Genomic DNA, 112,331 nt, shown 5'->3' with positions numbered 1-112,331 from the left:
TGGCCAAAGCGCAGCATGAAGCCAATCGCCGCGCCAGCCTGCCGCGCAACGTTATTTCAGCGGAAGATATGGATGCCGCCCGCTTAACCGCCAATGCTGCCGCAGCGACGGCAAAAGCGGCGCAGGCTAGCCTCGATCAGGCACGCTGGAATCTTGAGCAAACCACCATTACCGCGCCCACCGATGGCTGGATCAGCAACCTGACGCTGCGCACCGGCAACTATGCCAGCGCCGGTACGCCACTGTTTGCGCTGGTCGACAGCCACTCTTACTACGTGATGGGCTATTTCGAAGAGACTAAGCTGCGCCATATTCAGCCCGGCGCAGCCGCGCAAATTGTGTTGTACAGCAACGGCGCACGCTTGCAGGGTACAGTGGAAAGTATCGGACGCGCCATTTATGACCAAAGCGTCGCCAGCGATGGCGGGCTGGTGCCGGATATCAAGCCTAACGTGCCGTGGGTGCGCCTGGCGCAGCGCGTGCCGGTGCGTATTCGCTTAGACGCGTTGCCGGAAGGCGTGCCGCTGGTGGCGGGCACCACCTGCACCATCTCCATCGCCCACTGAGGTTGTGATGAATTTTCAGTGGCTGGCCTGGCAAAATCTGCCATGGATAAAAGCAAGTTGGGGCGAGTGGCGCTACGCGCTGCGTAATGGCATCGCGATGTGTCTCGCCTTGACCATCGCCTATGCGCTGCAACTCGATCAACCTTACTGGGCCATGACCTCGGCGGCGGTGGTGAGTTTTCCCACCGTCGGCGGCGCCATCAGTAAAAGTCTGGGGCGCATCGTTGGCAGTTTGCTCGGTGCCAGCGCCGCGCTGCTGATCGCCGGACACACGCTGAACGAACCCTGGCTGTTTGCCTTTTTCATGGCCGGGTGGCTGGCGTTCTGTACCTGGATCGCCAATCACTATCAAAATAACGTGGCCTACGCGTTTTCGCTGGCGGGTTATACCGCCGCCATCATCGCTTTTAGCAGCGTCAACATCACCGATGTCACTCAGCTGTGGGATATCGCCCAGGCGCGCGTGTGCGAAGTGATCTCCGGCATCCTGTGTGCCGGATTGATGATGATGATTCTGCCTAGCACCTCAGATGGCAACGCGCTGATGAGTTCACTGCGTCAGATGCACGCGCGTTTGCTGGATCATGCGGTGTTATTACTGCAGCAAAGCAGCACCGATAACGTGCGCACCGCCCATGAGAATGTCATTAGCCAGATTCTCACCATGAACCTGCTGCGCATTCAGGCGTTCTGGAGCCACTATCGCTTCCGCCGCCAGAACAACGTGCTGAACTATGTGCTGCACCAGCAGTTGCGTCTCACCAGCGTACTCTCAAGCCTGCGCCGCATGTTGCTGAACTGGCCCGATGCGCCACCCGAACTTTACGACGCCATGGCCAAACTGTTGCAGGAACTGGCGCAGCCGCAGTGCGACAAATACCGTTTGGCGCTGATTCTGCGTGGCATCACGCCATCAGCAACCGGTGATTACCGTCAACGCGCCTTCGTCCAGCGACTGCGTTATTTCTGCTGGGTGTATCTCAATGTGAATCGCTGGATTCGCCTGATTGAACGCGCCGATGCCGATACCCGTTTTCAGCCGCCGTATGCGCCCTCGCTGGCGCGCGAAAGCGACAGTGCTGAAGCCGGCTGGAGCGCGCTGCGCACCTTCAGCGTCATCATGCTGGGCTGCGCCTTTTGGATCACCACGCAATGGGATTCCGGTGCCGCCGCCCTGACGCTTACCGCCATCGCCTGCGTGCTTTACTCCTCCGCGCCCTCGCCCAGTGGCAGCGTCTCGCTGTTGCTGAAAACCTTGCTGTGGCTGTCGCTGTTTAGCTTTGTGCTGCAGTTCGGTTTGATGGTGCAAATCAGCGCGCTGTGGCAGTTTTTACTGGTGCTATTCCCGCTGCTGCTCACCTTGCAGTTGTTCAAACTGCAGCAGAAGAAACGCGCCGGGATGTGGGGGCAATTCATTGTTTTTATGGGATCCTTTATCGCCGTCACCAATCCGCCGGACTGGGATTATCAAAGCTTCCTCAATGACAATATCGCCAAGGTGTGCGGCGTAATGCTGGCGTGGCTGGCGTTTCAGGTGCTGCGTCCCAGTTCCGATGCGCGTCGCAGTCGTCGGCATATTCGTGCCCTGCGCCATGCGTTTCTCGATCAGCTTCGCCGCCATCCGCGCCTGAGCGAAAGCCATTTCGAATCACAGATTTATCATCATATTAGCCAGCTCAGTAATAGTCGTGACGAGCAAGCGCGCGTCTGGCTGCTGCGCTGGGGCGTGGTGTTACTGAACTGTTCCCACATTGTCTGGCAGCTGCGCCAATGGCAGCCGACGTCGGCTACGCTCAGGCAAATGCGTGATAGCAGCCTGCAGGATCTGCAACGAATTATAAGTCTGCGCGGGGTGCATCACACCGCGCTGCAGGCCACGCTGGATGAGCTGGAAACCCTGATTGAGCAACTGCAGCAGCAACAGGAGAGCGAAGCCAATACGCTGGCGGGCATTTTGTGGCGACTGCGCTGCTCACTGGCCCAGTTAGCGCAGGCGGTACCGGATTGATTACTGGCAATATTGCGTGGTTTGACGATTAAAATCATCCTGCAACTGCTGCAGCGATTTCTGTCCTTCAAAGCGGGTTTTATCCTGATCGGACATCGGTTCAATCACCAGCGCCTTCTCTTCTGAAGAGTAGATAAAGCGGCGATACAAAGTGGTGCCGGTGAAACTTTTGCCCTGAATACCGCCGCACACCACTGTCATCGCATGACGATAAGTTTCGCTGTGGGTGAAGTTGGTTTCGGTGGCGCTGCGCAAGACATTTTCGCAGCCATTGGCTTCGAGCCGATGAAGGGTGTGCTGGGTCAGCCATTCACGGCCACGCGCAATTTTCTCACAGCCGACGCGCAGCGGATTGGTATCAATGGTGCGTTGCAGTTGTCGACTGGCATCTAAACGCAGCTGTGTGTCGTTGGGTTGATCGCATCCCACCAGCAATAAACATAACAACATCATCCCACGCGCTTTCATTTCTGCCCCTGAAGGTTTTATTCCTGAATCAATATCATAGGATGGAAAAACCGCGGAGAGTAGCAAGAAAATGGGTCAACTTTTTTCAGCGTGAGGAAAGGGGGGCGACAAGCTGCTGCCGCCCAAAGCATTAAATTACGCCGCAGGCAAAACGCGCCCCGCCGCCGCCAAGCGGTTGCGGATGGTCGGCATGATTATCGCCGCCCACATGCACCATCAAGGCTTTACCTTTGATTTCACTCAGGGATTTGATGCGTGGCGCAACGACCGGATACGTCGCCTTGCCATCTTCTGTTACAAACAGCGCGGGTAAGTCGCCAAGGTGACCATCGGCATACGGGCCAAGATGCTTGCCGGTTTTTTGCGGATCGAGATGTCCGCCCGCCGCACCGGCCGCCACCGTTTTACCGTCCGACTCGCCCGGTTCACAGCTGCCTTTAGCATGGACGTGGAAACCATGAATGCCGGGTTTCAGGCCGCTTAACGCTGGGGTAAATTGCACACCGTATGGCGTTTCGCTAAGCGTGACGGTGCCAATCGCTGCCCCGATGCCTTGCGCCGTGGTTTCATGCAGCGTGACTTCTTCTGACGCCGCCTGCGCACCCGCGGCGCAGGCCAGAGCCAGCATAACAATGAGGGTTTTCTTCATAACGTCTCCTTACGGTTAGATTCCCTCTAAGCCTGGACTGCTTTCATCCAGGCTGCCGTAATTTGACGCAGCTTTACGCTTTAGGGCACATCGTAGCCGATGGCGGCTTTACGGATGCGGAACCATTGCTGACGATCCAGCGTCAATTGGCACGCGCCAACCGCCTCTTTTACACGTTCGATTTTACCTGATCCAATAATCGGCAGCGGACGGCTTGGCAGTTTCATCACCCATGCATACACCACCTGCTCGATATTGCTGGCGCCGATCTCCTGCTTCACCAGCTCCAGCTCATCGCGTAGCGGCTGATAATGCGGATCGTTAAACAGGCGACCGCCGCCGAGGCATGACCACGCCATTGGGCGAATGCGATTTTGCTGGCACTGATCGAGTGAGCCATCCAGCAGCGACGTTTGCTCCAGCGGAGAGATCTCCAGTTGATTGGTGACCAGACTGAACGGCAAACGCGATTGCAGCAGCGTGAACTGCGAGGTGGTGAAGTTGGAGGCGCCAAAATGGCGTACTTTGCCGCTCTGATGCAGCGCCGTAAAGGCTTCTGCGATTTCATCCGCGTCCATCAACGGATCCGGGCGATGAATCAACAGCAAATCGAGGTAATCGGTATGGAAATGGCGCAGCGAATTTTCGGCGCTGTGCAGAATGTGGCTGGCTTCGGTGATGTAGTGTCCAATGCGGTGCTCAGGCTTTGCGCGCGTCGCAATGCCGCATTTGGTGACGATTTGCAGCTTCTCACGTAACCCTGGCGCGAGGCGCAGCGCGGCACCAAAGGCGGCTTCACATTGGTAATCGCCGTAGATGTCGGCGTGATCGACGGTGGTGATGCCCAGCGCTAAATGGTGCTCAATAAACTGCACCACTTGCTGCGGCGTCATGCCCCACTCCATTAAACGCCAGTAACCGGCGATCAGCGGTGAAAATGAGGGTCCCTGCGGTGCAATAGCCTGCGCTTGTAACATGGTTAAACTCCCTAAACACGGTTCCAGATGACGAAAGCGGGAGTATAACGGAAAGGCAAATCATCGTTTTCTTAAAACAGTTCCGGTTGTTGTGGATCATGATCTTCATCCACTTTTTGCTGCCGTTGCAGGCGCAAAAAGCGTTGCCGGCACAAGCGAAGCACATCGCGCTTTTGCGCATCGCTGAATTTCATCCAGTTAAAGCGCTCTTCCCGGCTGCGTAAACAGCCACGACAATAGCCACGCGCGTCACTCTGGCAAATACCACGACACGGGCTGGGAACGGGGAAGAACTCAAGTTGCTCGGCCACATCCACTCCGCAATTAACATCTCATATCATATTGATAACAGCTTAATGACATTGTGCAAAGCGTAGACGCCCATTGCGCATAATCAAGCCATTACGGCGTCTGGTTACGCCTGTTTACCAAATAGCCAGCATTTATCGGATTTGGATGGTTTATGTTTACTCTTGGTTAAGGTTTTCCTCAGCTTGTCTTCATACGATTGTCACACGACTTCTTACCGTTGAGTTTTCATGAGATTCCCGACCACCCTGCAGTGCGGCACCAGCGGATTTAACCTTATTGCTGCGCTGTTCTTCGCACTAGTTTTAAATGCCCTGTTCTTGCTGCGTGCATGGGAAATGATCCCTTACGATCAGTTCCACGATTATCTGTTCGCCGCCAGTATTCCGCTGGTGCTCGCCTCGGCTTTCTATTTTCTTTTCTCGCTTGCTGCCTGGCCTTATCTGCGCAAGCCGTTGCTGATTGTGCTGGTGTTCGTCAGCGCCGCCGCCAATTACTTCATGCACAGTTTTGGCACGGTGATCGACACCAATATGATGCAAAATGTCTTTGAATCCGACCCGCAGGAAGCCTCAGCGTTGTTCAGCAGCCGCTATCTACTCTGGATGTTATTGATGGGGATAGTGCCGGTGGCGCTGATTTGCGGCGTGCGTATTCGTCGTGGACCGCGCTGGTGGTGGAATCTGCTACAACGCCTGACGGGCGCACTGGGCGCAATATTGGTGATACTGCTGATGGCGGCGCTGTTTTACAAAGATTACGCCTCGCTGATTCGCAATAATAAAAATCTGATCAAGATGATTACCCCGGCCAATATCGTCAGCGGCACCGGCCACTATGTCGATCAACGCTATCTGCAAGGTAGCCAGGCGCTGGTGAAAATCGGTGAAGATGCACACAAAGGTCCGTTAATCTCCACAGCGACTAAAAAAACGCTGGTGGTGTTAGTGGTAGGCGAAACGGCGCGCGCCGAGAACTTCTCGTTGGGTGGTTACGCGCGAGAGACCAATCCAGAATTGAAAAAACAGCAGGTAATTTACTATCCCAACGCCAGTTCCTGTGGCACAGAAACCGCCATTTCGGTGCCCTGTATGTTCTCGAATATGCCTCGCATGCATTACAACGCCAATCTGGCGCACCATCAGGAAGGCGTACTCGACATCCTCGCCCATGCGGGCGTAAGCGTACTGTGGCGCGAAAATGATGGTGGCTGTAAAGGCGCCTGTGACCGCGTGCCGCACACCGATATGACGCAGTGGAAACTGCCGCAATATTGTCACGATGGTTTTTGCCAGGATGAGGTGTTGCTGCATCGTCTTGATAACTATGTTGCCAGCCTGCACAACGACGGCATTATCGTGCTGCATCAGATGGGCAGCCACGGCCCAGCCTATTATCAGCGTTATCCGGCTGAGTTCCGCCGTTTCACGCCCACCTGCGACAGCAAGCAGATTCAGGATTGCGATCATCAGGCGCTGGTGAACACCTACGATAATTCGCTGCTGTATAGCGACGACATGCTGAGCCGCACCATCGATAAGCTTAAAGGCCTAAGCGATCGCTTCAATGTGGCGCTGGTTTATCTCTCCGATCATGGCGAATCGCTTGGCGAGAGCGGGATGTATCTGCACGGCGCGCCTTACCTGTTTGCGCCTGCGCAGCAAACACACATTCCTCTGCTGATGTGGATGTCACCGGGATACGCGGCGGCGTACCACATCAATGATACCTGTTTACGCCAGCAAGCGGCTGACGCCAAGGTTTCGCAAGATAATCTTTTCCATACGGTTTTAGGCATGTTCAATATCCAGACGCAGCAGTATCAGCCGCAGCTAGACATGATCAGATCGTGCCAAACTGCCGCCTGAGGGTTGCGTTAGACTGACTGGTCTAATAACCTGCCCCCCATGAATAAGACTCTGCAACGCAACGATACCCGTGAACACCTGCTCGCTATTGGCGAGCAGGTTTGTTTACAGCGCGGCTTTACCGGCATGGGTTTGATCGAGATGCTGGCGCTGGCGGAAGTCACTAAAGGCTCGTTCTACCACTATTTTGGTTCAAAAGAGGCCTTTGGTGTGGCGCTGATTGAGCGCTACTTCAGCCATTTCCAGCAGCAGATTGATCAGCAGTTGAGTCTGCCCGATTTAACGCCGACCGAGCGCCTATTAGCGCATTTCCGCTATGGCGAACGGCTGTTTATCGAGCAAGGTCATATTGTTGGCTGTCTTGGCGTAAAGTTGTCAGCCGAAGTGTGCGATCTCTCTGAGCCGATGCGCGATGCACTGCAACAGGGTGCCAACGCCATTATCGCTGCCTACACGCGCTGTTTGACTGAGGTGGCGGCTGAGCAGCCGCTGCCGTTTGGGCAAACGCCGCAGCAGCTGGCGCAGCGCTGCTACTTGCTGTGGCTCGGAGCCAGTTTGCAGAGCAAGATTTCCCGAGAGCCGGGCCCGATTAGCCTGGCACTCGACACCATCGAACAGTGGCTGATAAGTCACTGATTTTTAAAACCCCATTTACTAGACGACCGGTCTTCCTGGAGCAATCAATATGGCGAGTAAGCAGCTGTTCTCCCCACTTAAAGTGGGCGCGATTACCGTACCGAACCGCATTTTCATGGCCCCGTTGACGCGTCTGCGCAGCATTGAGCCGGGCGATATCCCTACGCCGCTGATGGCAGAATATTATCAACAGCGCGCCAGTGCCGGTTTGATCATCACCGAAGCCACCCAGATCTCTTTCCAGGCGAAAGGCTATGCCGGTGCGCCGGGTCTGCACACACAGCAGCAAATTGCCGCGTGGAAAGTGATTAACGAAGGCATTCATGCCGCCAACGGTCACAGCGCTGTACAACTGTGGCACACCGGCCGCATATCTCATAACAGCGTGCAGCCCGAAGGCAAAGCGCCGGTCGCCCCATCCGCACTGGCGGCAGGTACGCGCACGTCCCTGCGCGCCGCGGATGGTTCTGTTTATCGTGAAGACACCTCCGTGCCACGCGAGTTGTCAGTGGCTGAAATTCAGCAAATCGTAAAAGATTTTGGTCAGGCCGCCGCCAATGCGCGCGAAGCCGATTTCGACCTGCTGGAGCTGCACTCCGCGCACGGCTATCTGATGCACCAGTTCCTCGCACCAGGCTCAAACCAGCGTACCGATGAGTACGGCGGTTCGATTGAAAAGCGTGGCCGTTTCGCGCTGGAAGTGGTGGATGCGGCGATCGCCAACTGGTCTGCCGATCGTATTGGTATCCGCGTTTCGCCAATCGGTGCTTTCCAGAATCTGGACAATGGCCCGGAAGAAGAAAAAGCGGCGCTGTGGTATATCGCCGAGCTGGGCAAACGCGGCATCGCCTATCTGCACCTTTCTGAGCCAGACTGGGCAGGCGGACAGCCTTACAGCGATGCATTCCGTGAAAAAGTGCGTGCCCTGTTCCCTGGCGTGATCATCGGTGCCGGCGCTTACACCGTTGAGAAAGCCGACGATCTGATTGCGCGCGGCCTGATTGACGCCGTGGCCTTTGGTCGCGACTTTATCGCCAACCCGGATCTGGTTGCCCGTCTGCAGCAGGATGCGCCACTCAATCCGCAGCGTCCTGAGAGTTTTTACGGTGGCGGCGCGGAAGGTTATACCGATTATCCAACCCTGTAAGAAAATGGCTGCCGCGGCGGATAGGCGGCAGCGTTATTTCATCAGTGTCTATACTAAGTTGCTTGTCATGCACTGATGACGTTTTAAAAAAAGAGGATGTTATGCGTTTACTTCACACCATGTTACGCGTTGGCGATTTACAACGTTCAATCGATTTCTACACCCGCGTGCTCGGCATGCGCGTACTGCGTCAAAGCGAAAACACCGAGTATAAGTACACCCTGGCATTCGTTGGCTACACCGAAGAGAGCGAGGGCGCGGTGATTGAGCTGACTTACAACTGGGGCGTGGATAAATACGATCTCGGCAACGCTTACGGCCATATCGCGCTGGGCGTGGACAATGTCGCTGACACCTGCGAACGCATTCGCAGCACAGGCGGCAACGTGACGCGTGAAGCGGGCCCGGTAAAAGGCGGTTCGACTATTATTGCGTTTGTTGAAGATCCAGACGGTTACAAAATCGAGCTGATTGAAAACAAACATGCCGGTCACGGCTTAGGCAACTAAGGTTGCTCGTCAGCCTGCTATTTGCAGGCTGACTTCCCTCTCCTGCTGCACCCTCCTGCGATTTTTGCCATAATGCGCGCTGCCCTATTTATTGCCATGAGATCCTGATGTCTGAATCGAACGCTTTAAACGCTCTCCACCAACGCTTCCGCGGTTTTTATCCTGTTGTGATCGACGTTGAAACCGCGGGTTTCAATGCACAAACCGATGCACTGCTGGAAATTGCAGCCACCACGCTGAAAATGGATGAAGACGGCTGGTTGCACCGCGATGAAACGCTGCACTTCCATGTGGAACCGTTTGAAGGCGCCATTCTGAATCCTGCGGCGCTGGCGTTTACCGGCATCGATCCCACCAATCCGCTGCGCGGTGCGGTAAGTGAATATGAAGCCCTGCACGCGATTTTTAAAATGGTGCGCAAAGGCACCAAAGATAGCGGCTGCAATCGCGCCATTATCGTGGCGCACAATGCCACTTTCGATCTCAACTTCGTGATGGCGGCCGCCGAGCGCGCCAGCCTGAAGCGCAATCCGTTCCACCCGTTTGCCACTTTTGATACCGCGGCACTGAGCGGTTTAGTGCTGGGGCAAACCGTGTTGGCGAAAGCCTGTAAAGCGGCGGGAATGGAGTTTGATAGCACGCAAGCGCATTCGGCGCTGTATGACACCGAGCAAACCGCGACGCTGTTCTGTGAGTTGGTGAACCGCTGGAAACGCCTGGGCGGCTGGCCGCTGGCTTTTAGTGAAGAATCCGCAGATGAGGCGTCTGCCGGGTAACTAAAGAAAAGGCCGACATGTGTCGGCCTTCTGCATTATTCCGCTTCTTTATACTTCTCAGCGGTCTCTTTCAGCAGTGGCTGAAGTTCACCGCGCTGGAACATCTCAACGATGATGTCGCAGCCGCCGACCAGTTCACCGTCGACCCACAGCTGCGGGAAGGTTGGCCAGTTAGCGTATTTCGGCATTTCAGCGCGAATATCCGGGTTCTGCAGAATATCCACGTAAGCGAAACGCTCGCCACACGCAGAAAGCGCCTGCACGGCTTGCGCCGAAAAACCACAGCTTGGCAGCTTTGGCGAACCTTTCATGTACAGCAGAATCGGGTTTTCTGCGATCTGACGCTGAATTTTTTCAACAGTACTCATTATTGCCTTCCTTAATCTTCTACTTCGTGTTTGTTTATTGTAGCGATTTCGCTCCCGGACTGAAAACGGGATTTTGCGTTTGCACTGGCTAATCGCCATGTTTGTTAAGTTAACGCATGACAAATAACATTTTCATATCATTAATTGGCATTAATAAATTAATAATTAGCAATAATTTCGCTGTGTTAACCAGCTGAAATCGCTCATTTTTGCTACAGAATCAATCTGGTAACATATTAATAGAAAAAGGCCTTACCTTTTGTAAAAAAAGTGGATTAGAATTGCCTCGGCGCTGGTCACTTGATCAGATTTCTCTCACTTTAATGCAGTCTGCTATGATTCAGCCTGCTTAACCTGTAATCGGATTATGCGTCTACTAATTACGCTTTTCATACTGGCTTTTGCCCAACTGTTCTTTAATGTGGCCGCTGCATCTCCGCATGCGCCCGTTAACGCCAGTTCGCTTAAAGCAGAGAAAAAGAGCGCACGTGAAGACGAGCGCCGCAAACGACGTCCGGTAAAAACCACCACCAAAAAATCGCGTCTGACCGCTGTTCAAAAATTCAAGCTCAAAAAACAGAGCAAAACAGACATCGCGCTGCACAAAACCACCAGCAAAAAATCCCCGCTGAAACTCTCTGCTAAGAAATACGGTCATCAACGTTTAGCGAAGAAAACGCCCGAGATCGCCGTCGATGATGAAGCGTTAGCGCTGACCGGCATCAAAATGAGTAAAGCGCACCGTCAGCGTTATCAAAAAGCGCGTGAAACGGCGATGACCAAATTAATGGGTCAACTCGGCAAACCTTATCAGTGGGGCGGCGCTTCGCCACACACTGGTTTCGATTGCAGCGGCCTGGTATGGTACGCCTATAAAGATCTGGTGAAATTCAAACTGCCACGCACCGCCAATGAGATGTATCACCTGCGTGATGCGGCACCGATTAAGCGTGAAATGCTGGAGAAAGGCGATCTGGTGTTCTTCCGCATCAACAATCGCGGTACCGCCGACCATGTCGGCGTTTATCTTGGCAATGGCAAATTCATTCAGTCGCCGCGTACCGGCAAAGATATTCAGATTAGCGCATTGGGTGAGGATTACTGGCAGAAACACTATGTGGGCGCGCGTCGTATGATGACGCCAAAAACCATTCGCTAGTTGTTGCGCAACAGAAATAAAAAAGCCGGATGCTGTTGTCAGCTCCGGCTTTTTTGTTAGTGCATGATCGCGGTAAAGCTGAAAGCGATAATCATCAACAGTGCGCCAACAGTGGTCATTAGCGCCAGCTTCAGGTCGGTATTCATCACAACTCCTTAGTCGCACAATTATTAGGGTTAAGACGATTTTCGCATAGCAATAGGCAAAAATCTCGTGTTATCCGCGCCAGCTTGCTAGAATCGCCGCCTTTCGTTGCGCAACAGATTTTGCGCAGGCTGTAATTACAGCGTGATGAAGTGATTTTGCCTGCTTGAACATGCCGTTTTGCCCGCTTTTTTGGGCTGTAAAAGCATTAGCAGACGCAAACGTTTAACAATATACTTATCAGTAAGTTGCGATAAGCCCAGGAGCACCATTTTCATGGCAACAATTAAAGATGTCGCAAAACGCGCGGGTGTCTCAACCACCACGGTTTCGCATGTCATCAACAAAACGCGTTTCGTTGCGGAAGAGACGCGTAACGCCGTATGGGAAGCGATCAAAGAATTACACTACTCGCCGAGTGCCGTGGCGCGTAGTCTCAAAGTCAATCACACTAAAACCTTGGGTCTGCTGGCGACCTCCAGCGAAGCGCCCTACTTCGCTGAAATTATCGAAGCGGTGGAGAATCGCTGCTTCGAACGCGGCTATACGCTGATTCTCGGCAATGCGCACAACGATCTGCAAAAGCAGCGCGCTTACCTGTCGATGATGGCGCAAAAGCGCGTCGATGGTCTGCTGGTGATGTGTTCGGAATATCCAGACGATTTGCTGCAGATGCTGGAAGAGAACCGCAATATCCCCATGGTGGTGATGGATTGGGGTGCATCACGCGGTGATTTCACCGATACCGTGCAGGACAATGCATTTCAGGGCGGCTATCTCGCCGGGCGTTATCTGATTGAACGTGGCCATCGCGATATCGGTGCCATTCCTGGCCAAATGGAGCGCAACACCGGCGGTGGACGTCATGCTGGCTTCCTGCAGGCAATGAACGAAGCGGGCATTACGGTGCGTCCCGAGTGGGTGGTTCAGGGCGACTTTGAGCCTGAATCGGGCTATCTGGCGATGCAACAGATCTTAAATCAGAAACAGCGTCCAACCGCGGTGTTCTGCGGTGGCGATATCATGGCGATGGGCGCGATTTGCGCTGCTGATGAGATGGGTTTGCGCGTACCGCAGGATATCTCGGTGATTGGCTACGATAACGTGCGCAACGCGCGCTATTTCACACCAGCGCTCACCACCGTGCACCAGCCGAAAGCTGAACTAGGCGAAAAAGCGCTGGAGATGCTGCTGGATCGCATCACCAGCAAGCGCGAAGATCCGCAAACTATCGAAGTCCAACCAACGCTGATTGAACGCCGTTCGGTGGCGTACGGTCCGTTCCGCGACTACCGCCGCTAAGCCGACACTTCGCTGAGCCATTCGTGGTTCAGCGTTTCCGCATCCCCGAGATAAGCCAGTAACCACGCCAGCGCCGGTGACGCGCGCTGTTCTGACCAGCTGACGCAGCACGGACTGTCCGGAAACGCCTGCGGTAGCGCCAGCTCGACCAGTTTTTGGCTGTCCAGCAGTGGACGCGCCAAATGGCCAGGCACCATGCCGACGCACAATCCTGCCAGCAAACAATCCATCCCGGTTTCCCACTCTGGCACCACCAACCGCCGCTGATTATCCAGCGTCCATGTCATACGGCGCGGTAACGCACGCGAGGTATCTTCCAGCACCAGCGATGGCCACGCCCGCAAGGTTTCATCATCCAGCTCCTTGCTGTTAACCAGCGGATGATCAGGGCTCACCACACAACGCCAGTTCAGCGCGCCCATATCCTGAAAGGCAAAACGTCCGCCCACCGGAATGGCCTGGGTTGCGCCAATCGCCACATCCACCCGACCATCAGCCAACGCATCCCACACGCCGTTGAACACTTCGTAGCTGATAATCAGCTCCATATCGGGAAAATGGCGATAGAAGTCCTTCACTAACTGTCGCGTGCGCTGCGGTTTTACAATGCAGTCAACCGCGATGCTCAACTCGCCGCGCCAGCCATTTGCCAGTTGCTGACACTGTCGGCGAGTGGCCAGCATTTTTTTGATAACAGATCGGCCTTCCCGCACAAAATGCTCGCCCGCCGCTGTCATCACCACTTCCCGATGCTGGCGCTCAAACAGCGGCACCGCCAGCCAGGTTTCCAGCTGGCGCACAGTATAACTGACGGCAGAGGGCACGCGATGCAGTTCCTGCGCTGCCGCGCTAAAACTGCCGGTGCGCGCTACTGCATCCACCACTTCAAGCGCATATTCTGACCACATAAATTTGCCTTCAAAAATTTTAACAGCACCATGCAAATATTAGCGTTTCACAAAGCGCGCCGCATCCTTTTACACTCCCCGGCGTTCACCCTGCCCAAAAGAGAATCAACATGTTGTCGTCTAAAGCATTTATGCCTTATCTCGCCGTGCTCAGCATGCTCGGCTTTCTTGCCACGGATATGTATTTGCCCGCCTTTGGCGATATGCAGCGTGATTTTGCTAGCGCACCCGGCACCATCAGCGCCAGCCTGAGTCTGTTTCTCGGCGGTTTTGCCTGTGCCCAGGTATTTTGGGGACCGCTATCAGATCGTTATGGACGTAAGCCGATTTTGCTGGCGGGCCTTGCCATCTTCGCCCTCGGTTGTCTGGGAATGCTGTGGGTGACCGATGTCCGCCTGATGCTGGCGCTGCGTTTTATGCAGGCGATTGGCGTGTGTGCGGCTGCCGTAAGCTGGCAGGCGCTGGTGGTGGATCACTACCCAAAAGCGAAAGCCAATAAAGTGTTTGCAACGATTATGCCGCTGGTTGCGCTGTCTCCGGCGCTGGCACCGCTGCTCGGCGCCTGGCTGATCGGCCACTTCCACTGGCGCAGCATCTTTATCACGCTGACGCTGGTTGCCGTAGTGTTGCTGATCGGTACGCTGCAGTTAACCTCACCTAAGCGCGAGAAAGTCGCCTCAGGCAAACAACCCGGCTGGTTGACTTTGCTAGGTACCCGCGTCTACAGCGGTAACGTCTTAATCTATTCGGCATGTTCGGCGAGCTTTTTCGCGTGGCTGACGGGCTCACCTTTCATTCTCGCCGCAGCTGGCCTGACGCCGGGCGATATTGGCCTGAGCTATATTCCGCAGACCATTGCGTTTCTGATTGGCGGCTTTGGCTGCCGCGCGCTGTTAAATCGTTATCAGGGCGCGCAACTGCTGCCGTGGTTGCTGGTGCTGTACAGTCTGAGCATCCTAAGTCTGTTTGTCATCGCCCTGATGCCTTCAGCGCCGCTGTTTGTGCTGCTGATGCCCTTCTGCGGCATGGCGCTGGCCAATGGCGCGATCTATCCGATTGTGGTGGCCAGCGCATTAGCGCCCTTCCCGCACGCCACCGGTAAAGCGGCAGGATTACAGAATTTATTCCAGTTAGGATTGTGCTTTGTCGCCAGCCTGCTGGTCTCCGCCGGCCTTGAGCAGGCGCTGTTCAACACCACATTAGTGATGGTGGCCACCGTGGTACTGGCGTGGGTGGGCTTTGTCTGCCAGCGATCGGCAAACGCACAAAGTGATATTGCCCACACTTCCCGTCCCTGCGAAGATAATCTCTAAGCCAACGCTTTTCGTTAGCAAACTAACGATAACCCGTTGAATATTGACCCGCGTGAGCATATACTCAGTGGGTCAGTAATTCTGTATTAAATCAATAATATAAATGTAATACCTTTAGCGACACTGTCGCGGGATGGCGTCTGCACGATACTCCAGTGCGGCGTCCAACTTTTCTATTCAAATTCATGCCTCTGTAAAACGTCGGATTTCTGGCGCACGGATTTTCCGTGAGTTCTCTCACAGGTCTTGGGAAATTGGCTATTCTTTTTCTCAGGTTCAGATCGGAAGGTGATGGAGAAGCTATGAGTTCATCTGTTATAGAAGAAGTGAGCCTTGAAGAAAACCACTGGTTTCGGATCGTCAATGAACTGCTAGAGCGTGCTGATATTGCAGTTAATGGCACTCGTCCCTGGGATATTCAGGTAAAGCATCCAGATTTTTTTAAACGCGTGCTCGAGGAAGGATCGCTCGGATTAGGTGAAAGTTACATGGATGGTTGGTGGGAGTGCGAACAGCTTGATATGTTCTTCCATCGCGTTTTAAAACACCATCTGGATAAACAATTACCGCGGCATTTTAAAGATACGTTGCGCATCGCGGCCGCGCGTCTTACTAATTTGCAATCGAAAAAACGCGCCTGGATTGTGGGTAAAGAGCATTACGACCTGGGTAATGATCTATTCTCACTGATGCTTGACCCCTATATGCAATATTCCTGCGGCTACTGGAAAGATGCTGATACGTTGGAAAACGCGCAGCAGGCCAAACTGGATATGATTTGCCGCAAGTTACAACTTGAACCGGGCATGACGCTGTTGGATATCGGTTGTGGCTGGGGCGGACTGGCGGAATATGCCGCACGCCATTATGGCGTCACGGTGCATGGCGTCACTATTTCTGCAGAGCAACAAAAACTGGCACAACAACGCTGTGAAGGACTGGATGTCACTATTTTACTGCAGGACTATCGCGACCTGAATAATCAATATGATCGCATTGTTTCTGTCGGAATGTTTGAACATGTCGGGCCGAAAAACTATGCCACTTATTTTGATGTTGCTGACCGCAATCTCAAACCAGACGGCATATTTTTACTGCACACCATTGGTGCCCTCACAACGGATATGAATGTCGATCCGTGGATTGATAAATATATCTTCCCGAACGGTTGTCTGCCGTCGGTCCGTCAAATCGCTGATGCCAGTGAGCCACATTTCGTCATGGAAGATTGGCACAACTTTGGCGCAGATTACGATACGACGTTAATGGCCTGGTATGAACGTTTTCAGGCGGCGTGGCCGCAGCTGGCTGAGAAATATGGCGAACGTTTTAAACGAATGTTCGACTATTATCTCAACGCCTGCGCCGGTGCGTTTCGTGCCCGTGATATTCAGCTGTGGCAGGTAGTATTCAGTCGTGGCAAGGACGGCGGATTACGCGTAGCGCGTTAATGAGCTTACAGAAATAAATCAAGGCGCCGCAGGGCGCCTTTTTTAGCGCCATTATTCTGCGCTGGCAATCTGCGCCAGTGCAGCGGCTTCACGCTGCGCTAATACGCGTTCAACGGTTTCCACAATGGCCTGCGTATGAGGATCAATCTCAATATTGACCTTCTGACCAAACTTCTTCGCGCCTAACGTGGTGCGCTCCAGCGTTTCCGGAATCAGATGCACACAGAACTTGCTTTTGGTAACGTCGCCAACGGTCAAACTAATTCCGTCGATACCCACAAAACCTTTATGCAGAATATATTTGATCTGCGTGGCGTCCTGTAATTTAAACCAGATTTCGCGGTTGTTTTCTGACTGGATGATTTTGCAGATTTCCGCCGTGGTCATAATATGGCCAGACATTAAATGGCCGCCAATTTCATCACTGAACTTCGCTGCACGCTCAATATTCACTACATCCCCGACCTGTAATTCACCCAGGTTGGTAATGCGCAATGTTTCTTTAATCAGATCGAAGCTAACCCGATCGCCATTAATCTCGGTCACAGTCAGGCAGCAGCCGTTGTGGGCTACCGATGCGCCCAGCGCCAGTCCCGGTAACAGGTCATCCGGTAAGCGCACAATATGGGTACGAAACAGATCTTTCTCTTCAATGCCGACAATTTCTGCCGTGCCTTGCACAATTCCAGTAAACATAATCTTAGCCTCTGCAAAGTTTGCGTCAGTTTATCACAGCTTGTCGGCGGCAGCTTAATTTGGCGGAGTTCAAACTTTACACAAATTGCTAAACAAAATGCGATCAACGTTTGGCGGAAGCCAGCGCTGCCGCTACACTGTGCGCGCATTCTTTGGGGATTTCGCCCCGCTCTCTTCATTAATTAAGCAGGTGTAACGTGCAGAAGTATTTTACCGAAGCGCGTCAATTGCTGGCCCTCGCGATCCCCGTCATCCTTGCTCAGGTGGCCCAGACTGCGATGGGATTTGTAGATACTGTTATGGCCGGTGCGGTAAGCGCCACGGATATGGCCGCCGTCGCTGTCGGCACCTCTATCTGGCTTCCCGCCATTCTGTTTGGTCATGGTCTTCTACTGGCTTTGACGCCTACCGTTGCGCAACTCAACGGTTCAGGACGACGCGAACGTATCGCGGAACAAGTACGCCAGGGATACTGGATGGCAATCGGTGTTGCACTCCTGATTATGGTGGTGCTGTGGAACGCCGGTTATCTGATTAACACCATGCATGATATCGATCCTGAATTGGCCGCCAAAGCCGAAGGATACCTGCATGCGTTGCTGTGGGGCGCACCGGGTTACCTGCTGTTCCAGGTGATGCGCAACCAATGCGAAGGTTTGTCGAAAACCAAACCGGCGATGCTGCTCGGCTTCCTCGGCCTAATGGTGAACATTCCGCTCAACTATGTGTTCATTTACGGCCATTTTGGTATGCCGGCCTTAGGCGGCGTCGGCTGCGGCGTGGCGACGGCATCGGTCTATTGGGTGATGTTCCTGGTGATGCGCTTCTGGGTGAAACGCATGGCAAGCATGCGCGACATCCGTATGAAAACGCGCTGGTCTGCACCGTCACGTGCGATTTTGTCACGCCTGTTCACGCTGGGTTTGCCGGTGGCATTGGCGCTGTTCTTTGAGGTGACGCTGTTTGCCGTGGTGGCGCTGTTGGTATCACCGCTCGGTATCGTGAAAGTGGCCGGACACCAGATTGCACTCAACTTCAGTTCGCTGATGTTCGTGTTGCCGCTGTCGCTCGGCGTCGCCACTACCATTCGCGTTGGCTATCGGCTGGGACAAGGTTCGGCCGAACAGGCGCGCGTTGCTGCGTGGACCGGGCAAGGCGTCGGCATCAGCATGGCGGCCATCACCGCACTGTTTACCGTGATTTTCCGTCACGATATCGCTGGCCTGTACACGGCAAATCCAGAAGTCATTACCCTTGCGGCACAGCTAATGTTGCTGGCGGCGATTTATCAGTTCTCAGATTCAATTCAGGTGATTGGCAGCGGTATCTTGCGCGGTTATAAAGACACGCGCTCGATCTTCTTCATCACCTTTATCGCCTACTGGGTGCTGGGTTTGCCGGTGGGTTATGTACTGGCGATGACGGATTGGGTATTGCCGAAGTTGGGTCCCGCCGGTTTCTGGTGTGGCTTTATTATCGGCCTGACCTCCGCAGCGGTGATGATGATTTGGCGCATCCGTCGTTTGCAGCGCCTGCCTGCGCAGGTCATCCTGGCGCGCGCTGCGCGCTAAGTGGCTGGTAACGGCGAAAAAAACGACGCATAGCACAGTTGCTGGTCAGTCGTAGGGGAAAAACACTTTTTCCCCTTGCCAGCATCACGGCCTGCCGTTAATATTCGTCCCCGCTGTCGCCCTGACAGCGTGTTGCGCTCTTAGCTCAGTTGGTTAGAGCACCACCTTGACATGGTGGGGGTCGATGGTTCGAGTCCATTAGAGCGCACCAAGTGCGTCCGTAGCTCAGTTGGTTAGAGCACCACCTTGACATGGTGGGGGTCGGTGGTTCGAGTCCACTCGGACGCACCAATTTTGTGAATTTCCTCAATGCGCTCTTAGCTCAGTTGGTTAGAGCACCACCTTGACATGGTGGGGGTCGATGGTTCGAGTCCATTAGAGCGCACCACTCTGGTTTTATCTCCTTGCGCAACACCTTTTTCTTGATCTGCATCGTCTATATCGCGCCGCTTTTATATTGGTTTTCGCATACTTAGCGACTATACTATGCCGCGTTGTTCCACCTGAAAGGTTTCAGCGCTAACGTGCCTATGCAAACAACTCCAATGATTTGCGCAACACTGATCACTCAGTTCCCTCGCGTACTGCATAACTTCTCTGCACGCTTTGCTTTCGTCTCCTATTCTTATTTCTGTGAAATCCGATCCAACACCATAAATATTCTCACTTCGGTGCCGTGCGCATCGAATCCCGACCTTTATCATCCATCACAACTTATAGAAAACCTGACATGAAAAAGACCAAAATCGTTTGTACTATCGGTCCAAAAACCGAATCTGAAGAGATGCTGACCCAACTGCTGGAAGCGGGCATGAACGTGATGCGCCTTAACTTCTCGCACGGGGATTACGCTGAACATGGCCAACGCATTACCAACATGCGTGCCGTTATGGAAAAAACCGGTCGTCAGGCCGCTATTCTGCTGGACACCAAAGGTCCGGAAATTCGTACCATGAAATTGGAAGGCGGCAACGATGTGTCGTTGAAAGCCGGCCAGACCTTCACCTTCACCACCGATCAGTCAGTCATTGGTAACAGCGAACGTGTTGCCGTGACCTACGCCGGCTTCACTGAAGACCTGAAAATTGGTAACACCGTTCTGGTTGACGATGGCTTGATCGGTATGCAGGTCACAGAAGTGACTGAGAATTCAGTAATCTGTAAGGTCCTGAACAATGGCGATCTGGGTGAGAACAAGGGCGTTAACCTGCCAGGTGTCTCCATTCAGCTGCCTGCACTGGCGGAAAAAGATAAGCGCGACCTGATCTTTGGTTGCGAGCAGAACGTTGATTTCGTCGCCGCTTCGTTTATTCGTAAGCGTTCTGACGTGCTGGAAATCCGTGAGCACCTGAAAGCGCATGGCGGCGAGCATATCCAGATCATCTCGAAAATCGAGAACCAGGAAGGCCTGAACAACTTCGACGAGATCCTCGAAGCCTCAGACGGCATCATGGTTGCTCGTGGCGACCTCGGCGTTGAGATCCCGGTTGAGGAAGTGATCTTCGCGCAGAAGATGATGATTAAGAAATGTAATAAAGCACGCAAAGTGGTCATCACCGCGACGCAGATGCTGGATTCCATGATCAAGAACCCACGCCCTACCCGTGCGGAAGCCGGCGACGTGGCGAACGCCATCCTCGATGGTACCGATGCGGTCATGCTGTCTGGTGAGAGTGCTAAAGGTCGTTATCCACTGGAGTCGGTCACCATCATGGCGACCATCTGTGAGCGTACCGATCGCGTGATGAAATCGCGCATTGACTCGCTGCAGGACTCACGCAAGCTGCGCATCACCGAAGCGGTATGCCGCGGTGCCGTTGAGACTGCAGAGAAGCTGGAAGCACCACTGATTGTTGTAGCCACCGAAGGTGGTAAATCTGCTAAAGCTATCCGTAAGTATTTCCCGGATGCCACCATTCTGGCGCTCACCACCAACGAAACCACCGCTCGTCAGCTGATTCTGAGCAAAGGTATCGAAACTCATCTGGTGAGAGAAATTGCCTCAACTGATGATTTCTACCGCATTGGTAAGGAAATGGCGCTGGAAAGCGGATATGCGCAGAAAGGCGATGTGGTGGTAATGGTTTCAGGTGCATTAGTACCAAGCGGAACGACAAATACCGCGTCTGTACATGTAATCTGATTAGTAACTGAATTTTTATTTAAAAGCGCCTTTAAAGGCGCTTTTTTTATTGCAGAGGTAATACAAAAGCCAGAAATTTCCAATCGAAATTAACTATTCAAAATCTCGTATGATTAAGGTTAGTCCGATTAAATCTCTCTGTTTTAGCTAATTATTTTCATCATGTTCTGTTAAATGCTGTTTCTTTGAGCGAACGATCAAATTTAAGCATGTTCTCATCAAAAATTTATTCTCAACTCAAAAAGCTTTGTGTAATACTTGTAACGCTACATGGAGATTAACTCAATCTAGAGGGTATAAAGAATGAATCGCACTAAACTGGTACTGGGCGCTGTAATCCTGGCTTCAACTATGCTGGCTGGTTGCTCAAGCAACGCTAAAATCGACCAACTGTCTTCAGACGTTCAGACTCTGAACGCTAAAGTTGATCAGCTGAGCAACGACGTGAACGCAATCCGTTCTGACGTTCAGGCTGCTAAAGATGACGCAGCTCGTGCTAACCAGCGTCTGGACAACCAGGCTCACTCTTACCGTAAGTAAGAGTTCTGGTTTGAAAAATGGTGCCCATGTGGCACCATTTTTTTTGTCCTGATTCTGCGATGCTCTGGTCCGAATTCAGGGCTGCGCTACGGCCTCACCACGCTGCTCCATTGGTACTGCGCTTTCATCTGTCACCGGCTCACCGCTGCTCACTAATACCGGCATCCCGGAACGTCGGGCTATCGCTTCCTTGATCAACGCCGTATCACTCTTCTCGCTCTTCGAGAAGGCTTTCAGCTGCGCTGACTGCGCAATCGGCATGGTTTGCGGATCGTCCTTATCATTACGTGATAACGGCTGATGCACTTCAACGTAGCGCTTACCGTCGGGTTCTATCGCATATTTGATGGGCTGATTGATCACCTGCACCCGCGTCCCTTTCGGCACGCTGTTGAACAGCGCTTCAATATCATCCGGTCGCAGGCGAATGCAGCCAGAACTTACGCGCATGCCAATACCAAAGTCAGCATTGGTGCCGTGAATCAGATACTGACCGGTTCCACGCGCCAGACGCATCGCAAACAGCCCCATTGGGTTATCAGGCCCGGCTGGCACCACGCCCGGCAAGGTAATGCCCTCTTTGGCGTAGCGCTTGCGGATATTGGTGGTTGGCGTCCAGGTAGGATTCGGGATTTTCTGGCTGATGCTGGTGACCATGGTTGGCGTCATGGCGCCTAATTGACCGATCCCGATCGGATAGACGACCACACGATCTTCACCTTTCGGATAATAGTAAAGTCGCAGTTCCGCGAGGTTAATCACGATACCTTCCCGTGGTGCATCGGGTAGCAGCATCTGCAGTGGCACGGTTAATTGTGTGCCAGCCTTGGGCAGCCAGGGATCAACGCCTGGATTAGCTTCAAGCATGCCGAGCATGCCTATCTTATAACGTGCGGCAATGCTCTCCAGCGGCCGCTTGTCATCCGGCACGGTGGTCAGGGTGTTTTCGCCAATCAAACGGCTGTTATCGGCCGGTAGGGGATATTCCGTAGCAAATGCAGGTGCAGAGAGTCCGCAACAGGACAACAGCAATGCACCGGCTAAACGTAAGGCTGGTTTCATGCAATTTTCTCTTTGTCGGATAGAACAGACCCCGGTCAAGCCGGGGTCAGGAGAGTGTAACTTAGCTGAGGGTCTGAGCGTTATGCCGGATCGCGCGGATCATCGCTTCCAGCCCCTGCGAACGCGAGGGAGTGAGATGTGAGGTCAGCGCCAATTCGCCGAACCAGTGGCGCACATCGAGATCGAGAATCTCTGACGCCTTAAGCCCTTGATACAGGCTAAATACCACTGCAATCAACCCTTTAACGATGGCGGCATCGCTGTCGCCTTCGAGGGCGATGGTGCCATCGGCCTGCGGGGTCATGCGTATCCACACCTGGCTCTGACAACCTGAAATCACGTGTTCCGGCTGCTGTAAGCTTTCGGAGGATTCTGGTAATTTCCCACCGAGTTCAATAATGTAGAGGTACTTCTCTTCCCAGTTTGCGCAACGATTGAAGTTACGCACTAATCTCTCTTTATCTGGCAAATTCGCCATGAATCACTCCTGAAGTCTGCTCAACCGCCCAGCAGACGATGAATACGGGTCAAACCTGCGGCCAGACGATCGGCTTCTTCTTCGGTGTTGTACAGCGCGAAGGAGGCACGACACATGGCCGGCACCGCATAATGACGCATCAGCGGCATCGCACAGTGATGGCCGGTGCGGATCGCAATACCGTATTGATCAAGGAAACTGCCGACATCAAAGGCGTGATGGTTGCCGAGGTTGAAGGCCACCACGCCGCTGCGACTTTCCGGACCGTAAATCACCAGATCCGGCACTGAAGCCAGTTTATCCAGCGCATAACGCATCAGCATCGATTCGCGCTGATGAATCACGTCCAGGCCCAGTTCGCTGATCCACGTTAACGCCGCACCCAAACCAATGATGCCGCCGGTATTGGGCGTGCCCGCTTCGAAACGCCATGGCGTAGTGTTAAAGGTGGTGCCGGTTGGCAGCACAACCTCCGAAATCATCGAACCGCCGCCTTCCCAGGGTGGCATGATCTCCTGCAACGCTTTACGCGCATACAGCACACCAATGCCAGTTGGACCATAAATTTTATGGCCAGAGAAAGCGTAGAAATCGCAGTCAATATCCTGCACATCCACCGTGTGATGCATCACCGCCTGCGCGCCATCCACCAACGTAATCACACCAGCGGCTTTCGCTTGTGCCACGATAGTTTTTACGGGATTGACGGTGCCGAGCACGTTAGAAACGTGGGTGACCGCCAGCAAACGGGTGCGGCTATCAATCAAGCCGCTCAGCTGTTCCAGCGCCAGCTCGCCCTGCGCATTCAGCGGCAAAACGCGAATTTCTGCGCCGGTACGCTGCGCCACTATTTGCCACGGCACGATGTTAGCGTGATGCTCCATCTCGGTGACGATGATGTTGTCGCCCGGCTGCAACTGACTGCCGCCCCAACTGTTCGCCACCAGATTGATGGCTTCCGTGGTGCCTTTGACGAAAATAATCTCTTCTGGCGAAGCGGCGTTAAGAAAACGCGCTGCCTGATGACGTACGTTCTCCATGTCGGTGGTCGCCTGCGCGCTCAACGAATGGATACCACGGTGCACGGCCGCATAGCCGTGCTGGTAGAAATAACTTTCCGCATTGATGACCGCGAGCGGGCGCTGTGCGCTGGCCGCGCTATCAAGGTAGGCCAGCGGATGTCCGTTGACCTCACGTTTCAGAATCGGAAATTCCGCTCTGATGCGTTCGAGATCGAAACTCATGACTCAACTCCCGGGATGCGCGCGGCAATGCGCTGCAGCACCACCTGACGCAATACCGGATTTTCCAGCGTTTCGGTGAGTTCAGCGGCAAAGGCATGGATGATCATACGCTGTGCGGCAGTCTCATCGATGCCGCGCGAGCGCAGGTAGAACATCTGCTCTTCATCAATACGACCAATGGTCGCACCGTGGCTGCACTTCACGTCATCCGCATAGATTTCCAGCTGCGGCTTGGTGTCCACTTCAGCCAGACGGCCCAGCAACAGGTTGTTGTTAGTCATCTGTCCATCGGTTTTCAGCGCGTGCTGCGCCACTTTGATCATGCCGTTGAACACCGCACGACCTTTATCGCGCGCGATGACTTTATGCATTTGACGGCTGGTGCAGTAGCCTTTGTTGTGTTCCAGATAGCTGCGGGTATCGCACACTTCCTGATTCACCGGCAACGACAAGCTGTTGATCGCCAGATTGGTATTTTCGCCATTCAGCTGCGCGCTGGTGTTGTGACGCGATAAGCCCGCACCCAGCAGGAAGCTGGTAGTGGCCACATTCGCATCGCGGCCCATCACCACATCATTGTGCGCGAAGTGGTAAGCCTCCTCGCTCTCAAATGACAGTTTGATGTGCTGCAGTTTGGCATTGTCGGCCACGTCGAAAGTGAAACGCGCGCCGGTAAAGTGCGCCACGTCATTCAGCGTGACATAGTGCTCAATCACTTCCGCTTCTGCGCTGGCTTCCAGCTGCAGATGGTGGCGATGGTGCACGGTGTTAGTGCCCGCATCCTGACCGCTGGTGATGTGCAACAGATAAAGCGGTTTAGCCGCTGATTTACCACGCGCCAGACGAATTGTCGTGGCTTCTTCTGCCAGACTTTCAGTCAGATGCAGGAACACTTCCGGCTGAATCGGTGCCGGTAGCGGACGACGCTCAGAAGCCTGCGCATGCTGAATTTCAAACAGGCCGGTATCACGGCTGCTCAATTCAGCCTGAAAACGGCCGTCAACAAACACCAGACGCACCGCATCAACCGGCAGCGCCAGCGCTTCAACTTGTTCCGCACTCACTTGCTGCGGCTGCGGCAGCACAAACTGCTGCGCCAATAGGCCATCAAGCGGCGTGTATTTCCAGTTTTCATGCTTACGCGTCGGCAGGCCGACACGCATCAGTTGCTGCCAGTGCTGCTGCGCCTGCAAAGAACGTACGTCACCGCGCGATTCAAACAGATGATGCCACTGCTGCAGGGCGTTATCACTCTTGGTCGGTAAGCCAGCCATAGCCTTGCTCCTCCAACTGTTTCACCAGCGAGAAGTCGCCAGATTTAACGATCTTGCCCTGATACAGCACATGTACGTGGTCCGGCTTGATGTAATCCAGAATACGCTGGTAGTGCGTCACGATGATGAATGAACGCTTACCGTCGCGCAGGCTGTTTACGCCTTCTGCCACGATTTTCAGCGCATCGATATCCAGACCGGAGTCGGTTTCATCAAGGATACACAGCTCAGGTTCCAGTGCCGCCATCTGCAGGATGTCGTTACGCTTCTTCTCACCACCGGAGAAGCCCACGTTCACTGAACGGGTCAGCAAATCTTCTGGCATCTTCAGCAGCTGGATTTTATCTTCGATGAAATCCTGGAAGTCGAAACGGTCCAGCGGCTCCTGCTCACGGTATTTACGTACCGCGTTGACCGAGGTCTGCAGGAAAAACTGGTTGCTGACGCCCGGAATTTCTACCGGATACTGGAACGCCATGAAGATGCCTTCACCGGCACGCTCTTCTGGCTCAAGCTCCAGCAGATCTTTGCCCTTGAAGGTGACAGAACCGCCAGTGACTTCGTAATCTTCACGGCCAGCCAGCGTTGCAGACAGGGTACTTTTACCTGAACCGTTCGGTCCCATGATGGCGTGGACTTCGCCCGGTTTCACTTCAAGGTTCAGACCGCGCAAAATCTCTTTGTCTTCAACGCTAACCTGCAAATCTTTAATGCTTAACATACTCTTTCCTTCACATTGCTTCCGGCAACGGGCATCAGCCCACACTGTGCTCAAGGCTGATAGCTAACAATTTTTGCGCTTCCACGGCGAATTCCAGTGGCAGCTCGGAGAAAACGTCTTTGCAGAAGCCGTTGACGATCATTGAGATCGCATCTTCTTCGCTGATGCCACGCTGCAGGCAGTAGAACATCTGATCTTCACCGATGCGCGAGGTGGTGGCTTCGTGCTCCAGATGGGCGGTGTTGTTGCGCGTTTCCACATACGGGAAGGTGTGCGCACCGCACTCGGCACCAATCAGCATCGAGTCACACTGGGTGAAGTTACGCGCGTTGGTCGCGGTTGGCATGATTTTCACCAGGCCACGATAGGTGTTCTGACTTTTACCGGCAGAGATACCTTTGGAGATGATGGTCGACTTGGTGTTTTTACCGATGTGAATCATCTTGGTACCGGTATCCGCCTGCTGGCGGCCTGCGGTCAGTGCGACCGAGTAGAACTCACCGATCGAGTAATCACCGCGCAGAATGCAGCTTGGATATTTCCAGGTGATCGCCGAACCCGTCTCAGACTGCGTCCAGGACATCTTGCTGTGATCGCCTTCGCACAAGGCGCGTTTGGTCACGAAGTTGAGGATACCGCCCTCGCCTTCGCCGCCTGGGAACCAGTTCTGTACGGTGGAATATTTCACTTCAGCGTTTTTGTGGATGATCACTTCTACCACTGCGGCGTGCAGCTGATAGGTGTCACGCACAGGCGCAGAGCAACCTTCGATGTAGCTGACGTAGCTGTCTTCATCGGCGATCAAAATGGTGCGCTCGAACTGACCAGTTTTTGCCGCGTTGATGCGGAAATAGGTCGACAGCTCCATCGGGCAACGTACGCCTTTCGGGATATAAACGAAGGTACCGTCAGAGGCCACAGCGGAGTTCAGCGCAGCGAAGAAGTTATCGTTTGGCGGCACGACGGTGCCGAGATACTTCTGCACCAGCTCAGGGTGATCGTGAATCGCTTCGCCGAACGAGCAGAAGATGATGCCCTGCTCCGCCAGCTTGCCGCGATAGGTGGTTGAAACCGAGACGGAGTCGAAAATCGCATCCACCGCCACTTCACGACCTTCACGCACCGGAACGCCTAACTGGTTGAACGCGTCTTCCACTTCCTTCGTCAGGTAATCGCTGGACGCGACGCTGCCGGAGGTTTGCGTGGCACCGGGTTCAGAAGCACAGCTGTCATCGCAGTTGCCGCAGGACGGCGCGGAATAGTAGCTGTAATCCTGATAATCCAGTTTCTCGTAGTGCGCTTTCAGCCAGTGCGGCTCTTCCATTTGCTCCCAGGCGCGGAACGCCTTGAGACGGAATTCAAGCATCCATTCAGGTTCGTTACGTTTAGCCGAAATGGCGCGCACCACATCTTCATTGATGCCGTGGGCAAATTCTTCAGTTTGTAACTGGGTAAAGAAGCCCTCTTTATAGTTGAGCTTACCTTCCCACATTTGTACATCGTCAGATGCTTCGCTGTGTCGTGACATATTTCACTTACTCGACGCCAAAGCTTTCACCGCACCCGCAGGCGTGTTGAGCTTTAGGGTTGTTGAATTTAAAAATCTGGTTAAGACCTTCGCGGACATAATCCAGCTCGGTACCGTCAACAAACGGCATCGCCTGAAGTGGCACAAACAGTTTTGCGCCGAATTGCTCAAACTGCAGGTCGTCATCGGCAGGATCTTTCACCAGGTCCATAACGTACCCAAAACCGGCACAGCCGGACGTTTTCACACCCAGTTTCAAGCCCTTGACTTCAGGGTCTTGTTCTACCAGGTTAAGAATCTGTTTCGCTGCCGATTCGGTCAGCGTGAGCCCTTTCCAGACGAAATCTTCGGGTGAAAAAGAGTCGGCATTTACTGATGACATTGTGCTACCTCGTATGTCTGGGCCTTTTCAGGCTATCCCCCTATGGTAGTGATATCAGATATCACTTCAACCTCTTGTTTTGCAGGGATAATCATCTCGTGCTGTTTTTACTGCTGCTTTATTAAGCATAGTCGCTTCAAAGCAGATTGACGGCAGCATTCCCGTGCGCACCTGACCAACGTAACCCGTTAAATTTTCGTAAAATTTTCCAAAACCAATTTTACGTTTCCATCCTGATTGATAGGTTACGCCTTTCTACTATGTAAAGAAATTGTTATTGCCGATTTTAGTAACAGGCAGAGGAAATCAATAAAATTTCACAGCGGGAATTGCATTCCTGACGCGGTTTAATATGATAATGATTATCATTAACCTAAAAAGGTGGCGATATGACGCTTACCGTCTCAGCCTGGTTACAACATAAAATCGACGAGTATAAGTTTTCGGTGCGTGATATCACCGTTGACTTCTACATGGCTCAGGCAAAGCTCAACCGCACTGATTGCACGCTCGACCAACTGCGTCGCTTTAACGACACCTGTCTTGATATGGCAGAAATCTGCGAAATCAATGGCGACGATCACAGCTTTCTGCATGCCATGGGCAAGCTCCATCATCGCTTAGTGCAGGAGATGGGCAATGCCGATCGTGACCGTTTGTTCCGGATTCAGGCCTATCAACTGGCGCGCCTGTCATTAACACGCTTGTGTCATCAACTGGCGCTCAGCGGCGAGTGGGATCAAGCCACCCGCCTGCAGAGTGATTTTGTTCGCCACGCAGGCTGGATATTCTAATCCAGCTTTGTGACGTCTCCTACAATTTGTTTACATCATTTCCAGTAATGCTTGCAGTGGATGACGCATGCCATTGCCTTCTGCGCGTTTTACCTGGCTACGACACGAAAAACCGGTTGCCAGACAGCGCTGACGCGGCAGCTTTTGCAATTGCGGATGCCAGGACAGCTCATAAATCCCCAGCGAATTCTCCAGGTTTACGCTTTCGTGGCCGTAGGTTCCCGCCATTCCGCAGCAGCCCACATTGACGTTTTCCAGCTTCGCACCAAAGCGCGCAAAAATGCTCTGCCACTGATTCGGCGTGGACGGTAGCGCGGTCACTTCGGTGCAGTGCGCAAACAGATACCAGGCTTCGCCGCTGGCGGTTTGCTCCGCACGTGCCGACAAGGCGGTGTGCAGCCACTCATGCACCAGCTGCACGTTAAACTCGCCGCGCTGCTCGCCCAGCACCTGATGGTACTCATCGCGGTAACAGAGCACTGTCGCCGGATCGACACCGACCATCGGCATGCCCAGTTTTGCCACGCGATTGAGAAAATCAGCGGTTTTGCTGGCGGTGCGCGCAAAGCGCTGCAGGAAGCCTTTCACATGTTGCGCCTTGCCATTCGGTGAGAACGGCAGCAGCACCGGACGATAACCGAGTTTCTCAATCAGCTTGACGAAATCGGTGACCAGCTGTGCCTCGTAATAGCTGGTAAAGGGATCTTGTACCACCAGCACGCAGTTTTCGCGTTGCGCCGCATCCAGCGCTTCTAACTGCTCCAGCGTCAGGTTCATCGCTGGATGGCCGCCTAACTGCTGCTTGAGGCTCGGCGATGACAGCAGCGGCAAATCCACCATGCCGATATGCTTTTTGCTCAGTTCGCGCATCCACGGCTGCTTGAGGAAAAAGTTGAACACCTTAGGCGCTTTGGCCATCAGCGGCGCATAACTCTCCACAGTGGCCACCAGATGATCGCTCATCGGGCGCAGATAGCGGGTGTGATACAGCTGCAGGAAGCGTGAACGGAAGTTCGGCACATCGATCTTGATTGGGCACTGCGTCGAGCAGGCTTTACACGCCAGGCAGCCCGACATCGCCTCTTTCACTTCGTGCGAGAAGTCATATTCGCCCTGATTCGCATGCCAGGTATTGCGCGTGCGCTGAATCAGCGTACGCAAGCTGGCGCCCTGTTTCGGCAGCGCCTGCTCAAGTTGGGTAGGATCCACGCCCTGCTCGGAGAGCAAACGCAGCCATTCACGCGTGAGTGTGGCGCGCCCTTTCGGCGAGTGAATGCGGTTGCGGGTAATTTTCATCGACGGGCACATTGGGCTACGTGCATCGAAGTTGAAGCACAAACCGTTGCCATTACACTCCATCGCACCGCGCCACTCGTTGCGCACCGTAACCGGAATCTGCCGATCGTAGGTGCCGCGTTTCACCGCATCAACCTGCATCATCGGTTCATCACTGCCGAGCGGCGTACAGATTTTGCCGGGATTCATGCGGTTGTCAGGATCGAACGCGGCTTTGATGCGGCGCAGCTCATTGAATAACGTTTCGCCAAAGAACTCCGGGCTGTACTGCGCGCGGAAACCTTTGCCGTGCTCGCCCCACAATAAACCGCCGTAGCGCGCGGTCAGCGCCACCACTTCATCGGAGATCTGCTTCATCAGCAGCTCCTGCTGCGGATCGCACATATCCAGCGCCGGACGCACATGCAGCACGCCAGCATCCACGTGCCCAAACATGCCGTAGCTCAGGCCGTGGCTGTCGAGCAGCGCGCGAAAATCGACGATATAATCCGCCAGCTGTTCTGGTGGCACCGCGGTATCTTCCACAAACGGAATCGGCTTGGCGCGCCCTTTGGCGTTCCCCAACAGGCCAACCGCTTTTTTGCGCATATTATAGATGCGCTCGATACCGCCTAAATCGTCACACAGTTGATAGCCGATGACGCCGCCCATCTGCTGCTGCATCAGCTCTTCTAAGCGCTGACATAGCGTGCTGATCTGCTGCTCAATCAGTTCGCCATCGTCACCGGCAAACTCCACGATGTTGAGCCCCAGCATCTGTTTATCTGGCACATCGGTAATCAATTCATTTACCGAATGCCAGACGATATCTTCTCGCGCCAGATTCAGGACTTTCGAGTCAACGGTTTCCACCGACAGCGCTTTGGCTTCCACCATTAAAGGGGCGTTACGCAGGGCCGAGTCGAACGAATCGTATTTGATGTTGACCAGACGGCGCACTTTTGGGATGGGGGTGATGTCGAGGCGCGCTTCGGTAATAAAGGCCAATGTGCCTTCCGCGCCGCACAGCAAACGCGTCAAATCAAACGTCTGCAAATCGTCGCTGAACACATGACGCAGATCGTAGCCAGTCAGGAAGCGATTGAGCTTGGGGAATTTCTCCAGAATCAGATCGCGCTGTTCGCGGCAGCGACTCAACACCTGCTGGTAAATGCGCCCTTCCGCGGTCGGCGTGCTGGCCAGCTGTTCCGCCAGTTCAGTCGGCATGGCGCGCGTATCAAGGATGTCGCCACCCAGCAGCACCGCGCGCAGACCTTCAACGTGATCGGAGGTTTTGCCATACACCAGCGAACCCTGGCCTGAAGCATCGGTGTTGATCATGCCGCCGAGCGTGGCGCGGTTGCTGGTGGAGAGCTCTGGCGAGAAGAAGAAGCCATACGGCTTGAGCCACGCATTGAGCTGATCTTTCACCACGCCCGCTTCAACCCGCACCCAACCTTGCTCGGTGTTGATTTCCAGGATGCGGTTCATGTAGCGCGACAGATCCACCACGATGCCCTGATTCAGCGACTGTCCGTTGGTGCCGGTGCCGCCACCGCGTGGCGTAAACACCAGGCTGGTAAAACGGGTTTCACCGGCAAGGCGCGCAATCAACGCCACATCCGCCGTCGAGCGCGGAAACAGCGCCGCATCAGGCAGCAGCTGATAAATACTGTTGTCGGTGGCAAGCGAGAGGCGATCGGCATAGCTGGTGGCGGTATCGCCGGTAAAGCCTTGCTCTTTCAAGGACTGCAGGAATGTCAGCACCAGTTGAACGAGGCCTGGTGCCTGAGAAATCTGTGGGATCATTATTGAGTGACCGAGATGTTGTAAACGTTTGCGTCGTGATTTTTTTCAGCCCTTGGTTTTATCATACTTTTCTGCTGGCTGCTGTTTTTTCAGGAAAGCGCGCCGCCGTCGCTGCTTTTCCTGTTTAATTTTCAGGAAATAGATCATCATTAATCAGGGCTGTTCAGCCCCACTCTGAAGGATTCAATCGAGGTTAACCGTTGTGATGAAAGACCTGCAACGCGGTATGGATTTACCGCAAATGCTGTTTTCACTGATGTTCATTCTAATCATGATCATCGCCAGTCTGTGGGTGGTGCAGCCCTTTATTCTAGGCTTCGCCTGGGCCAGCATGGTGGTGATCGCCACCTGGCCGTTGATGATTCGTCTACAGCACATGTTGTGGGGACGCCGCTCGCTGGCGGTGATCGCCATGACCATTTTGCTATTACTGCTGTTTATTATTCCTATCGCCCTGCTGGTCAGCAGCCTGATTGATAACAGTGCGCCGGTGATCGCCTGGGCAACGCAGCGCCATCTGGTAATGCCTGACTTCGATTGGTTGCGACAGATTCCCTACGTCGGCAGGAAACTCTACTCGAGCTACCACAAATTAGTGGATGGCGGCGGCGCGGCGATGCTGAATCAGGTGCAGCCTTATATTGGTCGCACCACCGGCTTCTTTGTGGCGCAGGCCGGCCACTTCGGCCGCTTTATGATGCACCTCATCGTGATGCTGTTGTTCAGCGTGCTGCTCTACTGGCGCGGTGAGCAGGTGGGCCACGGTATTCGTCATTTTGCCTATCGCATGAGTGGACGCCGTGGCGATGCCGCAGTGCTGCTGGCCGGTCAGGCGATTCGTGCTGTGGCGCTAGGCGTGGTGGTCACCGCGCTGGTTCAGGGCGTGCTCGGCGGTATTGGTTTAGCCATTTCCGGCATTCCTTACGCCACGCTGTTAACCGTGTTGATGATTCTGACCTGCCTGGTGCAGCTCGGGCCGCTAATAGTGTTAGTGCCAGCGATTATCTGGCTGTACTGGAGCGGCGATACCACGTGGGGCACGGTGCTGCTGGTGTGGAGTTGCGTGGTCGGTACGCTGGACAGCGTGTTGCGTCCGGTGTTGATTCGCATGGGTGCCGATTTACCGATGATCCTGATTCTTTCCGGCGTTATTGGCGGATTGATTGCTTTCGGTATGATTGGGCTGTTTATCGGTCCGGTGGTCCTGGCGGTGTCTTATCGTCTGGTTTCAGTGTGGATGCATGAAGCGCCCGAACCGGATGACGATGTGCAGACCGCCATCGAAGCGTTGGCCGATCACGAAGAAGAACTACATTAAGCGTTCCCCGCCGGGTCGCCGTTCATGAACTGCACCCCAAATGTTGGACCATAATCTGACATTGATGGAGTGACCCCGAGCCCATAGACAAATCTGCCCTATATTTTGAGCATAGGAGGAGTCTATGGGCACACCACTATTTACCCCTGAGTTTAAAGAAGAAGCCGTCCGCCAGATCACCGAGCGGGGCTATTCCGTCGCCGACGTTTCTGAACGCTTGGGCGTCTCGCAACACAGCCTTTATAAATGGATCCGCTCTATAAAACCTGATGCTAGTGGGCACCAGGCGCAGGATCTGCTGGATGCCCGGACGGAGATCCTCCGGTTGAAAGCGCAGCTCAAGCGAACTGAGGAGGAGCGGGATATCCTGAAAAAGGCGGCGCGGTACTTTGCAAGGGAGCCCGACTAAAGTACCGCTTCATTAACGATCACCGTCAGGTCTGGTCGATCACACTAATGTGTCGGGTTCTGAAGGTTGCCCGTTCCGGTTTTTACGTCTGGCTCCACTGCCCGGTATCAGCCGGAGAGGAGGATAATCAGCGGCTGCTGACGCTTATCCGCGACTCTTATACCCTGAGTGGCGGCGTTTATGGATACCGACGGGTCCACAGTGACCTGCGAGAAATCGGAGAGGTATGCAGTAAAAACAGGGTAGCGAAAATTATGCGGCAGAACAGAATCAAGGCCGTACATGGCTATAAAATCCCGCGAGGAGCACGGGGACGTCCGTCAGTCATTGCTCCTAACCGGGTACAGCGGGAGTTCACAGTCGTTAAACCGAACCAGGTCTGGGTAACGGATATTACCTACATACGGACCTGGCAGGGCTGGCTGTATCTGGCCGTGGTGATAGACCTGTTTGCCCGCAATGTGGTGGGTTGGTCAATGAAACCCTCACTGTCGCGCGAACTGGCGCTAGATGCTCTCCTGATGGCCGTCTGGCGACGAAGGCCTGAGGAAACCGTTATCGTACACAGCGACCAGGGAAGCCAGTATGGCAGCGATGACTGGCGACGGTTCTGCCAAGCTAATAACCTGTCACCCAGCATGAGCCGACGCGGCAACTGCTGGGATAATGCAGTGGCAGAATCCTTCTTCAGTTCGCTAAAAAAAGAGCGTATCAGAAAGCGGATCTATAAAACCCGGGACATGGCCCGGGCTGATATCTTTGATTATATCGAAGTGTTCTACAACCGGACACGACGCCACAGCCACCTGGGAGGCGTCAGTCCAGAGGCCTTCGAAAAGGCCTCGTCGTGAGGACAGTGAATGTCTACGGGAACGGGGTCACTCCATTCATGGCGACCTCATTCACATTAACGCCCACTCAGCGAAGATACACGTTCTCTCAGTTTTACATTGGCCTTACTTTAACCCGCCTAATGCCCCAACATCGCCACCGCGCATTTCTTACTGATAATAATTTTTTTTCATAAGCGGTTTTTAAGAAAAAACGCAGTTTTAGGCGCTTTAGGCGGAATTCTCTTACGGAATGATTATTTTTACAGCTGAATTGCCTCTTAACAGGGAAGAAAAAGGCCACGAAAGGTTATCAGCTTTAAACTAATAAGAGGATTCTTAAAGACGCCAGCGAGCCTGATCAATAACATGTTTCCTATGTTTTGAATCAAGCTACTGATTTCTAAACAACCTTATTCCCCTGAGTAAAGTGAAGAATTGCTGTGTGTAGTCTTTGCCCATCCCCTGTGATGGGCTTTTTTTTGGCTTTTTTTCAGACAAAAAAACAAGGCCAGCAGCGCTGACCTTGATAATTACACTAATGACACGTCAAATTCTCATCTGATACATCAAATTACCGCCTGGTTAATGTTTGGAAGCGTTCAGCTCTGCCAAACTCAACCAGGTTTCAACCACGGTATCCGGATTAAGCGACAGGCTATCAATGCCCTGCTCCATTAACCATGCCGCAAAGTCCTGATGATCCGACGGTCCCTGGCCACAAATACCGACATATTTGCCCTGTTTTTTCGCCGCTTTGATCGACATCGATAACAGCGCTTTCACGGCATCATTACGTTCATCAAACAGCGCGGACACCACGCCAGAGTCACGATCGAGGCCCAGCGCCAACTGCGTCATGTCGTTGGAACCGATGGAGAAGCCATCGAAGTGCTCGAGGAACTGCTCAGCCAGCAAGGCGTTGGACGGGATCTCACACATCATGATCACTTTCAGGCCATTCTCGCCGCGCTTCAGACCGTTTTTCGCCAGCTCGGCGACCACCGCTTCGGCTTGATCGACGGTACGCACGAACGGAATCATGATTTCAACGTTGGTCAGCCCCATTTCGTTACGCACGCGCTTCACCGCTTCGCACTCCAGCCTGAAGCAGTCGCGGAAGTTGTCAGCAACGTAGCGACCGGCGCCACGGAAACCGAGCATCGGGTTCTCTTCTTCCGGCTCATAACGCTCGCCACCCACCAGGTTGGCGTATTCGTTGGTTTTGAAATCGGAAAGACGAACAATCACGCGCTTCGGCGCAAATGCGGCACCCAGCGTCGCAATCCCTTCGGTCAGACGGCCGATGTAGAACTCAATCGGGTCATCAAAGCCTTTCATCATCTGACGAATCTGCTGCTGCAATTCCGGCGTTTGCTGATCAAACTCCAGCAACGCTTTGGGATGCACGCCAATCATACGGTTGATAATGAACTCCAGACGCGCCAGGCCAACACCTTCGTTCGGCAAGCAGGCGAAATCGAACGCACGATCCGGATTACCGATGTTCATCATGATCTTCAGCGGCAGTTCCGGCATGGTATCGACCTGCGAGCTGGTCACTTCGAAGTCCAGCAGTTCGTCATAGACATAACCGGTATCACCTTCGGCGCAGGAAACCGTGACTTTGTGGCCATCTTTCAGGTGATCGGTGGCATCGCCACAGCCCACCACCGCCGGAATGCCCAGCTCACGCGCGATGATCGCTGCGTGGCAAGTACGACCGCCGCGATTGGTGACGATGGCTGAGGCTTTCTTCATGATCGGTTCCCAATCGGGATCGGTCATGTCAGTTACCAGCACATCGCCTTTTTCAATGCGATGCATCTCGCTGATGTCGTGGATGACTTTGACTTCACCGGCGCCGATGCGATGACCAATGGCGCGGCCTTCGACCACCACGTTGCCTTTGCCCTGCAGCGTATAACGTTCCATCACCTGACCGTTGGAGCGCACCGTTTCCGGACGCGCCTGCACGATGAACAGTTTGCCGGTGTGGCCATCTTTCGCCCATTCAATGTCCATTGGGCGTTTGTAGTGCTGCTCAATCAGCACCGCCTGACGCGCCAGCGCCTGCACTTCGTCATCGGTTAAGCTGAAGCGATCGCGCTGTTCCTGCTCGACATCTTCAATGCGCACCTGCTCGCCATGCTCCTGCGAATCCGCATACACCATGCGCAGCTTTTTTGAGCCCATGGTGCGGCGCACAATCGCCGGACGATTGGCGGCCAGCGTGGGTTTATGCACGTAGAACTCGTCGGGGTTTACCGCGCCCTGCACCACCATTTCGCCCAAACCAAAGGCGGAGGTGATAAACACCACTTGATCAAAGCCCGATTCGGTATCAATGGTGAACATCACGCCCGACGAGGCGAGGTCCGATCGCACCATGCGCTGAATACCGGCCGAGAGCGCCACGCCGCGATGGTCGTAGCCCTGATGCACACGGTAGGAGATGGCACGATCGTTAAATAAGGAGGCATAAACGTGCTTCACTGCGATGATGACCGCGTCATAACCCTGCACGTTAAGGAAAGTCTCCTGCTGGCCGGCAAACGAGGCGTCGGGCATATCCTCGGCGGTGGCTGACGAGCGCACCGCAAAGGAGGCGTCGGCATCATCAGCAGAGAGTTGTTCGTAGGCGCTACGAATTGCCGCTTCCAGTTCAGGCTGGAATGGCGTATCGATCACCCATTGACGAATCTGTTTACCCGCTTGCGCGAGCTCAGCAACATCATCAACATCCGTTTTATCCAGCAAATCATAGATCCGCTGGTTCAGTCCGCTTTGATCGAGGAACAGATTAAACGCGTAAGATGTGGTCGCATAACCGTTTGGTACGGAAACACCCAGCGACGACAAATTCGTAATCATTTCTCCAAGGGAAGCATTCTTGCCTCCCACCCGATCAACATCATGCATGCCAAGCTGGTTGTACCAGAGCACTAGCGACTGTTGGTCTTGATTGGACATTGAGATTATCCTTTTAAATGATGTGAATACACATGGAACATTTTGCTATTCGCCAAACCAGCCTGGCACAACCGATTAATAAAGACTAAGTGTTGAATCGTTAAAGCAGGAAAAGAAAGACAAAATCGGATTAGTACTTAGAATTAATTGTGTTGCGCAACCGCCCTATTTCACGCTAATAGATTGCTGTAGCGATATTTTTCCCCTTTTCAGAGGGTTAGCGATTGATTTTTGTTGCGCAACGCCTTCACACTTTATTTCATGCGCGAAAAGGAAAATGCGCGAAAATAATGCTTTTCAAAACAGCATTTCATCTAATATTGATTATTCGCTGATTCATCTTTGTGAGCGCAATAGCGGACAATATGGATATTTCATTTTAATATTATTTAAAATGAAATATTGTCATCGACAACTTGGGCATTGCCAGGCAAGAGGATATTTGCACTATGAACACTGAACGCAGCGTATTCTACATCTCTGATGGCACCGCCATTACCGCCGAAGTGCTGGGCCATGCGGTGTTATCCCAGTTCCCGGTAATAACCCACAGCGTGACGCTGCCATTTGTCGAGAATGTGCAACGCGCTCAGGCGGTTAAAGCGCAGATCAACGCGCTCTACCAGCAGAGCGGCGTGCGCCCGCTGGTGTTCTTCTCCATCGTCACACCCGACGTCCGTGAAATTATTCTCGAAAGCGAAGGCTTTTGTCAGGACATCGTGCAGGCGCTGGTAGCACCGTTGCAGAGCGAACTCGGCGTGGCGTCAATGCCGGTGGCGCACCGCACGCACGGTTTGACCGCCAGCAACCTCGGCAAATATGACGCGCGCATTGCCGCCATCGATTACACCCTTGCGCATGATGACGGCATTTCCCTGCGCGGCCTCGAAGATGCGCAGGTGATTCTGCTCGGCGTGTCGCGCTGCGGGAAGACGCCCACCAGCTTGTATCTGGCAATGCAGTTTGGCGTGCGTGCCGCTAACTATCCGTTTATCGCCGATGATATGGATAACCTGAAACTGCCGCCGGCGCTGCGTGCACATCAGCATAAGTTGTTTGGTTTAACCATCGACCCGGAACGCCTGGCGGCGATTCGCCAGGAGCGCGCGGAAAATACCCGCTACGCTTCGTTGCGCCAGTGCCGTCTCGAAGTAGGCGAAGTGGAAGCGCTATTCCGTACCAACCAGATTCGTTATCTCAACAGCACCAACTATTCGGTGGAAGAGATCGCCACCAAAATCCTCGATATCATGGGTCTGAGCCGCAGCATGTATTAGGTTTCTCTGCCGGTCGCCATAAATGGCGACCTCCCGCCACATACCTGGCCTGTATTGCAATCGTAAAGTCTGGCTTCCGTCTGGTTTTAAGACCTTTGTTTTTAGCAGGTTGAATTCGCAAGCTATTAGTTTATTGTGATCACCATCACTTCCCGGTATTTCACCGCTGCGAAGAACAAATTTTTGAGAATCTCAATGAACAAGACTGATGAACTGCGTACCGCGCGCATCGGTAGCCTGCTGACTCCGGCTGCGCTCGCGCATGAACACCCTATTTCGGCAGAGATTGCCGCCAACGTCACCGCTTCCCGCCAGCGCATCGCGCGCATTCTGACCGGTGAAGATCCGCGTCTGCTGGTGATTATTGGTCCTTGCTCGCTGCACGATCCTAAAGCGGCGATTGAGTATGCTAAACGTCTGAACGTGCTGCGTGAGCGCCATAAAGATCGTCTGGAAATCGTGATGCGTGCCTATTTCGAAAAACCGCGCACCGTGATTGGCTGGAAAGGCCTGATCTCCGATCCCGATCTGGATGGCAGCTACGATGTAAACCGCGGCATCGCCATTGCGCGCAAACTGCTGCTGGATATCAACGCGCTGGGCATGCCAACCGCCACTGAATTCCTCGATATGGTGATCGGCCAGTTTATTGCCGACCTGATCAGCTGGGGCGCGATTGGCGCGCGTACCACCGAAAGCCAGATTCATCGTGAAATGGCGTCAGCGCTCTCCTGTCCGGTCGGTTTCAAAAACGGCACCGACGGCAACGTGCAGATCGCGGTCGATGCGATTCGCGCCGCGCGTGCCAGCCACATGTTCCTGTCACCGGATAAAAACGGTCAGATGACCATCTATCAAACCAGCGGCAATCCGCATGGTCACGTGATCCTGCGCGGCGGTCGTCAGCCGAACTATCACGCCGAAGATGTGGCGGCGGCAGCGGCCAATCTGCGCGACTTCAATCTGCCGGAGCAATTGGTGATCGACTTCAGCCACGGCAACTGCCTGAAGCAGCACGGTCGTCAGCGTGACGTTGCCGATGATGTGGCGGCGCAAATCCGTGCCGGATCGCGCGCGGTTGCGGGCGTGATGATCGAGAGTTTCCTGCAGGAAGGGAATCAGAAAGTGGTGAGCGGTGCGGCGCTGACCTATGGTCAGTCAATCACCGATCCGTGCCTCGGCTGGGAAGACAGCGCCGAGGTGCTGGCAAAACTGGCTGCCGCGGTCGACAGCCGTTTTTAATGCTGATCTAGCTGGAACAACTCACTTCCAGCGTTTTGCCCCACTCTGGTGGCCGTTGGCGCAACTCTGCGCTGACGGCCACATCGCTAAACGGTTGCTGTAACGCGCTATGCAGCTTCGCTAACGCCGTGGTCTCGCCGTTCTCGACCTCTTCAATCACCTGCTGTGCCAGATAGTTGCGTAACACCAGCGCCGGATTAGCCGCTTTCATCACCGCCTGACGCTGCGCATCGCTGGCGTGGTCTTGCAACAAACGCTGGCGATAATCGCTGTACCAGCGATCAAAGGCCTCACGATCGATAAACTCATCACGCAACGGCGAACGGCTTTCATCTTGCTGCGTGTCGCTCAGCATGCGGAAGGTCAGCGTGTAATCACTGTGTTCCGCCGTCATCATTGACAGCAAGCCGGTCAGAAGCGTGTTGTCATTGGCATCCGCCGTCAGCAAGCCGAGTTTGGCACGCATTTTCTCCCCCCAAACGCGCATCAGCTCACCTTCATAATGACCCAGCGCCTGCTTAAGCTGCTCGGTGGTCATCAAGCCCGACAAGGCATGCGCCAGGCGATTAAGGTTCCACAAGCCTATCATCGGCTGATTTTCGAAAGCGTAGCGTCCCTGATAGTCACTGTGATTGCAGATGTAATCCGGCTGATAGTCGTCGAGGAAACCGTAAGGGCCGTAATCCAGCGTTAAGCCCAGAATCGACATGTTATCGGTGTTCATCACGCCGTGCGCAAAGCCAACGCTCTGCCAATGGGCGATCAGGCTCGCCGTGCGTTTAACGATATCGGTGAACCACAGCAGGTAACGATCCGCTTCATCCTTGAGCTGCGGCCAGTGATGGCGAATGGCGTAATCCGCCAGCTGGCGCACTTTGTCTTGTTCACCGCCGTAATAGAAATGCTCAAAATGACCGAAACGCAGATGGCTGTCGGCAATGCGCATCAGCATCGCACCGCGTTCCTGGGTTTCGCGTAGCACCGGCTCATCGCCAATGGCTAATGCCAGCGCGCGCGTGGTGGGAATGCCCAGATGGTGCAGCGCTTCAGACGCGAGGAATTCGCGTACGCTGGAGCGGATCACCGCGCGACCGTCACCCATGCGCGAATAGGGCGTTAATCCGGCCCCTTTTAAGTGCCAGTCGAGCTTACGACCGTTTACCAGCTGCTGTTCACCCAACAGAATGCCGCGCCCATCGCCCAGCTGTCCGGCCCAGACGCCAAACTGATGGCCACTATAAACCTGCGCCAGCGGCGACATGCCGGGCAGCATTTCGCGTCCTGACCACACGCCATGCCCGCTGCCGGCGAACAGCGCATCATCTAAACCCATCTCTTGTGCCAGCGGCGCATTGTGATAAAACAGCCGTCCACCCGCTAATGGCGTTGGGTCCAGCGCGGTGTAGAATCCGGGTAATTCTTGCTGCCAGCTATTGGTAAATTGCATCGACACTCCGGAAGGTGCGCTTAAATCAGGCACCCGCAATGAGTTATAAGATAACAGAGAGTGTAACGCCGACGCGGCGCGGAAGACAGGCGAAAGGGTTACTGCTGCGAAGGCGTATGTAAATTCAGGTCGGAATAGATGAGATCGTTAAGACGTTCAGCTTTCACCACCGGGAACAGGCTGCCCTGTAGCTGCGCACCACTCAACGTGGTCATCTTTTCCATCATTTGGTTATCGTCAATACCACAAATAATGATCTGGTCCGCAAAATCGGAAAAATTATTGATAACTGTCTGAATAAAAGGCGTAAACGAGGCGCGCTTGGCCAGGTTATGAATAAAGGCTTTATCCAGTTTTAACACGCTAAACAGATTATCGTACACCGCGGTTGCCGGCGCTTTTCCTGCGCCAAATTGTGAAAGCGATAAACGAAATTCACTTTGTAATGCTGCAAGCAATGGATGGGATTTACCCAAAGATAATTGCGGAAACGTTTCGCTGATATCTAAAACAATAAAAGGGATTTGTCGGAATTTCCTTAACAGAAATTCGCTGGCTAAAAGTGTATTGGCCATAGAGTCATCAATACGTACCAACGCGGTAATTTGATTAATCTCAAAAAAGTCGCGGTACTTTTCCAGCAATGAAAGCTGGCTCTGCAGCAAACGTAATTGCTGCGCATCGTCCAATTGCGGCAACAGCAAATCCTGCGGCAGCGTAATAGGTGCGCTGTCGTGGACAAATTGCGTCACCAGCTCGACCGCAGTCAGCTGGCCCGCCAGAGAGTAAACTGGATAAAACCAGGTTTCCGACTGATAGTCGGCAGACAAATGGACTTTCATTTTTCAAGCCAGAAGCAATGGCAATTGGCGCATCGTATATCAACGAATTCCACCAGGCAATAGGACCAAACGTTTGAAGAGGTGCCGTTTTAGGTCTTATTACGCTGATTTAAGCCGCAAATAATACTTAAGCCAAATAAGCCGGGGTTAATGTCCATACCAATTAAATAAATTTAGCTTTATTATTAGTATTAAAACGATGGCGGGTAAAGTGCCATTTTAAATGATAGTTAAATATCGGCAGAATTCAGATTTAATTCAGGGTGAGATACCCTTTCTTTTTTCGCGTCTTTATTAAGCGATAACAACGCTATTTAGATGCGACGCGCCTGCCAAAATACTTTACGCCAGTAAACATTATCCAGCGACGAGCGGATCACACCCTGGCTGGTCGAGGCGTGAATAAAGGTGTTGTCGGTATCGTAAATACCGACGTGCAAACCGTTTTCTCCACTGCCGGTTTTGAAGAACACCAGATCGCCAGGCAGCAGATCGCCCTTGTCGATGCGCGTACCAATGTCGGTTTGATCAATGGTCGAGCGTGGCAGCTGCATATCGAATTTATCGCGGAAGGTGAGATAGACGAAGCCGGAACAATCCACGCCACCGCGGCTTAATCCGCCATAGCGATACGGCGTTCCCCGCCAGCGGCTCAGCTGATCGTTGAGTTGGGCAATCACGGTGATAGAGTCAGACAAACGGCCATTCGGCGGCGGTGCATGATGGCTACAGCCCGCCAGCAACAGTGCCAAAATCAAAATTGTCAGCCGCATCCGCCTCTCCCTTTCTCCCTTGTCCGGCAGACACTGTAGCGGCAAAGCGCTACGGCACGCAATCCTCTGTCAGGGAATAAACAGCAGCGGACCTTGTGCGGTATCAATTTGTTCAAACGGGGTTTGGTAAAGCGGCGCTAAATGCGCAGCGGTCAGCACCTCGCTGGCCCTGCCCTGACGGACAACCGCGCCTTGATGCATTAACCACACGCGAGCGGCATGGCGCAGGCTGTGGTTGAGGTCGTGCCCGCTGGCAACAATCGCCAGGCCGCTGCAACACAGTTCGGCCAGCAGCTTATCGACCGAACGCTGTTGCGCCACGTCGAGTGCACTCATCGGCTCATCCAGTAGCAGCAGTTTGCCGCGTGGATTGATCGCCGGATGAACCTGCAACACCACGGCAGCCAACCGCACGCGTTGCCATTCGCCACCAGAAAGCTGCGTAAGACTGCGCGTCAGTTTGTCCTGCAGCGCTAACTGCGCGAGCACCTCTTTTAACACGCAGTCTGTTTCCGCCGTTTGTGCGCTGATATGCATGCGTAAGTAATGCCACACCGGCATTTGTCCCGGTGCCATCTGCTGTTGCGGCAGCCAGCCGCGCAGCTGGGCCAATGCCGCACCGTTTAACGTGGACAGCGGCGCGCCATCCAGCAGAATGCTGCCCTGACTCGGCAACAAACCGGACAGCGCGTTGAGCAAGGTACTTTTGCCGGCGCCGTTCGGCCCCACCAGATGCACTAACTCACCGGCGTTAATGCTCAGTTCAATGGAAGCCAGCCGCCCTGTGACGCTGACTCCCTGACACTGCAATAGCATTTATTCGGCCAGCGCCTGCTCTACACTTTTCAGGATGATGGGATCGTCTGGCGTCATATCCGGTGAGAAGCGCGCAATGACTTTGCCCTGTTTATTAATAAGGAATTTTTCGAAGTTCCACAGGATATCGCCTGGCGCTTTCGGCGCGCGCCCTTTGCTCTCCATGCGCTCGAGGAAACCGCTGCCTTCCGGGCGTTGCGCCACTGGCTGCGCCGACGTCAGCTGCGCATAGAGAGGGTGACGATGCTCGCCGTTGACATCGGTTTTATCGAACATCGGGAAAGTGACGCCGTAAGTGGTGCTGCAAAAGGTTTTGATCTCTTCGTTACTGCCCGGCTCTTGCTCGAGGAACTGATTGCATGGGAAGCCAAGCACGCTGAACGGCTTATCCTGCCAGGCTTTCTGCAGCGATTCTAACTGCTCATACTGCGCCGTCAGGCCACATTTAGATGCCACATTGACTACCAGTAGCACCTTGCCCTCATAGGCCGCCAGCGTGGTTTTTTCACCGTCCAGCGTAACCAGTTCTGTCTGATAAATGCTCATCGTCGATTCCTGTTGTTGATAACACGTTGCCAGCCAAAGCTAGCGCGAAGACTTCACTAATAACATGATAAACAGCGGCGCGCCGAGCGTGGCCGTTACCACGCCAATCGGCAGTTCGGCAGAGGTTAACACCAGCCGCGCAATAATATCCGCGCCAAGCAGCACTGCGGCACCGGCTAACGCCGCCGCAGGCAACAAATAACGATGATCGCTAAAACCGCTGAGACGCAATAGATGCGGGATAACCAGACCAATAAAACCGATCGCACCCGCCATCGCTACGCTCACGCCCACCAGCCAGCCCATCGCCAGCACCAGCAGGTTGCGCCACAGCAGCAGCGGTAATCCGAGCTGACGTGCCGAGGTTTCGCCCAGCGCCAGCAAATTCAACGTGCGTGCGGTGGCGATCAGCAGCAGCGTTACCGGCAGCAGCGCCAACATCATCCAGCCATAGCGCCAGTCAATGCCGCTAAAGCCGCCCATCATCCAGTACATCAGCTGACGCAGATCGAGGCTGGTGCTAAAATACACTGCCCACGTCATGATGGCGCTACAGATAATGCCGAGCGCCACGCCGGTCAGCAGTAAGCGGCTCACTGAGAGTTGTTTGTGAGCGAAGTGCAGCAGCATCAGCGTGATCAGCAGCGCACCGGCCATGGCCGCCAGCGCTAAGCTCCATAGCGAACCGTTACCGAGCATCACACCTAATACCAGACCAATCCCCGCCCCATTAGACACGCCAAGTAAGCCGGGTTCCGCCAGCGGATTGTTGAACAGCGCCTGCATTACCACGCCGCACACCGCCAGCGCCGCACCCACCAGCAGCACCGCCAGCGTGCGCGGCATGCGCAACTGCCAGACGAACAGATCGCCTTCCGCCGAAAACCATTGTGTGGGGGAGATCCAGCTGTCGCCGGCGCACAGGCTAAGCCCGATGAGCAGCAATAGCAGCGCAATGAGTGCGATGAGCCAGCGCTGGCTGCGGCGATTTGCCTGGGAAGCAAGCTGATCCAGCAGAGTCATAGATAAGATTGGCTGAGAAAACAGAGATTTGATTGTAGTGGGATTACAGCAAAAAGAAAGCGGCGCTGTGGAGGCGCCGCTGGAGAAGCCTTACTGATGCGGAGGAAGCGGCTGACCGTGATTATCACGCTTCTGCTGATTATCATGCTGGTCGTGATGCTGCGGTTGCGGCTGACGCTGTGGCTGACGTTTGTCGTCGCGGTGCGGTCCATTGCCCGGATGCTGCACCTGCCAGCCGTTACCGTTCCAGTAACCGTGCGGGCCTTTGGTGCCGATGCGCTAGTTATGGTGCTGTTTCCACCACGTTGGCGCACGCCAGTCGTAACCATCCCAATAGTAGCCGCGCTTATCCTGATCGCCGATATGCACCGAAACGCCCGGGGTGTTGATGTTGACGGAAACATTGGCGCCAGCCAGCAGCGGCATGCCTAACAAGACACTTAATAAAATTGCTGTCTTTTTCATTATTCAAACCCTTTGCTCTGTGATGGCGCTGTTATAACAAAAGTGTTGATGTCGTCACTATCGGTGAGGACCGATTTTCGCCTTATTTTCCGGATACTTACTAAATCCTTACATCGTGAATAAATCGTGTAGAGCGGCCAGATTTAAGGCAAAAAAAAGGCCGCTAAGCGGCCTTTTTGTCGTACTGAAATTAGTCAGCATCCTTGGGTGTCGCGTTCTCGACGCGACTTTTCAACTTCTGTCCCGGACGGAATGTCACCACTCGGCGCGCGGTGATAGGAATATCTTCCCCCGTCTTCGGGTTACGGCCCGGACGCTGGTTTTTGTCACGCAGATCAAAATTACCAAATCCGGACAGTTTTACCTGTTCTCCGTTTTCCAACGCGCGGCGAACCTCTTCAAAAAAAAGTTCTACCAACTCTTTGGCATCGCGTTTGCTCAACCCGAGTTTTTCAAACAGGTACTCTGACATTTCAGCTTTTGTAAGCGCCATAGGTTCAATCCCTCAAGGTTGCCTGGAATCGCTCTTTTAATACCGCAACGCATTTGGCAACGGTCGCGGCAATCTCCTCTTCTTCGAGTGTCCGGCTGGTATCCTGCAAAATCAGGCTAATCGCTAGGCTCTTTTCACCTTCGTTTACGCCCTTACCACGGTACACGTCAAACAAGTTTACGCCAACTACCTGATTTACGCCAACTTTCTTACACTCCGCAATGATATCTGCTGCAGGAACATTTTCAGCCACCACAACGGCGATATCACGACGGTTTGCCGGGAAGCGAGAAATCTCGCGCGCATCAGGCAGGACGCGGTCTGCGACCTTATTCCAAAGCAGTTCAAACACTAAGGTGCGACCATTCAGATCCAGCTTACGTTCCAGCTCTGGATGAACCACCCCGATAAATCCGATTCGTTCGCCGCGTAAATAAATGGCGGCGCTTTGTCCTGGATGCAGCGCCGGATTGGCTTCCGCACGGAAGGAAATCTCATCAAGTTTACCGGTCAAATCCAGCAGCGATTCTAAATCGCCTTTCAAATCATAGAAGTCAACCGTCTGACGCGCCAGATCCCAATGCTCTTCATAGCGATTACCGCTTAAAACGCCGGCCAGCATAAGATCCTGGCGGATACCCAGATCGGCCTGTGTATCAGGAACAAAGCGTAAACCGCTTTCAAACAGGCGTACGCGGCCCTGCTGACGGTTTTGGTTATACACCACCGCGCCCAGCAAACCGGTCCACAGCGACAGGCGCATTGCCGACATATCGCTGGATATTGGGCTGGGCAGGAGCAGCGCCTCTTCGCCCGGATGCAGCAACTGCTGCAGTTTTGGATCGACAAAGCTGTAAGTAATCGCTTCCTGATAACCTTTATCTACCAACAGATTTTTCGCACGCTTCAGCGACAGGTCGGCTTCACGATGCTGCGTCATGATCAGGCTGGCTTTCACCGGCACATCAGGGATGTTGTTGTAGCCGTAAACGCGCGCCACTTCTTCGACCAGATCTTCTTCGATAGCCATATCGAAACGCCAGCTTGGCGCAACGGCTTGCCACTCACCTGCACTCACTTTCACTTCGCAACCCAAACGCGTCAGGATGTCAGTAACCTGTTCGTCAGCAATCACATGGCCAATCAGGCGATCGAGCTTTTCACGGCGCAGCGTGATGGTGGCGCGTGGCGGCAGCGCGCTCGCGTCAGTTTGGTCAATGACCGGGCCCGCTTCGCCGCCACAGATGTCGAGCAACAGTTGCGTCGCGCGTTCAATCGCTTTGTGCTGCAGCGCTGGATCGACGCCACGCTCGTAACGATGTGACGCGTCGGTATGCAGGCCCTGACGGCGAGCGCGGCCGGTGATCGCCAGCGGATCAAAGTAGGCGCATTCGAACAGCACATTTTGCGTCTCCTCATTGACACCGGAATGCTCGCCACCAAAGATGCCGCCCAACGCCAGCGCTTTGTGGTGATCGGCAATCACCAGCGTGTCGCTGCTGAGTTTAGCTTCGGTACCATCCAGCAGCGTCAGCACTTCGCCCTCTTCTGCCATACGCACCACGATGCCGCCGTCGATGCGGTCGAGATCGAAGGCATGCATCGGCTGACCAAGCTCCAGCAGTACAAAGTTGGTGATATCGACCACCGGATCGATTGAGCGAATACCGCAACGACGTAGCTTCTCACGCATCCACAATGGCGTAGCGGCTTTGACGTTGACACCTTTCACCACGCGGCCAAGGTAGCGCGGGCACGCGGCGGTGGCATCAACACGAATCGGGAAGGTATCGTTGATGGTGGCTTTTACCGGCTCAATGGCGGGAGCCGTCAGCGGCAAACCGTTCAAAACTGCTACATCACGCGCAATCCCGATGATGCCCAGGCAATCGGCGCGGTTTGGCGTGACGCTGATTTCAATGGTGTTGTCATCCAGCTGCAGATAGCTGCGGATATCGGTGCCAATTGGCGCATCGGCTGGCAGCTCGATGATGCCGTTGTGATCGTCGGAAATACCCAGCTCAGAGAAGGAGCACAGCATGCCTTCAGACGGCTCGCCACGCAGTTTTGCTGCTTTGATTTTGAAATCGCCCGGCAGCACAGCGCCAACGGTCGCCACCGCCACTTTCAGGCCCTGACGGCAGTTTGGCGCGCCGCAGACGATATCCAACAGGCGATCGCCACCGACGTTGATTTTGGTGACGCGCAGTTTGTCGGCGTTCGGATGCTGGCCGCACTCAACCACTTCACCCACCACGACACCGTGGAACGCACCGGCAACCGGATCCACGCCGTCCACTTCAAGGCCGGCCATGGTGATTTGCTCAGACAGCGCAGCGCTGTCCAGGGCTGGATTTACCCATTCGCGTAACCAGAGTTCACTGAATTTCATTGGATAACCTGCCCTTATTTAAATTGTTTGAGGAAACGTAAATCATTTTCGAAGAAGGCGCGCAGATCGGTCACACCGTAGCGCAGCATGGTGAGACGCTCCATGCCCATGCCAAACGCAAAGCCCGAATAAATTTCCGGATCGATGCCAACATTGCGCAATACGTTCGGGTGCACCATGCCGCAACCCAGCACTTCCAACCACTTGCCGTTTTTACCCATCACGTCCACTTCTGCGGACGGTTCGGTGAACGGGAAGTAAGAAGGACGGAAGCGAATTTGCAGATTCTCTTCGAAGAAGTTGTTGAGGAAATCGTGCAGTGTGCCTTTCAGGTTGGTAAAGCTGATGTCTTTATCGACAATCAAACCTTCCATCTGGTGGAACATTGGCGTGTGCGTCTGATCGTAATCGTTACGATAAACACGGCCTGGCGCGATGATGCGGATTGGCGGCTGCTGGTTTTTCATGGTACGGATCTGCACGCCTGAAGTTTGGGTGCGCAGCAGACGCGTGGCATCAAACCAGAACGTGTCGTGATCGGCACGCGCCGGGTGATGGCCGGGAATGTTCAGCGCATCAAAGTTGTGGTAATCGTCTTCAATTTCCGGACCTGTTACCACCGCGAAACCCAGTTCGCCGAAGAAGGTTTCGATACGATCGATAGTGCGGGTCACCGGATGCAAGCCACCATTCTCAACGCGGCGGCCAGGCAGCGACACGTCGATGGTTTCCGCAGCCAGACGCGCATTCAGCTCCGCACTTTCCAGCGTCTCTTTGCGCGCGGTAAGGCGGTCCTGCACTTGCTGTTTGGCCTCGTTGATGACCGCACCCGCAGCCGGGCGCTCTTCTGCCGGCAGTTCACGCAGGGTGGTCATTTGCAGCGTCAGATGCCCTTTCTTACCCAGAAATTCGACGCGCACGGCGTCCAGAGCAGCGATATCCGCCGCCTCGTCGATGGCGGCCGTGGCACGAGCCACCAGGTCTGCGAGTTGGGACATGATTTCCTCTTCTTCCAGCCGGGCTGGTCAGTTCTCGTTGGGATCAGATGATCCGATTAAGTGTCGCCAGAAACAAAAAAGCCTCCACGAGGGAGGCTTTCAGCGCGATTTTTCGTTTCTTTTCTTATGCGCAAAAGCCCCTGATGTTCAGGCGCTAAAGTAAAAAAAGAAACGGAAAATAGCAGCATTCATGCTTGCGTTACCTTGTCATATTTAGAAACCGCACTATTGAAATGCGCAGCGGCCAAAATGTCAATCTTTTGCGTGAGTTGCGGGTAATAAAAAAGGGAGCAAGCTCCCTTTTTCAACTGACTTACGCCAGAGCTGATTTTGCTTTTTCAACAAGTGCAGTAAATGTCACTTTGTCGAATACAGCGATGTCAGCCAGAATCTTACGGTCGATTTCAATAGAGGCTTTTTTCAGGCCATTGATGAAACGGCTGTAAGAGATACCGTTCTGACGAGCCGCAGCGTTGATACGCGCGATCCACAGTTGACGGAACTGACGCTTACGTTGACGACGGTCACGGTAAGCATACTGACCAGCTTTGATAACAGCCTGGAAGGCAACGCGGTATACACGTGAACGTGCACCATAGTAGCCTTTAGCTTGTTTTAAGATTTTCTTGTGACGTGCGCGAGCAATTACACCACGTTTAACGCGAGCCATGTGAGCTCTCCTATATCATATTCTGTGATTTCCCTTCATCTTTCGTGCCGCAGCGGCGTTGGCTGTCTTCATTCATCCCAGTCACTTACTGATGTAAGTTAAGGGATTCATTCAGTTGCCGCCTTGCTGCAATCCGAAATCTTTCGGGAATTAAACTAAAAAAAATTTACTTATGCGTACGGCAGGCAGGCAATAACCAGACCCAGATCGCCTTTAGACACCATGCCTTTCGGACGCAGGTGACGTTTACGCTTAGTAGACTTTTTAGTCAGAATATGACGCAGGTTCGCGTGCTTACGCTTGAAGCCGCCAGAAGCGGTCTTCTTGAAGCGCTTAGCGGCGCCACGTACAGTTTTAATCTTTGGCATTTTTACAAATATCCACTTCGCATTGTTAATAAAATGAATCAGACAGGCGAATAAAAATCCGCACAACGCAAGCGCTGCGCGGCATTATTACTTGAAGGCCTACTGTTTCTTCTTAGGAGCGAGCACCATGATCATCTGACGACCTTCGATCTTCGAAGGGAAGGATTCGACAATCGCCAGATCCATGTCTTCACACAGATCTTTACGGACGCGGTTAAGCACTTCCATACCGATCTGCTGGTGCGCCATCTCACGACCGCGGAAACGCAGCGTGATTTTGGCTTTATCACCCTCTTCCAGAAAGCGAATCAGGTTGCGTAGTTTGACCTGATAGTCGCCATCATCGGTACCAGGACGGAATTTGATTTCCTTAACCTGGATAACTTTCTGCTTCTTCTTCTGTTCCTTAGAAGACTTGCTTTTTTCATAAAGGAACTTGCCGTAATCCATGATACGGCAAACCGGCGGTTCGGCGTTCGGGCTGATTTCAACTAAATCTACGCCGGCTTCTTCAGCTTTCTCAATGGCTTCACGCAGGGTGACAATGCCAAGTTGCTCGCCGTCTACGCCAGTTAAGCGCACTTCGGTGGCACGGATTTCGCCGTTGATACGGTTCGGACGTGTTGGTTGTACTCGTTTTCCGCCTTTAATAACCTGTTTCCTCTAATTGGTGAAGATGTCGGCTGCGAATCTCTTGTTGCAGCTTCTCAACAAACACATCTACGTCCATGCTCCCAAGGTCTTTACCACGGCGGGTGCGCACGGCAACTTTGCCTGCTTCCACCTCTTTGTCACCGCAAACCAGCATATAAGGGACGCGACGTAATGTGTGCTCGCGGATTTTAAAGCCTATCTTCTCGTTTCTCAAGTCTGCTTTGACACGAATGCCAGCATTCTGCAATTTCTTCGTCAATTCACTGACGTATTCTGACTGACTGTCGGTGATATTCATCACCACAGCCTGCACCGGCGCCAGCCAACTCGGGAAGAATCCAGCGAATTCTTCGGTCAGGATGCCGATAAAGCGCTCCATTGAACCGAGAATTGCGCGATGGATCATTACCGGTGTCTGGCGGTCGTTGTTTTCGCCGACAAAAGTCGCGTCCAGACGCTTCGGCAGGGAGAAGTCTAGCTGAACGGTACCACACTGCCAGGCGCGGTCGAGACAATCGTACAGGGTAAACTCAATTTTAGGGCCGTAGAAGGCACCTTCTCCCGGCTGATATTCGAATGGAATATCATTCTCTTTCAGCGCTTCTGCCAAATCCACTTCCGCACGATCCCACATTTCGTCGGTACCGATACGTTTTTCCGGACGGGTCGACAGCTTCACCACGATTTTTTCAAAACCGAAGGTGCTGTACATGTCGTATACCATGCGGATACAGCTGTTCACCTCATCACGTACCTGATCTTCGGTACAGAAGACGTGAGCATCATCCTGGGTAAAGCCGCGCACGCGCATCAGACCATGCAAGGCACCTGATGGCTCGTTACGATGGCAGCTGCCAAACTCCGCCATACGCAGCGGCAGGTCGCGGTAGGATTTCAGACCCTGATTAAAGATCTGAACGTGGCCTGGGCAGTTCATCGGCTTGATGCAATATTCACGGTTCTCTGAAGAGGTGGTGAACATGGCTTCTTTATAGTTCTCCCAGTGCCCGGTTTTCTCCCACAGCACGCGGTCCATCATGAACGGACCTTTCACTTCCTGATAGTCGTACTCTTTCAGCTTGGTACGCACAAACACTTCCAACTCGCGGAAGATGGTCCAGCCGTCATTGTGCCAGAACACCATGCCCGGTGCTTCTTCCTGCATGTGGTAGAGATCGAGCTGCTTACCGATTTTACGGTGATCGCGCTTCGCCGCTTCTTCCAGACGCTGCAGATAGGCAGCCAGCTGCTTTTTATCCGCCCAGGCCGTACCGTAAATACGCTGCAGCATTTTGTTGTCGCTGTTGCCGCGCCAGTAAGCCCCGGAGATTTTCTGCAGTTTGAAGTGATGGCAGAAACGCATATTCGGCACGTGCGGACCGCGGCACATGTCGATGTATTCTTCATGTTGATACAGGCCAGGACGATCGTCGTGGCTGATGTTCTCGTCAAGAATGGTGGTTTTATAGCTTTCGCCACGCTCAGCAAACACGTCACGTGCTTCCTGCCAGCTCACCTTTTTCTTCACCACATCGTAGTTGGTTTCAGCCAGCTGGTGCATACGCTTTTCCAGCAGCTCAAGATCTTCCTGGGTTAAGGTATGTTCCAGGTCAACGTCATAATAGAAACCGTTATCAATCACCGGGCCGATCGCCATTTTGGTGTTTGGCCACAGCTGCTTAATCGCATGCCCTAACAGGTGCGCGCAAGAGTGACGAATGATTTCTAAACCGGCGTCGTCTTTAGCGGTAATAATCGCGACCTGAGCGTCCTCGGTGATCGGATCAACCGCATCAACCAATTCGCCATTCACGCGACCCGCGATGCAGGCTTTCGCCAAACCCGGTCCAATATCCAACGCAATATCCATCACGCTGACCGGATGGTCAAAGCTGCGCTGGCTGCCATCAGGAAGAGTAATTACTGGCATTTCATATCCTTAATTGCAGTGGTAAGCCACACGAAAGCCTACATGCAAAAATGAGTTTCATAGTGTGTAACCCGGCGTGATGTCAGACCCACGTTGTCGGAATGACGCCAGGAATGTAAAGCGGCGATGATAATAGCAGCTTTCGCCGCCGATCAAAACCCGTGCAGAGATTCGCTAAGCTAAAGAGAAATAAAAAAAACCGCTGCGAGGCACAGGCCTGGCAGCGGTGATTCACATCCGTCTCGCTTACATTGAGTATGAGAGCTGGATCGTGGTTTTGGTATCGGTACGATCCGGCGCAGATTCTGGCGGATTATTGTTCCAGGTCACGTTGTAGCCTAGCTTCAGCGCGAAATGGGCATTGATGGCCACCTGCAGCGCGGTTTCTGAGTTCAGCGTGGTGTCTTCACCGAAGCTGCTCAGCACAGAAACACCCTGGATAAATTTGGTGGTATCTGTCAGTTGCCATTGATAGCTCACTGCACCATAACCCAATGCTTTGGTTTCATGGCCGCCATCATGGAAATCGTCGTAACGCACACCCGGACCGAATTCAGCACGCAGTGAGTGAACCGGGCCGCTGAGGATCTGGCGACCGTAACCGGCGGTCAGCACATCGCGTGAGTCATAACCGTTGAAACGGTCGCTTAACCAGCTTGCCTGACCAAACAGGTAGTCAGCGCTGTTGAGGTTATAACGGCTACGGCCACCAATGTTGTAAGTCTCAGATGAACGCTCATCGTTTGAGGAGTTGTTTGCGGCGTTGCCCCACAGACTCAATGCGGTATTGGTTTGATACCACGTCATATTGGTAGACGCACTCAGCGAAGAACTGGTGGTGTTTCCAGTTTGAGCCAGGTAACCCGCTGACGCACTGCCTTCAAACGGCTTTTTCGCCGTTGCAGGATCATCCATGGAGGTGAAAACGGCGTTATCTGCAAAGGCCTGGTGACAAAATGCTCCAGCAGAGAGCAATAAAACAGCGGACAGCTTGTTAAAGGCTTTCATTAAAAGTAATCCGTACGACAGTTTAAAAAACGAAGAGTCTGAAGCGTTTCTCCGGCCAATCAATGCAATTTACCGTAAGTTTTGTAAAAAAGTATGTATCCGCATAAAAAACCAGGAAAGCCGCTGGACCGCTCTTTTAATGGGACTTTTCCCATTTTCGCTGCGCATTATAGGGGGCAACTACTCAAATAGCAGCCTGAAGGCTACAAGATTTTTCTGAACTCTTTTGACAAAGCTTTACCTGCTATTTTCACTAATGAATTGGCTAAAATTCGCTCTATACAGCGCGCTGGTCTACGCTGAAATCTGTTCGATAACAATGAGGTGAATAATGAGTGACCATGATGTCAAACGTTACATTGTCACGTTGAAATATCAGGAAAGTGGACTCGGCGACGTGCAGTCAGTGAACAGCGCCATGATCAATGGCGGATACAGCACCACCTTAAGCGATGATGAAGGTCATCCACATGAGTTGGGCACCAATAGCTTCGGCATTGTCAGCGCGTTAGAGGAGCATGAAATAGCAGAGCAAGCCGCGGGATATGCCCAAATCGCGCTCGATCATAAACCTGAGGTCACCGTCATCACGTTAGAGGCGTTTCTGAAACAACAATCCTGACGCAGTGCAAAAAACGGCATCGACGCCAGGTTTGCTCAGGTTTTGCGCGTTACAATCGAACTCACGCAGCGAACAAAGAGGATTACCCGATGTGGTCAGCCATTAGTCGTCTGTTAAGCGAGTACGCCGGTGATGCCGAAATCACCGACCGTCAGGAACTTCCCGGTGGCGATGTCCATCCCGCCTGGCGCATCCGCTATGGCGAGTTGGATGTGTTCGTCAAATGTAACACCCGCGATATGCTCACCTTGTTCAGCTGGGAAGCCGATCAACTCGACCTGCTGGCGCGCACGCAAACCGTTCGCGTCCCGAAAGCGTATGGCGTTGGCAATGATCGTGATACCAGCTTCCTGCTGCTGGAATATATTCCGCCTCATCCCTTTACCGCACAGAGCGCTTTCCAGCTCGGCCAGCAGTTGGCGCATCTACACCAATGGAGCGAGCAACCGCAATTTGGTCTCGATTTCGACAACAACATCACCACCTCACCTCAGCCGAATAGCTGGTTACGCCGCTGGTCAGTGTTCTTCGCTGAGCAGCGCATCGGCTGGCAGCTGCAACTGGCCGCAGAAAAAGGCGTGCACTATGGCGATACCGAACTGATTGTTGATTGTGTGCAGCGCACGTTAGCCAACCACCATCCGCAACCTTCTTTATTACACGGCGATTTGTGGCCCGCCAACTGCGCCGGCAGCGCAGAGGGTCCGTGGTTGTTTGATCCCGCCTGCTATTGGGGTGATCGCGAATGCGATTTAGCGATGCTGAGTTACTACGCCGATTTGCCGCGCCAGATCTATGATGGCTACCAGGCGGTTTGGCCACTGGAAGACGGATTCTCGCAGCGTCAGCCGGTGTATCAGCTCTATTACCTGCTGAATCGCGCTAATGTTTTCGGCGGCAACTGGACGGGCGAAGCGCAGTTCGCCATCGGCCAGTTGTTAGATGAAGATGTGTTGGGCGAACGTCAGGCCAGACCGGCCTGATGTGTTACAGCATGCCGAGCAGTTTCAGCACAAAGTAGCCCGCGATTGCGATAATGATCGGCAGGATATAGAGCGGGAAAATCTGCAAGAAAATGGTGTGACGCGGGATGTGGATTTTCTCTTCCAGCTGCGCTCGCGTGCGCCCTTCACTGCCTTTGGCCTGTTCCATGATCAGCTGATCTTCAATGCCCTCTTTAATATGGCGCGACTGACGCCACATGCGCGCACCTGAAGCCTGCAGCGCTATGCCGATAAAGATCAGGATGTAGATCAGCCAAAACCCGATATTCGCGCCACCGTTAAATTCCGGCACCGGAGAGTTCTGCCAAAACACATTGAGAAACGGCGTATTGAACTTCACCATGTCGACCATGACATGCACAAAATCGAGCATCACGGCATCAATGCCCGGCTGCTTTTCACTGTGCTTAAACATAAAGCCCAGCAGCGAAATCATCGTGGATAACAATGCGGGTATAAAAATCACCCAGCCAGCCACTCGCTTAAGGATGCCGATGCGGCCAGCCTGTTGGTAAGTCATGGTGTCTCCCTGAACCAAAAATAGTTTTGCCTAAGTCTACCTGCACTACTGCAATTTTTCCTGAAAAATGCGTGGCCTGCCGCAAGTCGGCTTTATCCGGCTCTCGTGCTATGGTAAGCCAAATTTCTAAGGGAGCAGTTATATGTCATATCGTCGTCCTGTATTGGCCGCCATCTTTGATATGGATGGATTGTTGATCGACTCAGAACCGCTGTGGGATCGCGCGGAACTGGATATTTTCGCCAGCCTTGGCGTGGATATCACCCGCCGCCACGAGTTGCCCGATACGCTGGGTCTGCGCATCGATCAAACCGTGCGCATGTGGTTTGAAGCGCTGCCGTGGAGCGGCCCGGATCAACAGGAAGTGACGCAACGCATCATCGCCCGCGCGCTGGCGCTGGTGGAAGAGACGCGTCCGCTGCTGCCTGGCGTGGAGCAGGCGCTGCAACTGTGCCAGCAGCAAGGTTTGAAAATCGGCCTCGCCTCCGCCTCGCCGCTGCACATGCTGGAGCGCGTGCTGGAGATGTTTGACCTACGCAAATACTTTGATGTGCTGGCGTCCGCGGAAGCGCTGTCGTACAGCAAGCCGCATCCGCAGGTCTATCTCGACGCCGCAGCCAAACTGGGTATCGATCCGCTTAACTGCGTCACGCTGGAAGATTCCTTCAACGGCATGATCGCCACCAAAGCCGCACGCATGCGTTCAATTGTGGTGCCGGCGGCCGAGCATCGTGAAGATGCGCGTTGGGCGCTGGCCAATGTGATTCTTGATGATTTAACCCAGCTCAAACCCGAACATCTGCACGGTTAATCGCAGCCCGCTTAACGCGGGCTTTTTTATGCAACTTGATCGCGCACGCAAATAAATAAAACATCGTTTCATTTTTATTGAATTCACATCTCATCCTGCCTAAGATGCCCAAAGACCCGCATCGGGACCACTTCCTTTGACTCTTAAGAGGCCTGAGATGGACATTCGTCAAAGCATTCATAGCGAGCATGCCAAAACCCTGGACACGGACGGCTTACGCCGTGAGTTTCTGATCGACAAGATTTTCGACGCCGACAATTACACCCTCACTTACAGCCATATCGATCGCATCATTATCGGCGGCGTGATGCCGGTGCAGAAACCGGTGACTATCGGCCATGAAGTGGGTAAGCAGCTGGGCGTAAGTTACTTTCTCGAACGCCGCGAACTCGGCGTAATCAACATCGGTGGACCCGGGGTGATTGAAGTGGATGGTAAATCCTGGGAGATTGGTCAGCAGGAAGCGTTGTATGTCGGACAAGGCGCGCAGAGCGTGATTTTCCGCAGCAGCGATGCCAGCCGCCCGGCGAAGTTTTACTACAATAGCGCGCCGGCACACGCCCATTATCCAGACAAAAAAATCACCCTCGACGAGGCAGTGAAAGCCACGCTCGGCGACGCGGCCACCTCGAACCGCCGCACCATTAACAAATTCATCGTGCCCGACGTGTTGCCAACCTGCCAGTTAACCATGGGATTAACCCGCCTTGATGACGGCAACTTGTGGAACACCATGCCGTGTCACACCCACGAACGTCGCATGGAAGTCTATTTCTATTTCGATATGGCCGACGACAGCGCCGTGTTCCACATGATGGGCCAGCCGCAGGAGACGCGTCATCTATTGGTCCATAACGAGCAAGCGGTGATTTCACCGAGCTGGTCGATTCATGCGGGCGTGGGAACGCAGCGCTATACCTTTATCTGGGGCATGGTGGGTGAAAACCAGGTATTTGATGACATGGACCACGTCAACATCAGCGCACTGCGCTAACAAGGAGCGAATCATGATACTCAACGCATTTAATCTTGCAGGCAAAATCGCGCTGGTCACCGGCTGCAATACCGGTTTAGGACAAGGTATGGCGCTGGGTCTGGCGCAGGCGGGATGTGACATTATTGGCGTTAACCGCGCCGGACCGGATGATACGCAGGCCAAAGTTGAGGCGTTAGGCCGCCGTTTTTGGTCAATTCAGGCCGATCTGACCAAGCCGTCCATCGTGCCGCAAATTGTTGAACAGGCGGTGGCGCAGGCCGGTCGCATCGATATCCTGGTGAATAACGCCGGCATCATTCGCCGCGAAGATGCACTCAACTTCAGCGAGCAGGATTGGGATGATGTGATGAACATCAACAGCAAAAGTCTGTTCTTCCTGTCACAGCAGGTCGCCCGGCAGTTTATCGCGCAAGGCAATGGCGGCAAGATCATTAATATCGCCTCGATGCTGTCGTTCCAGGGCGGCATTCGCGTGCCTTCTTATACGGCATCAAAAAGCGCAGTGATGGGGTTAACCCGTTTGATGGCCAACGAATGGGCGAAGCACGGCATCAACGTTAACGCCATTGCGCCGGGCTACATGGCCACCAATAACACGGAACAGCTGCGCAGCGATGAGTCACGCAACGAGGAGATTTTAGGCCGCATTCCATCAGGTCGCTGGGGTATTCCGGACGACATGATGGGCCCAATTGTGTTCCTCGCCTCCAGCGCCTCCGACTATGTGCAAGGTTATACGTTGGCCGTCGATGGCGGATGGTTAGCGCGCTAGGCTAACCCGTTCTTTTCCCGCGTCATTGTGACGCGGGAAAGTGAAAAATATTAACGCTTCGTTACAGCGTCACCATTCTCATTCACTGGATAAATCCCTATACTGGATGCATCGACAGTTTTATGCAGCCAGGTTCCATCATGACGGCCGAAGGCCATATCATTTTTGCCATTGCCAGCGCCATTTTTGCCAAGCGCGCGGAGCTGACGCCAGTATTGGCCAGCGCCGACTGGTGGCATTTAGTGCCTGCTGCGCTGTTAACCTGCCTGCTGCCCGATATCGATCACCCTAAATCCGTGTTAGGCCAGCGCTTAAAGTGGCTATCGCATCCCATCGCCCGCATCTTTGGTCATCGCGGTTTTACCCACAGTTTGCTGGCGGTGGCGGTGAGTTTGTGGCTATTCCAGATCAATGTGCCCGCAGACTGGTTTCTTCCCGCCGACGTGCTGCAAGGCATGACGCTCGGCTATCTCAGCCATATTGTCGCCGATATGCTCACGCCCGCCGGCGTGCCGCTGCTGTGGCCCTGCCGCTGGCGCTTCCGTTTGCCCATCCTGAATAGTCAAAAAGGTAACCAGCTGGAGCGAGCACTTTGCCTGGCGCTGGTCGGTTATGCGTTGTGGTTCCCGCCCGGCATGCCCTCTTTTGGTGCCAACGGCTGGCCGGAGCAACTGTTCAATACGCTACAAAATGGCGTCGGTCGGTTGGTTAATGGTCAAAACGGTCAATAAGCAGTCGAATCAAGCGTTAAAGTTATAAAGCATTCTTTTTGGGTATAAGCCCGCCCCACGCTGAACTGATAACATTCCAAATATTCCCTAACCGGGACTTACTGTTTTTCGTGCCATCCCAGGATGGCGCGTCACACTCTGGAGTTGAGCATGGATTTTCCCCTCATTATTAATATCGTGGCGTTTATCGCACTACTGATTCTGCTGAATCGGATTGGCAACCAAAGCTGGAGCCTGTCCAAACGCGTGCTGACCGGTTTGGTTTTCGGTGTGGCCTTTGGTCTGGCGCTGCAAACCATCTATGGCGAAAACAGCCCAACCGTGAAAGCGTCGATTGGCTGGTTCAATATCGTCGGCAACGGCTACGTGCAATTGTTGCAGATGATCGTGATGCCGCTGGTGTTCGCCTCGATCCTGAGCGCGGTCGCACGTCTGCACAATGCCTCATCGCTGGGTAAAATCAGCGTGCTGACCATTGGCGTGCTGCTGTTTACCACCGCAATTTCCGCGCTGGTCGGCGTGCTGGTGACCGGCCTGTTTGGCCTGAGCGCTGAAGGTCTGGTGCAAGGTGCGCAGGAAACCGCGCGTCTGAGCGCGATTCAGAGCAACTACGTGGGCAAAGTGGCTGACCTCAGCACGCCGCAGCTGCTGCTCTCCTTCATTCCGAAAAACCCGTTTGCCGATCTGGCGGGCGCCAATCCCACCTCGATCATCAGCGTAGTGATTTTCGCCGCCTTCCTCGGTGTGGCGGCGCTGCAACTGCTGAAAGATGACAAGGTCAAAGGCGAGCGCGTGATGGTGGCGATCGATACCCTGCAATCCTGGGTCATGAAGCTGGTGCGTTTGATCATGAAGCTGACGCCGTACGGTGTGCTGGCGCTGATGACCAAAGTAGTAGCAGGTTCCAACCTGCAGGACATCATCAAGCTGGGTGGCTTCGTGGTGGCCTCTTATCTCGGTCTGGCGATCATGTTTGCCGTACACGCACTACTGCTGTCGGTTAACGGCATCAACCCAATGCGCTTCTTCCGTAAAGTATGGCCGGTGATCACCTTCGCCTTCACCAGCCGTTCCAGCGCCGCCAGTATTCCACTGAACGTGGAAACCCAGACGCGTCGCCTGGGCGTGCCAGAATCGATCGCCAGCTTCTCGGCGTCATTCGGTGCCACCATCGGCCAGAACGGCTGTGCCGGTCTCTATCCCACCATGCTGGCGGTGATGGTTGCGCCAACCGTGGGCATCAACCCGTTTGATCCAATGTGGATTGCAACGCTGGTAGGTATCGTGACGCTGAGTTCTGCCGGTGTGGCTGGCGTGGGCGGCGGTGCCACCTTCGCCGCGCTGATCGTGCTGCCGGCGATGGGCCTGCCGGTCACGCTGGTCGCGCTGCTGATCTCCATCGAACCGCTGATCGATATGGGGCGTACCGCGCTCAACGTTAATGGTTCAATGACCGCCGGTTCACTCACCAGCCGCTGGCTCGGATTGACCGACAAGAAAGTGCTGGAGAGCGACGAACACGCCGAACTGGCACACCGCTAAATTGATGAGTTGCAACAACGGTAGATCGCAAGGTCTGCCGTTTTTTTATGCCTGCGCGATATGCCCCGTAAGGTCGCCGTTTATGACGACCTTACCCGCTTTCCTCCCCAATTCAACCCAATCATGGCGCTAGCGTCAGGAAAGCGTTAAGCATGGTAAACAGAGGAAAAATCAGCCGCTTTTCGCTTGAGTTTTCGCTCAGTAAAGCCAATTCTGCAGTTAATCACAGCAGGAGAATCACCGATGAAAACAGTTATCGCCTCGGTGCTGGCGTTAACCTTATTAACACCAGCCATCAGTTTTGCCCATCCCGGCGGTTGGGGCCCCGGCCCAGGCCCGCATTGGGGTGGAGGTCCACGTTGGGGTGGTCCCGGCCCGCTGCGTTTCCTACCCGAAGCAGCAACCGCCGTTTTGCTGGGCGGTCTGACCTATTACATGCTGAACGGTAACTACTATCAGCGTCAGGGCGACACCTATGTGGTGGTGCAGCCGCCTGAAGCCCCGCCGGGCGGCGGTATGCGCGTGCTGGATTTCAACGGCAAGCGTTATTACGTGCAGGAAGGTCACTACTACCAGCGCGAGATCGGCGGCGAGTATATCGAAGTGCCGCGTCCTTACGGTTTATAAGCGCCACAACGAAAAACGGCCCGTCAATGACGGGCCGTTTCTTATTCTGCTGCGATTACTGAGCCGCTTGCGGATCGGTATCGTAGTCTTTACAGCTCTGGAAACCGTAGTTCATGACGCGACCGGTATCGTTATAGCTCACGAAGTAGGTCTGCGGTTTGCCGTCGCGCTCGCCAATCACGTAAGTCTGGCAAGTGCCGCGAGCGTGAACCATGGTGATTTCAGTAGACGCTGGGCCGGCAATCTGGCGAACCTGATCGCGCGTCATGCCTTTCTTAACATCCTTCACTACCGGCTTGGTTACGTAGCTTTCGGCTTTGTCATAAGTCGTACAACCAGACAGGGCTGCCAGCGTCATAGCGGCAGCGATACATCCCATCACTTTATTCATGTTGTTGTTCCTCGTTTTTTTGTCCGTGTGAAATTAGCCTGGAACATAAATCCAGATTTATCAACTTTATGGGATAAATTTAGCTAAATTCCGAAGCGTTAGGATTTGGTAAAAATGCTGTGTTGATGCGCTACGGTTCGTATAATCACCCGCGAAAAAATACCTATAGCAATGAATAAAGACAGAGGATTAATGACACCTGCACCTTCTCATCGGCTGGTTTATGCCATCACGCTGGGCCTGCTCGCTGCGCTCGGGCCACTTTGTATCGACCTTTACCTGCCGGCGCTGCCGGAGCTGGCGCGCGATCTGCACACCGAAACCGCCACGGCGCAGCTGAGCCTCACCGCTGGCTTGCTGGGTTTGGGTGCGGGTCAATTGCTGTTTGGGCCAATGAGCGACAAGTTTGGTCGCCTCCGTCCGCTGCTGTTATCGCTGGTGCTGCTGTTTATTGCCTCGATTGGCTGTGCGCTGGCAAAAGACATCCACTCGCTGCTGGTAGCGCGTCTGTTTGAAGGTTTGGCAGGCGCCGGCGGCGCGGTGCTGTCGCGTGCCATTGCCCGAGATATGTACAGCGGCCATGAGCTGACGCGTTTCTTTGCACTGCTGATGCTGGTCAACGGTTTAGCGCCGATTGGTGCGCCGGTGCTGGGCGGCGCCTTGATGACGGTGCTTAACTGGCGCGGCATTTTCGTGGTGCTCGGCTGCATCGCCGTCATGCTGATCTTCCTTGCCCGCTGGAAATTGCACGAAACTTTACCGCCAGCGCGCCGCAGTCAGGGCTCGATCTTTTCCGCCTGGGCGGCGCTCGGCCAGGTCGTCACACATCGGCAGTTTATGGGCTTCTGCCTGACGCAAGGTTTTATGATGTCCGGCATGTTTGCCTATATCGGCGCCTCGCCGTTTGTATTGCAACAGCTGTACGGCCTGACGCCGCAAGCCTTTAGCTTCTGCTTCGCTGCCAACGGCTTCGGCCTGATTATTGCATCACAAACCAGTGCGCGCCTCTGTCCGCTGTGGGGAGAATATCGCGTACTGAAAGGTGGCCTGACGCTGGCGTTTGTTGCGTCGAGCTGCTTGCTGCTGGCGGGACTTACCGGCGCAGCGCTGCCAGTTCTGCTGGTCGCGCTGTTCTTCACCATCGCCAGTAACGGCGTGATCGCCACCACCGCTTCTTCGCTGGCGATGCAAAGCCAGGGCCAGCGCGCAGGCAGCGCCTCGGCGGTGATTGGCGTCGGCATGTTCACCTTTGGTGCCATCAGCGTACCCATTACCGGGCTGGGCGGCACCTCGGTCGCGAGCATGACCGGCACCATCTTTGGCTGCTTTATGCTGGCGATTGTGTCGTTCAATCTGCTGGTGCAGAAGGCAAAAAACGTCTGATTTGCCAGCAAATAACCTGAACAACCAGCCGTGCGGCTTGTTGTTTGTGGGGAGAGGCGTTAGCTTTAGCAGATGATTCGCATTGTGCCGTCAGGCTACTGACTTGAGGAGAGGTTCATGTCACTGCAACAGGAAATCATTGAAGCCCTTGGTGTAAAACCGGTTATCGACCCGCAGCAGGAGATCCGCGTCAGCGTTGATTTTCTGAAGTCTTACCTGAAAGCCCATCCCTTTTTGAAAACGCTGGTACTCGGCATCAGCGGCGGCCAGGATTCGACACTGACCGGCATTTTGTCGCAAACCGCGATTCGCGAACTGCGTGAAGAGAGCGGCGATAACGATTACACCTTTATTGCCGTGCGTTTGCCGTATGGCGTGCAGGCCGATGAGCAGGATTGTCAGGATGCGCTGGCATTTATCCAACCCGATCGCACGCTGGTGGTGAACATCAAAGAAGCGATACTGGCCAGCGAACGTGCGTTGAAAGATGCGGGTATTACGGTATCGGATTTCGTGCGCGGCAATGAAAAAGCGCGTGAGCGCATGAAAGCGCAGTACAGCATCGCCGGCATGACCAAAGGCGTGGTGGTCGGTACTGACCATGCGGCAGAGGCGATCACCGGATTCTTCACCAAGTACGGTGACGGCGGCAGCGACATCAACCCGATCTTCCGCCTGCATAAAGGCCAGGGCAAACAGCTGCTGAAAACGCTGGGCTGCCCGGAACACCTCTATCTCAAGCATCCTACTGCCGATTTGGAAGATGATCGTCCCGGCTTGCAGGATGAAGTGGCGCTCGGCGTGACTTATCAGCAAATCGATGCCTATCTGGAAGGCAAAACCATCGATGCCGCCGCAGCAAAAACCATCGAAGGCTGGTATCTGAAAACTGAGCACAAACGTCGTCCACCGATCACCGTGTTCGACGACTTCTGGAAGAAGTAAGTGCATGGCGTTTCCCGCCGTCCGGGCGGGAAACTTTCTCATCGCCGCTGACTGGCGAGAAAAAGCACAGTTTGATACACTGGATGAACAACCAGTAATTGGAGTGTGCTTTGGTCAGACGTGCAGCCAGCCACCGCCTCGATTTCGATGCGGCAGCCATCTATCAATATCCCGAACATCTACGTCAGTGGCTGGAAGGTTTACCCAACCAGCCGGGCGTCTATACCTTTCACGGTGAAAGCGAAAATCTGCCGCTGTATATCGGCAAAAGCGTCAACCTGCGCAGTCGGGTGATGGCGCATTTCCGGGCGCCGGATGAAGCCAAAATGCTGCGTCAGGCGCGGCGCGTCACCTGGATCCCGACCGCTGGCGACGTCGGCGCTCAGCTGCTGGAAGCGCAGATGATCAAAACGCAACAGCCGCTGTTTAATAAGCGCCTGCGTAAGAACCGCCAGCTCTGTTCGCTGCAGCTGGGCGACGGTGCGCCGCAGGTGGTGTATGCAAAGGATCTCGACTTCTCCCGCTCGCCCAATCTTTATGGCCTGTTTCGCAGTCGCTTTGCCGCGCTGGAGAAGCTAAAAGCCATCGCCGATGAGCAGCGCTTGTGCCACGGCTTGCTGGGGCTGGAGTCGTTGCGTCCAGGACGCGGCTGTTTTCGTGCTGCACTAAAACGCTGCGCCGGTGCCTGCTGTGGTAACGAGTCGGTTGCTGAGCATCAGCAGCGGCTTCATGCGGCATTAGAGCAGATGCGCATTCAATGCTGGCCGTGGCAAGGCCCGGTTGGCATGGTGGAAACGGGGACAAACATTACGCAAATCCATGTGATCGATCACTGGTTCTGGCTGGGATCGGTCAGCAGCGAAGCCGAAGCGCGCCAGCTGCAGCGCGCCTCACACGGCTTTGATCATGACGGCTACAAAATTCTCTGCCGTCCGCTGCTTTCTGGTGTGTTCCCGCTGATCGAGCTGTAAAACAAAACCGCCGAGGTTGCCCAAAGCATCAGATGCGATGGACAACCCCGGCGGTCTCTATTCCGTTAGTGAAGGAACTTATTCAGCATCAGCCGGCGGTGGTGGCGTTTTGCCATCGTGCGGGCCTTTCTCGGTTAAGCGCTTCTCAAAGTTCGCGTTGTACTGTTTCTTCTGCTCTGGCGTCAGCACGTTGTAGATCTTGTTCTGGGTTTCCATCATCTGCAGCGCACGATCTTTGGCATTCGCCGTCATCTTCTCAGCCTGCGCTTCGGCTTTCGCACGGTCAAAGGTATCGGAAGCGATGATGGCATGGTCAGCACGACGCTCTTCCAGCGACGGGCGTTTCATCTCTTTATGTCCATCACGCAAAATCGTTTTGATCTGCGCTTTCTGCGCATCGGTCAGGTTCAGACCTTTAAACATCATCTCCATACCGTGATGACGCATCGGCGGCTTGTGCATCGGCTTTTCGCTGCCTGCTGGCGGCGGAGTCAGGTTGTCTGCCGCTGCATGGACGATATTTGCAGCACCAAAAGCCATTGCGGTAGCCAGGAACACAGAAGTTAATTTACGCATAATATTGTCCTTACTTATCAGTTTAATGACGACAGCCTGTGTCGCGTCTTCGGAAACAAGCATACGACGCTGAACGTCAACTACTCAGAGGCTGAGTAAAGCCCTGAAAGCATAAAAGACAGAGATCAGGCAATCATGGAGAGAAAGAGAAGAAATGCGTGAGGAATTGAAAAAGTTTATGACAATCAAGGGAAAAACGCAGGAATTAAGGAGGAGTGTAACGGTATTGTCGGTGTTCAGGAGGGGAAATGTCGGCGCGTTGATGCCCTCACCCTGGCCCTCTCCCACCGGAAGAGGGAAACGCTGCCACATGTAACTCAATACAAATATTCGCTCGTTCGGTTCCCTCTCCCGCCTGCGGGAGAGGGTTAGGGTGAGGGAAAATCACAACGCCAGCGCCTGCGTCTGTTCATTCTCCTCCACCAGCATCAGCCCCGCGCGCAATCCTGGCGCGACATTCGGATTGGGAAACAGCACATACTCGCGCGCCTGCTGCACGTAGTAACGCCGGTCACCCTCCTCCGCCAGCAGCGTGCCCTGCGGGAAAGCGGTAAAGTTCAGCGTCTCCGGCCCCATGTGCAACACAAACTTATCGCCGTGCCGGGTCAGCTGTTGCGCCACGCGATAATGGCGAGGCTGCTCACGCACCTCCGGCAAGGCATCGCCATACAGCAACGCCGCCAGCGCCCGCTGTACGCCAGCAAACTGGCTTAAATCGTTCTCACCAAACGGCAAAGCCTTGCCCAGCTCCAGCGTGCAGCTCGCCGCATTATGGTGCTCGCAGCTGTAATGGGTGAAGGTGCCGCCCGGTGAACGATGGAACACCAGCGCCTCCATTTCTGCCGCGGCCAGCCAGTGCATAAACGCCTCGGGCCACGGATTGGGATTCAGCGGCATCACGCCAAAACGCGCATGATACGAGCCGCGAATCGCGGTATGCAGATCGAGGTGCCAGCGCACTTCATGATCGAGACAGGCGCGCCAGAAACTCTCCAGCTCCTGCTCCAGCTGCAGCACGCGCTGCGCTTCGGGTACATCGGCCACCTGCTGCCAGCGTCCACCAAACAGGCGATTGATATCATGTTGCTGATAGCGCTTGCCGCTGCGCAACGCGGCGGGATTACCCAAAATCACCAGTAAGCGCACTGCCAGCGGCTTCTCGCCTTTTAAGAGTGGCGTCAGCAACAGATTGAGAATCTCAACCGGCGCGGTTTCATTGCCGTGAATGCCCGCAGAGAGCACCAGCGCCTGCTGTGTGGGCGTATGCGGCGTGAGGGACATCAGTCCCTCGTTGTGCCATTGCCAACTGAGATGATCGTTGCTGCCCTCTCTTTGCTGTGGCGGCTCACCAGACAAGGTCTGCTGTAAAAAATCCTGCATGTTCACTCCTTTTTAACGACGTGGGGCGAACCTCTCACCCCGGCGTTAACGCTGAAACGCGTAGACACTGCCTAAGTCTAGCAGCTTCGTCAGCTCATCCAGCGCGGTGCGCCCTTCACGCAGCAGTTGCGGGTCGGCTAAATCGGCCTGAGTTAAGCGATCGCGGTAGTGGCGATCCACCCAATTGTTGAGCGTGGCAAACAGGCGATCGTTCATCAGTACCGCCGGATTCAGCGCCTGACGCTCGGTTTCGGTTAACACCACGCGCAGACGCAAACAGGCCGGACCGCCACCGTTAAACATGCTTTCACGCAGATCGAAAACTTTCAGTTCACGGATTGGCCCGCCGCTCTCCACCAGCTCAGTGAGATAACGCCACACGCCCGCATGCTGGCGTGACTCTTCTGGCAGCACCAGCAGCATACCGCCGTCGGCGCGCTGCAACAGCTGGCTGTTAAACAGATAGGTATTGACTGCATCGGTTACCGATACTTTATCGCGCGGCACTTCAATCGGCTGGAAACCGCTAACGCGGGCGGCGATGTCACTCAGCAACTGCGGCTGGTTCACAAAGGCATCATGATGGCAGAACAGCACCTGCTGATTGCTCACCGCAATCACATCGTTATGAAACACGCCCTGATCAATCACCGCTGGATTTTGCTGAGCAAACAGCGTGCGTTGCGCATCGAGCTGATGCAACCGCGCCACCGCTTCGCTGGCTTCCCGCGTTTGACGCGCTGGATAACGTGCTGGCGTTGCGCCCTGCTGCTGACCATCACGGCCATAAATAAACAGCTGCACGCCCGCATCACCGTAATCACTGCCGAAACGATTGTGATTGGCCGCGCCCTCATCACCAAACTGCGCCACCTGCGGCAGCGCATCGTGCACGCAGAAGTGCTGCGGATGACGGAAAATCGCGCGCAGCAGATCGGCAGTTTCCGGCGCCTCAATGGCGCGATGGAATTTGTTATTCAGATTGGCGACGGTGAAATGCACGCGACCATCGGCGCTATCCGCCGACGGCGACACCGTGGCGGCATTCGCCACCCACATCGCTGAGGCTGAGCTGGCCGCCGACAGCAGCTGCGGCGCGTGCTTAGCCGCCTGCGCCAGCACCTGCTCATCACTGCCGCCAAAGCCGAGCTGGCGCAGCAGCGGCAGATTAGGACGTTCGTGCGGCGGGATCACGCCCTGCACGTAGCCCATATCCGCCAGCGCTTTCATCTTCAGCAAACCCTGCTTCGCCGCCAGACGCGGATTCGAGGGCTGCAGCTGATTGCGCGTCGAGGCTTCGTTACCAAACGACAATCCCGCGTAGTGATGTGTCAGGCCGACCAGCCCATCAAAGTTCGCTTCAAACGCTTGCATTATTTCGCTCCCTGCGCGGAGAAATCGAGGCCCGGCGCCAAGCTGCCCGGCAGCGCCAGGCTTGGGCTCTCCAGCGACGCCATTGGCCATGCACAGTAATCGGCGGCGTACCACGCGCTGGCACGATGATTCCCGGATGCGCCAATGCCACCAAAGGGGGCGGTGCTGGCCGCGCCGGTCAGCGGTTTGTTCCAGTTAACGATACCGGCGCGCGCCTCCAGCAATAGCTGATCAAACTGCGCGCGCTGCGGCGAAATCAGACCGCACGACAAGCCATAGCGGGTATTATTGGCGATAGCAATCGCCTGCTCGAAGCTGTCGTAACGAATCACCTGCAGCAACGGACCAAAGACTTCTTCATCCGCTAAATCTTTCACTTCGGTCACATCAATGATGCCCGGCGTGATGATGGCGCTGTCGCGATCCGGCCAGTGCATGCCGAGCAACACTTTCCCGCCCTTTTCCACCTGCTGCTGCCAGGCAGCAAAAATATGTCCGGCGGCGGTGGGTGAAATCACGCTGCCCATAAACGGCTGCGGTTCGGCATTCCACGCGCCAGGCTGCAAGCGCGCGCTAACCTCAACCAAACGCTGCAGGAAGGCATCGCCCGCTGCACCGCGCTTCACCAGCAGACGACGCGCGCAGGTGCAGCGCTGTCCGGCGGTAATAAAGGCCGACTGAATGGCGATGTGTACCGCACCATCGAGATCCGCAGGATCTTCAACAATCAACGCATTGTTGCCGCCCATCTCCAGCGCCAGCATTTTTTCTGGCTGTCCGGCGAACTGACGATGCAGGTGATAGCCGGTGGCGGCGCTGCCGGTAAACAGCAGGCCATCAATTTGTGCCGCATTGGCCAGCGCCTGGCCGGTTTCACGACCGCCCTGCAGCAGCGCCATTACGCCCGCCGGTAAACCCGCTTGCTGCCACAGTTGCACGGTTTTCTCCGCCGTCAACGGCGTCAGCTCGCTCGGCTTAAACACCACGCAGTTACCCGCCAGCAGAGCTGGCACGATATGGCCGTTCGGCAGATGGCCAGGAAAATTATACGGACCAAACACCGCCAAAACGCCGTGCGGCCGATGGCGCAGCGAGCTCTCGCCATCGGCCTGTTCGCCGGTGCGGCTGTGATAGGCCTTAATCGAAATGGCAATTTTGTTGATCATCGCCTGCACTTCGGTCAGCGTTTCCCAGCGCGGCTTGCCCGTTTCCTGGGCGATGGTTTCCGCCAGCGCGTTTTTGTGGCTTTCAAGTAAACGGGCAAACCCTTCCACCAGCGCCTGACGCTCCGCAAACGGTTTTCTCGCCCACTGCGGGAACGCCGCGCGCGCCGCTTCGCAGGCCGCAGCCACTTGTGCTGCCGATGCCGCTTTGCCCTGCCACAGCGTTTCGCCGCTAACCGGATTGAGTTTGTTCAGGGCGTCAGCGCCGCCGGTCACCCATTGACCTTGAATAAAATGCGTCATGCTTTTTTCTCCTCGCGACACAGCGTGACCACACGCAGTTGATCGCCAATGTTGCAATGCAGCGCCGCGCGCTGGCTTTCAGTCAGTTTTACCGTGCCGGATGCCATATCCACCGGCAGCAGCGCCACGCGGAAATGCTGAAAATCCGCGTTGGCCACCAGACACAGCGGCCAGCTTTCATCGGCTGCACCGCTCTCAGCGGTTAACTGGCGACTCTTGCGAATGGCACGAATGCGATCGATTTCGCATTCCAGCGTCGGGCCGCCGTCGAAGATGTCGACATAGTTGAGATAGCGGAAACCTTCCGCCTCCAGCACCGCACGCGCGGGCGCGGTTTTCGGATGGACTTCGCCAATCACTTTTTGTGCCGCTTCAGACAGGTAATGAATGTAGAGCGGATGTTTGGGCATCAGCTCGGCGATAAAGGCTTTCTGGCCGGTGCCGCTGAGGAAATCGGCTTTGCTGAACTCCATCGAGAAGAAGCGGCTGCCGACGCTGTCCCAGAAAGGCGAGTGGCCGCTGTCATCGCTGACGCCACGCATCTCCGCCACCACGTGTTGCATAAAGCGGTCGCGGAAGTTGGCCATAAACAGAAAGCGCGACTTCGAAAGCAGATGGCCGTTTTTGCCATCGCGGTAATCGGGATCGAGGAACAATGTGCAGAGTTCGCTGCTGCCGGTATGATCGTTGCTCAGCGACAGCGTCGGCAGGCTGGCATAAACGTTCAGCTCTTTCGAGGCGTGCACCTGTGTGCCAACGCGGAAGTTGTACCAAGGATCCTGCAAACCCACCGCCGCTTCGATGGCACAGATGCCGACGGCACGATTATCCTCGCTGTCGGCCAGCACAAACACATAGCCTTGTTCGGCAGGCGGTAACGCGCCTTGCCAGGTGAGCAGCGAACGCTCAATACGGGCTTTAAGCGTTTCGCTATCCGCGGGCAGCGAGGTTAAGCCACCCCCGGTTTTGCCCGCCAGCGACAACAACTGCGAGAGATCGTCACGTTCGACGGGGCGAATCACCATCATGATGTGGCTCCTTTGAGCACGCGTTCACAGGCACGTTCGAAACGCGCCAAACCTTCTTTAACTTCGCGCTCGCTGATGTTCAGCGCTGGCGCAAAACGTACCACGTTGGCACCTGCTATCAGCACCATTACGCCCTCTTCGGCCGCGGTGAGGTTGAACTGTTTGGCTTTACCGGCGAAATCGTCGTTTAGCACGGCGCCAATCAACAGACCCAACCCGCGCACTTCTTTAAATACCGGCAGACGCTTGTTCAGTTCCTGCAACGCCGTAACAAACCATTGATGACGCTCGGCCACGCCGGCCATAAATTCCGGCTGATTAATCAGCTCCATCACTTTGCCCGCGACTGCGCCCGCCAGCGGATTGCCGCCGTAGGTGGTGCCGTGCGTGCCCACGCCCATCACCTGCGCCAGATCTTCACGTGTCAGCATCGCGCCAATCGGGAAGCCGCCACCCAGCGCTTTGGCGGTGGTTAATACATCCGGGGTCACGCCGTAATGCATATAGGCATACAGCGAACCGGTGCGACCTACGCCGCTCTGCACTTCATCAAAAATCAGCAGCGCATGATGTTTATCGCAGAGTTCACGCAGTCCGCGCAGGAAAGCGGGATCGGCTGGCAGGACGCCGCCTTCACCCTGAATCGGCTCGACGATCACCGCGCAGGTTTGGTCATTGATCAGCGCGGCCGCCGAGGCCAGATCGTTGAAATTAGCGTGTTCGACCGCCGGTGGCAGCGGCGCAAAATCACGGGAATAGGCCGGTTGTCCGCCTGCTGTCACGGTAAACAGCGTGCGACCGTGAAAAGCATTATTAAAAGCAACGATGCCATTTTTCTCAGCACCGAAACGGTCGTGTGCGGTTTTACGTGCCAGTTTCAGCGCCGCTTCATTCGCTTCAGCGCCGGAGTTACAGAAAAACACGCGATCGGCAAAAGTAGCATCAATCAACTGTTTGGCGAGACGCAGGATAGGTTCATTGGTATAGCCATTTCCGGTATGCCACAGTTTGCCGGCCTGTTCGATCAGCGCCTGCTGCAACGCCGGATGCGCATGTCCCAATGCGTTGACCGCAATGCCACCGGCAAAATCGATATACTCTTTGCCTTGCTGATCCCACAGCGTTGAACCTTCCGCGCGGACCGGAACAAAAGCCGCGGGTGCATAAACTGGCATCATCCATTGATCGAAATTCTGACGTGAAACCTGCAGTGACATAGCCCTTTCTCCTGCTCCACACCCGGTGAAGCCTTTTGTTTTGAAATTGTTAAAAATGTTAAGTGGCAGCTCTACTGTATATTGCAGATAGCGTGCCAGCCAGCCGCAAAAATGCATAACCGTCTTACCACTACGGAATATCAATAACTTAACAGGTGGTGATATTCACTTTAATTGCATAAAAAGTGAATATCAGTCTGATGCAGGCTGAATAGCAGTAATTTATTTAGCGGATTTATGCATCGGCAAAATGAAATATTGCTTTTGTGATCGGGCAGGAAATATTTCGCCAAATTAATGCGATAAACGCACTTTTTTAGGGCGCAATGTGCCTGATTGGTGCAGGAAAGTGATAGCGCGGTGCAAATTTAGCATGGCGCGAATTAATCGGGTTTTAACATTTCTCTCACTGAATTGAATATTATTTCGCCAGTTCATTGTTAAGCGAAAAGCTAAATAACATTTTGTGACCAAGGTTATTATCAGAACAGAAATAAAAGGACACAAAGCCATGAAGCCGATAATTACTCTGCTAATTATTAGCTGGATTCAGATATTTGCTATTGAACAATAATGCATAGGCTTGTGCTATTTCACGAACAAGCTACTGATTTTATTTACGCATCTTTAAATTTAAAGTTATTCAATAAAATCATACAGATAAATATTAAAATCATCATTACACATGTTGTCTTATGGATAAGTTTAACCAATACAAAATTCCACATAATGGAATTTAAGATTAAAAATCACACAAAAAGTTAACGAGAAATATTTAGTTACATATATTGCACTGTCGATCTTGAACCTTTTGTGTCATTTTCTTTTCACCCCGCAGATGGGGACAAAATTAAAAAATATCACAGGGTAAAAATTAAATGATGAAGCGCTCCTTACTGGCAGCAGTGATGCCTTTACTGCTGGGACTTTCTTCGGCTCAGGCCGCCGAAATCTATAACAAAGATGGCAACAAGCTGGACCTGACCGGCAAAATTAACGTCTCGCATCTGTTCTCCGATAACGAAGGGTCAAATGGTGATACCTCGTCTTATACCCGTATTGGTTTTAAAGGCGAAACCAAGATCAACGACCAGCTGACCGGCTACGGTCAATGGCAGTACCAGTACAGCCTGAGCAACTCTGAAGGCAGCGATGCCAACAGCGGTAACAGAACCCGCCTGGGCTTTGCTGGCCTGAAGTTTGGTCAGTTCGGCTCGATCGATTACGGTCGTAACTACGGTTTGATTTATGACGTGCTGGGTTACACCGATATGCTGCCCTTCTTTGGTGGCGATCAAGGTTACTCTGATGGGTTCCTGTCTAGCCGCTCAGGTGGCGTGTTGACCTGGCGCAACAAAGATTTCTTCGGTCTGGTGAAAGGCTGGAACGTTGCTGCACAGTACGAAGGTAAAAACGATCGTAACGATGCAAACGTTGCCGTACGCCGTTCGAATGGTGATGGCTTCGCGCTCTCCACTTCTTATGATTTCGATTTCGGTCTGAGCTTGGTTGGCGCTTACGCGAGCCTGGATCGTACCAATACGCAGAACCAGGCCTTACGTGGCGAAGGCGAGAAAGCACAGCACTGGACCACGGGCCTGAAATACGATGCTAACCAGATTTACCTGGCAACCATGTACGGCGAAACGCTCAACGCAACCCCAATCACTGGTGGCTTTGCTAACAAAGCCGTCAACTTTGAAGCCGTTGCGCAGTATCAGTTCATTAACGGACTGCGTCCTTCAATCGGCTATGTTTCATCGAAAGGCAAAGAGATTGAAAATATTGGTGATGTCGATCTCACCAAATACGTCGCTGTCGGTGGAACCTACTACTTCAACAAAAACATGTCTGTTTATGCTGAATACAAGATCAACCTGTTAAAAGATAACAATGCGTTGGGCATCGCTTCTGATGATGTCACCGCTGTGGGTCTGATTTACCAGTTCTAAGTGGCAATACCCTCATGGCTGTTCGGCTAGTGTCGGCTGAATATGCGCAAAGGGCAGCGAAAGCTGCCCTTTTTTATTGGTGCGAGGCGATTACGGCGCCATCAGATCAAAGCGATCATCATTGCCCTGATCCAGTGAGAACGGCGGTTGCAATTGCAGGACGATTTCGTTTGAAGTAACGCGATTCTGTTTACTGTCTTCTAACACCACCGACAAGCGATAGCTGTTATGCGCACCCGGCGAGCTATCCCACGCGGGCAGGATCACGCTCCAACCCTGTGGATCGTTGGGATTGGCACCCGGCGTCAGGCTCAGCGCCTGGGTATCGCCCTGCCACATCACTTTAGCGATCGGATTGGTGCTACGGATTTGCAGTTTCAGCGGCAAACTTTCTCCGCCATTCAGCTGCCACGGCGGCGTAGCGAGAAACACCGACAGCGTTTTACGCTGGCGATATTCCAGCACCGGCGTATAGCTGCGCGTCACGTTATCGTAGCGACTGCCGCGCAGTGAGTGCGCAGCCGCTACGTTATCCGGACTCAGCTGCTGGCTGAGCGCCACGCCAAAGCGATAGTTAAGACGCAAGCCGAGCTGATCCTGGCTCTCACCGCTGTCGCTGGTTTTATGGCTGGCGGATAAGGTTACCAGCGGCACCGGCGTGTAGGTGACGCCAAAGGTCAACGCCGATGGGTTATGGTAGCGGTTGCCGGAGCTAAACAAATCGACGTTATCGCCCAGATATTGCTGCCAGCTTACTGACGCACCGAGTTGGCGATAGTGCGGCAAATAGCCTTGCGTGGTGAAATCATAGCCGCGCGCCATGCGCTGCTGCTGGAAGGGATTGCGATCCTGCCAACCTGAGAGCGGCGTATAGTAGTTGGCGGAGAAGCGCAGATAATCGCCCCACGCTTCGGTACCCAGCGAAGCGCGCTGTAGGCCACTGCTGAACATGCGATCGACAAAACCGTTATAGCCCAGCAGCCATTTTCCTGCCACCCAACGTTGCCCGAGGCCAGCATTGCCGACCAGCCCATCATCAGTTTGATGAAAGCCGACCTGACTGAAGGTCAGATAGCGATAGTTATCCGCCCAGGGTGTCAGCAGCGACGCACCGCTGCCGGCAAAATTGCCCTCCATATCCACATTGAAATCGATTTGAGCATTGCCATACGGTGACAACAGCGACTGACCTTCATCAACCAGTCGATTACCCACTTCATCGCGGAAATGGTTAAAGGCCCACAGCCCAGCCTGCTGGCCAAGGGCATTGTCGTCCGTACTGTTCTGGCTGGCTTCACCAATGCTTTTGGCAATGGTCGCCAGTTTTTTGTTGAACGCTTCCGTTTCATCCTGGTAACCCAATGCAGGCAACTGATCGGCCATTTTCTGGAAACGTGTGGGATCGCTAAACGGCGCATCGGCGAGTTTAGTGTCAGAGATCAACGCCAGCGCAGGCGCGGATGCGGCAAGTAGTGAAAAACCAGAGAGATAACGCACGCTTTTAGGTGATAACAAAGTAAATAACATAGCTAAAAATAGGGTTCGACCCGGTTCAGAATTAGAGGTGGCTCACAAAACTGCATAAGTCTACCCTAGCATATTCTGATGCAAGTGCCGGACATGTCTGGTTTCGATTAAGGCAGAAAACGAAAAAATCAGAATGTAGGTAAGCAGGCGACGCAATATGTTGTGCCCTGCTTGCCCATCAAGAGATGACCTCTCAAATCATTGAGCGCGCACATTGTAGCGGCGCAATGCATTGCGTAATGCTCGTCAGTTAAAATATGAAACCCCTAATTACCGAGAGCATATGTTGTAGCGGCGCAATTCATTGCGCGATAAATCGCGCCGCTACTGAAGGTGCGGAGATTTGATACAGCGCTTTAGTGATCGGCATTGCGCGATGAATCACGCCGCTACGGAAGGTGCGACCATGAGGCTTAGTGTTTAGCATGACGCCATCAATGGCGACCCAAAAGCGAACTATCAGGAGAAAATCAAACCGCCATCCACATTGATGGTCTGCCCGGTGATATAGCGCGCATCGTCAGAGGCGAGGAAAGCCACCAAGCCAGCGACATCTTCCGGCTGCCCTGCGCGTTTAAGCGGGATGTTTTCCACCCATTCGGCCATCAGTTCGCCTTTGCCATACTGCTTTTTATCGCTGCTGAGGATCTCGCCCCACACGCGATCGTTGTAGTCCCACATTTCACTCTCGATGATGCCCGGACAGAAGGCATTCACCGTGATATGCCACGGCGCCAACTCCAGCGCCAGGCTTTGAGTAATACCGATCACGCCCATCTTGCTGGCGGCATAGTGCGGCGTATAAATGAAACCCTGCCGTCCCTGACCGGACGAGGTGTTGATCAGGCTGCCGCTGCCCTGTTTCACCATATATTTCGCCGCTTCCCGGCAGCACAGCCACACGCCCGTGGTGTTCACCGCAAGGATCTTCTCGAAGTCACTTTTGGGCATCGCATCGAAACGATCGATGGTAATCACCCCCGCATTCTGAATCGACACATCAATGCTGCCAAAGCGCTCAGCCGCCTGCTGATAAAGCTGCTGCACCTCCGTTTCATCGGTAACATCGACCTGCAGCGCCAGAACCTCACTGCCAAACTGCTGTTCGATGGCTTGCGCGGTACTGAAGACGCGTTCCGAATTCGACACCATCACCAAACGCGCCGCGTCGCGGGCAAAACGCGCTGCAATGCCCGCGCCAATGCCGCGGCAGGCGCCGGTTATCACCACCGTCTTTCCACTAAAATCGCGTGTCATATTGCCTCCTGTTATCCATGTGTCGCTTCAGGCAGGGCGGCCGATTGCTGCTTTTTTTCATGTCTGCGCAGCAGCACCACCTTACTTTGTAATTTTTGCTGGAACTGATCGATCACCACCGCAGTGACAATCACCAGGCCTTTGATCACCATTTGCCAGAAATCGCTGACGCCCATCATCACCATGCCATCGGCGAGAAACACGATGACAAAAGCACCGATAATCGAGCCTGAAACGCGACCGCGTCCACCCGCCAGCGCCGTGCCGCCCAGCACCGTGGCACCGATGGCGTCCATCTCGAACATGTTGCCGGTCATCGGGTGCGCGGTTTGCAGCTGCGACGCCACAATCAAACCGACCAGCGCGGCGCACAAGCCGGAAAAGGCGTAGACAAACACTTTGACCTTGATAATCGGCACACCCGCCAGGCGCGCCGCCGATTCGTTGCCACCGGTGGCATAGATGTAACGACCCAGCGGTGTTTTACGCGTCAGATACAACCCCAGCAGCAGGAAGCCGAGCATCATCCATATCGGGATATACACGCCCAATATCGAACCCGAACCGAGCAGGGCAAAGCCGGTATTACCCAGTGCTGGCGTGCCGACAAGGTTGGCGTAGGTGCTGCCATCGTTGAACAGCAGCGCGGCGCCGCGTGCCACGTACATCATGCCGAGCGTACAGATAAACGGCGCTACGCCGAGTCGCGTCACCACCGCGCCATTAATCAATCCCAGCGCCACGCCGAACAGCGCCACCACCAGAATCACTTCGGGCACATTGAAAAACAGTACGTTGCCGCCCCACAGCGGTAAGCCGTTTGTGAGCAGCGCACCCGCCACCATGCCGCATATGCCCGCCACCGCACCGACCGAAAGATCGATGCCGCCAGTCAAAATCACCAGCGTCATGCCAATCGCCAGCAAGCCGGTAATTGCCACATGCTGCGTCATGATCAGCAAGTTGGAGGTGGTGAGAAAATTAGGCACCATAAAGCTGAAGAAACTCACCACGATCAGCAAGGCAATAAAGGTACGCGCCTTAAGCAGATACATGTAGATCAGGTATTTTTGATTCATCGTTTTACTCTCCAGCGGGCTCAATCGTGTGGCGTTGAGGCGCTAATCAGGGCTTCGCGCGTGGCCGCCGCGCGCGGTAAATCGGCGGTGATGCGGCCATCCGCCATCACCAGAATGCGGTCAGCCAGCGCCATCACTTCATCCAGTTCGGACGAGGAGAACATCACCGCCAATCCCTGCTGCGCCAGGTTGCCAATCAGGTGATAAACATCGGTTTTTGCCCCCACATCAATGCCGCGCGTGGGCTCATCCAGCAGCACCACCTGCGGCCCGGTCATCAGGGCTTTGCCCAGCACCACTTTTTGCTGATTGCCGCCGCTTAAGGAGGTGATCGGCAGCTCGGGATCGCTGACCTTGATGGCGAGATGGCCAATCATGTCATCCACACGGCGCTGCTCGTTGTGCGGATTGAGCTTGCGCCAGCAGCGGCGGAAACCCCGCAGGCTGAGATCGCTGAGCGTCATGTTGGCAGTGATCGACATCAGCTGTACCACGCCTTCGGTTTGCCGATCTTCCGGCACCAGCGTGATGCCTTTTTTCAGTCGCTGCTGGAAACTGCGCTTCTCCAGCGCTTCGCCGTTCAGACTGACGCTGCCCGACTGACAGTGCATCATGCCAATCAACCCTTTGAACAACTCGGTGCGCCCGGCGCCCAGCAAACCGTAGATGCCAATCACTTCACCTTTTCGCAGCGAGAAAGAGACATCATTGAGCTTGTAACCGCCGTTTTGATGCAGCGCGGTCAGCCCGTTGACGGTGAGTACCGTTTCACCCTGCGTCGCTGGTTGGTAATCGAAGTGTTTCTTCTTGTCGCCCACCATCTGCTCGATGATCCACGGAATCGAGGCGTCGCGGACTTCGCGTTCGCTGATGAAGCGTCCGTCGCGGAAGATGGTGATGTGATCGCCAATCTCCATCAGCTCTTCCAGCCGATGTGAGATATAGATAATGGTGACGCCGCGCCGTTTAAGCTGGTCGATGACGTTGAACAGCACTTTCACTTCTGACTGGCTGAGCGCGCTGGTCGGTTCATCCATGATCAGCACGCGCGTGTCCTTGGACAGCGCGCGGGCGATCTCCACCAGCTGCTGATGGCCGATACCGAGTTCAGCCAGCGGCGCGTAGGGATCGACATCCAGCTCCAGCCGTTCCAGCAATGCTTTGGCGAGCGAATACTGATACTTCTCATTGATCACGCCGCGCTGGAAAAACTCATTGGCCATGAAGATGTTGTCCATCACGTTCATATTGGGAAACAGGTTCAGCTCCTGAAAAATAATGCTGATGCCCTGTTTTTCCGCCTGATGCGTGGAGCTCAGCGACACCGCTGCGCCGTCCAGCAGAATCTCGCCGGATGACGGGATCTCCACGCCCGCCAGCATTTTCATCATGGTTGATTTGCCGGCACCGTTTTCGCCAATCAGCACGTTAACTTTGTTGCGATAAACGCGGTAATTGACCTGATCCAGCGCGGTGACGCCGGGATAGATGCGCGACACGTTACGGGTTTCAATGATCACGTCATGTTGAGGCTGTTGCATATCCGCTCCTTACTGACGTGTAATCGCCGCAGGTGTCACATTCGGCACCTGCTCCGGCGTATCAAAGCTGCTAAACACGCCAGCCAACTGCACCTTGTCACCCACTTTGGGCTTGAAAGCACTCATCATGTTCGCCGCTTGCTGATTGATCGCGCGACTGTAATCGCCGAACAGCACCTGATCGTTAAAGTCCTGATAGCTGGCACCTTTGTAGGCATCGCGCAACACCGTGCCGGGAAAAATCGGGCCAACCTGCACCGTGACAGTGTCACCGGACACATCTTTCACTGTCATCCGACCGTTACGCGACGTGGTGTTAACCGCCGTGATTTCACCGCTCACGTTGACACTGAACACGCACGGGTTCTCATCTTGACTGCGATAGCCGTAGGTTTTACAAGCGCTATCAAAATCTTTGGCGGATTTCAGCGCATTCAATAACTCGGCCACCGGCTTCGCATCATGTTGAACTTGCGGTACCAGTTTCTGTTGCCACGTTTGGGCAATATTGCCCATTTTGGGATTGGGAGGATTTTTCAGGTCGGCCAGCTCCTGCTGCGACACAATGCGGCAACCGCTAAGGATCACGACAGGAAGCAGTAACCAGAGTCGTCTGTGCATCACATTCTCCTGGGCGCCCGATCTACGGGCGCACCGCATTGATTACGACTTGAAGTTAAAGTCCTGCACGCCTTTGGCGTTGTCTGGCGTAATGAGAATGCCGCGGAACATCACGCGCTGCTTCTCAGGCTTGGTGCCTTTCTGAATAAAGTTGTCGAGGTCGGTCACGCCCTGTGCGGCGATGGCTTGTGCCTGCAGCATCACCGTGGCTTTCAGATCCCCTTTTTCCACCGCGTCACGTTCATCATTGCTGCCGTCAATGCCGACCACGATGACGTCGTTACGGCCTGCCGCTTTCAGAGCTGCAATCGCACCCAGCGCCACGGGGCCGTTACCGCAGATCACGCCTTTTACATCCGGATGCGCCTGCAGAATGCTGTCCATGATGCGTTTGCCGTCAATCAGCGTGCCTTTGGCATCCTGACGCGCCACGCTTTTCATATCGGGATATTGGTCGAGCACCTGATGGAAGGATTTGGAGCGTGTGACGCAGTTGTTGTCAGCAAGGTTACAGGTGAGTTCCGCGTAGCTGCCCTTTTCCCCCATCTTCTCCACAAACACGTTTGCCACGTCGGAGCCGGCCTGGAAGTTGTTGTGGGTGATCTGCGCCAGCGCCACGTCATCCACCGGGATTTCGCGGTTGATCAGCACCACCGGAATGCCGGCATCTTTGGCTTTTTTAATCGCGGCGACGCTGGCGGTGGAGTCGGCGTTATCCAGCACGATGCCCTGCACCTTTTTGCCGATGGCGGCATCAATCAGTTCACTTTGCTTTTTCACATCTTCGCCATGCGACAGCACGCTGGTTTTATAGCCCAGCTCCTGCGCTTTGAGGTTGGCACCTTTGGCTTCGGAGGCGTAATACGGGTTATCCAGCGAGTTCACCAGAATCATGATGGTGCCTTTATCGGCAGCGAAACTGGCTTGGGAGATCAGGCAACTGGCAATAGCAGTTAACAGCAGGGTACGTTTTTTCATGGTGAGGTTCTCTCATTGTTATAGTGGGTCACGCAGGGTCAGCCGTTCTGGTGTTGGCGCGGCTTACCAGATGGTAAAGCCACCGTCGATCATTAAATCTGCGCCGGTGATCATGTCGCTGCCGTTGCTGGCGAAGAACAGCACCGCGGCGGCGATTTCGTCGGTATAAGCAAAGCGTCCCAGCGGGATCAGCTTTTTCATCTGCTCGCCCTTCTCACCGCGCCAGGCTTTTTCACCCATCGGCGTCAGTACCACGGTGGGCGATAAGGTATTGACGTTAATGCGATAGGGAGCGAACTCTTTGGCCATCACTTTGGTCATGCCGAGCAGACCGGCTTTGGCGGAGGTGTAAGCAACGTGGTTATCGATAGCGATGGAGGCGGCCTGTGACGCAATGTTGATGATTTTACCGCCGTTACCGGCGCGCACCATGCGTTTACCTGCCTCCTGCGAGCAGAGGAAAGGACCGGTGAGATTGACGTCGATCTGCTTCTGCCACTCGGCAAAATCGGTTTCTAACACCGGTTGCAACATCACGTAGCCCGCGCAGTTCACCAGGATATCAATCTGACCGTAATGCTGTTCGACGCGATCAAATGCCGCTTCAACCGAGGCCGGATCGGTCACGTCGCAGCACACCAGCAGCACGCGATCGGCAGCAAATTGATCCTGTACGCCCGCCACTTTGTCACTTTCGAAGGGCGGATAGAGCAGCGCCAGCCGTGCGCCCTTCTCCAGCAGCATGGCGTTACTGGCCATCGCAATCCCGCCCAGCCCGCCGGTGACTACCGCCACTTTGCCGGTTAAATCCTGCTCAATGTTCACGCCGTAGCGCAGGTTAACGTCATATTCCCCACTCATCGTCTCTCTCCATAATGGTGTACGGCGGCGCTGGTTATTGCTGGCCGGGTTATCGTTTTTACAAATAACATTTTCGAACAAAAATATAAGCTATCGTTTAATAATGGTTTGTGGAGGAGATCAAATTTCATACAAATTGCAGCAATAAAAATTATCTTCATGATTTTGTTGAATTTGCACAATTCGCCGCGTTCAGGACATGGAGCGAGCTGCTGACGGCTTTCTGCGAAATCAATCGCATAGCAAATGATGATTTTCATTCGAAAACGAATGTTTCTGGAAGCTACCTCGCAAATGGCCAAATCGCAGAGTAAAATCAGCTCGGGTTTCCTTATCGGCGAAACCAGACCGTGATTGGAAAGAGGGAGCATTTCGATTGAAAAGCAAAACTGAGCAGCTGGCAGATATGCAGCAGCGCCGTGAGAAGATTCTGGAGATGATCCGCGAAGACGGCACCGTCACGGTTAAAGCGCTGACCGATACCTTCGGCCTGACCGAAGCCACCATTCGCACCGACTTGCGCATGTTGCAGCAAGAGGGGCACGTACAGCGTTATCACGGCGGCGCCACGCTGATGACCGGCAAGCAGAATACCGGCGCGATGTTGCTGGAGCGCCAAACACATCTGGAAGAAAAACAGGCGATTGGCCGCCTTGCCGCGCAGCATGTGGAAAATGGCGACACGGTGATTTTCGATTCCGGTACCACCACCACGGCGATTGCCGAGGCGATCAGCCATATTCGTCGTTTATCGGTAATTACCACGGCGGTGAATATCGCGCTGAAGCTGGGCGGCGAGCCGGGTATCAATATTTTGCTGACCGGCGGCACTTTTAAGTTTCCGACGCTTTCGACGTCGGGTGAGAAAGCCGCCTCGTTTTTCGAAAACGTGCTGGCGGAGAAGCTGTTTCTTGCCACGGCCTGTATCTCGCCGCGTCTCGGTTTGAGCTTTCCCAGCGAGACCGATATCAAGGTGAAAATGGCGATGATCAATTCAGCCAACAGCGTGTATGTGGTGGCGGATTCCAGCAAGATCGATAAGGTGTCGATGTTCGCGCTGCCGTGCGACTGGAGCCATATTCACTATCTGATTACCGATAGCGGCATTTCGCCGGCGCAGGTCGCGGCGTTTGAGGCGTTAGGCGTGCAGGTGTTGGTGGCGCAGTCGGCGTTGGCGCAGAAGCGCGCGGTATAAGGTGCGGTGCGCGCTGTCCCTCACCCCGGCCCTCTCCCGCAAGCGGGCGAGGGAGACGCTGCCATATGCAGGCCCGAACGGTTCCCTCTCCCACCTGTGGGAGAGGGTTAGGGTGAGGGCAAACGTGTTTAAAACCCTAAGCTATCCAGCAGGTCATCAACCTGATCCTGGTTCGCCACCACGCCGGGTGCATTGGCGTGGATCTGCGGACCGTTCAGCAGGCTGTTGCCCTCTTTACGCGCCGCAGCGTTGGCTTCTGGCATATTCTCCAGTAGCACCATCAACAGCTGACGCTCGATCTCCTGGATCACATCCATCATGCGCTTGATCACCTGACCGGTCAGGTCCTGGAAATCCTGCGCCATCATGATTTCGAGCAACTGCTTATTGGTATACGACGTGTGTCCCGGAACGTCAGTCAGGAACTGGCGCGTATCCGAAACCAACTCGCGCGCATCTGTCAGTTCAATCGGATTTTCAAACCACGCATCCCAACGGCCTTTCAGCTGGTTGGCGCCGGCTTCCATTTGGTCCTGGTGTGGCTGCGCTGCTTCAACGCAGTTCAACGCACGTTCTGCCGCTTGCGCCGTCATTTGCACAACATAATCCAGACGATCGCGCGCATCAGGAATCGCTTCCGCCGCTTCAGCAATTGCCTGGTCTAACCCCAGCTCACGCAAACTGTCACGCAACATGCGCGTCAGTGAGCCGATGCGGGTAATAATGTCGTGTGCCGAGGCTTCTTCGGTTGATTTCGGAAGGTCGCTCATCACATCTCCTTACATACCCAGTTTTTCGAATATTTTGCCTAACTTCTCTTCCAGCGTGGCCGCCGTGAACGGCTTCACCACGTAGCCGCTGGCGCCCGCCTGCGCGGCCGCGATGATATTCTCTTTCTTCGCTTCCGCGGTCACCATCAGCACCGGCAGTTTGTTCAGCGTGGCGTCAGCACGGATGGTTTGCAGCAGCTCCAGACCGTCCATGTTCGGCATGTTCCAGTCGGAAACCACGAAATCAAAGCCACCGGCACGCAGTTTGGTCAGCGCATCGACGCCATCTTCTGCTTCTTCAACGTTATTGAATCCAAGCTCTTTCAGCAGGTTACGGACAATACGACGCATCGTATTGAAGTCATCCACCACCAAAAAGCGCATATTTTTATCAGCCATATCTACTCCCGTGTTGTCTCGTCCAGCAGGACGGGCTCGTTAAATTCGCAATGCCTGTCCGGCGCTAATTTTCGCCAGCATGTGCTGACTGATGTGGCCTAAATCGACCACTTCACTGGTGCCGCCCATCGCAATCGCTTCGCGCGGCATACCAAATACCACGCAGCTGGCTTCATCCTGCGCGATGGTCCAGGCGCCCGCGCGATGCATTTCCAGCATCCCGGCCGCGCCGTCGTTACCCATCCCGGTCAGAATCACACCCACCGCATTTCGTCCTGCGTGCACCGCCACCGAACGGAACAGCACATCCACCGATGGCTTGTGTCGGTTCACTGGCGGACCGTCATTCAGTTTCACCACATAGTTGGCCCCGCTTCGGCCCAGCTCCATGTGCATGGCGCCCGGCGCGATATAGGCGTGGCCGGGCAGAATACGCTCGCCGTCTTCCGCTTCTTTCACGGTGATTTGGCACAATTTATTCAGACGCTCAGCAAACGAGCGCGTAAAACCTGGCGGCATATGCTGGGTAATCAGCAGCGCCGGGCTGGTCGCCGGCAGCGGCTGCAGCACATGGCGAATCGCCTCGGTGCCGCCGGTGGAAGAGCCGATGGCGATCAGCTTTTCACTGCTCAGCAACGGGCCCGCTTTCAACGTGACCGGCATCGGCGTGGAGGCACGCACATGCAGCTTGGCGCGCGCGGCGGCGCGGATCTTGTCAGCAATCATCTGGCTATACGCCAGCATGCCTTCGCGGATGCCGAGCTGTGGCTTGGTGACAAAATCCACCGCACCCAACTCCAGCGCGCGCAGCGTCACTTCTGAACCTTTACCGGTCAGCGAGGAGACCATCACCACCGGCATCGGACGCAGGCGCATCAGCTTCTCGAGGAAATCGAGGCCATCCATGCGCGGCATCTCCACATCCAGCGTCAATACCTGCGGGTTGTACTGTTTGATTAAATCCCGCGCCACCAGCGGATCGGGCGCACTCGCGACCATCTCCATATCGGGATGGCTGTTGATGATTTCTGTCATCAACTGTCGCATCAGCGCAGAGTCATCCACGCACATCACGGTGATTTTGCTCATCGTCTTTCCTTGCTCAGTCCATAGACTGTCTGTCCACGCAGCCAGAACTCTTTGCTGATCTGACTAAAGTTCTCTGAATGCCCGGCAAACAGCAGACCGCCGGGTTTCAGCAGAGGCACGAAACGGCGCAGAATCTGTTCCTGCGTCTCTTTATCGAAATAGATCATCACGTTGCGACAGAAAATTGCGTCGAACGGACCCGGCAACGCCCAGTCGTGTGCCAGTAAATTCAGTTGCGTATAGTTCACCATGTTGGCGAGGTCGGAACGCACGCGCACCATGCCTTCATGCGGACCGGTGCCGCGCAGGAAAAAGCGTTGCAGCTGCGACTGCGATAGCGTGCGTAGCTCTTCCTGGCGATATACGCCGGCCACGGCTTTCTCGAGCACCTGGGTATCGATATCGCTGGCGTGGACCTGGAATTTACCCGGACCGGTGCCCAGCGTTTCCGCCAGCGTCATGGCGATGGAGTACGGCTCTTCGCCGGTTGAGGCGGCGGTGCTCCACACGCTGTAGTTACCCGTGCGCTTACGCGCATGATCCGCGAGGATCGGGAAGTGATGCGCCTCGCGGAAGAAAGAGGTCAGGTTGGTCGTGAGCGCGTTAATAAACGCCTGCCACTCCGCACTGTTTTGGTCTTGCTCCAGCAGCGCCAGATAGCGGCCAAAGTCATCAATATTCAGCATGCGCAGACGACGCACTAAACGGTTGTAAACCATCTCGCGTTTGTGATCGGCCAGCACAATGCCCGCGCGCTGATAGATCAGCTGGCTAATGCGACGAAAATGCGTATCTGAGAGCGGTAACCGCTGCACCATTTGCGAGAGCAGCGTGGTCGCTTCACTTTGATCCAATAACGTCGATTTCTTCATTTCAGGTCACCCGGCAACAAACTGTTTAAATTGTGATACTGCGGTTGCTACTGTGCTGCCAGTCGCGCCATTCTCATGGGCCGCCTTGCGGCGGCCACAAGGATTAAAAGGTTTCCCAGTTATCGTCAGTGCTACGTGCGCCTGCCGGTGCCAGTGCTTTTGGCGTGCCGGAACGCAAATTTTTTGCCGCTGTAGATACGTTAACGGCCTGAACGACAAATTCTTTACCGATATTGAACACCGCAACCGACTGTTTCAGTCGGCTGGCCTGATCTTCCAGCGCGGCCGCCGCCGTTGCCGACTCTTCGACCAGCGCGGCGTTCTGCTGCGTCACGCGATCCATCTCGTTCACCGCCAGACCGACCTGATCGATACCACGGCTCTGCTCGTCCGACGCCGAGGCAATTTCGCCCATGATGTCGGTGACCCGCGTGACCGCATTCACGATGTTGGTCATGGTTTCCCCGGCGCTCTCCACCAGCACGGAACCGGTGTTGACACGGCTGACCGAATCCTCGATCAATCCTTTAATCTCTTTCGCCGCCTGCGCGCTGCGCTGTGCCAGACTGCGCACCTCGCCCGCTACCACGGCAAATCCACGTCCCTGCTCACCGGCGCGTGCTGCTTCTACCGCAGCGTTCAGTGCGAGGATATTGGTCTGGAAGGCAATGCCGTCGATCACGCTGATGATGTCAGCGATTTTCTTCGAGCTGCCGGTGATCTCTTTCATGGTAGTCACCACGCCATCCACCACTTTGCCGCCCTGCTGCGCGGTCTCCGAGGCGGTGAGCGCCAGCTGTGACGCCTGACGGGCATTTTCGGCGTTCTGCTTCACCGTGGCGGTTAACTGCTCCATGCTGGCAGCGGTCTCTTCCAGCGAAGCCGCTTGCTGCTCGGTACGCGAGGAGAGATCGTTGTTGCCCATGGCGATTTCACTCGCACCGGTGTAGATCGCATCGGAACCGTCACGCACGGTACGCACCGTCCGCGCCAGCTCTTGCTGCATCTCTTGCACCGAGGTGAGCAGCTCGCCCATCTCGTTGCGCACCGTGATCTCCACCTGCTGCGTCAAATCGCCACGCGCGATGTGACGAATGTGCTCGATGCTGTGCTTTAGCGGACGGATCAGCACCGTACGCATGCCGCTCCACACCAGCGCAATCACCAGCAAGGTCACCAGCAGCGTGCCGACCACCAGCATGATGGATTGGTTGTACGCCGCCTCATTGGCTGCAATGCCCTGATTGGCGAGCACAATGTTGTAGCTCAACCATTCGTTGTAATCCTTAGCAAACTTGTCCTGGAATCCCTGCGTCGGCTGATCGACAAATCCTTTGAAATTTCCACTACTGAGGAAATCGATCAACTCACCCAATGCTCCGCGATAGGCGTTGTAGTTGGCCTGTAACGTCAGCACGTTCTCGGCCTTTTTGCCCTTTTCAGACAGGTTGGCGTTAAATTCGGCAAAACCCTCATCAGCGTGCTTCAACTCCTCACTCGCCAGCGCCACCAGATCTTTCACGGTTGCGCCTGAGCCAGCCTGCTGACTGTCCAGCAGGTAACGGATCCCCGCACGGTTCAGCGTGTTACGCGCCTGAACCAGCGATACCCATGAGGTGCCCATTGCCCGCTGCAGCGTGCTAAGACGCTGGTTATAGGCAAAATTTTCTTTATCGGCTTTGACCGTGGAGTAGAACACTCCACCGGAGAACAGCTGCAGTAAGGCAAACAGCGCCAGCACGCACAGCAGACCGGATACAACACGAATACGACTAAACATAAACACCTCATTGGTTGGCGGATCGCCTCTGTTATCGGCTTTTCTGAGGGGATCTTTATGTGTGTTCGCAGGGGTTGGACCAGCGGGGGGTTGATGGGTGCTCGCTGTCCCTCATTCTAACCCTCTCCCGCAGGCGGGAGAGGGAATTGATCGAGCTAACATATGGCAGCGTCTCCCTCTCCCGTTTACGGGAGAGGGCCGGGGTGAGGGGAAGCAACTCAGAACTTAAAACGTCTCCCAGTTACCCTCACTCACCGGCGCGGCAGCCGCTTTGCGCGGTGCGCTGGCGATCTGGCGCACCGTGCTCGCCTTTGGTTGCGCCTGTGCGGCGCGCGGAATGCGGAACACCGATACCGACTGGCTCAGGCGGCTCGCCTGCTCTTCCAGTGATGCGGCGGCGGCGGCGGACTCTTCCACCAGCGAGGCGTTCTGCTGGGTGACGCGGTCCATCTCGGTAACCGCTTGTCCCACCTGATCGATACCACGGCTCTGCTCATCCGATGCCGAGGCGATTTCGCCCATAATATCGGTGACGCGCGTGACGGCGCCGACGATATCGTTCATGGTTTCTCCGGCGGTGCCGACCAGTTGCGAGCCGTTGTTGACGCGGTTCACCGAATCTTCGATCAAGCCTTTGATCTCTTTCGCCGCCTGCGCACTGCGCTGCGCCAGGTTGCGCACTTCACCGGCCACCACAGCAAATCCACGGCCCTGTTCACCGGCACGCGCCGCTTCTACCGCCGCGTTCAGCGCCAGGATATTGGTCTGGAAGGCGATGCCATCGATCACGCTGATAATGTCGGCGATCTTCTTCGAGCTGCCGGCGATATCCTGCATGGTACGCACCACGCCATCGACCACCTCGCCGCCTTTGCGCGCGGTATCCGACGCGCTCAGCGCCAGCTGCGACGCCTGACGCGCATTCTCCGCATTCTGTTTCACCGTCGCGGTGAGCTGCTCCATGCTGGCCGCCGTCTGCTCCAGCGAGGCGGCCTGCTCTTCAGTGCGCGCCGACAGATCGTTATTCCCGGCGGCGATTTCGCTGGCGCCGGTGAAAATCGCATCGGAACCGTCACGTACATTGCCCACGGTGCTTACCAGCGACTGCTGCATCTCATGCAGGCTTCCCGCCAGCTGGCTCATTTCATTGCGCCCTTCCACCACGATATTTTGTGTGAGATCGCCCGCGGCAATATGGCGAATATGCGCCAGCAGCTGGTGCAGCGGCTGAATCAGCACGCTACGCAGGCCGAACCAGCAGCCAACGATCACCGCAATCACCACCAGCGCCACCGACGCCAGCAGCCACATCATGGTGTGGAAGGCGCGCTGATTCTGCGCCACGCCTTCTGCCGCCAATATGCTTTGCTCCGTCCGCCACTCTTCGTAAGTGGCTTTCATCGCTACCTGTTTAGCTTCGATGTTCTGCGCAAACATGCCTTGCAGATCGTTGGCTTTCAGGCGATCCAGCATCGCTTTCAACCCGTCGTTGAAAGCGGCGTAGTTCGCTTCCAGCTTATCGCGCAGCGCGTCTGGCAAGCCCGGCGTGGCTGGCAAGTCGTAGTAGCGTTGATAGTGGCCGGCAGCCACGTTGAGCTGTTTTTCGGTCTGGGCGATTAAGGCACTCAGCTGACCGCCATTCGACTGCGCGGCCATGGTGCCCTGCATACGCAACATGGCGCGGTTGAGTACGGTGCGGGTTTGGTTCAGTTCAATCCAGGCGTCTGACATCGCGCCAACGTTGTTGGAGGAGATCTGCGCTACCGCAAACGCCTCTTTATCTTTTTGTAAGGCGGACCAGAACAGGCCACCCGACAGTAATTGTAAAGCGCCAAACACCAGTAATACGGCGATTAAACTGGTCACTACATTGATTCGTTTTAACATGGGATCTCCAGGGATGCGTTTCGGCTCCCCCAGTTATCGACCGGCAATCTGAATTTTTCAGGGTGCTTAAGCTACTTTACGAATTAAAACTCTGCGTTTGCGCATGATTGCAGTGTTTTATAACTAAAGAAATTAACAGTAAAAAAAATGCGCCTTTATCGGCTGAGCGATGAAGGCGCATTGGGTGGTGCGGGTTGTCCCTCACCCTAACCCTCTCCCACAAGTGGGAGAGGGAACCGATCGAGCCTGCACGGGGCAGCGTCTCCCTCTCCCGCGTGCGGGAGAGGGCCGGGGTGAGGGACCGACCACTCCGAAACTTAAAACGTTTCCCAGTTGCTGTCCCCAGCCGCGGCGGTCAGCGCTTTACGCGGTGCGCCGATCGTGGGTGGTGCGATCTGCGGATGACGCACGCCGCTTCTGGCCTGCGGCTGCGTTTGCGCCGCGCGCGGTACGCGGAACACCGCCACCGACTGGCTCAGGCGACTCGCCTGCTCTTCCAGCGAGGCCGCCGCCGCCGCAGACTCTTCCACCAGCGAGGCGTTCTGCTGCGTCACGCGATCCATCTCCGTCACCGCCTGGCCGACCTGATCGATACCACGGCTCTGCTCATCCGATGCCGAGGCAATTTCGCCCATGATGTCGGTGACGCGCGTTACCGCATTAACGATATCGCTCATGGTCTCACCGGCGGTGCCCACCAGTTCAGATCCGCTGTTCACGCGGCTGACGGAGTCTTCAATCAACCCTTTAATCTCTTTCGCCGCCTGCGCGCTGCGCTGGGCCAGATTACGGACTTCACCCGCGACCACCGCAAAGCCACGGCCTTGCTCACCGGCGCGCGCCGCTTCTACCGCCGCGTTCAACGCCAGAATATTGGTCTGGAAGGCAATGCCATCGATAACGCTGGTGATGTCGGCGATCTTCTTCGAACTGCCGGCGATGTCGCTCATGGTGCGCACCACGCCTTGCACCACATCACCGCCCTTCTGCGCGGTTTCGGAAGCACTCAACGCCAGCTGCGACGCCTGACGCGCGTTTTCGGCGTTCTGCTTCACGGTGGCGGTCAGCTGTTCCATGCTGGCGGCGGTCTGCTCCAGTGAAGCCGCCTGCTCTTCGGTACGTGCCGAGAGATCGTTGTTGCCCGCAGAGATTTCGCTCGCTCCGGTAAAGATGGCATCCGAACCGTCACGCACATCACTCACCGTGCGCACCAGCGACTGCTGCATCTCATGCAGGCTTTCCGCCAGCTGGCTCATTTCGTTGCGTCCTTCGACCGCGATGCGCTGCGTCAAATCGCCCTGCGCAATGTGCTGAATATGCTGGATATTCTCATTAAGCGGCTTGATGAGGATTTTGCGCATGCCAAACCAGCACAGCACAATCACCGCCACCACAATCGCCAGCACCGCGCCTAACAGCCAGATCATGTGATCGTAGGCTGAGCTGTTGGCTTCGACGCCCGCCGCAGTCAGGCGATCCTGATCGGCACGCCACTGGCGGTACTCTTTCAGGAAGGCGTTTTGGCTTGGCGCAACCGGCGCTTTGGCTGCCTGATCGAGATCTTTTGCGACCAACGCGTCCTGCAACTGGCCTAGCGCGCTGGCATAGGCGGTATAGGTTTGATCGAGACGTTTGTTGAGCGCGGCATCCTGTCCCGGCGTGTCCGGCGTCGCTTTAAACAGCTGGTAGTTATCGGCGGCCTCTTTCTGGAAGGCTTTGCTGTCGCCGTACAAACCGGCGATGTCCGCTTCGGTACCGTTCAGTTTGCTGGTTGCCATGCGCAGCTGAATGCGGGTTAACACTACACGGCTCTGATTGAGGCTCATGTAGGCGTCGTTGATGGCGGCGGTGTTTTTGCTCGCCAGTTGTGAAACGTTAAAACTGTTTTTGTCATCGCTTAGCGCTTTAAAAAACAGTGAGCCGGATGCCAGCTGTAAAAAGCCAAACACTAACAACACCAGCAATAAGCTGGTGACAACGCGAATTCTCGTAAACATAGTTTGCCCTGGAAAATGAAGGAAAAATTCGTACCGATCGGTTATCGACCAGGGCCGGAGAAGATTGAGGGATATTACAGCGATTTTTTGCGGATTTATTGTTGATTTGTAAGGAATTAATTAATGTGTGTAATGATAACGGGCCGCAGCAGCGCGGCCCGTTGCGGGGATTAGGCAGTACGCAGGTTATCCACCAGCGCCATCTCTTCGCTGCTCAGCAGCTTTTCGATGTCGACCAGAATCAGCATACGTTCACCCAGCGCACCCAGACCAGTCAGGTACTCGGTGGACATGGTGACCGCGAACTCCGGTGAAGGACGAATCTGCTCTTGCGTCAGCGACAGCACATCAGAAACGCCATCCACCACAATGCCCACCACGCGATGCTCAAGATTCAGCACGATCACCACGGTGTTCTCGTTGTACACCACATCCGGCTGCGAGAACTTCACGCGCAGGTCGATGATCGGCACGATCACGCCGCGCAGGTTGGTGACGCCTTTGATGAATTCCGGCGTGTTGGCGATGCGGGTTACCTGATCGTAACCGCGAATCTCCTGCACTTTCAGAATGTCGATGCCGTACTCTTCGTCACCCAGTGTGAAAACTAAGAATTCCTGGCCCACGGTTTCGCCAGCGATTTTGGTCACGGTTGCCATGTCAGTCATTTTTTTACCCTTTCGTTATCTATTACGCTGCGGCACCGGCCACACGCTTTTCACGGTTCAACGATTGCAGTGCTGAGACATCCACAATCAGCGCCACGCTACCATCGCCTAAGATGGTGGCGGCAGAGATGCCCGGCACTTTGCGATAGTTGCTTTCAAGGTTTTTCACTACCACCTGATGCTGACCAATCAGCTGATCGACCAGCAGCGCATAGCGACGGCCTGCGCTTTGCAGAATCACCACAATGCCTTGCGTGGCGTCGGTTTTGGCGTTCTGCACCTCAAACACATTCCACAGTTCTACCAGCGGCAGATATTCGCCACGCACTTCCAGCACGCGCTCGCCACCGGCCAGCGGTTTCAGCTCTTCTGCGGTTGGCTGCAGCGATTCCATTACCGCGTTGAGCGGCAGAATGAACACTTCGTTAGCGACGCGTACTGACATGCCGTCGAGGATCGCCAGCGTCAGCGGCAGCAGGATGCGAATGGTGGTGCCCTTGCCCTGCTTCGAGGAGATTTCGACGTGACCGCCCATCTCCTGAATATTCCTTTTCACCACGTCCATGCCCACGCCACGTCCCGACACGTCGGTGACCTGCTCAGCGGTGGAGAAGCCCGGCGCGAAGATCAGCATGCCGACTTCTTCATCGCTCATGCTGTCGCTGACCGGCAGACCAGACGACAGCGCTTTAGCCAGAATACGTTCGCGGTTCAGACCGGCACCGTCATCGATCACTTCGATGCAGATGTTGCCGCCCTGATGTTCCGCCGACAGCGTCAGGTTGCCAACGGCGGTTTTATTCGCAGCCAGACGTTTTTCCGGAGTTTCGATACCGTGATCGAGGCTGTTACGCACCAGGTGCGTTAACGGATCGATGATGCGTTCAATCAGGCTCTTATCCAGCTCGGTTGAGCTGCCGAGCAGCGTCAGCTCCACTTCTTTGCCCAGCTTGCTGGCCAAATCGCGGACCAGACGCGGGAAGCGGCTGAAGACGTACTCCATCGGCATCATACGAATCGACATCACCGATTCCTGCAAATCGCGGGCGTTACGCTCCAGCTGACCCATGCTGTTCAGCAAGTCGCCGTGCGCCACCGGATCCAGCGCACCGGAGCGCTGTGCCAGCATCGATTGGGTGATCACCAGTTCGCCAACCAGGTTAATCAGCTGGTCCACTTTCTCGACGGCAACACGGATGCTGCTGGATTCGCTGCCTTTTGCCGGTGCAGCGGCACGTTTAGGTTCGCGCTTCACCGCTGGCGTAATATCGGTGACGGTGGCGGTTTGCACCGGTTCAGCAGCCACTTCAGCAACCGGGGCGTCGGCAACGGCCGCCGCGCCTGTCGGGAAGTGAATCTGTGCTTCATCCAGCACAAAACAGAGCACCGCGACGATGTCATCTTTGCCGACGCCATCAATGGTAACGTCCAGCGAATTGGCGCCTTTCACTACGTTGCTGACGGTACCGAGATTGCCGAGCTCCTCCAGCATCAGCTCCGGCTCTTTCTCTTTCAGGTCAACCAGTTGCAGGCGCAGACCTGCGGCCGCAACTGGTGCTGCGATCTCAACCACTTCGGCGACTTTGGGCGCTTCAGGCGCAATGCCTTTCGCTTCCAATGCCAGCTGACGCAGCGCTTCGCAGATATATTTAAAGCTTTCTGCATTCGGCTCCTGCGCCGTTTTATAGGCATCGAGCTGTTCTTGCATAATATCTTTGGTTTCCAAAAACAGGTTGATGATATCGGTGCTGAGCTGCATCTCGCCGCGGCGCGCACCATCCAGAATGTTTTCCAGGATGTGGGTGGTTTCCTGTAAAACCGTAAAGCCAAACGTACCGGCTCCGCCCTTGATGGAGTGGGCGGCGCGGAAGATGGCATTCAACTGCTCGGAATCGGGCTCCTGGGGATCAAGTCCCAACAGGTGTTGCTCCATATCCGCTAACAGCTCATCGGCTTCATCGAAAAACGTCTGGTAAAAATCGCTGATGTCCATGCTCACGGGATCACCTCGGCTGTGAGGGTTGGTCTGGTGTCACCGCGCTCGCCGTGGGCGTCGCCGCTGCCGCAGGGGCCGTTGCAGCAGCCGGCGCAGCCGGTGTTGCAGTGGAACCTGTTGGAGCAGTCGACGCAGCCGGTACAGCGGGTGCGGTAATGTTGGGAATCATTTGCGCCGGGTCGCTCACCTGAACGGCATCGCTCTCGGCATTCTCTTTTTCAATCGCCGCTTCGGTGTCGTGATTCAACACCAGCAGGCTAATGCGGCGGTTGACTGCATCATTAGCACCACGGTTTTTCAGCTTCATGGTGTCGGCCATGCCGACCACACGCAGCATTTTGGCGCCGTCGAGGCCACCAATCACCAGCTCGCGCCGTGAGGCATTGGCACGATCCGCCGACAGTTCCCAGTTGCTGTAGCCACGATCGCCGTTGGCATACTGGAAATCATCGGTGTGACCCGCGAGGCTGATTTTGTTTGGAATATCATTCAGCACCGGCGCGATAGTGCGCAGGATGTCGCGCATGTAAGGCTCCACGTCCGCGCTGCCGGTTTTAAACATCGGGCGGTTCTGGCTATCGATAATCTGAATGCGCAGTCCCTCTTCGACCATGTTGATAATCAAGTGCGGACGCAGCGCTTTCAGACGCGGATCGGCTTCAATCAGCTGGTCGAGCTTTTCACGCAGGCGATTCAGGCGGATCTCCTCCAGCTTCTTCTTCTGCGCATCCATATCGACAATCTTCTTCACTTCACCCTTCTGCTGCGTCGGATCATCGCCGCCGCCGGGGATCGGACTTTCGCTGTCGCTGCTGCGCTGACCGCCGGTCAACGCCACTTTCAGCGGCGTTTTAAAGTATTCCGCAATCTGGACCAACTCTTTGGGGCTGGAGATGGAGAGCAACCACATCACCATAAAGAACGCCATCATCGCCGTCATAAAGTCGGCATAGGCAATCTTCCACGAACCGTGGCTCCCATGGTGACCTTTATGTTTGCGCTTTTTAACCAGCACAATGGGGCGATTGCCTGCTTTCATGAATTCTCATCCGAAGTTTGTTTCGCCGGGTTCTTGGCGTTACGCACGTGCTCTTCCAGCTCCGAGAACGACGGACGTTCGGCGGAGTAAAGCGTTTTACGACCAAATTCCACTGCGATTTGCGGTGCGTAACCGTTGAGGCTGGAGAGCAACGTCACCTTCACGCACTGCATCATCTTGGTGGTTTCGGCACATTTCTGACGCAGCACCGACGCCAGCGGAGAGATAAAACCGTAGGCCAGCAAAATCCCGAGGAAAGTACCGACCATCGCGTGCGCCACTAACGCACCCAGTTCGGCCGCCGGACGATCGGCTGACGCCAGTGCGTGCACCACGCCCATTACCGCCGCGACAATACCGAAAGCCGGTAAGCCATCACCCACCGCCGAGATACTTTGCGCGGGGACTTCACACTCGTGCTCGTAGGTCTCAATCTCTTCATCCATCAACGCTTCAATTTCGAAGGCGTTCATATTTCCGCTGACCATCAAACGCAAATAATCGGTAATAAAATCGACTAACTGTTTATCGGACAAAATACGCGGATAGTTAGCGAAAATTTCACTCTGGCTGGGATCTTCAATGTCACGTTCTAATGACAACATGCCTTGCTGACGGGATTTCGCCATCAGGCGATAAAGCAGCGCCATTAAATCCATGTATACGGCTTTGTTATATTTCGAGCCGCGCATTAACAATGGCAGCGCTTTTAATGTTTTCTTAATCGATTTGCCATTATTGCCGACTAAAAAGGCACCAATACCGGCACCGCCGATAATGATCAGCTCCGCCGGTTGATAAAGCGCGCCTAAATGTCCGCCGACCATCGCGTAGCCGCCCAACACGGAGCCGACGACCACGATATAACCCAGAATTATCAGCACAAAAAATCCTTACGTCCGTAACGTGTTGATGGAAGTTAAGCCAGAGAGCCGCAGGTGTTATTCGTTGATCGCAGGCAAAAAAAAAGCAGCGGTATTAACCGCTGCTGGATGTTTTCCACGATGCGAACAAACTTAAACGGCGCGTTTAACCTGTTCATCCAGCAGTTGTGGAAAGGTATCGGCAGAATCTGCAGAAAGTTTACGTCTTTTTACGGCACGTGATGGCGGCTGGCACAGGCTGCAGACAAAGCTGCCGATGGGCTGATGAGCGTGGTTAATAAAGCTGCCACCACAGCACTTACAGTCAGACAGTTCCAGCATGCCACTTTCAACGAATCGCACCAGGGTCCATGCACGCGTTAGCGCCAACAGCGGGCCCTCGTCCGATTGCGGACACTGCTCAAGATACAAGCGATAAGCTTTGATTACCGCTTCAACGCCACTGTTCAAGCCGGTTTTCAGCAAGAACTGCCAGGCGTTACAGAACATAGAAGAGTGGATATTTTGTTCCCAGGTCATGAACCAATCGGTAGAGAATGGCAGCATACCTTTCGGTGGTGGCGCACCACGCAACTCTTTATAGAGTTTAATCAGGCGACCACGGCTCAGCTGAGTTTCACTCTCCAGCATTTGCAGTCGTGCGCCCAATGTAATCAGCTCCATGGCCAGCTGAATATCACGCGCTTCCTGAACAATACTTTTTTCGCTCATTAAACGGCCCTCTTCTTCGCAGAGACGTCATCTTTAGACGCATTTCGCAGGAGACGGCTGGATAATAAAATACCGGTGTGGATTTGCTGTAAGTCATCCACACGTGACTCTTGAGTCAGGCGATTAATATGGTTGTGATCGGTAAATCGGAACTGGCAAACCAGTTGGTTGGTTTCCGCTAATTTTACCATCTCAGGTAAAGTTAATTGCGACAATGCATCAGCCATCGATTCATCGATGCCTAAACGAAACATTGCTGAAGCTTTTTCCTGGTTAATTAAACGCTGAGCAAGAAGCAAATATGACAGATTGATGTCATATATATGTTTTAGTAATTCTGATGTACCCATTTTTTTCCATCCTGATAGACGCGACACATATACGGCCACAGAATTAAATTGTTCTATGGTTCGGGCTGCTGGTTGGTAAATCTAAAGATGGCAAAAAATAATCAGGCTTGAGCCAACGTGCTCCTGACTGTTGCACTTTTCGTCAGGACACTGATCTGTAGTAATCAAAACTCCAGGCCATTCTTTGCTTGAGTTGTAACCATCTTCCGTGACGTCTGCTTACAGTTTTTTAAGACTAATCTGAAAACAAGGCAAATCTATATTGTCTGATTTCGACATACAACGTGAGTGGCGCGAAATTTTAGATAAAGTGTGATCCACGTCACACTTTTAAGGCAAATTTTTTCTCTAAACCTTCAGCAGCGCTTTTCTGTTGTCCATTTTTTGCGCGATTTCTGATTATTTCCTTAATATTTTGCTGAAGTAAGGCGGATTTTAGGCTGTGCGGAAGATTGTCATTACAACGCGATCAGTTATCTGCTCTATGGCAATTATGGTGCTATAACACGCCATATAAAGGATTATATGCAGCATAATACTCTGAATTAGCATGAAACTATTCGCTTCTAAATTAATCACTTACAGGGAATATTGCCTATGTGCCGTAAAGCGAGACGCTAGCGAAGCGTGAAGTCTGGGCGCAGAGCGCCAGGGAACTGTTAGTGGATTGTAGGGAGTGTTTAGCGCACGGCAGGGGATGTAACAGGGCGTTACATTAGAGAAATGAATGAATAGGCATTTTTCGGTTTGCTCCACGATGACTATCGGCGCACCACCTGAGATCTTTAGGGTTGCGAGGAAAAAAAGCTCTTTTTGCCTTTCTTTTGTGTGCTTTTTAACCAAATCGTGCGCTTTTTGCTGATGAGTCAGCGCATTAGCGCTTTAAGAAATGAAATCGATTTCGTGAAGTTACAGTGGCGCGTGAAAACGCTGTGCAGCGGAGCGTAAATTCAAAGAGGCGCGATAAATCGCGCCGCTACGGAAGTGTGCAATAAGTGAGCAAAGCACCCAATGTTAGCATTTACCGTAGCGGCGCAATGTATTGTGCAATTAAGCGTTACGCTAATTTCGGAAAGGTAGCGACTTTATTTACCGTACCGTGATCATCACTGCGTACCGGCAAAGTATTTAAATCTTTCAGGAAGCTTTCACGCCAGTGTGAAATATCCTGTTTGCGCAACACCGCCATCATGTCGTTATAACGCGAGATACGTTCGGTACGCGGCATGGTCAACGCGCGATCGAGCGCTGCCGCCACGTCATCACGATCGTACGGATTGACGATCAGCGCGGAAGTCAGCTCATTGGCCGCACCAGCAAAGCGGGACAACACCAACACGCCAGGGTTATCCGGGTCCTGCGCTGCTACATACTCTTTCGCCACCAGATTCATGCCGTCACGCAGCGGCGTAATCAAGCCGACGTTGGTGAGACGGAAGATCTTCATTAACAGACGACGATCAAAGTGCTGATTGAGGTAATAGAGCGGCGTCCAGCCCAGCGTGCCGTATTTACCGTTGATGCGCCCCGCTTCCGTTTCCAGCTGGTGACGGATGTCCTGATAAGCCTGCACATCGCCGCGCGAGGTGGGCGCAATTTGCGAGTAGCGAATTTTGCCGCGGTGCTGCGGGAAATTCTCCAGCAGGGCTTCGAAGGCCAGGAAACGCTCCGGCAACCCTTTAGAGTAATCCAGGCGCTCACAGGCAATGATATTCTGCAGATCGCCCAAATCGCGTTTCATCGCCGCCATTTTCGGTGGCAGCGGTCCTTCCGCCATCTCTTTAATGGTGTCTGGCTCAATACCAATCGGATAGACCTCAGTCATAAAGGTGTTACCGAAGGCACGATGCTTCTTCTCTCCTTTATTCTGCAGCTGCGTCAGCTGGCTCAGGCTATCAAGGAAAGCTACGCGGTCAGATTCTGTCTGGAAGCCCAGCAGATCGTAGTCGCACAGCATCTCCAGCAGCTCCTGATGCGGCGGCAGAGCATTGAAGATCTCTGGCGTCGGGAACGGGATATGCAGGAAGAATCCGATGCGGTTATTAATGCCCTGTTTGCGCAGCTCGGCGGCAAACGGCAGCAGATGATAATCGTGGATCCACAGAATATCGTCGGGCTTCAGCAGCGGTTTAAGGCGCTGCGCCAGCAAAGTATTGACGCGGCAGTAGCCATCCCAGGCTTCGCGCTGATACTGCACCAGATCGAGGCGATAGTGGAACGCCGGCCAAATCACGGTATTGGAGAACTGGAGATAATATTGATCATAATCGTTTTGATTAAGCGGCAGTGACGCATAGGTGATGCCGTCTTTTTCGATCTGCGTAAGTTCTTCATCTTCTTCTTCACCCGAGAACTCGCTGATCTCTCCGTTCCAGCCAAACCATAATCCACCGGTATCTCGCAGTGCATCTAAAATACCGACAGCAAGCCCGCCTGCGCTGGCCTTGCTACCATCGGGGATCGCGATACGGTTAGATACGACGACTAAACGACTCATAACCTAAACTCCTTACCAACATTGTCATGTTCTAGTTGTAATAATAGTTGTTCAAGCCAGTGCCATACGGCCTCAACGCTGTTGAGGCGATAGCGTGCATGGCTGGCCCCTTCACCGACTTTGACAGAGATCCCCTGCATGGCATTTACCACGAGGAATCCTTTTTCATCTGTCAGGTCGTCTCCCACAAATACCGGAATGCGTCCGGCAAAGGGTGCTTCCTGCATAAACTCACGTACGGCAGCGCCCTTATCGATGCCTTGCGGCTTCAGTTCCACCACGCATTTACCTGGCTGAAGCGCCAGCTCGGGAAAGCGTGCAACGGCGTCTTCGGCCAGCTGCATAATGGCGTTTTCGTACTGCGGCGCATTGCGATAGTGCAGCGCAAATGCCATGCCTTTCACTTCTAATAGCGTATCGGGCCACTGATCCAGCGTCTGCTGCAGTTCAGTTTGCAGTGTTTGCGCAATATCCCCCGGCAAGCTGTGGCGATGCACGCGGCCCGCCGCATCGCGGCGTTCTGCACCGTGCACGCCCGCGGCGGGGGCTTCGAGTGGCGCGACTAAGGCGTCGAGTTGCGCAATCGGACGGCCGGAAACCAGCGCTAAGGCGCCGTGGCTAAGATTGGAAATGTGTTGCAGCAGCTGGCGTACCGGAGCGGGAATGGAGACCGACTCGGGCTGCGACTGAATCGCTGCCAGCGTGCCGTCGACATCAAAAAAGAAGGCGTAGAGTCCGCCACTTAATGACGGCAAGGTGCTGTTGTGATTAACCGCGGAGGTCACGACTCTTCTCCTGTCTTGTGGAATTTGTCATTACAGGATGTTCGGAGGCTGGCTGGGTGATCGAGGCGGTTGCTACCGCAGAAGTGTGTGCGAGGAGGTTTTGCAGATAACACGGAATTTCGATAGATAACTCTCCACAAACAAACATCATGTAAACTCACTCGCCAGGCTGACTGCGAACATCGTCAGAATTAAGTGTAGACGCAGATCACGATATTGCCAGATACGCGCGGCCTGGCTATAGGATAAGTGGCCGTTTTAAGGCTTATGCCGCAAAAGAATCGCCTCAGCGCTTTTTCAGCCGTTTCGCTTATTTTTTAGCGTTGATAACGCCCTTCTCCCGCCTCAATTCCCGGATTATGCCGACTTGCATCCGCCGCGAGGATTATCATATGGTGCGTTTACCGTGCGGTTACAGCGCGGAAATAGCGCCCTGATCGGCATTGATCACGGCTCTTAGACCCATTCAGGCAGGAATCCGGATAATGGAAAACCGATCGACATCACATTTTTCACTTGTCGCGGCAGGTGAGCGAAGATGATCCCGCAAAGCTACAGCCAACGCGTTCACTTCTATTACTGCATTCTGGTCGCCCTGAAAATCAACGCCAAAACGAAGAAGTCTGGCGGCGTGCGCGGCAAGAATAACTTCCTGCTGAAATGGCTGCGTAATGCGCAGAACAACACCATTTTCCCGCCGGATATCACCAGCGAGATTGAGTGGCTGCGCGCCAAGATCATCAGCTCCGGGCCCGACACCGACCTGGAACCGATGCTGCAATATGTTTACGACACGGCGAAGCGTGCCGAGACGATGCGTTTAGGATCATGATTCCTTCCATTTATTCGACTCAATGGAAACCGCGATTTTATTGAGGCAACGCAATATCTGTATCGTCATTACCACGTAAATCTGGATACGGTTAAATCTTCTTATCTTGATGAATTTAATCGAAAAAACTTAAATCTGGCATCTACGTGAAGGTAATTAATATGATTAACAGAATGATCCTCAATGAGACCGCCTATTTCGGTGCGGGCGCGATTAATTCTATTGTCGATGAGATTCACAAACGCGGTTTTAACAAAGCGTTGGTGGTGACCGACAAGGATTTGATCAAGTTTTCTGTCGCCACCCGCATCACCGATCTGCTGGCGCAGCACGACCTCAGTTTCGCCATCTATGATGAGGTGATCCCCAATCCTACCGTTGAGGTGGTGCATGCGGGCGTCGAGGCTTTTCGTCGTTCGGGTGCCGATTATCTGATCGCGGTGGGCGGCGGCTCGCCGCAGGATACCTGTAAAGCCATCGGCATGATGATTGCCAATCCCGAGTTCAGTGACGTGCGCATGCTGGAAGGCGGCGCCGCCACGCGCAATCCCTCCGTACCGATCATTGCGGTGCCTACTACTTCCGGCACCGCAGCGGAAGTGACCATCAATTACGTCATCACCGATGAAGAGAAGAAGCGCAAGTTCGTCTGCTACGACCCGCACGATATCCCGGCGATTGCCATTATCGATCCCGACATGATGGCCAGCATGCCCGCCAGCCTGAAAGCGGCGACCGGCGTCGATGCGCTGACGCACGCCATTGAAGGCTACATCACGCGCGGCGCGTGGGAACTGACCGACATGTTCCACCTCAAAGCGATTGAAATTATTGGCCGCTCGCTGCGTGATTCGGTTAAAGGCGTGCCTGCGGGCGTGGCGGATATGGCGCTCGGTCAGTACATCGCCGGAATGGGCTTCTCGAATGTTGGCTTGGGTCTGGTGCACGGTATGGCGCATCCGCTGGGCGCGTTTTATGGCACGCCGCACGGCATCGCCAATGCGGTTCTGCTGCCGCATATCATGGCGTTCAATGCCGAGCATACCGGCGAGAAGTACCGCGATATCGCCCATGCGCTGGGCATGGAAGGTGCCTATAGCTGTTCATTAGCCGATGCCCGTGCGCTGGCCATTGATGCGGTGATCACCCTAAACCACGATATCGGTATTCCGCTCAGACTACGTGATATCGGCATGCAGGAGCAGGATGTGGATGCGCTTGCCACCGCAGCTTTCGCCGATGTGTGTACGCCGGGCAATCCGCGGGAGTGCAGCGTGACGATGATCGCTGCGCTGTATCGTGAGTTGTTCTGATTAGGCGTTAACCAGGTCACCATTAATGGCGACCGACGTGTTTTGTAGGTGCGCATTTATGCGCACCAGAACGACGCGCTTATTTAATTCATGCCAACATTCACCCTTTAAAATAATATTTATCCTGCGGCTTAAAATAAAATTAATTTAACCCGGTGCGCTTGCAGCAATGGGATGCCCGCTTAGTATTAATGAGGCGGCATGCAGTTGATGAGTACAAGGCTAAATTCACTCCTTCCTCCTCCATTTCTTATCGTTATTTATTTTTAAACATCAGAATTAATTCCCTTTCTCCGTTTATTTTATTTTTTGAGGTGAGCTATGTTTCGACATGTAAAGCAGTTGCAATATACCGTGCGCGTTAATGCGCCCAATCCCGGTCTGGCCAATTTATTACTCGAGCAGTTTGGTGGTCCGCAGGGCGAATTAGCCGCTGCGATGCGCTATTTCATGCAGGGCTTAAGTGATGAAGATGCGGGTCGTCGCGAGATGCTGATGGATATCGCGACTGAAGAGTTGAGCCATCTGGAAATTATCGGTTCGCTGGTTGGCATGCTGAATAAAGGTGCCAAAGGCGAACTGGCGGAAGGCAGCGAAGAGCAAGGCGATCTTTATCGCTCCATCACCGGCGCGGGCAATGACAGCCATCTGACATCGATTCTGTACGGCGGCGGCCCGGCATTAACCAACTCCGCGGGCGTGCCCTGGACAGCGGCTTACATTGATACCATTGGCGAAGTGACAGCGGATCTGCGCTCCAACATCGCGGCCGAAGCGCGCGCCAAAATCCTCTACGAACGCCTGATCAACCTCACCGATGACGTGGGCGTGAAAGATGCGCTAGGCTTCCTGATGACGCGCGAAGTGGCGCATCAGCTGTCGTTTGAAAAAGCGCTCTACTCCATCCACAACAACTTCCCACCGGGCAAACTGCCGCCGATCGAGAAGTATGCGCACACCTACTACAACATGTCTCAAGGTGACGATATTCGCGGTAGCTGGAATTCGGATGAGAACTTCGACTATGTCGCCGACCCGCAGCCCGCAGTGGATGGCGGTGATGGCTCCGCCAGCGTGACGCTGCCGTCAAAACAGCTGAGCGATCTGGATACGCTGGCAGCACGCACCGCTTCACAGCCCGATACCAATCCGATTACCGGCGCGGAACCTGGCAGTAAAACGCCGCTTACCAATCAGTAATTATCACAGGTCACCCTAAACGGCGACCTGGCAGATTAATCCGGAAAACGCCCTTTCATTTCAGTTACGCGGCTGGGTTGTTGAGGGATGTGCCATAGTTGACGCTGGCATAAATAATAAGGATGGCTTGATGATGTTTGGTTTTTTAACTTCCCTGTTCGGTAGCCCGGAGTCATTAGTGCAAGTCATGACGCGCCAGGACATTCAGGAATCGATTGAGGAAGGCGACAGAATTATTATTGATGAAGATGGTAACGCTTCGGTTAATGCGTTGAGTCCTGAAGTGCAGCGCGATTTTGCCCATCATGTCAGCACATTAAAGGATATTTAAATGGGCACGGCGATATTTATGGTGATGATGGTTTGCGGCTATTGGTATACCAGCCGCGACATGTCGAGCCGTTTAAAAATTAAGCGTTCCTTTGGCTGGGATGTCTATTTTCTCATTGCGCTGTATGGCTGCATATTTGTGCTGCAAGGCGTGCTGGCCACCGCGATCATCTGGCTGATTCTGCTGGCCGCATCGGGCGTGAATAATGCGTTTGCGCTGACCTCGGCGGAGAATGTGCACTGGAACGTCGATTTCATGACGTGGAGCTTTTTAGGCATTCAGGCCCCGGTGGTGCTGATGCTGGCCTTTGCCATCCTGTTCTGTATGTATCGCTCCAACTGGGCGGTCAGCGCCCGGCTCAACGCCGGTGGACGCAAGGAGTTGTATCAACGCCTTTCCCGCTCCAACGGCATTGAACAGTTGCTATTGCAATGTATGGAAGAAGGCGAGCTGGCGTGGGTCACACTGAAATCGCGCCGTATCTATATCGGCATGATTCACGCGGCGACCTTTGAATATCCAAACACTGCCAACATTGTGTTGATCCCGATGCTGAGCGGCTATCGTGATTCACGCACGCTCAATCTGGCGATCGAGCATAATTACAGTCTGTGGTACCACAATCACAACATTGATTTCTCGTCCGCACCTAAAAGTGCCCTTGAGTTTCGTAAAGTGATTATGGTGCATCAAATAGAGAGTTTGTCGCTGTTTGATCCGGCCAGCGCCAGCGCATTAGCGATGGATAAGCAAAGCGGTAATAAACGCAAGTGGATGCGAAAATCCGCGCCCAAACGCGACTATCCCTGAATTTACTATTCAAAGATGCTGGCTTAATCGTGCAATTGCTTTATGTTGCACGGAGCCAGCAACATTCCATAATAAGTCAAAATAATAAGGGCATCATGATGGACTTTAAAAAGTTCGAGGACACTTTACAGCTGTGGGGGAATTTACACTTCACGGGAATTGAACTGCAACAGCGTGATAATAAAAGCGAAATTTACGCGACCGGCACTAATAATCATACCCAAAGCCAGCTGTATATTTGCACGCTTTCAACTGATGTCGCTTCACACGTCCAGTTAAAACAGTTTCGCACCTGGTTGCACAGAATTAATATTGGCAAAGCGAAGCGCCGATTAGCTCTCGCCAGAAAGGATTAATTCATTGTCCCCGCGCGGGGGACAGAGAGGAATATCAGGCGTCGTCAGGCGTGTAACCCACCACAATTTCCAGTGTTTTGCGCAGCACATCAGCTTCAGCATCACCTTCTGCGGTTTCCAGCGCCATAATCAAACAGAGAATAATCGATTTATTACTGACGCGCCCTTCGGTGGCCAGCACGTGGCGGATAACCCTATCCAATACGGCAGCTTCGTTTCTTAACGTACTGTCTGCATTGCGAAAATGCTCTGCCAGTTCGGTGTCAGGCAGTGCAGCGTAGAGGTTGTGATTTTCCGACATGATTCCAGTCCCGTGATTGTATCTACGCTCGAATTTACAATGCCTAAACGCGAGCCAATCAGTCAATGTTTACGATTGTTACCAGACTGTTGGTTGTTACCAAACAGCTGAAGAACGTTGTCGCTTTGCGGCTGCTCTTCGCGCAGCTTTTTTCCCGCCGAAATACTGTTGCGTACATCGGTGATGGCGGCAGTAATCGCTGCACGCTGCTCTTCGTCGTTGCTCTGCTGCTTCATCAGCATCAGCTGATTCAACAGCGCTTGCGTATTGACCGGGCCCGTACGTTGCAACAGCGCCAGCGCCGCTTCGCCAATAATTTCATCGATTATTTTCTGGTGTTCACTTCTATTCATAACGAATTTTCATAACGAATCTCTGATCGCCGCTTCGCCCCGGAGCGGGGCGAAGCCAGTGTGGGAGCGTATTCAGAGTAAAATTGTAATACTTGTACAAGTTTGACGTCTGACTGACTCTCAGCTTTCACGTTCAAATAACAAGCCAATCAGCTGATGATAGTGATGCTCTTCTTCAGCATTGGCGGCCAGTTCCAGTCTGCGCAGCAGCTTGGTGCATAGCGATTTGCGGTTGAGGTTACGGCCTTCGCGTAAGATTTCAACCACGATCTGACCCAAGGTTTCCTGCTGCGATGGCAGCGACGCTTTGCTGAAATAGTTGGCAATGGCCTCGACTGAACTCGGCGTGTATCCGTTCTGACGCATAATTGACCCCAATAAATGAAAAAGTTAGATCATTTGACCTAAGTAAAGTTGTACAGATAGCAAAAAGCTGTACAAGGAGCTTACTCAAGATGCCAGGCAGGTTTTGTTGCAAAAAGTGCTAAGAAGTGTGAATTAGGACAATTAGAAAGCTTTTATTTCCAAATCTGTGCGCTCCGCGCCGAAAGTCATCGACGCGTGAGCCGGTTGGGATGGTCAATTGTCGTCGGCATCGGCCGAAGGCATTCTGACACTGCCTTCCTGGCGACTCAATCCGCGCAATGCTGAATGGACGCGATTATCGCTGCCCGCCGGTTGACGGTGCGTGAGCAACCATTGCTGCGCCTGGGTAATACGCTGCTGCTGTTGACTGTTTTGCTCTTTTCTCGCCATGCGCGCGAGCTCTGCCAGCAGTGAGGAAACGCTGACTTCCTCACGGCGTACCAGTAATGCATAGGCCGCTTCGCCGATAATTTTAGGTTGCGAATCTGACATCTTCTACCTCCTGAGAATATGGGCTTACGCTTGCTTCTCACTCTTCATTATAGATCATCGGCATGGCGCCTTGTTAACAGACAGCTCTGGTTATCTTGGGTTTTTGTTACTAACACGTTATGGTAACTGCCCTTCGGTGGCCTCTGCTCGCACCGACGACGTGATTAATAACAAGCATTAAGCAAGGAAATCTGGCATGGAGTTCACCATACGCAAAGCCACGGCAGAGGATGCAGAGCTGCTGCACCTGCTGGGCCGCATGACCTACAGTGCGCATTTCAAACATATGTGGGTTTCCGCAGACGAACTGGATGCCTTTATCGACAAGGAATACGGTCTGGCAGAGCTCAATAGCAGCCTCGCCGCGCCCAATGAGAGCTGGCTGATCGCCGAGACCGACAAGCCGATTGGCTTCGCCAAAGTCACCTGGAACACGCCAGTGCCGGATTCCGGCATGAGCGGCGCGTTGCTCAACAAGCTCTACCTCAATCCAGAAGAAACCGGCAAAAACTACGGTCGCTGGATGTTCGAGAGCATCATCAATGAGGCGCGCGACAAGCGTGAAGGCTACCTGTGGCTGGAAGTGTTAGGCGATAACGTGCGTGCACGTAAGTTCTACGAAGCCTTTGGTATGCAGCACATCAAAGACATTCCGTTTATCACCGCTTCACAGCAGAGCACCCTGCAGATCATGGGGATGATGATTTAAGCGCAGCGGCAAGCCCTTTGGCACAAAATAAATTTCCTTTGTTGCCAACTGTTTTGCAAATCATTACGGGTTCTGGCTTGATCAAACTGCCTATTCGACATTACTGTATACATATACAGTGACGATTTGAGATCGCAGCCATGCAGTTTTATCAGCCCGCGGAAATCCGCGCTATTCTCGCCTTACCTTTGTTCATCAGCCGCGTGCCCTGCGGCTTTCCGTCCCCGGCGCAGGACTACGTTGAACAACGTATAGACCTCAACGACTTTTTAGTCGATCACCCCAGTTCAACCTATTTCATTAGAGTCAGCGGTGACTCGATGATCGACATCGGTATCAATGAGGGTGACATGCTGGTGGTGGACAGCTCGCTAAAACCCAAACACGGTGACATTGTGGTGGCTTCGCTTTCCGGCGAGTTCACCGTGAAACAGCTGATGTTACAGCCTTACCTGCATCTCAAACCGATGAATACCGCGCATGCGGTGATCGCCATTCCTGACGCCGATGAGTTCGAAGTCTTCGGCATCGTTAAACACGTGATTAAAACCATAGGCCGCTGATGTTTGCCCTGGTAGATGTGAATTCGTTTTACGCCAGCTGTGAAACGGTGTTTCGCCCGGATCTGCGCGGCAAGCCGATTGTGGTGCTGTCGAACAACGACGGCTGCATTATTTCGCTAAGCAGAGAAGCCAAGGCGCTGGGCATTAAGATGGGCGCGCCCTACTTCAAACATCGGGAAGAGTTGATGCGCCACAAAGTGGTGGTGTTCTCGTCTAACTATGCGTTGTATGGCGATATGTCGCGCCGCGTGATGGAGACGCTGGCGCTGATCTCCACGCGCGTGGATGAGTATTCCATCGACGAAGCCTTCGTTGACGTCACCGGCATCAACGCCTGCATGACATTCGAACAGTTAGGCCGCGACATTCGCGACCGTATTTATCAGGACACCCATTTGCGCGTGGGTGTCGGCATTGCGCCGACCAAAACCCTCGCAAAGCTCGCCAACTGGGCCGCCAAACGCTGGACCAAAGCTGAGAACGTGATGGATCTCTCTTTGCCCCACCGTCAGCGCGAGTTGATGAAACTGGTCAAAGTCGAAGAGGTGTGGGGCGTGGGCCGGCGCTTATCGAAAAAGCTCAACCTGATGGGCATTACCACCGCGCTGCAATTGGCTGAAACCCCGACCGCGCTGATCCGTAAACACTTTGGCGTGGTGCTGGAGCGTACGGTGCGTGAATTATGTGGCGAGTCTTGTCTGGCGTTTGAAGAGGTGATTCCCAACCGGCAAAATATCCTCTGCTCGCGCTCGTTTGGCGATCGCATTACCGAATATCAGGATATGCGCGAGGCCATCGCCAATTACGCGGCGCGTGCCGCAGAGAAGTTACGCAGTGAGCGGCAATATTGCCGTCATATCGGGACGTTTATTCGTACCAGTCCGCACGATCCGCATCATCCTTATTATGCCAATGCGGCCAGCCAAACCTTGATTACGCCCACCGCTGACAGCCGCGATATTATTCAGGCCACGCTCAACTGTTTAGATCGCATCTGGGTGCCCGGTAAGCGTTATATGAAAGGCGGCGTCATGCTGGGCGATTTCTTTAGCGATGGCGTGGCGCAGTTTGATCTGTTTGCGGAATATCAGCCGCGTCACAATAGTGACCAATTAATGGCCCTGATCGACAAGATGAATGCCCACCAGCGCGGTGCGTTATGGTTTGCCGGACAAGGCATTCAGAAACCCTGGTCGATGAAGCGCGAGATGCTGTCCCCGGCCTACACCACCCGGCTGGCGGATCTACCGGTGGCGAAGTAACCGCTTCGCGCTTGAATTACACACATATCAATACACTCTTCAGTCCCTGACACAGCGTCATCACGACCGCAGAACCGGGTTCGTCTAAAGGTGTCTGAACCGACCAAAGAAAAACCGCGCCAGCCAGCGCGGTTTTGTACAGGTAACTGGCGTGGGTGCGTTACTTCGCTGCCCTGTGCGCCTCAGAAGCGGCATTCATACCTGGATGCAGATTGACACCGGAAACGTCCGTGGTTTCTCGTGCCTTGTGCAGGTCACATGCCGCCTGCATTGATAACCACAGGCGCGCCGCAATACCCAGCCCCGCCTCAAGCCGCACCGCCATTTCAGGGCTGACCGATGCTTTACCGCTGGCGACTTTACTCAGCGCTGAAGCTGATACGCCAAGCTCTTTCGCCAGTACGCGCAAGCCAATATTGTTATCTTCGATGTATTCGGTGATCAGACCGCCCGGATGCGGGGGATTGAACATTGCCATCAGTGGTAGTCCTCCAGGTTAAGAATATAGGCATCGCCGTCGGTGAATTCGAAGGTGATACGCCAGTTAGCCCTGACCGTTAATGAAAACAGGTTTTTCCTGTCCCCTTTCAGGGGATGAAAACGAAACCCCGGATAGTTTCTGAATTCATCCGTGGAGAGCGCTTCATCAATGACCAGAAGGCGAAGCCGAATGCGTTCTGCGTCCTGCGCCTGGACACCGCTGATATCACCTTTCTCAAACAACTTTTGTAATCCCTTATGCTTCCAGCTTTTAATCACATCACGCCTCCGCGTTTCCTGTTGAGAACAGCATATCATATGTTTCTCAACAGGAAACAGGTCTGGCTTTTTATTTTTCGCAGCGCGTCACAGACTCAAGCCCTGAGCGGATCTACCGGTAGCGAAGTAAGCGCTTCACGCTTGAATTACACGCATGCGAATGCGATATTCAGCCCCTGATACGGTCACAGCTTAATAACATCCGGAGAACCTATGTCGAATGAAGAACGCGTAAACGAGCTGGAAGCAACGGTAAACCAGCTGCAGATTGAAGTCGCTGCCTTGCGCGAGTTAATGATTAAGCAGGTGGCGGTAAATAACATCACCTTCAAAGGGAAATATGATGAGGTGATTATTCAACTGGCGAAAGAATATGAAGAGCGCGGCTTAGAGGACGAAAGGAATAGCCAGATGCACGAGGCGCTGCGTCAATATATCAAATACCAGCTGCCCGCCGTGGAATAAGCCAATTACGCTTGCGATTCATCTATATTAATCCCTTTCACATCATCGCGCCCTTCACGCTTTGCCCGGTACAAGGCGTGATCGGCGTACTCTAGCAGTTTTACCGCACTGAGGGTGGCAGACGTCGCAGTGGTGGCGCAGCCGGCACTGATCGTCACCTGGCCTTTGGGCGAAGAAATATGCGCAAGCTGCCTGATCCGCACCGCCTCAACCACCCGATGCGCAATCGTCATGCCCTCATCGAATGGGGTATCAGGCAGGATCAGCGCAAACTCCTCGCCGCCATAGCGCGCGGCGATATCGGAGCGCCGCGCCACCACGGAAGCGAGCACCTCAGCGATCGCTTTCAGGCACTTATCCCCGGCAATATGGCCGTAAGTGTCGTTGTAATGCTTAAAGAAATCGATATCCATCATGATCAGCGTGAGCGGTTTACCGCTGGCGGCGGCGTGGGCCAGCGCTTGATGCAGGAAACGATCAAACTCCCTTCGATTCGCCAGACCGGTTAAACCATCAACGTGCGCGAGTTGATTCAGGGCGAGGTTGGCGCTGTGCAGTTCGTCGCGCAGCTGAGTCAA

The 112,331-nt window shown here is 54.2% G+C and carries 115 protein-coding genes, 3 tRNA genes, 1 other RNA gene and 1 other annotated feature (2 of these 120 running past the window's edge); of the genes, 47 read left to right on the top strand and 72 right to left on the bottom strand.

Annotation, left to right across the window (positions count from 1 at the left end; genetic code table 11):
• Together ACYAC5_RS08965 and ACYAC5_RS08960 are read left to right on the top strand one after the other, a co-directional pair.
• Window positions 1–566 carry the 3' portion of an efflux RND transporter periplasmic adaptor subunit gene (locus ACYAC5_RS08965; protein ID WP_192411931.1) on the top strand. Its footprint begins 292 nt before the window's first position, so only the last 566 of its 858 coding nucleotides appear in the window; the start codon falls outside the window, past its left edge; it ends in the stop codon at window positions 564–566.
• Window positions 567–573: 7 nt separating this feature from the next.
• Complete coding sequence (locus ACYAC5_RS08960) at window positions 574–2,574, top strand: FUSC family protein (protein ID WP_192411932.1); 2,001 nt, start codon at window positions 574–576, stop codon at window positions 2,572–2,574.
• On the opposite strand, the gene ACYAC5_RS08955 is transcribed toward ACYAC5_RS08960, so the two are convergent.
• The 4 genes from ACYAC5_RS08955 to ACYAC5_RS08940 all read right to left on the bottom strand — a co-directional run bounded on the left by ACYAC5_RS08955 (window position 2,575) and on the right by ACYAC5_RS08940 (window position 4,979).
• A complete protein-coding gene (locus ACYAC5_RS08955) occupies window positions 2,575–3,042 on the bottom strand; it encodes a hypothetical protein (protein WP_101764541.1) in 468 nt (155 codons plus the stop codon). It lies immediately after the preceding gene.
• Window positions 3,043–3,172: 130 nt separating this feature from the next.
• The gene (gene sodC, locus ACYAC5_RS08950) at window positions 3,173–3,691 is read right to left on the bottom strand and encodes a superoxide dismutase family protein (protein WP_101764542.1); all 519 of its coding nucleotides are present in this window, start codon (window positions 3,689–3,691) and stop codon (window positions 3,173–3,175) included.
• A gap of 80 nt (window positions 3,692–3,771) precedes the next feature.
• Window positions 3,772–4,668: an aldo/keto reductase gene (locus tag ACYAC5_RS08945; protein WP_192411934.1), complete on the bottom strand. Its 897-nt coding sequence runs from the start codon at window positions 4,666–4,668 to the stop codon at window positions 3,772–3,774.
• A 71-nt stretch (window positions 4,669–4,739) separates the two neighbouring features.
• Window positions 4,740–4,979, bottom strand: a complete 240-nt coding sequence (locus ACYAC5_RS08940; RefSeq protein ID WP_008110296.1) for a DUF1289 domain-containing protein — start codon at window positions 4,977–4,979, stop codon at window positions 4,740–4,742.
• A gap of 228 nt (window positions 4,980–5,207) precedes the next feature.
• On the opposite strand from ACYAC5_RS08940, the gene eptA reads away from it, so the two are divergent.
• The 5 genes from eptA (at window position 5,208) to rnt (ending at window position 9,913) form a co-directional block, all read left to right on the top strand.
• Window positions 5,208–6,845, top strand: a complete 1,638-nt coding sequence (gene eptA, locus ACYAC5_RS08935) for a phosphoethanolamine transferase EptA (RefSeq protein ID WP_462062849.1) — start codon at window positions 5,208–5,210, stop codon at window positions 6,843–6,845.
• Between the two features lie 39 nt (window positions 6,846–6,884).
• Window positions 6,885–7,481: a TetR/AcrR family transcriptional regulator gene (locus ACYAC5_RS08930; RefSeq protein WP_101764545.1), complete on the top strand. Its 597-nt coding sequence runs from the start codon at window positions 6,885–6,887 to the stop codon at window positions 7,479–7,481.
• Window positions 7,482–7,530: 49 nt separating this feature from the next.
• Window positions 7,531–8,628, top strand: coding sequence for an N-ethylmaleimide reductase (gene nemA, locus ACYAC5_RS08925; protein WP_462062848.1), 1,098 nt, complete (start codon window positions 7,531–7,533; stop codon window positions 8,626–8,628).
• Window positions 8,629–8,729: 101 nt separating this feature from the next.
• On the top strand, window positions 8,730–9,137 hold the full coding sequence (gene gloA, locus ACYAC5_RS08920) for a lactoylglutathione lyase (protein WP_462062847.1): 408 nt from the start codon (window positions 8,730–8,732) through the stop codon (window positions 9,135–9,137).
• Between the two features lie 107 nt (window positions 9,138–9,244).
• Window positions 9,245–9,913, top strand: a complete 669-nt coding sequence (rnt, locus tag ACYAC5_RS08915) for a ribonuclease T (RefSeq protein ID WP_110866034.1) — start codon at window positions 9,245–9,247, stop codon at window positions 9,911–9,913.
• Window positions 9,914–9,948: 35 nt separating this feature from the next.
• Here the strand turns inward: rnt and ACYAC5_RS08910 are convergent, their stop codons facing one another.
• On the bottom strand, window positions 9,949–10,284 hold the full coding sequence (locus ACYAC5_RS08910; RefSeq protein ID WP_175501675.1) for a Grx4 family monothiol glutaredoxin: 336 nt from the start codon (window positions 10,282–10,284) through the stop codon (window positions 9,949–9,951).
• A gap of 364 nt (window positions 10,285–10,648) precedes the next feature.
• Between ACYAC5_RS08910 and ACYAC5_RS08905 the strand changes: the two genes are divergently transcribed.
• On the top strand, window positions 10,649–11,440 hold the full coding sequence (locus tag ACYAC5_RS08905) for a C40 family peptidase (RefSeq protein WP_110866033.1): 792 nt from the start codon (window positions 10,649–10,651) through the stop codon (window positions 11,438–11,440).
• Between the two features lie 56 nt (window positions 11,441–11,496).
• On the opposite strand, the gene cydH is transcribed toward ACYAC5_RS08905, so the two are convergent.
• On the bottom strand, window positions 11,497–11,586 hold the full coding sequence (gene cydH, locus ACYAC5_RS08900) for a cytochrome bd-I oxidase subunit CydH (protein ID WP_007892756.1): 90 nt from the start codon (window positions 11,584–11,586) through the stop codon (window positions 11,497–11,499).
• A 274-nt stretch (window positions 11,587–11,860) separates the two neighbouring features.
• Between cydH and purR the strand changes: the two genes are divergently transcribed.
• Window positions 11,861–12,886, top strand: coding sequence for an HTH-type transcriptional repressor PurR (gene purR / locus ACYAC5_RS08895; protein WP_101764549.1), 1,026 nt, complete (start codon window positions 11,861–11,863; stop codon window positions 12,884–12,886).
• Here purR and punR read toward each other — a convergent pair.
• Entirely contained in the window at window positions 12,883–13,794 is a 912-nt protein-coding gene (gene punR / locus ACYAC5_RS08890; protein WP_101764625.1) for a DNA-binding transcriptional activator PunR, read from the bottom strand. The genes purR and punR overlap by 4 nt on opposite strands.
• Window positions 13,795–13,904: 110 nt before the next feature.
• Between punR and punC the strand changes: the two genes are divergently transcribed.
• On the top strand, window positions 13,905–15,107 hold the full coding sequence (gene punC / locus ACYAC5_RS08885; protein ID WP_210081603.1) for a purine nucleoside transporter PunC: 1,203 nt from the start codon (window positions 13,905–13,907) through the stop codon (window positions 15,105–15,107).
• 302 nt (window positions 15,108–15,409) lie between these two features.
• Window positions 15,410–16,558 carry a cyclopropane fatty acyl phospholipid synthase gene (gene cfa / locus ACYAC5_RS08880; RefSeq protein ID WP_110866031.1) on the top strand — a complete coding sequence of 383 codons (1,149 nt, stop codon included), beginning with the start codon at window positions 15,410–15,412 and terminating at the stop codon, window positions 16,556–16,558.
• Between the two features lie 51 nt (window positions 16,559–16,609).
• Here cfa and ACYAC5_RS08875 read toward each other — a convergent pair whose 3' ends face one another.
• Complete coding sequence (locus ACYAC5_RS08875) at window positions 16,610–17,254, bottom strand: riboflavin synthase subunit alpha (RefSeq protein WP_101764552.1); 645 nt, start codon at window positions 17,252–17,254, stop codon at window positions 16,610–16,612.
• Window positions 17,255–17,451: 197 nt separating this feature from the next.
• Between ACYAC5_RS08875 and ACYAC5_RS08870 the strand changes: the two genes are divergently transcribed.
• From ACYAC5_RS08870 to ACYAC5_RS08845, 6 genes are all read left to right on the top strand, one after another.
• A complete protein-coding gene (locus ACYAC5_RS08870; RefSeq protein ID WP_222233545.1) occupies window positions 17,452–18,825 on the top strand; it encodes an MATE family efflux transporter in 1,374 nt (457 codons plus the stop codon).
• Window positions 18,826–18,959: 134 nt separating this feature from the next.
• Window positions 18,960–19,036 (top strand) — tRNA-Val (locus ACYAC5_RS08865).
• A 3-nt stretch (window positions 19,037–19,039) separates the two neighbouring features.
• Window positions 19,040–19,116: transfer RNA gene (locus tag ACYAC5_RS08860), tRNA-Val, on the top strand.
• 20 nt (window positions 19,117–19,136) lie between these two features.
• Window positions 19,137–19,213 (top strand) — tRNA-Val (locus ACYAC5_RS08855).
• Between the two features lie 342 nt (window positions 19,214–19,555).
• Window positions 19,556–20,968, top strand: a complete 1,413-nt coding sequence (gene pykF, locus ACYAC5_RS08850; protein ID WP_277974793.1) for a pyruvate kinase PykF — start codon at window positions 19,556–19,558, stop codon at window positions 20,966–20,968.
• A 303-nt stretch (window positions 20,969–21,271) separates the two neighbouring features.
• On the top strand, window positions 21,272–21,508 hold the full coding sequence (locus ACYAC5_RS08845) for a major outer membrane lipoprotein (RefSeq protein ID WP_007892735.1): 237 nt from the start codon (window positions 21,272–21,274) through the stop codon (window positions 21,506–21,508).
• 75 nt (window positions 21,509–21,583) lie between these two features.
• Here the strand turns inward: ACYAC5_RS08845 and ACYAC5_RS08840 are convergent, their stop codons facing one another.
• From ACYAC5_RS08840 to sufA, 7 genes are all read right to left on the bottom strand, one after another.
• On the bottom strand, window positions 21,584–22,570 hold the full coding sequence (locus ACYAC5_RS08840) for a L,D-transpeptidase family protein (RefSeq protein WP_101764555.1): 987 nt from the start codon (window positions 22,568–22,570) through the stop codon (window positions 21,584–21,586).
• A gap of 61 nt (window positions 22,571–22,631) precedes the next feature.
• Entirely contained in the window at window positions 22,632–23,048 is a 417-nt protein-coding gene (gene sufE, locus ACYAC5_RS08835; protein WP_101764556.1) for a cysteine desulfuration protein SufE, read from the bottom strand.
• A 20-nt stretch (window positions 23,049–23,068) separates the two neighbouring features.
• Window positions 23,069–24,292, bottom strand: a complete 1,224-nt coding sequence (sufS, locus tag ACYAC5_RS08830) for a cysteine desulfurase SufS (RefSeq protein ID WP_277974792.1) — start codon at window positions 24,290–24,292, stop codon at window positions 23,069–23,071.
• On the bottom strand, window positions 24,289–25,566 hold the full coding sequence (sufD, locus tag ACYAC5_RS08825; RefSeq protein ID WP_462062845.1) for a Fe-S cluster assembly protein SufD: 1,278 nt from the start codon (window positions 25,564–25,566) through the stop codon (window positions 24,289–24,291). The genes sufS and sufD overlap by 4 nt, the downstream gene beginning before the upstream one ends.
• Window positions 25,541–26,287, bottom strand: coding sequence for a Fe-S cluster assembly ATPase SufC (sufC, locus tag ACYAC5_RS08820; protein ID WP_008102973.1), 747 nt, complete (start codon window positions 26,285–26,287; stop codon window positions 25,541–25,543). The genes sufD and sufC overlap by 26 nt, the downstream gene beginning before the upstream one ends.
• A gap of 34 nt (window positions 26,288–26,321) precedes the next feature.
• Window positions 26,322–27,815: a Fe-S cluster assembly protein SufB gene (gene sufB, locus ACYAC5_RS08815; RefSeq protein WP_101764559.1), complete on the bottom strand. Its 1,494-nt coding sequence runs from the start codon at window positions 27,813–27,815 to the stop codon at window positions 26,322–26,324.
• A 7-nt stretch (window positions 27,816–27,822) separates the two neighbouring features.
• Entirely contained in the window at window positions 27,823–28,197 is a 375-nt protein-coding gene (gene sufA / locus ACYAC5_RS08810; protein WP_007892717.1) for a Fe-S cluster assembly scaffold SufA, read from the bottom strand.
• A 389-nt stretch (window positions 28,198–28,586) separates the two neighbouring features.
• Here sufA and ACYAC5_RS08805 point away from each other — a divergent pair, with 389 nt between their 5' ends.
• Window positions 28,587–28,991, top strand: coding sequence for a hypothetical protein (locus ACYAC5_RS08805; protein WP_101764560.1), 405 nt, complete (start codon window positions 28,587–28,589; stop codon window positions 28,989–28,991).
• A gap of 30 nt (window positions 28,992–29,021) precedes the next feature.
• Here the strand turns inward: ACYAC5_RS08805 and ydiJ are convergent, their stop codons facing one another.
• Window positions 29,022–32,075 (bottom strand): D-2-hydroxyglutarate dehydrogenase YdiJ, encoded by a 3,054-nt coding sequence (ydiJ, locus tag ACYAC5_RS08800; RefSeq protein WP_462062844.1) that lies wholly within the window; start codon window positions 32,073–32,075, stop codon window positions 29,022–29,024.
• Here ydiJ and ACYAC5_RS08795 point away from each other — a divergent pair.
• The 4 genes from ACYAC5_RS08795 (at window position 32,024) to rprA (ending at window position 35,118) form a co-directional block, all read left to right on the top strand.
• On the top strand, window positions 32,024–32,203 hold the full coding sequence (locus ACYAC5_RS08795; RefSeq protein ID WP_271460182.1) for a hypothetical protein: 180 nt from the start codon (window positions 32,024–32,026) through the stop codon (window positions 32,201–32,203). The genes ydiJ and ACYAC5_RS08795 overlap by 52 nt on opposite strands.
• Before the next feature lie 77 nt (window positions 32,204–32,280).
• The gene (gene ydiK, locus ACYAC5_RS08790) at window positions 32,281–33,393 is read left to right on the top strand and encodes an AI-2E family transporter YdiK (RefSeq protein WP_137385669.1); all 1,113 of its coding nucleotides are present in this window, start codon (window positions 32,281–32,283) and stop codon (window positions 33,391–33,393) included.
• 124 nt (window positions 33,394–33,517) lie between these two features.
• Window positions 33,518–34,653 (top strand): IS3 family transposase gene (locus ACYAC5_RS08785; protein WP_462062841.1). Its coding sequence is split into 2 segments (ribosomal slippage): window positions 33,518–33,773 and window positions 33,773–34,653, totalling 1,137 coding nucleotides; the frame shifts between segments, so codons are not numbered across the junction.
• A 357-nt stretch (window positions 34,654–35,010) separates the two neighbouring features.
• Window positions 35,011–35,118: antisense sRNA RprA (rprA, locus tag ACYAC5_RS08780), an RNA gene on the top strand.
• 99 nt (window positions 35,119–35,217) lie between these two features.
• Here rprA and ppsA read toward each other — a convergent pair.
• Window positions 35,218–37,605 carry a phosphoenolpyruvate synthase gene (gene ppsA / locus ACYAC5_RS08775; RefSeq protein WP_192411946.1) on the bottom strand — a complete coding sequence of 796 codons (2,388 nt, stop codon included), beginning with the start codon at window positions 37,603–37,605 and terminating at the stop codon, window positions 35,218–35,220.
• Between the two features lie 449 nt (window positions 37,606–38,054).
• On the opposite strand from ppsA, the gene ppsR reads away from it, so the two are divergent.
• Both ppsR and ACYAC5_RS08765 read left to right on the top strand, forming a co-directional pair.
• A complete protein-coding gene (gene ppsR / locus ACYAC5_RS08770) occupies window positions 38,055–38,882 on the top strand; it encodes a posphoenolpyruvate synthetase regulatory kinase/phosphorylase PpsR (RefSeq protein ID WP_110866022.1) in 828 nt (275 codons plus the stop codon).
• Between the two features lie 195 nt (window positions 38,883–39,077).
• The gene (locus tag ACYAC5_RS08765; protein WP_309834877.1) at window positions 39,078–40,124 is read left to right on the top strand and encodes a 3-deoxy-7-phosphoheptulonate synthase; all 1,047 of its coding nucleotides are present in this window, start codon (window positions 39,078–39,080) and stop codon (window positions 40,122–40,124) included.
• A 7-nt stretch (window positions 40,125–40,131) separates the two neighbouring features.
• Here the strand turns inward: ACYAC5_RS08765 and ACYAC5_RS08760 are convergent, their stop codons facing one another.
• The 17 genes from ACYAC5_RS08760 to ACYAC5_RS08680 form a co-directional block, all read right to left on the bottom strand.
• Window positions 40,132–41,571: a protein adenylyltransferase SelO gene (locus tag ACYAC5_RS08760; protein WP_462062839.1), complete on the bottom strand. Its 1,440-nt coding sequence runs from the start codon at window positions 41,569–41,571 to the stop codon at window positions 40,132–40,134.
• Between the two features lie 98 nt (window positions 41,572–41,669).
• Window positions 41,670–42,413 carry an EAL domain-containing protein gene (locus ACYAC5_RS08755; RefSeq protein WP_280172743.1) on the bottom strand — a complete coding sequence of 248 codons (744 nt, stop codon included), beginning with the start codon at window positions 42,411–42,413 and terminating at the stop codon, window positions 41,670–41,672.
• A gap of 314 nt (window positions 42,414–42,727) precedes the next feature.
• Window positions 42,728–43,186, bottom strand: a complete 459-nt coding sequence (locus ACYAC5_RS08750; RefSeq protein ID WP_101764568.1) for an NlpC/P60 family protein — start codon at window positions 43,184–43,186, stop codon at window positions 42,728–42,730.
• 69 nt (window positions 43,187–43,255) lie between these two features.
• A complete protein-coding gene (gene btuD, locus ACYAC5_RS08745; RefSeq protein WP_462062838.1) occupies window positions 43,256–44,002 on the bottom strand; it encodes a vitamin B12 ABC transporter ATP-binding protein BtuD in 747 nt (248 codons plus the stop codon).
• Entirely contained in the window at window positions 44,003–44,548 is a 546-nt protein-coding gene (locus tag ACYAC5_RS08740) for a glutathione peroxidase (protein WP_462062837.1), read from the bottom strand.
• Window positions 44,549–44,587: 39 nt separating this feature from the next.
• Entirely contained in the window at window positions 44,588–45,571 is a 984-nt protein-coding gene (gene btuC / locus ACYAC5_RS08735; RefSeq protein ID WP_101764571.1) for a vitamin B12 ABC transporter permease BtuC, read from the bottom strand.
• Between the two features lie 90 nt (window positions 45,572–45,661).
• Window positions 45,662–45,799, bottom strand: coding sequence for a hypothetical protein (locus tag ACYAC5_RS08730; RefSeq protein WP_462062835.1), 138 nt, complete (start codon window positions 45,797–45,799; stop codon window positions 45,662–45,664).
• A gap of 51 nt (window positions 45,800–45,850) precedes the next feature.
• The gene (locus ACYAC5_RS08725) at window positions 45,851–46,036 is read right to left on the bottom strand and encodes a DUF2502 domain-containing protein (RefSeq protein WP_462062833.1); all 186 of its coding nucleotides are present in this window, start codon (window positions 46,034–46,036) and stop codon (window positions 45,851–45,853) included.
• Between the two features lie 190 nt (window positions 46,037–46,226).
• A complete protein-coding gene (gene ihfA / locus ACYAC5_RS08720; RefSeq protein WP_007892687.1) occupies window positions 46,227–46,529 on the bottom strand; it encodes an integration host factor subunit alpha in 303 nt (100 codons plus the stop codon).
• Window positions 46,530–46,533: 4 nt separating this feature from the next.
• Entirely contained in the window at window positions 46,534–48,921 is a 2,388-nt protein-coding gene (pheT, locus tag ACYAC5_RS08715) for a phenylalanine--tRNA ligase subunit beta (protein ID WP_462062832.1), read from the bottom strand.
• Between the two features lie 14 nt (window positions 48,922–48,935).
• Window positions 48,936–49,919: a phenylalanine--tRNA ligase subunit alpha gene (pheS, locus tag ACYAC5_RS08710; protein ID WP_101764574.1), complete on the bottom strand. Its 984-nt coding sequence runs from the start codon at window positions 49,917–49,919 to the stop codon at window positions 48,936–48,938.
• Window positions 49,920–49,990: 71 nt separating this feature from the next.
• Window positions 49,991–50,116: a sequence feature (Phe leader region), on the bottom strand.
• Window positions 50,067–50,111, bottom strand: a complete 45-nt coding sequence (gene pheM / locus ACYAC5_RS08705; protein ID WP_106120997.1) for a pheST operon leader peptide PheM — start codon at window positions 50,109–50,111, stop codon at window positions 50,067–50,069. (Overlaps the previous feature by 45 nt.)
• A 116-nt stretch (window positions 50,117–50,232) precedes the next feature.
• Window positions 50,233–50,589 (bottom strand): 50S ribosomal protein L20, encoded by a 357-nt coding sequence (gene rplT / locus ACYAC5_RS08700; RefSeq protein WP_007892678.1) that lies wholly within the window; start codon window positions 50,587–50,589, stop codon window positions 50,233–50,235.
• Window positions 50,590–50,759: 170 nt separating this feature from the next.
• A complete protein-coding gene (gene rpmI / locus ACYAC5_RS08695; protein WP_004157374.1) occupies window positions 50,760–50,957 on the bottom strand; it encodes a 50S ribosomal protein L35 in 198 nt (65 codons plus the stop codon).
• A 99-nt stretch (window positions 50,958–51,056) separates the two neighbouring features.
• Window positions 51,057–51,608, bottom strand: coding sequence for a translation initiation factor IF-3 (gene infC / locus ACYAC5_RS08690; RefSeq protein ID WP_036621995.1), 552 nt, complete (start codon window positions 51,606–51,608; stop codon window positions 51,057–51,059).
• Window positions 51,604–53,541: a threonine--tRNA ligase gene (gene thrS / locus ACYAC5_RS08685; protein WP_462062829.1), complete on the bottom strand. Its 1,938-nt coding sequence runs from the start codon at window positions 53,539–53,541 to the stop codon at window positions 51,604–51,606. The genes infC and thrS overlap by 5 nt, the downstream gene beginning before the upstream one ends.
• A 246-nt stretch (window positions 53,542–53,787) precedes the next feature.
• Complete coding sequence (locus ACYAC5_RS08680) at window positions 53,788–54,549, bottom strand: DUF481 domain-containing protein (protein WP_101764576.1); 762 nt, start codon at window positions 54,547–54,549, stop codon at window positions 53,788–53,790.
• Between the two features lie 331 nt (window positions 54,550–54,880).
• Between ACYAC5_RS08680 and ghoS the strand changes: the two genes are divergently transcribed.
• Entirely contained in the window at window positions 54,881–55,171 is a 291-nt protein-coding gene (ghoS, locus tag ACYAC5_RS08675; protein ID WP_101764577.1) for a type V toxin-antitoxin system endoribonuclease antitoxin GhoS, read from the top strand.
• 89 nt (window positions 55,172–55,260) lie between these two features.
• Window positions 55,261–56,154, top strand: coding sequence for a fructosamine kinase family protein (locus tag ACYAC5_RS08670; protein ID WP_192413529.1), 894 nt, complete (start codon window positions 55,261–55,263; stop codon window positions 56,152–56,154).
• Between the two features lie 4 nt (window positions 56,155–56,158).
• Here ACYAC5_RS08670 and ACYAC5_RS08665 read toward each other — a convergent pair whose 3' ends face one another.
• Complete coding sequence (locus ACYAC5_RS08665) at window positions 56,159–56,695, bottom strand: YniB family protein (protein WP_192413531.1); 537 nt, start codon at window positions 56,693–56,695, stop codon at window positions 56,159–56,161.
• Between the two features lie 142 nt (window positions 56,696–56,837).
• Here ACYAC5_RS08665 and hxpB point away from each other — a divergent pair, with 142 nt between their 5' ends.
• The 6 genes from hxpB to ACYAC5_RS08635 all read left to right on the top strand — a co-directional run bounded on the left by hxpB (window position 56,838) and on the right by ACYAC5_RS08635 (window position 62,175).
• The gene (gene hxpB / locus ACYAC5_RS08660) at window positions 56,838–57,506 is read left to right on the top strand and encodes a hexitol phosphatase HxpB (RefSeq protein ID WP_192413532.1); all 669 of its coding nucleotides are present in this window, start codon (window positions 56,838–56,840) and stop codon (window positions 57,504–57,506) included.
• Window positions 57,507–57,663: 157 nt separating this feature from the next.
• Window positions 57,664–58,500 carry a 5-dehydro-4-deoxy-D-glucuronate isomerase gene (kduI, locus tag ACYAC5_RS08655; protein WP_192413534.1) on the top strand — a complete coding sequence of 279 codons (837 nt, stop codon included), beginning with the start codon at window positions 57,664–57,666 and terminating at the stop codon, window positions 58,498–58,500.
• 13 nt (window positions 58,501–58,513) lie between these two features.
• Window positions 58,514–59,275 (top strand): 2-dehydro-3-deoxy-D-gluconate 5-dehydrogenase KduD, encoded by a 762-nt coding sequence (kduD, locus tag ACYAC5_RS08650; RefSeq protein ID WP_110866010.1) that lies wholly within the window; start codon window positions 58,514–58,516, stop codon window positions 59,273–59,275.
• Between the two features lie 140 nt (window positions 59,276–59,415).
• Window positions 59,416–60,006, top strand: coding sequence for a metal-dependent hydrolase (locus ACYAC5_RS08645; protein ID WP_192413536.1), 591 nt, complete (start codon window positions 59,416–59,418; stop codon window positions 60,004–60,006).
• Window positions 60,007–60,156: 150 nt separating this feature from the next.
• Entirely contained in the window at window positions 60,157–61,548 is a 1,392-nt protein-coding gene (locus tag ACYAC5_RS08640) for an L-cystine transporter (RefSeq protein ID WP_192413538.1), read from the top strand.
• Window positions 61,549–61,791: 243 nt separating this feature from the next.
• Window positions 61,792–62,175 carry a DUF6515 family protein gene (locus tag ACYAC5_RS08635; RefSeq protein WP_101764583.1) on the top strand — a complete coding sequence of 128 codons (384 nt, stop codon included), beginning with the start codon at window positions 61,792–61,794 and terminating at the stop codon, window positions 62,173–62,175.
• Between the two features lie 55 nt (window positions 62,176–62,230).
• Here the strand turns inward: ACYAC5_RS08635 and osmE are convergent, their stop codons facing one another.
• Entirely contained in the window at window positions 62,231–62,566 is a 336-nt protein-coding gene (gene osmE, locus ACYAC5_RS08630) for an osmotically-inducible lipoprotein OsmE (protein ID WP_007892614.1), read from the bottom strand.
• A gap of 192 nt (window positions 62,567–62,758) precedes the next feature.
• On the opposite strand from osmE, the gene ACYAC5_RS08625 reads away from it, so the two are divergent.
• The 3 genes from ACYAC5_RS08625 (at window position 62,759) to cho (ending at window position 65,865) form a co-directional block, all read left to right on the top strand.
• Window positions 62,759–63,949, top strand: coding sequence for a multidrug effflux MFS transporter (locus tag ACYAC5_RS08625; RefSeq protein ID WP_192413540.1), 1,191 nt, complete (start codon window positions 62,759–62,761; stop codon window positions 63,947–63,949).
• Between the two features lie 117 nt (window positions 63,950–64,066).
• Window positions 64,067–64,894, top strand: coding sequence for an ammonia-dependent NAD(+) synthetase (gene nadE / locus ACYAC5_RS08620; RefSeq protein ID WP_101764585.1), 828 nt, complete (start codon window positions 64,067–64,069; stop codon window positions 64,892–64,894).
• A 110-nt stretch (window positions 64,895–65,004) separates the two neighbouring features.
• Window positions 65,005–65,865: an excinuclease Cho gene (gene cho / locus ACYAC5_RS08615; RefSeq protein ID WP_101764586.1), complete on the top strand. Its 861-nt coding sequence runs from the start codon at window positions 65,005–65,007 to the stop codon at window positions 65,863–65,865.
• A gap of 78 nt (window positions 65,866–65,943) precedes the next feature.
• Here the strand turns inward: cho and spy are convergent, their stop codons facing one another.
• The 6 genes from spy to ACYAC5_RS08585 all read right to left on the bottom strand — a co-directional run bounded on the left by spy (window position 65,944) and on the right by ACYAC5_RS08585 (window position 72,906).
• The gene (gene spy / locus ACYAC5_RS08610) at window positions 65,944–66,441 is read right to left on the bottom strand and encodes an ATP-independent periplasmic protein-refolding chaperone Spy (protein WP_137385657.1); all 498 of its coding nucleotides are present in this window, start codon (window positions 66,439–66,441) and stop codon (window positions 65,944–65,946) included.
• Window positions 66,442–66,825: 384 nt separating this feature from the next.
• A complete protein-coding gene (gene astE / locus ACYAC5_RS08605) occupies window positions 66,826–67,821 on the bottom strand; it encodes a succinylglutamate desuccinylase (protein ID WP_101764588.1) in 996 nt (331 codons plus the stop codon).
• Window positions 67,822–67,866: 45 nt separating this feature from the next.
• Entirely contained in the window at window positions 67,867–69,195 is a 1,329-nt protein-coding gene (gene astB, locus ACYAC5_RS08600; RefSeq protein WP_309834929.1) for an N-succinylarginine dihydrolase, read from the bottom strand.
• Window positions 69,195–70,661, bottom strand: coding sequence for a succinylglutamate-semialdehyde dehydrogenase (gene astD, locus ACYAC5_RS08595; protein WP_192413546.1), 1,467 nt, complete (start codon window positions 70,659–70,661; stop codon window positions 69,195–69,197). Before astD ends, astB begins: the two co-directional genes overlap by 1 nt.
• Window positions 70,658–71,689 (bottom strand): arginine N-succinyltransferase, encoded by a 1,032-nt coding sequence (astA, locus tag ACYAC5_RS08590; RefSeq protein WP_192413548.1) that lies wholly within the window; start codon window positions 71,687–71,689, stop codon window positions 70,658–70,660. The genes astD and astA overlap by 4 nt, the downstream gene beginning before the upstream one ends.
• Window positions 71,686–72,906: an aspartate aminotransferase family protein gene (locus ACYAC5_RS08585; RefSeq protein ID WP_110866001.1), complete on the bottom strand. Its 1,221-nt coding sequence runs from the start codon at window positions 72,904–72,906 to the stop codon at window positions 71,686–71,688. The genes astA and ACYAC5_RS08585 overlap by 4 nt, the downstream gene beginning before the upstream one ends.
• Window positions 72,907–73,784: 878 nt before the next feature.
• Between ACYAC5_RS08585 and ACYAC5_RS08580 the strand changes: the two genes are divergently transcribed.
• Window positions 73,785–74,858, top strand: a complete 1,074-nt coding sequence (locus tag ACYAC5_RS08580) for a porin (protein ID WP_462062819.1) — start codon at window positions 73,785–73,787, stop codon at window positions 74,856–74,858.
• 90 nt (window positions 74,859–74,948) lie between these two features.
• Here the strand turns inward: ACYAC5_RS08580 and ACYAC5_RS08575 are convergent, their stop codons facing one another.
• From ACYAC5_RS08575 to ACYAC5_RS08540, 8 genes are all read right to left on the bottom strand, one after another.
• A complete protein-coding gene (locus ACYAC5_RS08575) occupies window positions 74,949–76,385 on the bottom strand; it encodes a YchO/YchP family invasin (RefSeq protein WP_462062817.1) in 1,437 nt (478 codons plus the stop codon).
• A gap of 301 nt (window positions 76,386–76,686) precedes the next feature.
• Window positions 76,687–76,812 (bottom strand): hypothetical protein, encoded by a 126-nt coding sequence (locus ACYAC5_RS08570; protein ID WP_271459885.1) that lies wholly within the window; start codon window positions 76,810–76,812, stop codon window positions 76,687–76,689.
• Window positions 76,813–76,844: 32 nt separating this feature from the next.
• Window positions 76,845–77,642: an SDR family oxidoreductase gene (locus ACYAC5_RS08565; protein WP_462062814.1), complete on the bottom strand. Its 798-nt coding sequence runs from the start codon at window positions 77,640–77,642 to the stop codon at window positions 76,845–76,847.
• A gap of 11 nt (window positions 77,643–77,653) precedes the next feature.
• The gene (locus ACYAC5_RS08560) at window positions 77,654–78,721 is read right to left on the bottom strand and encodes an ABC transporter permease (protein ID WP_192413550.1); all 1,068 of its coding nucleotides are present in this window, start codon (window positions 78,719–78,721) and stop codon (window positions 77,654–77,656) included.
• Between the two features lie 20 nt (window positions 78,722–78,741).
• Window positions 78,742–80,262: a sugar ABC transporter ATP-binding protein gene (locus ACYAC5_RS08555; RefSeq protein WP_192413552.1), complete on the bottom strand. Its 1,521-nt coding sequence runs from the start codon at window positions 80,260–80,262 to the stop codon at window positions 78,742–78,744.
• A gap of 9 nt (window positions 80,263–80,271) precedes the next feature.
• Window positions 80,272–80,883: a DUF2291 family protein gene (locus ACYAC5_RS08550; RefSeq protein ID WP_110865997.1), complete on the bottom strand. Its 612-nt coding sequence runs from the start codon at window positions 80,881–80,883 to the stop codon at window positions 80,272–80,274.
• Between the two features lie 42 nt (window positions 80,884–80,925).
• A complete protein-coding gene (locus ACYAC5_RS08545) occupies window positions 80,926–81,861 on the bottom strand; it encodes a D-ribose ABC transporter substrate-binding protein (protein ID WP_192233605.1) in 936 nt (311 codons plus the stop codon).
• A gap of 63 nt (window positions 81,862–81,924) precedes the next feature.
• On the bottom strand, window positions 81,925–82,722 hold the full coding sequence (locus ACYAC5_RS08540) for a GolD/DthD family dehydrogenase (RefSeq protein WP_192413554.1): 798 nt from the start codon (window positions 82,720–82,722) through the stop codon (window positions 81,925–81,927).
• Between the two features lie 376 nt (window positions 82,723–83,098).
• Between ACYAC5_RS08540 and ACYAC5_RS08535 the strand changes: the two genes are divergently transcribed.
• On the top strand, window positions 83,099–83,917 hold the full coding sequence (locus ACYAC5_RS08535) for a DeoR/GlpR family DNA-binding transcription regulator (protein ID WP_137385649.1): 819 nt from the start codon (window positions 83,099–83,101) through the stop codon (window positions 83,915–83,917).
• Between the two features lie 128 nt (window positions 83,918–84,045).
• Here ACYAC5_RS08535 and cheZ read toward each other — a convergent pair whose 3' ends face one another.
• From cheZ to otsB, 15 genes are all read right to left on the bottom strand, one after another.
• The gene (gene cheZ / locus ACYAC5_RS08530) at window positions 84,046–84,687 is read right to left on the bottom strand and encodes a protein phosphatase CheZ (RefSeq protein ID WP_101764603.1); all 642 of its coding nucleotides are present in this window, start codon (window positions 84,685–84,687) and stop codon (window positions 84,046–84,048) included.
• Between the two features lie 9 nt (window positions 84,688–84,696).
• Complete coding sequence (cheY, locus tag ACYAC5_RS08525; protein WP_008102871.1) at window positions 84,697–85,086, bottom strand: chemotaxis response regulator CheY; 390 nt, start codon at window positions 85,084–85,086, stop codon at window positions 84,697–84,699.
• A 39-nt stretch (window positions 85,087–85,125) separates the two neighbouring features.
• Window positions 85,126–86,175, bottom strand: a complete 1,050-nt coding sequence (locus tag ACYAC5_RS08520) for a protein-glutamate methylesterase/protein-glutamine glutaminase (protein ID WP_008102868.1) — start codon at window positions 86,173–86,175, stop codon at window positions 85,126–85,128.
• Entirely contained in the window at window positions 86,172–87,047 is an 876-nt protein-coding gene (gene cheR / locus ACYAC5_RS08515) for a protein-glutamate O-methyltransferase CheR (protein ID WP_101764604.1), read from the bottom strand. The genes ACYAC5_RS08520 and cheR overlap by 4 nt, the downstream gene beginning before the upstream one ends.
• Window positions 87,048–87,150: 103 nt before the next feature.
• The gene (locus ACYAC5_RS08510; RefSeq protein ID WP_137385648.1) at window positions 87,151–88,827 is read right to left on the bottom strand and encodes a methyl-accepting chemotaxis protein; all 1,677 of its coding nucleotides are present in this window, start codon (window positions 88,825–88,827) and stop codon (window positions 87,151–87,153) included.
• A 225-nt stretch (window positions 88,828–89,052) separates the two neighbouring features.
• Window positions 89,053–90,714 (bottom strand): methyl-accepting chemotaxis protein, encoded by a 1,662-nt coding sequence (locus ACYAC5_RS08505; RefSeq protein WP_217546852.1) that lies wholly within the window; start codon window positions 90,712–90,714, stop codon window positions 89,053–89,055.
• A gap of 317 nt (window positions 90,715–91,031) precedes the next feature.
• Window positions 91,032–92,711 (bottom strand): methyl-accepting chemotaxis protein, encoded by a 1,680-nt coding sequence (locus tag ACYAC5_RS08500; protein ID WP_462062810.1) that lies wholly within the window; start codon window positions 92,709–92,711, stop codon window positions 91,032–91,034.
• 170 nt (window positions 92,712–92,881) lie between these two features.
• Window positions 92,882–93,379 (bottom strand): chemotaxis protein CheW, encoded by a 498-nt coding sequence (cheW, locus tag ACYAC5_RS08495; protein ID WP_008102858.1) that lies wholly within the window; start codon window positions 93,377–93,379, stop codon window positions 92,882–92,884.
• A 22-nt stretch (window positions 93,380–93,401) separates the two neighbouring features.
• Entirely contained in the window at window positions 93,402–95,372 is a 1,971-nt protein-coding gene (cheA, locus tag ACYAC5_RS08490; RefSeq protein ID WP_192233597.1) for a chemotaxis protein CheA, read from the bottom strand.
• Window positions 95,373–95,382: 10 nt separating this feature from the next.
• Complete coding sequence (gene motB, locus ACYAC5_RS08485; protein WP_192413558.1) at window positions 95,383–96,414, bottom strand: flagellar motor protein MotB; 1,032 nt, start codon at window positions 96,412–96,414, stop codon at window positions 95,383–95,385.
• Window positions 96,411–97,298 carry a flagellar motor stator protein MotA gene (gene motA / locus ACYAC5_RS08480; RefSeq protein ID WP_007891047.1) on the bottom strand — a complete coding sequence of 296 codons (888 nt, stop codon included), beginning with the start codon at window positions 97,296–97,298 and terminating at the stop codon, window positions 96,411–96,413. The genes motB and motA overlap by 4 nt, the downstream gene beginning before the upstream one ends.
• 132 nt (window positions 97,299–97,430) lie before the next feature.
• Window positions 97,431–98,009, bottom strand: coding sequence for a flagellar transcriptional regulator FlhC (gene flhC / locus ACYAC5_RS08475; protein ID WP_101760736.1), 579 nt, complete (start codon window positions 98,007–98,009; stop codon window positions 97,431–97,433).
• Window positions 98,009–98,359, bottom strand: coding sequence for a flagellar transcriptional regulator FlhD (gene flhD, locus ACYAC5_RS08470; RefSeq protein ID WP_008102850.1), 351 nt, complete (start codon window positions 98,357–98,359; stop codon window positions 98,009–98,011). Before flhD ends, flhC begins: the two co-directional genes overlap by 1 nt.
• A gap of 1,057 nt (window positions 98,360–99,416) precedes the next feature.
• On the bottom strand, window positions 99,417–100,856 hold the full coding sequence (gene otsA, locus ACYAC5_RS08465; protein WP_101760737.1) for an alpha,alpha-trehalose-phosphate synthase: 1,440 nt from the start codon (window positions 100,854–100,856) through the stop codon (window positions 99,417–99,419).
• On the bottom strand, window positions 100,853–101,641 hold the full coding sequence (gene otsB / locus ACYAC5_RS08460) for a trehalose-phosphatase (RefSeq protein WP_101760738.1): 789 nt from the start codon (window positions 101,639–101,641) through the stop codon (window positions 100,853–100,855). The genes otsA and otsB overlap by 4 nt, the downstream gene beginning before the upstream one ends.
• A 538-nt stretch (window positions 101,642–102,179) precedes the next feature.
• On the opposite strand from otsB, the gene ACYAC5_RS08455 reads away from it, so the two are divergent.
• From ACYAC5_RS08455 to ACYAC5_RS08430, 6 genes are all read left to right on the top strand, one after another.
• Window positions 102,180–102,473 (top strand): hypothetical protein, encoded by a 294-nt coding sequence (locus ACYAC5_RS08455; protein ID WP_218168224.1) that lies wholly within the window; start codon window positions 102,180–102,182, stop codon window positions 102,471–102,473.
• Between the two features lie 161 nt (window positions 102,474–102,634).
• Entirely contained in the window at window positions 102,635–103,786 is a 1,152-nt protein-coding gene (fucO, locus tag ACYAC5_RS08450) for a lactaldehyde reductase (protein WP_110865988.1), read from the top strand.
• A 321-nt stretch (window positions 103,787–104,107) separates the two neighbouring features.
• A complete protein-coding gene (locus tag ACYAC5_RS08445; RefSeq protein ID WP_462062806.1) occupies window positions 104,108–104,986 on the top strand; it encodes a manganese catalase family protein in 879 nt (292 codons plus the stop codon).
• Between the two features lie 133 nt (window positions 104,987–105,119).
• Entirely contained in the window at window positions 105,120–105,317 is a 198-nt protein-coding gene (locus ACYAC5_RS08440) for a hypothetical protein (protein ID WP_101761030.1), read from the top strand.
• Window positions 105,318–106,127, top strand: a complete 810-nt coding sequence (locus ACYAC5_RS08435; protein WP_101760742.1) for a hypothetical protein — start codon at window positions 105,318–105,320, stop codon at window positions 106,125–106,127. It abuts the gene before it with no gap.
• Window positions 106,088–106,483: a hypothetical protein gene (locus tag ACYAC5_RS08430; RefSeq protein WP_312464593.1), complete on the top strand. Its 396-nt coding sequence runs from the start codon at window positions 106,088–106,090 to the stop codon at window positions 106,481–106,483. The genes ACYAC5_RS08435 and ACYAC5_RS08430 overlap by 40 nt, the downstream gene beginning before the upstream one ends.
• Before the next feature lie 34 nt (window positions 106,484–106,517).
• On the opposite strand, the gene ACYAC5_RS08425 is transcribed toward ACYAC5_RS08430, so the two are convergent.
• The 4 genes from ACYAC5_RS08425 to ACYAC5_RS08410 all read right to left on the bottom strand — a co-directional run bounded on the left by ACYAC5_RS08425 (window position 106,518) and on the right by ACYAC5_RS08410 (window position 107,995).
• Entirely contained in the window at window positions 106,518–106,784 is a 267-nt protein-coding gene (locus ACYAC5_RS08425; protein WP_101760743.1) for a biofilm development regulator YmgB/AriR family protein, read from the bottom strand.
• A gap of 62 nt (window positions 106,785–106,846) precedes the next feature.
• On the bottom strand, window positions 106,847–107,137 hold the full coding sequence (locus ACYAC5_RS08420) for a hypothetical protein (protein WP_101760744.1): 291 nt from the start codon (window positions 107,135–107,137) through the stop codon (window positions 106,847–106,849).
• Window positions 107,138–107,257: 120 nt separating this feature from the next.
• Window positions 107,258–107,503, bottom strand: coding sequence for a regulatory protein YcgZ (gene ycgZ / locus ACYAC5_RS08415; protein WP_007891089.1), 246 nt, complete (start codon window positions 107,501–107,503; stop codon window positions 107,258–107,260).
• 213 nt (window positions 107,504–107,716) lie between these two features.
• Window positions 107,717–107,995, bottom strand: a complete 279-nt coding sequence (locus ACYAC5_RS08410) for a hypothetical protein (protein WP_137385641.1) — start codon at window positions 107,993–107,995, stop codon at window positions 107,717–107,719.
• A gap of 196 nt (window positions 107,996–108,191) precedes the next feature.
• On the opposite strand from ACYAC5_RS08410, the gene ACYAC5_RS08405 reads away from it, so the two are divergent.
• The 3 genes from ACYAC5_RS08405 to umuC all read left to right on the top strand — a co-directional run bounded on the left by ACYAC5_RS08405 (window position 108,192) and on the right by umuC (window position 110,529).
• A complete protein-coding gene (locus ACYAC5_RS08405; RefSeq protein WP_101760746.1) occupies window positions 108,192–108,704 on the top strand; it encodes a GNAT family N-acetyltransferase in 513 nt (170 codons plus the stop codon).
• 140 nt (window positions 108,705–108,844) lie between these two features.
• On the top strand, window positions 108,845–109,267 hold the full coding sequence (gene umuD, locus ACYAC5_RS08400; protein ID WP_101760747.1) for a translesion error-prone DNA polymerase V autoproteolytic subunit: 423 nt from the start codon (window positions 108,845–108,847) through the stop codon (window positions 109,265–109,267).
• Window positions 109,267–110,529: a translesion error-prone DNA polymerase V subunit UmuC gene (umuC, locus tag ACYAC5_RS08395; RefSeq protein WP_110865986.1), complete on the top strand. Its 1,263-nt coding sequence runs from the start codon at window positions 109,267–109,269 to the stop codon at window positions 110,527–110,529. The genes umuD and umuC overlap by 1 nt, the downstream gene beginning before the upstream one ends.
• Window positions 110,530–110,689: 160 nt before the next feature.
• Here umuC and ACYAC5_RS08390 read toward each other — a convergent pair whose 3' ends face one another.
• Both ACYAC5_RS08390 and ACYAC5_RS08385 read right to left on the bottom strand, forming a co-directional pair.
• Window positions 110,690–111,007 carry a HigA family addiction module antitoxin gene (locus ACYAC5_RS08390; protein ID WP_137385638.1) on the bottom strand — a complete coding sequence of 106 codons (318 nt, stop codon included), beginning with the start codon at window positions 111,005–111,007 and terminating at the stop codon, window positions 110,690–110,692.
• Window positions 111,007–111,288, bottom strand: coding sequence for a type II toxin-antitoxin system RelE/ParE family toxin (locus ACYAC5_RS08385; RefSeq protein WP_192413560.1), 282 nt, complete (start codon window positions 111,286–111,288; stop codon window positions 111,007–111,009). Before ACYAC5_RS08385 ends, ACYAC5_RS08390 begins: the two co-directional genes overlap by 1 nt.
• Window positions 111,289–111,501: 213 nt before the next feature.
• Here ACYAC5_RS08385 and ACYAC5_RS08380 point away from each other — a divergent pair, with 213 nt between their 5' ends.
• Window positions 111,502–111,753: a hypothetical protein gene (locus ACYAC5_RS08380; protein WP_101760749.1), complete on the top strand. Its 252-nt coding sequence runs from the start codon at window positions 111,502–111,504 to the stop codon at window positions 111,751–111,753.
• 5 nt (window positions 111,754–111,758) lie between these two features.
• Here the strand turns inward: ACYAC5_RS08380 and ACYAC5_RS08375 are convergent, their stop codons facing one another.
• Window positions 111,759–112,331: the final stretch of a sensor domain-containing diguanylate cyclase gene (locus tag ACYAC5_RS08375; protein ID WP_192413563.1), read on the bottom strand. 987 nt of this gene lie beyond the right edge of the window; the window shows 573 of its 1,560 coding nt (coding positions 988–1,560); its start codon lies beyond the right edge, outside the window; its stop codon occupies window positions 111,759–111,761.

The sequence above is a fragment of the Pantoea sp. y20 genome, from assembly GCF_054903455.1.
The sequence above is the reverse complement of the archived record's forward strand: the minus strand, read 5'-3'. Positions and strand labels throughout refer to the sequence as shown.

Excerpts from the sequence above, each read along its gene's own strand:
- ACYAC5_RS08960 (WP_192411932.1), top strand. The coding sequence starts at position 574 with ATGAATTTTCAGTGGCTGGCCTGGCAAAATCTGCCATGGATAAAAGCA.
- ACYAC5_RS08955 (WP_101764541.1), bottom strand. The coding sequence starts at position 3,042 with ATGAAAGCGCGTGGGATGATGTTGTTATGTTTATTGCTGGTGGGATGC.
- sodC (WP_101764542.1), bottom strand. The coding sequence starts at position 3,691 with ATGAAGAAAACCCTCATTGTTATGCTGGCTCTGGCCTGCGCCGCGGGT.
- ACYAC5_RS08945 (WP_192411934.1), bottom strand. The coding sequence starts at position 4,668 with ATGTTACAAGCGCAGGCTATTGCACCGCAGGGACCCTCATTTTCACCG.
- eptA (WP_462062849.1), top strand. The coding sequence starts at position 5,208 with ATGAGATTCCCGACCACCCTGCAGTGCGGCACCAGCGGATTTAACCTT.
- ACYAC5_RS08930 (WP_101764545.1), top strand. The coding sequence starts at position 6,885 with ATGAATAAGACTCTGCAACGCAACGATACCCGTGAACACCTGCTCGCT.
- nemA (WP_462062848.1), top strand. The coding sequence starts at position 7,531 with ATGGCGAGTAAGCAGCTGTTCTCCCCACTTAAAGTGGGCGCGATTACC.
- gloA (WP_462062847.1), top strand. The coding sequence starts at position 8,730 with ATGCGTTTACTTCACACCATGTTACGCGTTGGCGATTTACAACGTTCA.
- rnt (WP_110866034.1), top strand. The coding sequence starts at position 9,245 with ATGTCTGAATCGAACGCTTTAAACGCTCTCCACCAACGCTTCCGCGGT.
- ACYAC5_RS08905 (WP_110866033.1), top strand. The coding sequence starts at position 10,649 with ATGCGTCTACTAATTACGCTTTTCATACTGGCTTTTGCCCAACTGTTC.
- cydH (WP_007892756.1), bottom strand. The coding sequence starts at position 11,586 with ATGAATACCGACCTGAAGCTGGCGCTAATGACCACTGTTGGCGCACTG.
- purR (WP_101764549.1), top strand. The coding sequence starts at position 11,861 with ATGGCAACAATTAAAGATGTCGCAAAACGCGCGGGTGTCTCAACCACC.
- punR (WP_101764625.1), bottom strand. The coding sequence starts at position 13,794 with ATGTGGTCAGAATATGCGCTTGAAGTGGTGGATGCAGTAGCGCGCACC.
- punC (WP_210081603.1), top strand. The coding sequence starts at position 13,905 with ATGTTGTCGTCTAAAGCATTTATGCCTTATCTCGCCGTGCTCAGCATG.
- cfa (WP_110866031.1), top strand. The coding sequence starts at position 15,410 with ATGAGTTCATCTGTTATAGAAGAAGTGAGCCTTGAAGAAAACCACTGG.
- ACYAC5_RS08875 (WP_101764552.1), bottom strand. The coding sequence starts at position 17,254 with ATGTTTACTGGAATTGTGCAAGGCACGGCAGAAATTGTCGGCATTGAA.
- pykF (WP_277974793.1), top strand. The coding sequence starts at position 19,556 with ATGAAAAAGACCAAAATCGTTTGTACTATCGGTCCAAAAACCGAATCT.
- ACYAC5_RS08845 (WP_007892735.1), top strand. The coding sequence starts at position 21,272 with ATGAATCGCACTAAACTGGTACTGGGCGCTGTAATCCTGGCTTCAACT.
- ACYAC5_RS08840 (WP_101764555.1), bottom strand. The coding sequence starts at position 22,570 with ATGAAACCAGCCTTACGTTTAGCCGGTGCATTGCTGTTGTCCTGTTGC.
- sufE (WP_101764556.1), bottom strand. The coding sequence starts at position 23,048 with ATGGCGAATTTGCCAGATAAAGAGAGATTAGTGCGTAACTTCAATCGT.
- sufS (WP_277974792.1), bottom strand. The coding sequence starts at position 24,292 with ATGAGTTTCGATCTCGAACGCATCAGAGCGGAATTTCCGATTCTGAAA.
- sufD (WP_462062845.1), bottom strand. The coding sequence starts at position 25,566 with ATGGCTGGCTTACCGACCAAGAGTGATAACGCCCTGCAGCAGTGGCAT.
- sufC (WP_008102973.1), bottom strand. The coding sequence starts at position 26,287 with ATGTTAAGCATTAAAGATTTGCAGGTTAGCGTTGAAGACAAAGAGATT.
- sufB (WP_101764559.1), bottom strand. The coding sequence starts at position 27,815 with ATGTCACGACACAGCGAAGCATCTGACGATGTACAAATGTGGGAAGGT.
- sufA (WP_007892717.1), bottom strand. The coding sequence starts at position 28,197 with ATGTCATCAGTAAATGCCGACTCTTTTTCACCCGAAGATTTCGTCTGG.
- ACYAC5_RS08805 (WP_101764560.1), top strand. The coding sequence starts at position 28,587 with ATGACGCTTACCGTCTCAGCCTGGTTACAACATAAAATCGACGAGTAT.
- ACYAC5_RS08795 (WP_271460182.1), top strand. The coding sequence starts at position 32,024 with ATGTCAGCACCAGTTGAACGAGGCCTGGTGCCTGAGAAATCTGTGGGA.
- ydiJ (WP_462062844.1), bottom strand. The coding sequence starts at position 32,075 with ATGATCCCACAGATTTCTCAGGCACCAGGCCTCGTTCAACTGGTGCTG.
- ydiK (WP_137385669.1), top strand. The coding sequence starts at position 32,281 with ATGAAAGACCTGCAACGCGGTATGGATTTACCGCAAATGCTGTTTTCA.
- ppsA (WP_192411946.1), bottom strand. The coding sequence starts at position 37,605 with ATGTCCAATCAAGACCAACAGTCGCTAGTGCTCTGGTACAACCAGCTT.
- ppsR (WP_110866022.1), top strand. The coding sequence starts at position 38,055 with ATGAACACTGAACGCAGCGTATTCTACATCTCTGATGGCACCGCCATT.
- ACYAC5_RS08765 (WP_309834877.1), top strand. The coding sequence starts at position 39,078 with ATGAACAAGACTGATGAACTGCGTACCGCGCGCATCGGTAGCCTGCTG.
- ACYAC5_RS08760 (WP_462062839.1), bottom strand. The coding sequence starts at position 41,571 with ATGCAATTTACCAATAGCTGGCAGCAAGAATTACCCGGATTCTACACC.
- ACYAC5_RS08755 (WP_280172743.1), bottom strand. The coding sequence starts at position 42,413 with ATGAAAGTCCATTTGTCTGCCGACTATCAGTCGGAAACCTGGTTTTAT.
- ACYAC5_RS08750 (WP_101764568.1), bottom strand. The coding sequence starts at position 43,186 with ATGCGGCTGACAATTTTGATTTTGGCACTGTTGCTGGCGGGCTGTAGC.
- btuD (WP_462062838.1), bottom strand. The coding sequence starts at position 44,002 with ATGCTATTGCAGTGTCAGGGAGTCAGCGTCACAGGGCGGCTGGCTTCC.
- ACYAC5_RS08740 (WP_462062837.1), bottom strand. The coding sequence starts at position 44,548 with ATGAGCATTTATCAGACAGAACTGGTTACGCTGGACGGTGAAAAAACC.
- btuC (WP_101764571.1), bottom strand. The coding sequence starts at position 45,571 with ATGACTCTGCTGGATCAGCTTGCTTCCCAGGCAAATCGCCGCAGCCAG.
- ACYAC5_RS08725 (WP_462062833.1), bottom strand. The coding sequence starts at position 46,036 with ATGAAAAAGACAGCAATTTTATTAAGTGTCTTGTTAGGCATGCCGCTG.
- ihfA (WP_007892687.1), bottom strand. The coding sequence starts at position 46,529 with ATGGCGCTTACAAAAGCTGAAATGTCAGAGTACCTGTTTGAAAAACTC.
- pheT (WP_462062832.1), bottom strand. The coding sequence starts at position 48,921 with ATGAAATTCAGTGAACTCTGGTTACGCGAATGGGTAAATCCAGCCCTG.
- pheS (WP_101764574.1), bottom strand. The coding sequence starts at position 49,919 with ATGTCCCAACTCGCAGACCTGGTGGCTCGTGCCACGGCCGCCATCGAC.
- rplT (WP_007892678.1), bottom strand. The coding sequence starts at position 50,589 with ATGGCTCGCGTTAAACGTGGTGTAATTGCTCGCGCACGTCACAAGAAA.
- rpmI (WP_004157374.1), bottom strand. The coding sequence starts at position 50,957 with ATGCCAAAGATTAAAACTGTACGTGGCGCCGCTAAGCGCTTCAAGAAG.
- thrS (WP_462062829.1), bottom strand. The coding sequence starts at position 53,541 with ATGCCAGTAATTACTCTTCCTGATGGCAGCCAGCGCAGCTTTGACCAT.
- ACYAC5_RS08680 (WP_101764576.1), bottom strand. The coding sequence starts at position 54,549 with ATGAAAGCCTTTAACAAGCTGTCCGCTGTTTTATTGCTCTCTGCTGGA.
- ghoS (WP_101764577.1), top strand. The coding sequence starts at position 54,881 with ATGAGTGACCATGATGTCAAACGTTACATTGTCACGTTGAAATATCAG.
- ACYAC5_RS08670 (WP_192413529.1), top strand. The coding sequence starts at position 55,261 with ATGTGGTCAGCCATTAGTCGTCTGTTAAGCGAGTACGCCGGTGATGCC.
- ACYAC5_RS08665 (WP_192413531.1), bottom strand. The coding sequence starts at position 56,695 with ATGACTTACCAACAGGCTGGCCGCATCGGCATCCTTAAGCGAGTGGCT.
- hxpB (WP_192413532.1), top strand. The coding sequence starts at position 56,838 with ATGTCATATCGTCGTCCTGTATTGGCCGCCATCTTTGATATGGATGGA.
- kduI (WP_192413534.1), top strand. The coding sequence starts at position 57,664 with ATGGACATTCGTCAAAGCATTCATAGCGAGCATGCCAAAACCCTGGAC.
- kduD (WP_110866010.1), top strand. The coding sequence starts at position 58,514 with ATGATACTCAACGCATTTAATCTTGCAGGCAAAATCGCGCTGGTCACC.
- ACYAC5_RS08645 (WP_192413536.1), top strand. The coding sequence starts at position 59,416 with ATGACGGCCGAAGGCCATATCATTTTTGCCATTGCCAGCGCCATTTTT.
- ACYAC5_RS08640 (WP_192413538.1), top strand. The coding sequence starts at position 60,157 with ATGGATTTTCCCCTCATTATTAATATCGTGGCGTTTATCGCACTACTG.
- ACYAC5_RS08635 (WP_101764583.1), top strand. The coding sequence starts at position 61,792 with ATGAAAACAGTTATCGCCTCGGTGCTGGCGTTAACCTTATTAACACCA.
- osmE (WP_007892614.1), bottom strand. The coding sequence starts at position 62,566 with ATGAATAAAGTGATGGGATGTATCGCTGCCGCTATGACGCTGGCAGCC.
- ACYAC5_RS08625 (WP_192413540.1), top strand. The coding sequence starts at position 62,759 with ATGACACCTGCACCTTCTCATCGGCTGGTTTATGCCATCACGCTGGGC.
- nadE (WP_101764585.1), top strand. The coding sequence starts at position 64,067 with ATGTCACTGCAACAGGAAATCATTGAAGCCCTTGGTGTAAAACCGGTT.
- spy (WP_137385657.1), bottom strand. The coding sequence starts at position 66,441 with ATGCGTAAATTAACTTCTGTGTTCCTGGCTACCGCAATGGCTTTTGGT.
- astE (WP_101764588.1), bottom strand. The coding sequence starts at position 67,821 with ATGCAGGATTTTTTACAGCAGACCTTGTCTGGTGAGCCGCCACAGCAA.
- astB (WP_309834929.1), bottom strand. The coding sequence starts at position 69,195 with ATGCAAGCGTTTGAAGCGAACTTTGATGGGCTGGTCGGCCTGACACAT.
- astD (WP_192413546.1), bottom strand. The coding sequence starts at position 70,661 with ATGACGCATTTTATTCAAGGTCAATGGGTGACCGGCGGCGCTGACGCC.
- astA (WP_192413548.1), bottom strand. The coding sequence starts at position 71,689 with ATGATGGTGATTCGCCCCGTCGAACGTGACGATCTCTCGCAGTTGTTG.
- ACYAC5_RS08585 (WP_110866001.1), bottom strand. The coding sequence starts at position 72,906 with ATGTCACTGCAGGTTTCACGTCAGAATTTCGATCAATGGATGATGCCA.
- ACYAC5_RS08580 (WP_462062819.1), top strand. The coding sequence starts at position 73,785 with ATGATGAAGCGCTCCTTACTGGCAGCAGTGATGCCTTTACTGCTGGGA.
- ACYAC5_RS08575 (WP_462062817.1), bottom strand. The coding sequence starts at position 76,385 with ATGTTATTTACTTTGTTATCACCTAAAAGCGTGCGTTATCTCTCTGGT.
- ACYAC5_RS08570 (WP_271459885.1), bottom strand. The coding sequence starts at position 76,812 with ATGCTAAACACTAAGCCTCATGGTCGCACCTTCCGTAGCGGCGTGATT.
- ACYAC5_RS08565 (WP_462062814.1), bottom strand. The coding sequence starts at position 77,642 with ATGACACGCGATTTTAGTGGAAAGACGGTGGTGATAACCGGCGCCTGC.
- ACYAC5_RS08560 (WP_192413550.1), bottom strand. The coding sequence starts at position 78,721 with ATGAATCAAAAATACCTGATCTACATGTATCTGCTTAAGGCGCGTACC.
- ACYAC5_RS08555 (WP_192413552.1), bottom strand. The coding sequence starts at position 80,262 with ATGCAACAGCCTCAACATGACGTGATCATTGAAACCCGTAACGTGTCG.
- ACYAC5_RS08550 (WP_110865997.1), bottom strand. The coding sequence starts at position 80,883 with ATGCACAGACGACTCTGGTTACTGCTTCCTGTCGTGATCCTTAGCGGT.
- ACYAC5_RS08545 (WP_192233605.1), bottom strand. The coding sequence starts at position 81,861 with ATGAAAAAACGTACCCTGCTGTTAACTGCTATTGCCAGTTGCCTGATC.
- ACYAC5_RS08540 (WP_192413554.1), bottom strand. The coding sequence starts at position 82,722 with ATGAGTGGGGAATATGACGTTAACCTGCGCTACGGCGTGAACATTGAG.
- cheZ (WP_101764603.1), bottom strand. The coding sequence starts at position 84,687 with ATGAGCGACCTTCCGAAATCAACCGAAGAAGCCTCGGCACACGACATT.
- cheY (WP_008102871.1), bottom strand. The coding sequence starts at position 85,086 with ATGGCTGATAAAAATATGCGCTTTTTGGTGGTGGATGACTTCAATACG.
- ACYAC5_RS08520 (WP_008102868.1), bottom strand. The coding sequence starts at position 86,175 with ATGAGCAAAATCACCGTGATGTGCGTGGATGACTCTGCGCTGATGCGA.
- cheR (WP_101764604.1), bottom strand. The coding sequence starts at position 87,047 with ATGAAGAAATCGACGTTATTGGATCAAAGTGAAGCGACCACGCTGCTC.
- ACYAC5_RS08510 (WP_137385648.1), bottom strand. The coding sequence starts at position 88,827 with ATGTTTAGTCGTATTCGTGTTGTATCCGGTCTGCTGTGCGTGCTGGCG.
- ACYAC5_RS08505 (WP_217546852.1), bottom strand. The coding sequence starts at position 90,714 with ATGTTAAAACGAATCAATGTAGTGACCAGTTTAATCGCCGTATTACTG.
- ACYAC5_RS08500 (WP_462062810.1), bottom strand. The coding sequence starts at position 92,711 with ATGTTTACGAGAATTCGCGTTGTCACCAGCTTATTGCTGGTGTTGTTA.
- cheW (WP_008102858.1), bottom strand. The coding sequence starts at position 93,379 with ATGACTGACATGGCAACCGTGACCAAAATCGCTGGCGAAACCGTGGGC.
- cheA (WP_192233597.1), bottom strand. The coding sequence starts at position 95,372 with ATGGACATCAGCGATTTTTACCAGACGTTTTTCGATGAAGCCGATGAG.
- motB (WP_192413558.1), bottom strand. The coding sequence starts at position 96,414 with ATGAAAGCAGGCAATCGCCCCATTGTGCTGGTTAAAAAGCGCAAACAT.
- flhC (WP_101760736.1), bottom strand. The coding sequence starts at position 98,009 with ATGAGCGAAAAAAGTATTGTTCAGGAAGCGCGTGATATTCAGCTGGCC.
- flhD (WP_008102850.1), bottom strand. The coding sequence starts at position 98,359 with ATGGGTACATCAGAATTACTAAAACATATATATGACATCAATCTGTCA.
- otsA (WP_101760737.1), bottom strand. The coding sequence starts at position 100,856 with ATGAGTCGTTTAGTCGTCGTATCTAACCGTATCGCGATCCCCGATGGT.
- ACYAC5_RS08455 (WP_218168224.1), top strand. The coding sequence starts at position 102,180 with ATGATCCCGCAAAGCTACAGCCAACGCGTTCACTTCTATTACTGCATT.
- fucO (WP_110865988.1), top strand. The coding sequence starts at position 102,635 with ATGATTAACAGAATGATCCTCAATGAGACCGCCTATTTCGGTGCGGGC.
- ACYAC5_RS08445 (WP_462062806.1), top strand. The coding sequence starts at position 104,108 with ATGTTTCGACATGTAAAGCAGTTGCAATATACCGTGCGCGTTAATGCG.
- ACYAC5_RS08440 (WP_101761030.1), top strand. The coding sequence starts at position 105,120 with ATGTTTGGTTTTTTAACTTCCCTGTTCGGTAGCCCGGAGTCATTAGTG.
- ACYAC5_RS08435 (WP_101760742.1), top strand. The coding sequence starts at position 105,318 with ATGGGCACGGCGATATTTATGGTGATGATGGTTTGCGGCTATTGGTAT.
- ACYAC5_RS08425 (WP_101760743.1), bottom strand. The coding sequence starts at position 106,784 with ATGTCGGAAAATCACAACCTCTACGCTGCACTGCCTGACACCGAACTG.
- ACYAC5_RS08420 (WP_101760744.1), bottom strand. The coding sequence starts at position 107,137 with ATGAATAGAAGTGAACACCAGAAAATAATCGATGAAATTATTGGCGAA.
- ycgZ (WP_007891089.1), bottom strand. The coding sequence starts at position 107,503 with ATGCGTCAGAACGGATACACGCCGAGTTCAGTCGAGGCCATTGCCAAC.
- ACYAC5_RS08410 (WP_137385641.1), bottom strand. The coding sequence starts at position 107,995 with ATGTCAGATTCGCAACCTAAAATTATCGGCGAAGCGGCCTATGCATTA.
- ACYAC5_RS08405 (WP_101760746.1), top strand. The coding sequence starts at position 108,192 with ATGGAGTTCACCATACGCAAAGCCACGGCAGAGGATGCAGAGCTGCTG.
- umuD (WP_101760747.1), top strand. The coding sequence starts at position 108,845 with ATGCAGTTTTATCAGCCCGCGGAAATCCGCGCTATTCTCGCCTTACCT.
- umuC (WP_110865986.1), top strand. The coding sequence starts at position 109,267 with ATGTTTGCCCTGGTAGATGTGAATTCGTTTTACGCCAGCTGTGAAACG.
- ACYAC5_RS08390 (WP_137385638.1), bottom strand. The coding sequence starts at position 111,007 with ATGGCAATGTTCAATCCCCCGCATCCGGGCGGTCTGATCACCGAATAC.
- ACYAC5_RS08380 (WP_101760749.1), top strand. The coding sequence starts at position 111,502 with ATGTCGAATGAAGAACGCGTAAACGAGCTGGAAGCAACGGTAAACCAG.